We start from the raw sequence: 90,024 nt of genomic DNA on the forward strand, positions 1-90,024 counted from the left end.
ATAAAAAATCAATCAATAAAGAGAAAGGAGTTAGACGAAAATGAGCACAGCAATAAAGTATTTTGTTCTAGGCTTTAGAAATGCCTTTACTCCTATACAAGTAAAAACGACAAAGAGCTTAGGGCAAATTTCATCTGAAATTTTTGAAAAAAGAAGGGTCTTGATTGAGAAAGAAAAAGATAGACGCAAAACTTCAACAAATAAAAAATGAAGAACTAGAAAACAGCCCAAATATCAAGGCATTAATTCAAAGTATAGTAAATAATGTTAGCATAGAAGTAAATCCGTCGGAGCTAAGCAGTCTAGCAAAGACGGACATCAAGCTAGCAGAAGAATACATAGGCATTATAAAAAGTAATCAAGCCCACATACAAAAAATGGATGTTGAAATACTTACTCTTGAAAAAATAGAGCAAGCTACGCGCCTTACAGATGCACAAAAGAATAGAACATATATGGATAGAGGGCAATGGTTGGGATTGGTTATAATGCTAAGTAGCTTGTCAGTTTTAGCTTTTGCAATATACATGGGCGAAACAGGATTTGCTATAACATCGGTCATAGGAGTAATATTGCTTTCTTTATATCACATAAGTGGCAAAAGAGAGCAAACCTCAATAAAAGTCAATAGTAACGACATTAAATCATAAGCCCCTTAATCGTAGCTACTATCTAAATTTATCAAGTATAGTTTTAACTCTTTGGATTAAACCTACACGGATACGGCGCGGAACCCTGCGTGTCGTCATATTTATTTCGGCCGCGCAGGTACGGCTTAAATTGCGTAAAACCGATATTTCCCACTAGTTAAATTTATCGTCCATTAGTCCGATGCGGTTTTTAATATCGTTAACGCCTAAAGCTATATATGCCAAGGCCGTTATTTTTGCAATACCCACAGCTCGTCAAGCGCGTATAGCAAATATTATACTTGCGTTACTGGCAAAAAACTCGCGCTCGCTAACGTCCGTTTTAGCGTAGTAGGCTTAATTGCCTAACGTATAGCGCGAGTTTGCAGCTTGCTTTTTTAAAAAATTTCTCGCATCCTCTGCAAAACGTTTTGCAAATTTGACCCAAAACACGTCAAATTTAGCCCACAGACCCACCCCCTACTCTGCCGTCTTTGAAAACGTAAATATCTTTTTAAGCTTCACAAGGCCGAGCTTCACGCCGCTATATCTCATTATCTTTGCCATCTGCATCCATCTAGGCTTTTCGTAGCATGGATGCGGGCACTTGCGGCAACTCGGTTTGATATCGTGTGAACAGGCCAAAAGCCGCTCGTGAGCGTAGAAAAACAGCTGCTCACACTCAGCGCAAAGCTGAGTTCGGGCGCTACGGTTTAGACTTTCGCCCTTATAAATTAGCTCCAAATTTATCTCACGCTTTGGCTCTAGTGCGTGTTTATCAGTGCAGTAAGTCTGTAAAAATTTCGCCAGAGTCGTGACCTGTTCGGTAAATTTCTCATTCGTCATACATTTTTCCTTTGGGCAAATTTACCAAATTTCGGGGCTTTGGGCGTTAATCTAACTCAATGCCAAATTTCGCCCGCGCTCTTTGCAGATCCTCCTCGCAGTCTATGCCGATGCTGTCGCTTTGCACTTCAAGCATGAGGATTTTCTCGCCGTTTGATAGAGCGCGCAGTTGCTCGAGCTTTTCGGTATTTTCGAGAGTCGACGGTGCAAATGAGCAAAATCTTTTCAAATTTGCCGCGCCGTAGCCGTAGATGCCCAGATGCGCCTTGTACGCGTCAAACGGCGCGCGGTCAAACGGGATGCGCGAGCGCGAAAAATAAAGCGCGTAGCCCGCGTCGTCGGTCACGACCTTGACTAAGTTTTTATCGTCAGCTAGCTCGCCGACGACGATTTTAAAACACGAAAACATAAATGCTCGCGCTGCGTTTTTCTCGCAAAATTCTCTAAATTTGACGATATTTTCAGGCTCAATAAAGGGCTCATCGGCCTGCACGTTTATGATGATCTCGCTATCTTTGACGCCAAGCATGCCCGCAGCTTCGTTGATGCGGTCGGTTCCGCTTTGATGCGCCCGGCTAGTCATCACGGCCTTAAAGCCGAATTTTTGCGCGATCTGCACCACGCCCTCGTCGTCTGCGGCGATCACGACCTCATCAGCCGCGCTCACCCTGCGCGCCGTAGCGACGAACATCGGCACGCCGTTTATTTCGCGTAAAATTTTATTAGGCATTCGCGTCGAGGCGAGCCTTGCAGGTATGATGATCATCGCTCGATCCAAGCTAAAATTTTAGCCTCTATTTCGCTCTTTGCGGAGATTTCGCTATGTACGGCGGCTTTTGTAAAGAGTGACTTTATCGCGCCGGGCACTTCATCCTTAAACTCCGCTGCCAAAGCCTCAAGCCCGCTTTTTTCGTCTTTTAGCATTTCGTTTTTTAGCGCTTTAAACATGCTTGGAGCAAATTTGACCCAGTGCGCGGTCGACGTTATCACGCACGGACGCGCTAAATTCGCCGCCACTTTAAAGCATGTAGCCGTGTGCGGATCGACGGCGACGCCCTTTGCTGCCCACTCTTTTATGTATTTCTCGCACTCCGCGTCGCTGCAAAAATCAGCATCAAAGTCCTCTTTTAGCGCGTCTAGCTCGCTATTTGAAAGCTCGTAAAAGCCCTTGCTCGCGAGACTATCCATCAGTTCCTTAGTTCGCACGGCGCCGAATTTATCAAAAAGCAGCCTCTCGACGTTTGATGAAACCAGGATATCCATCGCCGGGCTGATCGTTTTAATCAGACTTTTGCCGCGCAGATCGTATCGTCCCTGCGTGAAAAACTCGGTCAGGATGTTGTTTGCGTTTGAGACAATTTTGATTTTGCCGATTTTTGCGCCCATTTTTTTAGCGTAGTATGCGCCCAGAGCGTTGCCAAAGTTGCCGCTAGGCACTACGATGTCAAATTCGTCTTTTAGCGCGCCCGTTTTTAGCAGGTAGACGTGGGCGTAAACGTGATAGATGATCTGAAATAAAATCCGCCCGAAATTTACCGAATTTGCCGCTGAGAGCGAGAGTCCGGCCGCGCTTAGGCACTCTTTAAATTTCTCGTTAGCTAGCAGGCTTTTTAGCGCGCGCTGCGCATCGTCGAAGTTGCCCTCGATGCCGATTACTTTGAGGTTTGCGGCGCCTGCGTTTATCATTTGTAGGCGCTGTACCTCGCTAGTGCCGTCTTTTGGATAGAGGCAGACGACTTTGACGCCGGGCGCATCCGCAAAGGTATCTAACGTCGCAGGTCCGGTGTCGCCGCTAGTAGCGCACATTATGAGGTATTTTTCGCCTCTTTTTGCGGCTAGCTCGCTAAGTAGCGCGCCAAAAGGCTGCAATGCCATATCCTTAAACGCGCGGGTAGGCCCATGATAAAGCTCGTTTACGTAGAGGTTTTCGCCGATTTTTCGCACTTGCACGGGATTTTGCGGATCGTCAAATCTCTCGTACCGCTTCACCGCCCTCTCAAACATCGCCGCGTCCGCGTCAAATCCGAATTTCTCTATGATTTTCAGAGCGATTTGTGCGTAGGTAAAATTTACCGCCTCCGCAAAGAAATTTGCGTCCAGCCGCGGCAGCTGCGTCGGCGCGTAAAGCCCGCCGTGAGCGGAGCTGGGGCTTAGTAGCGCCTGGCTAAATTCTACGCTTTTTAGGCTCTCGCCCGCATTTGCTCTAGTTTGAAATAACTTCATTTACTTTCCTTTTTTATCCATTTTTTGTATTTTTTGCTAGCTTTGTCCGCCTTAAAAGCGACTATCTCAGGCAGATCGTAGTCGTGATGTTTCGCGATAAATTTAGCCACTTTTTTAAATTTAACCGCGGTTTTTATGAGTAAGACCCGCTCTTTTTCATCCTTTATCTCGCCGTCCCAAAAATAAACGCTATTTGCCTTAAAAACGCTGACACAAGCGGCAAATTTAGCTTTTACGAGCTTTTTGGCTAGGGCTTTGGCTGCGACCTTATCGGCGCAAGAAGTTAGTATAAATTTCATTTAAAGCGTCCTAAAATTTTTAGGAGATTATAGAATTTTCTCTTTGATAATTCGTTTAAATTTATCCGCCAGCGTCGTTTTTAGCGCGATAACGGAGAGTGGCAGGCCAAACTCCTCCATCTTTACGGCGTCTTTTCGCGTGACCAGTAGCGAGGTCGCGCCGTAGCTAGCCAAGATCCCCGCTAGCTCGTCCCGCGAAAACGCGTAGTGATCGGGATAAATCTCGTGCCCCACGCAAAGACTAAAGTATGGCTCCAAACGCTGCGGATTTGCGATGGCCGTTACTAAAACCATCTTTGGGGTTTGATTTATGATTTCGCTTGTGCGCGTAAAATCATCGCCCTCTTTTACGACGTAGTCGGCTTTGGCGTAAAATTTGCTCGGGTAGCGATACGCACCGCTAGGCAGGACGAAATCAAAATAGGGCTTTGCGGAAGGGCGGATCAGGACGTTAAATTTTTTGATGTGAAATTTACCGAAGCCATCATCTAGTAGCACGTACTTTGCGCCCATTTTTTTGGCTTCTTTTATCGCGATATCGCGGTTTTCGCTCACGATGACGTTTGCGTTTTTTACGCTTTTTGCGTACTCCATGGCTTCGTCGCCGCTAACCGTGACGCCCACCAAAATTTCGCCCGAGACTGCGACTTTTATGAGCCCTTTTGAAGCTCTACCGTAGCCTCGTAACACGACGCAGCCGCCATCAAATTCGTTTAATATATCAATACCCAGCGGCGTCTTTCCGCTGCCGCCTAGGGTTAAATTTCCGATGCTGATAATCGGAATGCCAAAATCCAAAGTTTTGCTAAATTTGGATTTTAAAATCACGCCCACGCAGTAAATCCAGCTAAGCGGTAAAAGCGCGATAGCTAGGCACTTTTGCCGTAAATTTGGAGAGTAAAAATAATCCTGCGCAAAGGCGTAAATTTTCCTTTTAAACACGCGTTTTGGCTACTTCTCGCACGCTCTCGCAGATATATGCAACCTCTTCGTCGCTAAGCGCGTTGTAAACGGGCAACGAAAGCACCTGCTGATATGTTTTTAGCGCATTCGGGAATGAATTTACCTTAAGCCCGTATTTGCTTTTATAGTAGCTCAAAAGGTGCATCGGCTTGTAGTGAAGCGCTGTATGGATGCCGCGTTCTAGCAGCTCCTTGGCAAACCCGTCGCGGTTTTTGTCGATCTTGATGATGTACTGGATATAGACGTGGTCGCGCTTTTTGATCGGTAGCGAGACGTGCGGGCAGCCTGCGAGCTCTTTGTCGTAGATGGCGGCGATCTGTCTGCGTCGCGCGATAAATTTATCCGTTTTTTCAAACTGCGCCACCGCATACGCCGCACAAAGTCCCGTTAGATCGTACTTCACGCCGATATCTACGACGTCGTAGACGTAGCCTAGGTTGCCGTCTTTATCTATGCCGCCATTCACAATCGCGTGGTTTCGCAGTAGTCTAGCGCGCTCGGCGATAGCATCGTCGTCCGTTAGCATAAAGCCGGCCGTTGCGATCGGGTTTGTGAGCTGAGAATGAACGTTAAAGCAAGAGATAAGCGAGCGGTCATCAGAGCCGATTTTTACGCCGTTATATGTTAGGCCGACGGACTTGCCAGCGTCGTCTAGCACCTTTACGTCGTACTCCCGCGCGATAGCGTAGATCTCGTCCATATCTGACGCCTGCCCTCCGACGTGGTTTACGAAGATACCTTTTAGCTTTTTGTGATTGTGCGCTCTTAGCGTGTCTCGCAGAGACTGAGGGTTCATGTTGAAGTCGTCTTCGTTGATATCCACAAATATCGGCTCGGCGTCAAAATGCCTGATCGCCTGCGCCACGCTCGGAGTAGAGTTTACCGAGCAGATGATCTTGTCGCCGCGTTTTAGATCCATCGAGCAGAGTGCCAAATGGTGAGCGGCGCTGTTGTTATTGGTCGTAACGGCATGTTTTACGCCAAAATACTCTCTAAGCTCAGCCTCTAGCCTCTCCACGATCACCGAACCGTGGTCGTTTAGAGCCTCTTTGATGAGCGTAATCTCGGCCTCGTCGATAGTAGGTCTATAAAACGCTATCTCTTCCATTGTGCCTCCTTGTTTTTTATTTTATCTTACCTATGGTGAGCGGCGCTGTTGTTGTTAGTCGTAACGGCATGTTTTACACCAAAATACTCCCTAAGCTCGGACTCCAGCCGCTCCACAATCACCGAACCGTGGTCTTTTAGAGCCTCTTTTATAAGCGTAATCTCGGCCTCGTCGATAGTAGGTCTATAAAATGCTATCTCTTCCATTGCGACTCCTTGTTTTTTTATTTTTATCTTACCTTCTGCGTTTCTTTTTTGTTTTTCAATTTATTTTGCTGCCAAATTTACGGCAGTTTTATCTATTTTTACTTTCAGAAAAATCATCGCAACTTTGCCGTTAAATTTACCATATCTCAAAACCGAGTAGATTTGACGCCGAATCAGTCATCAAATTTCACCGTTTTTGACTTTCAAAACCTCAGCCAAATTTATCGCCGTAGCCGTAAATTTAGCTCAAATTTTACTCGCCGTTCACGCTAGCAATCGGCGGCAGCGAGAGTTTAAATTTATTTGCTCTCATTCTTGAAAACACAGTCGCGACGAGCTTTGGGTCAAATTCGCACGCCAGCTCGGCCTCGCTTTTACTCTGCACTAAATGCAAAACCTCGTCCAGTCGCTGGTAAGTGTAGCCTATGTCGGCCTCGTCGCTTTGCCCTTCCCAAAGGTCGGCGGACGGGGCTTTTGCGATGATTTTCTCATCGATACCAAGCTCGCGCGCCAGCTCGTAAATTTCAGTCTTAAATAGCTCGCCGATCGGATTTAGCGCGCACGCCATATCGCCGTAGATCGTGCCGTATCCAAGAAGGCGCTCGCTTTTGTTACTAGTACCCACGACTAGCGCGTTTACCTTTGCCGAATAGTCGTAAAGCAAGCACATCCTAGCTCTTGCGCTTAGATTTCCCATGCGCAAATTTGACAGTGGCTCGCCGATTTGTGCGGTAAAGCTATCCAAAATCGGCTGTATTTCGATGATTTTATACGTTATTTTTAGATCTTCGCAAAGCTTTAGCGCATCGCTTAAATTTCGCTCGTTTGAGTACTTCGTCGGCATCAAAAGCGCATGCGTTTCAAAGCCCGTGCGCGCGCAAAGAGCGGCTACGACGGCAGAGTCTAGACCGCCGCTAACGCCCAAAACAAAGCCCTTTGCGCCGCTTTTTTGGAGGTAGCTCGCTAAAAACTCGGTTAGCTTCAGGCTGATTTGCGAATAATTTTTCATAACGATTATCACCGATAAATTTAAATTCTAAAATATTATACAATCTTTTTATAAAATTTAACTTTTAAGCTTAAAGAATATACAATTTATTTTAATTAAATTTTATAAAAGGACAAACGTGAAAATTTTTTCAAAACCATGCGGAGATTATCAAACCAACTGCTACGTAGTATCCAAAAACGGGCGCGATATTATCATTGATCCAGGTCAAGATTCATATGACTTTGTCGTTAAAAATTCACACGCGCCACTCACTATTTTAAACACTCACGGGCATTCCGATCACGTTCTTGACAATGTTAGCTTAAAAAATTTTTTTAATGTTCCGGTCTATATCCATAAAGACGATAATTTCATGCTTCACGACGATCTTTGGGATGCGGATCAGCAGCCGATGCACGACGCGATTTGCGTCGGCGGAGCGAAATTTGAGGACGTTAAATTTAACATAGAGGACTTTGAGATCGAGTTTATGCACTTTCCTGGGCATACGCCAGGATGCTGTATGGTGCGCGTGGACGACGTTATCTTTAGCGGAGATTTTTTGTTTAGAGGCTCGATCGGGCGCTATGATTTTCCGTTTTCAAATGCCGAGGATATGCGCCAAAGCCTGCTAAAATGCAAGAATTTACAAGGAGATTTTATACTGTATCCAGGTCACGGCGACAAAACGACGCTAAAAGCCGAGCGAGCAAATTTAGACTTTTGGATAAATATGATCGGTAGGGAGATGAGATTTTAACGGATCAAATTTGAGCTTTTAGATTTTCAACAACCGCGCTAAATTTACAAATAAAACGGCAAATTTGACGGCGGCGAATTTGGCGTTAAATTTATGCTGGTTTTGCCAAAATACCGCCTAAAAAGACGGCGCTAAATTTACTGCGCCGCCAAATTTCATCAAATTTGACCAAGCTTACGCGTTTTGCTTCGCCTCTTCTTTGCGTTTTTCCTCGTTTCGCCTTTGCGCGGCTTGTTTTTGTAGGCTCGTTTTGTAAATTTTAAAGATATGATCCTCTAAAATCACAACCTGAAAAGTCCCCTCAAATACCTTTATATCGTTCGTCGTGCCAGTTACTCGCACCTCGCGCTTCTTGCTCTCGTTAAAGTGCGAGCGCGCATCAAATTCGATCGCTTCGTTTAGCTTGGTCGGAGCGAAAAAATGTATCTTAGCCCCGATAACCACACTAAAAGTCTCATTGACCGCCGCCATCGCCGCGTAGCTAGCCGCAGAGAAAACAAATCCGCTGTGTATGAGCCCCTCGCTATCGGCGACCATGTCGCTAGTGGCGAAAAAGCGCGTTTTGGCGCGGTTTGACTCGAGCTGCGTCACGGCGCCACTAAGACCGATTTTTATATTCGGCGAGGTTTTTAGCTCGTTGCGAAACGGATTTTCATCCTCTGGAAGTACGACTCCGTCGCTACTGTTGTCGTCGTAGATATTTTCGTCCATTTTTCACCTTTTCATACGCTTAGTTTTAGATAGACCCGTTTTGGCGCGGGATAGCCCTCGACCGTGCGCGCCGGGTCTGTGGGATCGAGGAAATCGCCCAAACTCTGACCCAAGATCCACTCCGTTTTTCGCTGCTCGTGCGCGTCCGTCGGCTTTGTGGCTAAAATTTGCGCGTCTTTAAAACTTGCCCTCTCGCACCAGTTTAAAAGCGCGCTAATAGTCGGCACGAAGTAGATATTTGGTATCTTTGAGTATGTATTTTTAGGGCTCAGGGCAAAATCGCCATCCATATCAAGATACATCGTGTCCAAAAAGAGCTCGCCGCCCGCATTTAGCGCGCCTTTTAGCTCTTTTAGCGTACGCACCGGATCGCTTCTGTGATAGAGCACGCCCAGGCAAAAGAGCACGTCAAATTTGACGCCATAGTGGGGCAAATGCTCGACGCCTAGCAGCTCGTACTCTATGCCCGAGCGCACAAACGCGTCGATAAATTTAAACTGCAAAAAGCTCATAACGCCAGGATCAAAGCCAATCAGCTTTTTCGGGTGCTGGAGCAACATACGAAAGAGATAGTAGCCGTTGTTGCAGCCGATATCGCCCACGACCTTATCCGATAGATCCATGTGCGGCGCGAGCAGGTTAAATTTGACAAAACTCCTCCACTCGCTGTCGATAAAGATATCGTCTATCTTAAACGGTCCCTTGCGCCACGAGCGTAAATTTAGCGCCGCTTGTAGAGTCTCTTCGCGCTCTTTGGGGGTTAAATTTGCGTTTATCTCGACTATATCGTCAAATTTAAGCTCAAATTCGCGCCCCTTAAATTTAGCCGCTAGCTCCTCTACCTCGCGTATCAAAGGCGCGTAGGTTTTGCCCGCCAGCTCCCTAGCCTTCGCCGCTCTAGCCGCTTCTAAGCTCATCACTCCGTCCAGTCGATGATGTTTTTAGGGCACTCTTTGTGATAGACGCCCGTCGCGTCGTAGTACTCCTTGCACTCGTTGTAGTACTTCGTCGTCACGCCGCGGTCGTTTAAAAACACGCATCCGCCCAGTACAGCCGCCAGAGTCGAAAAAAATAAAATTTGCGCTAGAGTTTTCATTTGAAAAATTTAGCGTGCTTTTTCTTCATATATTCGACGACTTCGAGCACCTCGTCCACGCCCTCGGCACCCGAGTTTTCCAGCGCGTCGTCGATGCACTCGATGTAGGTCTCTGCGGCGTCCTCGAGCCTATCTTTTTTCACGCCAGCATAATAAAGCATCGCCTCTAACATCATCGAAAGCTCGTAGCTTAGCTCGTCCACGGTAGGTTCTATTTCTTTCATTTTCTATCCTTGTAAAATCGTTTTTTTAGTTATTAGGTCGGTTATCTGCGCCTTTACGTTTTCATAGCTAAAGCTATCCTTAAAGCCCGCAAAAAGTCCGCCGCTAGCGTTCACGTGTCCGCCGCCGCCGACTAAATTTTTAGCCATCTGACTCACATCCACTTTGCCGTTAGCGCGAAAGCTCAGCGTCTTTTTGCTCGTAACGTCGATGAAAAAATCAATATCGGGGTTCGCAACTAAAAAATCGTTGCCTATAACCGAAGTGTTGCCGATATTATAGGTCAAAATGCCGTTAAGATCGTTATATTTTATGCTAAATTTCTCTTTTTCCTCGCTTAGTTTTTTTACGACGAAGGCCGAGATAAGGTTGCTTAGCGTATCGTTTTTATCCTCTTTGAAAAAGTCCTTTTTAAATCCAAAAATCGCCTCGTCAAGCCCGACGTAGTCGTCTCCCGCGTCAAAAAACTCCCGCGCTCGCTCGATAAGATAAAAAAGATAGCGCGAGTTTTCTGCCTCAAACATCGTTTTATTTATCTCTTTTGCGTTTGCAACGAGTCCGAGCCCGACCTTACCCATTTCAAAATTTACGTCCTCTTTTAGCCAGATATCGACCGCATTTACGACGTCGCTAAAGTGATTTAGGCTCGCATCAACGCCGTAAATTTTAGCGAAAAAATCATGCGTGATCTTGGTCGCGCACCTTGAGCTATCTAAAAAATACCAGCTAAATTTGCTCGCGCACTCGGCGCCGCTTTGGTGGTGGTCTAGGAGTAAAATTTTAGCGTTTTTATTTGCAAGCGCCTTTTCGTAGGCTTCGCACTGCTCCACGGTTAAATTTAGATCCGTTATCAGAATAAGCGCTTTTTCGTCATTTTTAATCACTTCGTCTTTGCCGTGATTTTCGGACGCATTTTGCGAGTTATCGTTTTGCTCGCCGCTTAAATTTGACTGCGTCTGGGCTACGCTTTTATCCGAAATTTGAGCCAAAATTTGATCAAATTTCTCGTCGATCTCCTTGCCGTAGTTTGAGTTATAAAATTTAACGTTTTTAAAATAGTGATTCGTTATTACCTGCGCGCCGTATCCGTCCAGATCGGTGTGCGAGAGGTGGTGGATGGTCATTTTATTCCTTACAAATTTGATATTTCTATCGTGCCTAGCGTCTCAAACGGCGTATTTGCCGCGACTTCGGCAAAGCTAAGCACCGTGATATCTATGGCGAAATTTGCACAGATATCAGCGATAAATTTACGCAAACTAGGCTCCACGCAAAGTATCATCGAGCCGTACTCCGAGATCGGCCGCTTCGCCCTCGCCTCGCGCAGAGCCTGCACGATAGCCGAGGTCTGCGAGACGTTTATCATCAGGTGATACGCGCCGTCTTTATACTGCACGGCGTCGATCAGTTTTTGCTGTGCGGCTGGGTCCATCACGTAGAAATTTAACCGCCCGCCCTCATCAACGTAAAGCGAAGTGATAGCACGAGCAAGCGCGGTGCGGACGTGCTCGACTATCATATCGAGGTTCTTACTAACCTCGGCTATGTCGCTTAGCGCCTCTAGGATACTTAGCATATCTTTTATCGGGATATGGTCTTTTAGCAGCGCTTTTAGCACCTTTTGGATCACTCCGATAGGCGCGATGCGCAGCGTATCCTCGACGATGACGGGGTATTCTGATTTTAGCTTGTCGAGCAAATTTTGCGTCTCTTGGCGAGTTAGGAGCTCGGCGGCGTTTTGTTTTATCAGCTCGCTCATGTGCGTGGAGATGACGCTCGCGGGATCTACGATCGTATAGCCGCTTAGTATCGCGTCCTCCTTCACGCTCGCATCGATCCATAGCGCATCTAGGCCAAACGCCGGCTCTTTAGTCGGGATGCCTTCGATGTTGTCGCTAACTAGCCCGCTATCCATCGCTAGAAATTTATCCGCGTAAATTTCTCCCTGTCCGATCACGACGCCTTTTAGCTTGAAGCGGTATTCGTTGGGCGGCAGTTGGAGGTTGTCGCGGATACGGATCTTTGGCATCAAAAAGCCAAGCTGTGCCGCGATATTTCGGCGCATCGCTCGTATGCGCTCGATGAGATCGGTCTCGGCGATCTTTAGCAGGCCGTATCCTAGATCAAGCTCTAAAATTTCAAGTTTTAAGATATCGTTTATCTTAGCTTCTTCTTCACGAGCGATCTCCTCTTCGCTTTTTTTAGGCGGTTTAGGCGCCGCCGGCCCTTCCTCTTCGCCTTGCGCCAAGCTTGCGCTTTGAGCTTTGGAGGTCAAATTTATCTTGCCCTCTTTTACCTCTTTCATTATATAGCCCATACTTAAAAACAGAAGCGAGATAAAGCCCAGAGATAATGTCGGCAGTCCCGGGACTAGAGCAAAAACAAATAGTATAAAACCGACTATTAAAAGTGTTTTGTATTCGCCTAGTAGCTGTGTTAGCGAGCCCTCGGCGAAATTTTCATCGTCCTTGCTAGCGCGCGTGATGATGATCGCCGTAGCCGTCGACGTGATGAGGCCAGGTATCTGGCTCACTAGACCGTCGCCGATCGTTAGGATCGTGTAGTTTTGTGCCGAGGTAGCCATATCTAGGCCGTACTGAAACGAGCCAATGAGAAAGCCGCCGACGATGTTTATGATCGTGATGATGATGCCAGCGACAGCATCGCCTTTGATAAATTTAGACGAACCGTCCATCGCTCCGTAGAAATTCGCCTCGCCGATAATGGCTTCGCGGCGCTCTCTAGCGGTCTTTTCGTCGATTAGGCCGGCATTTAGGTCGGCATCTATCGCCATTTGCTTACCCGGCATCGCATCAAGCGTAAATCTCGCCTGAACCTCGCTCACGCGCGTCGAACCCTTAGTAACGACCATGAAATTTATAAGCACCAGTATGGTAAATACGATCACTCCGATGACGTAGTTGCCGCCTACGACGAACTGTCCGAAGCTTGAGATTATCTCGCTCACGGCATCGGGACCGTTGTGTCCTTCGCTTAAAATCATACGCGTAGTGGCGATGTTTAGCGAGAGTCTAAAAAGCGTGATGATGAGAATAAGCGTCGGAAAGGTGCTAAGGTCGGTCGGCTTTGGCACATAAACGGCGATCAGGATGATGAGCACCGAGATAGAGATGGAAAGCGCAAGAAAAAAGTCCAAAACCGCGCTAGGAAGCGGCACGATGATGATCGCAAGGATGGCGATTATGACGCCGACGATCGTGAGCCCCTTAAACCTTACGATGGGCTCTAAAAACGGTGCGACCAGTGTTAGGATATTGCGCTTTTGTTTTGCCAAAATTTACTTCTTGATTATATTTGCTAACGTAATTGTATCTAAAAAATCGTCGATTTTAGACTGTAGCGCGCTAAACATCGGCCAAATTTGACACATTCCGCCCTTGCTAGAGGCACAGCTATCAGCCGAGATAGAGCACTCAAATACCGCCATTTTACGCTTTTCAGCACTTTCGATTATTCTTTTTATGCTGATTTCTTCAGGCTTTTGCGCGAGCATAAATCCGCCGTTTGCGCCCTTAAACGAAACCAAAATGCCCTCTCTGGCCAAATTTTGCAAAATTTTAGCCAAAAAGCTTTTTGATATCTCAAGCTCGCCCGACATCGTATCGACATCTGAGGGAATGTCTTTTTGTGCTATGTAAATCAGCGAAAGCAGCGCGTATTCGCTCGCTTTTGTCAAAAGCATAAATTTCCTTTAAATTTTTTGCGGATATTTTATTAAATTTTATCTGCAAATTTGATTAAATCAATATTTTTTAAAATAGGCGCCGCATTTTTTGATTTTTATGATATAATCGCCTTTTTTAATCTCACCAATCAGGAGGTCACTATGGCTTTGGATTCGGCTAAAAAAGCAGAAATTGTTGCGAAATTCGCTAGAAAAGAAAAAGATACGGGCTCTCCGGAAGTTCAGATCGCATTGCTAACAGCAAGAGTCGAGGAGCTAACCGAGCACCTAAAAATCTACAAAAAAGATCACTCGTCTCGCCTCGGACTACTTAAAATAGTTGGCCGCAGAAAACGCTTGATGAAATATCTAAAAGCTAAAGATTACGCAGCTTACACAAAAGTTATCGCTGAGCTAAATCTCAGAGATAAATAATCCTAAGCCCTAAATTTGGGGCTTTTCTTTCAAATTTTACTTTTTACACATTTTTAAATTTAACTCGGCAAATTTTAATTTCATAAAAACTTCTAGCAATAAAATCAAATTTACTATACTCTTACATTAAATTTGTTCAAATTTTCCAGCACGCTGCCAATAATGCCCAAAATTTTACCCTTATAACCTTGAGCTAACTACACTAAAGTTATCTAAATAATTTTTTTTAACTCTACCCCTTGACAATTATCCGCTCAATGTTGTATAATTCGTCTAGCAATTTAAAGGAGAGAGTGCTAATATGATAAAGATAAGTAAGCGAGATCTGATACTTGATACTATTATTCAAGCTTATCTTAGCGACAACGCTCCGATCGGCTCTAGCGAGCTTGGTTCGCGTATGGCGATGTCGATCCCGGCCTCTACGATTAGAGTTTATTTTAAAAAGCTCTCCGACGAGGGCGCGATTACGCAGTTTCACGTTAGCGGCGGCAGGATACCGACGGCTGCCACGATGAGAGATTATTGGCGAGCTAGGTTAAATTTCGACGAAACGCCAAATATCGCAAATCCAAGCCTACTAAAGTTGCTAAGCGATAAATTTGAAATTTACGCGATGGTTTTTGAAAGCAAAACCCAAACGCTAAACGAGGTCTTAAATTTAAACAATAAATTTTTGATTTTGAGCTTTAGCGAGGACGAGATCGCGCTCAAATTTAACTCGAAAGTCGAAAAATTTTTGAGCAATCTCATCGGTATAGAGCTCGACAGACTCGAGCTTACCTGTATGCAGGTGGGCCTAAATGAGCTAAGAAATAAGATAGCTGAACTAAAACGCACTAAAATTCGCTTTTTAGAAAACGAAAAAGTAGCGCTTGAAATTTTCGGCGAGAGCTTTAAAAACACTCTAAGCCCTAGTTTTGATATGATTTTTGACTCAAATTTAGTCTTTTTCGGCGAAAATTACCTAGGCATGAAGCTTGGCATAAATTATGAGGGCAAAGAAGCTAAAATGCTTTGCGCAGGCAGCATTTATAATGATTATGAAAGATTTTTAAACAACCTAAAGGAGGCGGCATGAACGAGAATGAAAACGTAGAACTTGAGCAGCAAATCCCGTCAAATTTCGACGAGAGTATCAGCTTTGAGGGCCTTGACGCAAAATACGTCGAGCTTCAAAAGCAGCTCGAGGAGCTAACGGATAAGTATTATAGAGCCAACGCGGACTTTGAAAACATCAAAAAGCGTTTTGAAAAGGAAAAAACGGACATTGCGACATACGCGAACGAGAAATTTGCGCGAGATCTACTTCCGGTGATAGATGCGCTTGAGATGGCGGTAAATTTTGAAACCGAAGGCGACGAATACGCGGCAAAAATCAAAGAAGGAATTTATATAACGATAGATCAGTTTAAAAAGTGTTTCGAGAAAAACGGCATCACCGTGATCGAAGCCAACGAGGACTTTGATCCGAATTTCCACAATGCAATGCTACAAGTAGAAAGCGAAGACGTGGAAAAAGGCAAGATCGTACAAGTGATACAAAAAGGTTACCTCATCAACGGCAGAGTTTTGCGCCCTGCGATGGTATCGATAGCGAAGTAAAATTTGAAAGAAAAATTTAATAAAAAGGAAAAACAATGGCAAAAGTAATAGGTATAGACCTAGGAACGACGAATTCATGCGTGAGCGTGTATGAGCGAGGCGAAAGCAAAGTAATCCCGAACAAAGAGGGTAAAAACACGACTCCTTCGGTCGTGGCGTTTACTGATAAGGGCGAAATTTTAGTAGGCGACAGCGCAAAACGCCAAGCCGTCACAAACCCTGAAAAAACCATCTACTCTATAAAAAGAATAATGGGTCTAATGAGCAACGAGAAAAATGCACAAGAGGCCAAATCTCGCCTGCCGTACCACATCGTAGATAGAAACGGCGCGTGCGCTATCGAGATCGCGGGCAAGGTCTACACTCCGCAAGAAATCTCTGCAAAAGTACTCATAAAGCTAAAAGAGGATGCGGAAAGCTACCTGGGCGAAACCGTCGTGGACGCCGTCATCACCGTACCTGCGTACTTTAACGACAGCCAAAGAAAAGCGACTAAAGAGGCGGGAACTATCGCCGGACTAAACGTGCTTCGCATCATAAATGAGCCTACTGCGGCGGCTCTTGCTTACGGTCTAGATAAAAAAGAGGCCGAAAAGATCATGGTTTACGACCTAGGCGGCGGTACGTTTGACGTTACGGTGCTAGAAACCGGCGATAGCGTGGTCGAGGTTTTGGCTACGGGCGGTAACGCGTTTCTCGGCGGCGATGATTTCGATAACCGCCTAATCGACTGGCTAACGAGCGAATTTAAAAGCGACTCGGGTATCGATCTAAAAACCGACGTGATGGCTATGCAGCGTCTAAAAGAGGCTGCCGAAACAGCTAAAAAAGAGCTAAGCTCGGCTCAAGAAACGACGATAAATTTACCGTTCATCACAGCTGACGCTACTGGTCCAAAACACCTCACAAAGACGCTAACTAGGGCAAAATTTGAAGGCATGATAGAGGATCTAGTCGCTCAAACGATCACCAAGATAAACGAGGTCGTAAAAGATGCCGGACTGGACAAAAAAGATATAAAAGAAATCGTCATGGTGGGCGGCTCGACGCGCGTGCCTTTAGTTCAAGAAGAGGTCAAAAAAGCATTTGGTAAAGAGCTAAATAAAAGCGTAAATCCGGACGAGGTCGTAGCTATCGGCGCGGCGATCCAAGGCGCCGTCATCAAAGGCGACGTGAAGGACGTGTTGCTCCTAGACGTCACTCCGCTAAGCCTAGGTATCGAGACTCTAGGCGGCGTGATGACGAAAATCATCGAAAAAGGCACGACTATCCCGGTTAAGAAAAATCAGGTATTTTCAACTGCCGAGGATAACCAAAGCGCCGTCACGATCCACGTACTACAAGGCGAGCGCGAATTTGCCCGCGATAACAAGTCTTTGGGTCAGTTTAACCTAGAGGGCATCCCTGCCGCTCCTCGCGGAGTACCGCAGATCGAAGTAGAGTTTGACATCGACGCCAACGGCATCCTAACGGTTTCAGCCAAAGACAAAGCCACCGGCAAAGCCCAAAACATCACGATCTCAGGCTCAAGCGGTCTAAGTGAGGACGAGATCAACAACATGGTCAAAGATGCCGAGCTACACAAAGAGGACGACAAAAAGCGCAAAGACGCAGTCGAGGCTCGTAACCAAGCCGACGCGCTAGCGCACCAAACGCAAAAGAGCCTTGACGAGCTAGGCGAGAAAATCCCAGCCGAGGACAAAGAGCGTATCCAAAAGGCGCTGGACGAGCTAAAAGAGACGCTAAAAGACGAAAACGCTAGCAAAGAGCAGATCGATGCGAAGGTCAAAACTCTAAGCGAAGCCAGCCACAAGCTAGCCGAAGCGATGTATAAAAAAGACGGCGCCGCGGGCGAGCAAGCAAACGGCGGCAAGAAAAAAGACGACGACGTCATAGACGCCGAAGTCGAGTAAAATTTAGCCCTTGTTTTGGCAAGGGCTTTAAACTCAAATTTAAGGTTTTAGCGTTTTTACGCGCCCTTAAATTTGCCCCGCCCGTTAAATTTAACGGGCGGTTTTTATAAATCTCTCAATTCATTATCTCAAATTTACCAAATCCAAATTTGACTCCGTGTAGTTTTTTGTTCGCTTATTTTGCAAATTTGCCGCTTCGTCTGTAGATTAAATTTGACCCTCTTCCGCGCAATCCTTAATCAAAATCATCCAATTGGACGACTGATTTAAATATAATCAAACAAAAAAGGTCTTAAATGTATCTATTTTTCCTGATCGTTCATATTTTGAGCGCCGTAGCCTTTGTCGGTTACGTATTTTTCGACGTTTGCATATTTCCATTTGCTAAAAAGCATATCGACGAGGATACGCTCGCTCGCGTCAAAAAAGCCTACACCAAAGGCAGCGCAAAGGTGTTTGGCACTGCGTTTTTGCTGCTGATCATCAGCGGCGTTTATATGGCAAAGGATTATCTTGGCGGCGAGAACGGATGGCTCGGTAGCTCGTTTCAAATTTTACTCGCGACCAAGATCGGCGTGCTAGGGTTAATGTGCCTAATCACGGCGATATCGCTCTTTTACGTCTATAAGCTAAAAAAGCCCGATCCATTCGGCAAATACTCGCATATCATCGCCCTTGTTTTGTGCGTCATAATGATAATCCTAGCAAAGGTAATGTGGAGGGTTTAGGCAAAATTCAGAAAGACTAACGCTCTAAATTTTACCTTTTTATTGAATTTAGTTTAAATTCTACTTCTCACCGCAGTCAAATATCTGCGCGCGTACGCGGTAGCTGTTTACATAAACGCTATTTTGCGGGCATCTAACCAACCTGCCTTGTTCGCCATAGCAAAGTGCCTGTTCATTTAATATATAAAGAGTTATGCGCTTGCCAGTGCCTGCAACAGCAACAGCTTCGTTTCTAAGATCATTAAGTGCCCCTTTTCTAACCTGTTCCAAAGTTGCTGCAGCGTATCCGGTCGCATCGTCGCTACCCTCGGCTTCGCCCAAAACTCTACAGTTATACGGCGTATCGCGAACCTCAGTTATTCCACGAGCATTTACATCCAGCGGCTTTGGCAAAAACATAGGCGCGCCGCATCCGCCAAGCAGCAAACCAGCCGCAAAAACTACGGCTAAATTTGATATTTTCATCTTCTCTCCTTAAAATAAATTTTATAAGTATTATATTTCAAAAAGAAGAAAAATACAAGGTAAATTTGGCTTAAATTTAAGAATTGTAATAATTCTTTCTAAATGTCTTTTGATGAGTTTTAAGAGGATAAATTTTACGGCAACTTTTTTGTCAAAATCGAAGTAGGAAGCAAAAGAGTTTTAGCCGCCAAGGAACGTAGCGGCTAAAATATAAAAGCAGTTAAATTTAACCCAAAAGCCTATTAAACTGGCTTTGCAAGCTTGCGGTATTGTGCGCTTGCGCGAGGATCGCGGCGTTTGCTTGCAGGTCGTTTTGCTTAAAGGCGCTTAGATTTTTAGCGATGTCGTTATTTTGCAGCTGCGACTCGCTTTGTCTTAGCGCGACGTTTTTGGCTAGGCTTGCGTTGATACCCGAGATTATGCCGTTTTGTGCCGCACCGATCTCGCCTCGCAGAGCGTTTACACTACCGATAAATTTACTCACGCTCTCGCCGTTACTTACGTCTATACCGCTAAAATCGGGCGCATTTAAATTTACGCTCGCCGTACCGTTGCCGGTTAGGAAGCTCATCTGCCCTCCAAATACGTTCTTGCCGTTAAAGCTAGCCTGCTGCGTGCTCTCTTTCATCGCGCCCACGAGCGCATCCGCCTCGCTTTTTATCATCTTTTGCTGGTCGGCGTTTAGGATGTCGCCGTTATACCTGACCGATAGCTCGCCGATACGGTCGGCGCTTTGCGTGATATTTGCTAGCGCGGAGTCTGCGATCTGTAGGATGCCGATAGCGTCGTTTGCGTTTGCGACGCCCTGCTCTAGCGTGGAGCTTTGAGAGCGCAAAGAGTCCGCGATAGCAAGATTTGCACTGTCGATACCGCTTAGAGCACGCTGTGCGGAGATGTTATTTAGGGCTTTTGCGCTGTTATTTTGAGCTTGTTCTAGGTACTGATTGCTTAGGCTTGAGTTTGCGGAAAAATTTCCCAGTTTCATTTGCACTCCTTTTAAATTTGACTCGATTTTAGCGAAAATTTGATTAAAATTTGCTATCGGCGAGTACAGCGTCAAATTTGAGCGTTTTAAGCAAATTTACCGTCTAAATTTTACTTTGCCTCGAGGTTTTGTCGCGACTTCGTTTTCCACCGCTTTTGCGCGGCTTTTATACTCATAGGCTTTGCCCGCGATCGCAGCCAAAATCGCAACCCCTAAAAATATCCAAAGATAATACCTCTCCTCGCCGTCATAACTAGTAACCGCTTCAAAAACTAGCTCGCCTTGCGCCGGTATGAGCCGCTCATCTTTTATCATCTTGCGGATATCCTCGCTGCTCAGATTTTTACCGCGCGGATCATACGGCCGCGTCAGGATCTCTATGGCGGCAGTATCTGCGATCTCGTAGACGCTAGAGTCTATGAGCTGCCCCGTCCCAAGCGCGTCAAAATAGTAAATTTTATCGCCGTTTGCATAAACAGCGCCGTATACGCCGTTACGCACAAGGCCTATTTTACGCCACTGCTCGCTGGTTTCAAGCCTAAAAAGCTCGGTATGGCGCGAGCCCAAATGCCTGCCGCTTTTATTTCTGTGCCATACTTCGCGGCTTTGCACAAAATAAGTGTGAGCGCCGCTAATAAAAACGCTACCCGCAAGCGGCGAAATATCACCCGCAAAAGGATCGTCCGCCGCGCGTTTTAGCTCGCCGCTTTCGCCGCCGCTATGACGCTGCCAAAAATAAATCCCGCACTTGCCGCGAAAAAGTAGATGATAAGCGTGCGCGCCGGAGACGCCAAAGGGTAGCGAATAAGGCGCAAATTCGGGTGCAAACTCGTGCTCGTCCGCATAAACTACGCCGCTAGCGGGTTCCAAAAGATAGTGCACGCCGTTAAAATACGCCGCCTCGTGTAGCCCAGGGGTAAATTTTACCTCAAGACGCGAGCTTTTAAAATATACGTTTCGCCCGTCCGTGACGTAAAAATCGCTAGCTCGTCCGCGCGCGTCTAGCACGTATCTTAGCCCCCTGGCGTCTGCACCCTCTAACTGCTTACCCTCAAAATATACCTTGCCGCCTTCGCCGCCCAAAGCCGCTTTTTCCGCCGCGAAACCGAAATCTAAAATAGGGTCTAAATTTACGCTAGAAACGCGCTGGGTCTTATAGATATAGCTTTGCGGTTTATCAGCACCAAATATCGCGTACGCCATAGTTTGAACCATCTCGGCAAAGGCTCCTAGTTCGTAGTTTCTCTCGCCTACGTCGCTACAAAAATAGCCAATCTCGCCGTCCGTAAAGTATCCATTGCCAATCGCCATAGTGCGAGCCGGATCTAGCCCGGTCATCGCGAGATTGCCGCAGTAGACGGCGTTTTCGCCCATGCCGACGTTTCGGCCGCGGTAACCCTCAGACGCGAAAACCCTAAATTTATCCGCCCGCACGCCCTTTAGCTCAAATTTGCCTCCGCTTGGGATGAGCGCGTAAATTTTACCCTGCGGCGTAGCGTAAAATTCGCTGTTACCTATCTGAGTAAAATCATTCTCCTCCTCATAGCTAGCGACATAAACCATGAAAAATACCGTAAAAAGCACAGCAAAAAGCGCGAATAAGCAAAGTAGTATAAATTTTTTATCTTTCAAAGTGCCGCCTATTTTTAGAAGCTCTGATGTTTATCGAGCTCAAATTTTACGCAAAATGCCTCAAAATTTTAAATTTTCCTATCGCATGGTAAGCTAGCGACCAAACGAGGAAGCAAATGCAAATAAGCCGAATAATATCGGTAAAATCGCGAATCTCAAATCTGCCCGTAATTAAAGAAAAAATCGCTCCGCCCGCGATACAAAGAGCAAGAAGCGTCAGCGAGATAAAAACCGTAATGTTTATAATTTTTGCCGTCATGCTCTTGTTTTCGCTATTTTTAGCCAGGGTTTCAAGCAGGGTTATTCTATTTATAAAGCCGTCTCTTTCGTACTCTACGCGCACGAGGTCGCCCTGTTCCAGACTAAAATCAGCAGAAAAAACGCCGCTAAATTTAATCCCATCCAGCTCAAAACTAGCGCCGATAAACTCGTCTCGCTTAATAGTGCGTAAATTTAGAGCGCTAACCCTGCCTGTTTTAGTTAATTTTTTCAAATTTGCTCCAAATTTTCGGCGATTTCTAAGACCTCAAAATATTCGTTCTCTAACGTTTCAAGCTCGCTTTTAGCCGCTTCTAGGTCGTTATAAAGCGCGGTTAGACCGATTTGCTGATAGATTTTTGGATCGCTAAGGCCGGCGTTTAGCTCTTTTATCTTAGCTTCCAGCACGGCGATTTTTTCGGGATGCGAGGATAAAATTTGCGTTTGCTTGTAGCTTAGCTTCGCGCCGGTTTTGCTCTTTTGTTTTTGTGCTTGCTCGGCTTCGCTTGCTAGGCTCGCTTCAAATTTACCAAGCTCGTTTAGCTCGTCTTCTAGCTCGAGATAAACGCTGTACTCTTGATGTAGCACCTCGATCGCCGTGCCCTCAAATGCCCAGAGTTTGTGCGCGATCTTATCGACGAAGTATCGGTCGTGACTCACGATGATTATGGCGCCTTCAAAGCTTTGCAGGTAGTCCTCAAGTATGTTGATAGTTGCGATATCCAGGTCGTTTGTCGGCTCGTCAAGCACAAGCACGTCGTACTCCTTGCTAAAAAGCAGCGCGAGCGCCACGCGGTTTTTTTCGCCGCCGCTTAGCACGCCGATGGGTTTATCGAGGAATTCTTTCGGGAATAGGAAATTTTTAAGGTAGCCGTAAACGTGCATATTTCGCCCTCGCACCATGACATGATCGCCGCCGCTTGGGCAAAAGGTCTCGATGAGGCTTTTATCGTCATCTAGTGCGCTTCGAGACTGATCAAAGTATCCTACTCGCACCTCGCCTCGCTTGATCTCGCCGCTACTAGGCTTTTCAAGCCCGAGTAAAATTTTAATAAGAGTGCTTTTGCCGCTACCGTTTCGTCCGACTATCGCGATACGCTCGCCTTGCAATACTCTAGCGTTAAAATCGCTAAAAAGTTGCTTGCCGCCGATGTTTTTGCTTAATTGCTTGATCTCAAAGAGCATTTTTTTGCGGTTTACGCTTTGCGTTTGGTTAAAATTTTTACTCGCGCGCTCAAGCTCGAGCCTAACGCGGCGTATCACGCCCGGATTTTTCTTCGCCTCCTCGCGCATGGCTAGCACTCGCTCTTTGCGCCCTTCATTGCGTTTTAGACGCGCTTTGACACCTCTGCGTAGCCACTCCTCCTCGGCTTTTAGTTGTTTTAGCAACGTCTCGTGAGATTTGGCTAGGCTGGCTAGGATTTCCTCTTTTTTAGCTAGATAGTTTGCATAACCGCCGTCAAATGACGCCAGCGCGCCCTCCTCGATCTCGACGCTTCTAGTTGCTAGCGCGTCGATAAAGTAGCGATCGTGCGAGATAAAAACTATAGTCTGGCGCGAGCTTTTTAGCATATCCTCTAAAAATCTCACCATATAAACATCAAGGTGGTTCGTAGGCTCGTCAAGCAGCAAAATATCGGGCTTTTTAAGTATCAGCGCACCCAGAGCCACGCGGCGTATCTCGCCACCGCTGAGGCTTGCGACAGCGCGGTTTTCGTACTCTTTTAGCTTAAACTCCTCCAGCACGCGCTCGATCTTGCGCTCGATCTGCCAGCCGTCTTTCGCCTCGATAAATTTGATTAGTTCGTCTTGCCTCGCATTTAGCTCTTTGTTATGCGGATCGCGGCCGAGCGCTTCTAGTACCGTGGCATACTCGTCGCGCGCATCAAATATCTCTTTTAGCTCCAAATTTAGCGCGTCTTTTACCGTCGCCGCATCGTCAAATTTGGGATTTTGCGCGAGCATTTCTACTTTTACGCCGCCTTGCAGTATACGCCTGCCGCTATCAGGCTCTAGCGAGCCTGCGACTAGCTTCATCAGCGTACTTTTGCCGCTACCGTTTTTGCCGATGATAGCGATACGCTCGCGCTCGTTTACGCTGAGGCTTATTTTGTTTAAAATTTCATTCGGACCGAATTTTTTACTAACGTCGATAAGGTCGATTAGAGCCACGCGCGAGCCTTAAAACGAGATATGCATGCTAAGAGCGGTGATACAAAGTGTAAGCGCCATCGGTACGTATATATATCTGCCCGTAAAATACCAAAACGCGCCTTGCTTTTTTGCCGCGCCAGTGTTGATCTCATCCATGATCTCCTCTTTTTTGATGACCCAAAACCACGACACCGCGCCGATCACCGCGCCGATAGGGATGATATAGATCGAGACAAAGTCCATCCACGGTCCCCAGCTAGTTATGGCTTCCATATTTACGCCGATGCCAAAGCATATTATGCAAAGCGCGATCAGCACGACGCCGCGCTTTAGGCTAGGAAATTTGTGCATTATCGACTCGGCGACTGCTTCGAACATATTTTGCAGCGAGGTCACGCCGCCAAAAATTACCGCCGTAAATAAAATAATCGCGAAAATTTGACCGCCCGGCATGTCTTGTAAAATTTTAGGCAGCGTTACGAAAAGTAACCCAGGTCCCGCCGCAGGATCCATGCCGTAAGCAAATACCGCAGGCAGCATAACTAGCGCCGCCGTCATCGCCGCGATCGTGTCAAAGATCGCCGTCTTTTGCGCGCTATCGACGACGTCCTCGTCCTTTGATAGATATGCGCCGTAAACGATCATACCAGAACCCGTGATAGATAGTGAGAAAAAGGCCTGACCCATCGCCGCAACCCACACCATAGGATCTGCGAGCTTGCCCCAGTCGCTGTGAAAGACGAATTTATACCCGCCAAACGCCCCGTCTAAAAACGCCACTCTGATAGCGAGGATAAAAAATAGCACGAAAAAAAGCGGCATCATGATTTTGTTTGTCTTTTCGATACTGTGCGCGCCGAAAAATAGCGTAAATAGCGTGCCTGCAACGACGATAAAGTGAAACGGCACGACCGAGTAGGACGAAAGCGCAAAGGACTCAAACCAAGTGTTCGTATCTACCGTCATCAGCGAGCCCGTGATCGCCTGAAATAGAGCCTTTAAAACGTATGCGATGATGACAGCGTAGCCGATAGCGATACACATCGAGCCCGCTAGCGGTATCCAGCCTAAAATTTTACCGAACGTACCCCAGTTTCGGCTCTTCCACGCGTATTCGTATGAGCCTAGCGTACCGGTTTTAGCACGTCTGCCGATAGCGTACTCAGCAGAAAGCCCGACGTAGGAAAATATCGCGATAAAAAACAGATAAACGAGCAAAAACGCGCCGCCGCCGTTCGTACCGACCTTATAAGGAAACCCCCAGACGTTGGCCATACCGATAGCCGAGCCCACGCAAGCGATGATAAACGCCCAGCGTGACGTGAAATTTGTTTTGTGCATTTGATATCCGTTTAGATTAAATTTTCTCAATTATACTTGATTAAGCTAATAAAAAGATTATGCCTGCTCGCAGGAAAAACGCGCCGCGCCGCCTTAAAACGCTTTAAATTTATATTTGGGTATAATCGCGCGTTATTTAAAATCCACGTTACAAAAGAGAAATTATGAATTTATCGCTCAAAAAGCTCACTATCCCGATATTTTTAGATATGTTTTTGCACTTCGTGACGCTCATTATAAACACATATATGGTGACAAAAGTCAGCGTCCATCTAGTCGGCGCCATGGGTGCGGGCAATCAGATAATGGATCTATTTATGACCATTTTTAGCTTCCTTAGCGTGGGCTGTTCGGTCGTAGTAGCTCAAGCTCTGGGTGCTAAAAATATAAATTTAGCCAAACGCGTCATACACGCTAGCATCACGTTTAACACGATCATCGGGCTTGGCAGCGCGGTTTTTATTTACTTTTTCGGATTTGAGATTTTAGAGCTTTTAAACGTCCCCGAGCAGCTAAGAGCCGAGAGCTTTGGCTACTTGCATATGCTTGGTATCGCATTAGCCTTTGACGGTATCGGCATGGTGCTTGCAGCCGTGCTTCGCGTTTATAACTTCGCTACCGCCGTCATGCTGGTTTCCTTACTCATGAACGTCATCACCCTTTGCGGTAATGCTATCGCGCTTTTTGGCTGGCTAGGACTGCCAAACTACGGCCTTTACGGCGTCGCAGTTTCGACCGTCGTCGGAAGGCTAGTGGGCGTTATCGTGCTATTTTTGATCCTGACCCGCTACGCGAAAGTTAATATTTTCTTTAAACGTCTATTTAGCCTGCCGTTTGCCATTTTGCGTAAAATTTTATCCGTCGGGCTTCCGAGCGCGGGCGAAAATTTACTCTGGATGGCGCAGTATATGGTGGCTTTCGGCTTTGTAGCGAGCATGGGCGAGGCCAGCCTAAACGTGCAGACCATTTACTTTCAGATCACGCTTCTTATCCTGCTTTGCGGAGCCAGCATCAGCGTGGCAAACGAAGTCATCGTCGGCCACCTAGTCGGCGCGATGAGATTTGACGAGGCCTACTCGCGCACTTTCCGCGCGCTTCGTATCGGCTTTATCGCGACTCTCGCGGTCGTTTTGGCGGCGTATTTTGGCAAATTTGAAATCATGGAGCGGCTAAATTTGACCGAGGAGCTAAAGGCCGTCATGCTGCCGCTTTTTACGCTTTCTATCGCGCTTGAAACGGGGCGAACCTTTAACATCGTTATCGTAAACGCCCTGCGCGCGAGCGGGGATGCTAAATTTCCGCTGATGACTGGCGCGGTGTTTATGTGGGGCGTGAGCCTGCCGCTGGGATACTATCTGGGTATCGTGCAAAGCATGGGGATCATCGGCGTTTGGATCGGATTTACCGCCGATGAGTGGCTGCGCGGACTCGTAAATACCTGGCGCTGGAGAAGCAGAAAATGGCAATCAAAACGCCTCGTGTAAAAACCGTTTGCGTAAAATGCGGCGAATTTGACGTCGCGCTAAATTTTAAAAAAGGCGTCAAAACAACCAGGCTAAAGGTCGCTAAAACCGGCGAAATCTCGGTCTCGCTGCCCTTTTACGCCGCGCAAAAATATGCGCTAGAGTTTGTGCAAAAACACTACAAATGGCTAAAATCAGCTCACGAAAAGACGCTATCAAATTTACCGCGCGAGGACGAGTTTAGACTACTGGGCGAGGTTTATCGCATCAAATTTGAGCCGAATTTAAAGGGCGTAAATTTAAGACGCTTTGCAAGCGATTCGGAGATTTTTAACGGCTTAAATTTTAGCGCGGACGGGCAAAACCCGCACCTTTACGGCGCTAACTCTGAGGGCAAATTTGACGCTAGCAAATTTAACTTGCACCTTGACGAGGCCAAATTTAAATGCTTGGACGAGCGTAAATTTGACGGCGAAATTTACGCTGCGAGTTTAGCTGCGCTAGAAAACTACAAAAAAGCCTTTGCAAGGCGTGTTTACGAGCATTTTATAGCTAAATTCGCTCCAGCTGTAAACCGCAAGATAAACCGCGTCGTCGTTCGCAAAATGACCACTCGCTGGGGTAGCTGCAACTCGCGCAAAGGCTACATAAATTTAAGCCTAAATTTGATCGAAAAAGCTCCCGAACTAGTCGAATACGTCGTGCTTCACGAGCTAGCCCACCTCATCTACCCCCACCACCAAAAAAGCTTCTATGACTTCATCGCAGGGCTGATGCCTGATTTTAAAACGCGAGAACAACGGCTAAACAAAAAATAATTTTAAATATGCTAAAATAGAATATTTTTAATTTAAAGGGAGATAATGAAAAAACTTCTAATGCTAGTTGCCGCGGTTTTTGCTTTGGGCGGCGATTTTGAGGACGGCGTAAAGGCCTACGAGAGCTCTAAATTTGTAACGGCTCGCGAGAAATTTGCAGCAGCCTGCGACGCAAACAACGGTCTAGCCTGCGCAAAACTAGGCGCGCTTTATCAGCTGGGCAAAGATATCCTGCCTGACACCAAAAAAGCGCTTGAGCTATACGAAAAAGGCTGCGAACTAGGCTCTAAAGAGGCCTGCTCGGGTGCTGGCGGCATATACGTATCAAGCGATAAAGAAAAGGCGCGTGCGCTGCTAAATAAGGGCTGCGAGCTTGGCGATGGCTTTTCATGCGCGACTGCGGGATCGTATCTGCTAGAGGAGAAAAAATTTAAAGAAGCTTACGCGCTTTTTGAAAAAGCGTGCAAGATAGGCGATAGCCTCGGATGCCAATTTGCAAGCGATTTAAAACGCTCAAAAAGACTTTAATTTTCCTTACTCGGGTTAAATTTAGCAATTAAATTTAACCCAAATTTATCTTTTCTATACACTACTTCCAAAACGAAAGCTTTTAAAATTTACGAGAGAGTAATCAGCAGGCCGAGAAAGCGCAGGCTCTAAGCGCCTACGCCGACTCTCTTTTCCGCTTTATTTTGTATCCATTGAAATGCAAATAACGCCGCGTAAAGCGAAACGCCGATCGCGTAAGAAACGTATTCGTTCGCAATAAACGGGATATATTTAGCGCACATATTAGGCACCAAGGTTAGCGGCACTACGCATAAAAGTAGCGCGCGCTCGAGCATGCTTACGCGTTTAACGAAATACCCCTGAAGCGCCGAAGAAAAGGCAAACATACCCACTAGCGCCGTACCGAAAATCAGCGCCATCTCGAGCGGATTTGTTATCCACACGATGCCTTTTGCGTCGTTTGGATTGGCGGCGTTTACGCTCTCTATCAAAAGCAGCTTGTTGTTAAACACGAAAGAAAACGGCAAAATCGTCGTGCGCAGGTCATAGAAAAAGCCTTGTACGCCCACGGTTACTGGGTTTGCCTTGGCGATACCAGCCGCAGCGTATGCCGCTATGCCGACCGGAGGCGTATCGTCGGCTAGGATACCGAAGTAAAAGACGAAAAGATGCACGGCGATGGCCGGTATGAGAAAGCCGTTTTTGTGCGCCAAAAACAAAATCACAGGCGCGACCAGCGAGCTAACGACGATGTAGTTTGCCGTCGTCGGCAAGCCCATGCCCAGTATCAGCGACATTATCGCAGTGAGAAAGAGGATGAGCACGATGTTGTTTCCGGCTAAATTTTCCACGACTTCAGAGAGTACTTGACCGACGCCGGTTAGCGAGATCGAGCCCACGATGATGCCGGCTAGACCCGTAGCTATCGCGATCGTCGTCATGCTTTTAGCCGCCGTCACCATCGCCCAAAATATATCCGCAAAGCCGATGATGAAGTCCTCTTTGCCGACGTCTTCGCCGTGAGCCATTTTTTTAACCGGCTCTTGAAAAAGGATGATCAAAAACAGCACGCAAATGGCGTTGAAAGCCGCAGAGATCGGAGATTCGTTTGCGATTAGCAAGGTATAAAGCAAAACCAAAATCGGGATAAGATAGTGCAGTCCGCTCACAAAAATTTTAAGCTTAGATATGCCCGTACCCTGCTCCATCCCTTTTAGCCCGAGCTTACAGCTCTCAAGGTGCACGATGAAAAACAGCGACAAATAGCACACAAATGCAGGAATCACGGCCGCGATCATGACGTTTGTATAGCTAAGGCCCAAAAACTCGGCGATGATAAAGGCCGCCGCGCCCATGATAGGCGGCATCAGCTGACCGTTTACGCCCGCAGCCACCTCGATAGCGCCCGCTTTGGTGCTAGTTAGTCCCGCCTTTTTCATCAGCGGGATCGTAAAGGTACCCACCGTTACGACGTTTGCCGTGGAGCTGCCGCTCACCATGCCGGTTAGTCCTGACGCGATAACGGAAGCCTTCGCCGGTCCGCCGCGAAATTTACCTAGTAGCGCAAAGGCTAAATTTATAAAGTATTGCCCAGCGCCCGCGCGCTCTAGTAGCGAACCAAATAAGACGAAAAGATAGATAAAGCTCACGCTAACGCCTAGCGGCACGCCAAAAACGCCCTCGGTCGTAAGATACATGTGGCCGGCTAGCTTGTTTAGGCTAGCGCCCTGATGCGCGATGATGTCGGGCATGTATTGGCCGAAATAATCATACGCTAAAAATATCGCCGCGATGATAGGAAGCGCCGGGCCGATGATCCTGCGGCCCGCCTCAAACAGCACGACCACGGCGACGCAGGACACGGCGATATCAAAGCTCGTGTAGTCTCCGGGGCGCTGCGCTAGCGCATAAAACTCTATAAGCGGATAGAGTGCGGCTAGCGTACCCACAACACAGAGCGCGATGTCGTAAAACGGCAGGCTGGAGTGGGCTTTTTTGTGAATTTTGAGCGGATAGAGCAAAAACAGCAGACAAATAGCAAATGCAAGGTGCGCCGAGCGCGACATCGTCGTGTTCATCGGAAAATACGCAATATAAAGCTGAAAAACCGACCACGCAAAGCAAATGATGCTCGTGAAATATATATAAGAGCTCGAGTTTATCTCGCGCGTTTTTACCTCGACGAACTCCTCCTTCTCCTGCGCCGACTCGGTATTTGTTCGTGTATCGTTTAGATTTTTATCCATATTTGCTCTTTTCTTGACTTCTTAAATTTTTTCTAAAATTTGGCGATTTTGCCCGCGTAAACCGGACTTTAGTTTTTCAAATTTGACCTACTTTTCCAGCGCCTCAAAATTTGCTTATAAATTTAACCTCGCACCGTAAAGATACGGGCTTTCCAAACAGCAAGCAAAACTAGCCAAAAACTCGCGCGTGAGCCAAATCTAAAATTTGACGCCTACAAGCGGCTTAAAAACCGCCGCCAAAAAGCTAGCAAAGCGTCAAATTTTAAATCCTCAAAAAAACCAAAAACAAGCCTAAATTTAAGAAAAATAAGCCGCGCAAGTCAAATTTAACCTGCACGGCTTAGCTGGTTTATTTTATTATGCCGGCTTTTTTAAACTCGGCCTCGGCAGCTGGGTGCAAAGGTGCAGAAAGCCCCTCTATCAGGCTCTCTTTAGTAACCGCCGCAAGTGCGGGATGCAGGCTCTTATACTCGTCAAAGTTATCTAAAATTGCCTTTACGACCGCAGCCACGGCGGTATCGCTCATGCCTTTATCCGTGACTAGTACGGCTTTGACGCCGATGCTGTTTACGTCGTGATCCACACCCTCATAAGTACCTTTTGGTATCGTACCTTTGGCAAAATACGGCATCGCAGCTATCATCTTATCCACCTGCTCGCCCTCAATGTTCACGATGTCGATAGGTAGCGAGTTTGCCGCGTCGGTGATGTTGGCCGTCGGGTGGCCGACCATGTAGAAGTAGCCGTCGATTTTCTTATCTTTTAGCGCGTGCGGGCACTCGCCGGCAGTAAGTACGCCGTGATGTTTTAGCTTTTTCTCGTCAAAGCCAAATGCCTTAAACACGCCAAGCGCGGTCATTTCGTTACCGCTACCAGGGTTGCCGACGTTGATCGCTTTGCCCTCGAGGTCGTTTATCGAGCCGATGCCGCTTGATTTTGACACGACGAAGGCTAGAAGCTCAGGGTAGATCGAGACGACGGCGCGCAGATTTTGATCGCCGTTGCCGTCAAATTTGCCCACGCCGTTAAATTTATCATAAACCACGTCGCTTTGGACGAAACCGAAATTTAGCTCTTTTTTTAGCACGTTATTTACGTTATAGACGGAGCCGCCGGTTGATTGCACAGAGCATTTCATCTGCGGATCTTTATTTACGAGGCGACATATCGCTCCGCCGACCGGATAATACGTGCCCGTCATCGCTCCCGTACCGATAGATACGAACTCCTTTGCGCCCAGCGCAGACGTAAAAAGCAACCCGGCTAATGCCAAAGATGTAGTTTTCATTTAACTTCCTTTCAAATAATTTTTCTGATTTTACTCTCAAAATCCGCATTTTGCGTATAAATTTCACTCTTTTTGCGAGCTTTTTCAAAAATTTGCGACTATTTTACACACTTTAGCCTTAGAAAAATATTTCTTAAGGTAAAATTTATATATTTTTTACAAGCGAAGCGAAAATCATATTTTTTGCATGGAGATATTTCTAAATTTTACGCACCGAGACTTGCGCCTTTAAGACGCTAAATTTGGATTAGTTAAATTTGAGGTTACAGCTTTGATTTCTTTGTATAGAGCTTTAAATTTTAGCATTTTTAGGGTGCGGATCTCGGCGACTCAAATTTGCAAATTTGAACGTAAAACGATAAGGCGAAGTATCGCGAGATGGATTTAAGGGTTGTGACGTAAAAATTTAGCGAAGATAAGACATGTAGTCTATCGAGCTAAATTTTTACTAGCTCCGTTAAAGACGCTCGCGAGACAAGCCGTTATTTAAAAGCAACAAACGTCGCAAAATTCGCCCACCTAAATATGCACTCCACATTTTTAAACCCCGAATTAAGCGCCAAATTTCTATTTTCCGCTTCGGTGTAGGGGATCAGCACGTTTTCTAGCGCCTCGCGTTTTTGCGCGATTTCGTAGCGCGAGTAGCCCTGTTCGAGCTTGTATTTTTCGTAGATTTCGATCATATTTTTGCTCAGCGTCTTATCCTCAAATATCAGCTTCTCGCTAAAAACGAACACGCCGCCATCATTTAGCGAGCGGTAAATTTTAGCTACGAAATCCTGACGCTTAGGCGGGCGGATAAACTGCAGCGTGTAGTTCATCAAAACGGCGTCCTGCGCGTCAAATTCGCACTCTAAAATATCTGCCAGCTCAAGCTCGATCTTAGCGCCGTACGCCTCTATCTTGGCGCGCGCGTTTTGCAGCATGGCAGGCGCATTATCCACGCCTTTTAGCGAGAGGTCGTTTCTCTTGCGCCAAAGAGTTAGTAGCGTCGAGGCGGTCGAGCAGCCAAGATCTACCGCGCTTGCGCCATGCGGTAAAATTTGAGCCAAAAAATCGGCGATCAGCTTTTGCGAAGCCGCATAATACGGCACCGAGCGCCCGATCATATCGTCGAACACCGACGCCACGCTCGCGTCAAATTCAAACTGCTTTTTTATCGGCTCTTTAAAGATTTCGTCTTTCACGGCTCGCTCCTTTGAGGCGTAGCGTCGCCCACGACGTAGAGATCGCACACGCCGACGAACTCCATAGCCTGCTTGATGTCGGTCCCGATCTGCCCTTTTAGCTCCTCTAGACTTTCAAATTTGCGGTTGTCGCGCAGTCGCTTGATAAAGCAAACCGCAACGTCGCGGGCGCCCTCGATATTTTCGTTTAGCACGTGCGTCTCGACACTAAAGTTGCCATCCGTACTCACGCGGTTGCCGATAAAGGTAACCGAGCCGTAGGTCTTGTAACCGATGCGAGTCCTCGTAGCATAGACGCCCTCGCGCGGCAAAAGATAGCTTTTGATATCCAAATTTAGCGTCGGCACGAGCTCGCGCGATCCGATGCCCTGCCCCTTTATCACGCGGCCTTCGATTGAGTATTCGCGGCCTAGTAGGCGGTTTGCCTTGTAGATCTCGCCTTGTTTGATATACTCGCGTATGGCTGAGCTATGCACGCCCATACCGTCAAAGTAAACCTCGTCCACTACGACCACCTCGCCGTCAAAAATACGCCGCAAATCATGCTTATCCCACGCCCTATTTCGCCCAAAACGAAAATCAAATCCCACGACGATTTTTTGCAGATTTTTAAAATCCCGCTTCAAAAGTGCGATAAACTCATCGCCGCCAAGCCCTTTTATGCTGTCAAAATCATACAAAAAACACGGATAGCTCGAGTACTCGGCGCGCTTTAGCTTTGGCGTGATGTTGGCTTTGTTTTTATCAATCACGACTAGTCCGCCGTACTCGCCCAGCTGCTTTAAAAGCTGCTTGTGGCCGCGATGCACGCCGTCAAAGTGCCCGATCGCGACGGCCGTGATATTATCTTTTGTTAAAAGCGTAGAAAAACTCGGCATTTCCTTCCTTTCCTTTTACCTCGCATTCGCGCGTTTGGCGCATTACCCAACCCAAATTTGCCGCCGCAAGCTCAAATTTCGCCCTCGCCTCGCACACGGCTTTTGCGTCCGTTACGACGCCTTTTTTATTTCGCTTGGCCGTCCTGCCGACCTCAAACTGCGGCTTAAAAAGCAGGATAATATCGCAGTTTTTGCCAGCTAGCGCGTCGATGGATGGCAAAATCTCTTTAAGCGAGATGAAGCTCACGTCGCAGGTGATGAGATCAAATTTGCGTGCGACGTTTTTGGCGGCGTGGGAGTCAAATTTGGCGTTTTGGTTTTTTGCTGCGAAATCTACGCCAGCCAAATTTGACTCGTCCGTCCTGGCTCCAGCCTGCGTTAAATTTGACGGCAAAAAAGCTAATTCGCAAGGCTCGCTTAAAAATCCGTCCCGCTCGGCAAAATTTGATTTGCCGGGATTAAAATTCGGCTCGATTTGGTTTTTTAAATTTTGCTCCGCGCCGTCAAATTTGCCGTCTGCACCCTGGTTTTTAAACCCAGCCGCAAATTCGCGCACGTCGGTATTTTCGACTACTATCACTCGCGAGTCGGTTCGCAAACTTTCATCCAACTGCGAGCTACCCACGTCTAGCGCGGTAACGCTTTTTACGCCGTTTTGAAGTAAAATTTGCACGAATCCGCCCGTGCTTGATCCGACGTCTAGGGCGTTTTTGCCTTTAACTTCTAGCGGACAAGCCGCCAAAAAGCTTTTTAGCTTTAGCGCGCCGCGTCCGACGTAGATTTCGCCGACAAGCTCGATTTTTGCGCCGTTTGTGTTTAAATTTTGCTCGCCGCTACAGGCCTTTTTACATGCGGTTTCGACAGTGTCCGTCAAATTTGCGTTGCACAAATTTTGATTTTCCGCTTTCGCGCTATTTTTGCTAGCTTTCAAATTTACGCCCGTAGCCTCGTCTAAATTTAGCCCGTCCATGCCGTTAAATTTATCAAATTCGCCCACCTCAAAGCTGGGCTTGGAGCAAATTTGCCCGTTTAGCAAAATCTTTCCGCTTTTTATGAGCTCGGCGGCCTTGTTTCGGCTGATGTTTAGGCGGCGCGCGGTAAATAGATCAAATCTCAATCATCCGCCTTAGCTCGTCCTCGGTTATCGCCTTGACGCCTAGCTCACGCGCTTTCTCCAGCTTGCTGCCAGCCTCCTCGCCGTAGAGGACGAAGTCTGTTTTCTTACTCACCGAGCCGCTTACTTTAGCACCATTAGCCTCTAAAACCGCCTTAAATTCATCCCTGCTTTTGCTAAGCGTGCCCGTTATCACAAATGTTTTGCCGCTTATCGCGCTTTGCTTTGCCTCAAAACTCTGCGCTTGCGGGCTAACGAAACGCAAAATTTCGTCCAAATTTTGCCTATTTACCTGCATAAACTCCGCGTAGCTCTCCGCCATCGCATCGCCGAACCCCTCAATCGCGGCGACCTCGCCAAAGCTTAGCTCACGCCAGTTTTGCGGGTAAATTTGCGCTATCTTTTTAGCCGCAACCTCGCCGATGTGCTCGATACCCAGGCTCGCTATAAAGCTGTGCAAAGCGGGCGTGCGGCTAGCCTCGATGGCGCCGAGTAAATTTGCGATCTTTTTATCCTTAAAGCCATCTAGCCGCGCCAAATCCTGTGCCGTAAGCTCGTAAATGTCGGCGATTTTGGCAACCAAGCCCGCCTCAAAAAGCTGATTTACTATCGCCTCGCCCAGACCGTCGATATTTAGGCACTTTTTGCTCGCAAAATGTATGAGCGAATTTATCACGCGCGCCTTGCACTCGAGGTTTTGACACTTGACGAAAACGCCCTCGTCTAGCAGCATCGACCCGCACACGGGACACTCATGCGGCCGCTCTATCGGAGTCTGCGAGCCGTCTCTGCGCTGTTTGAAAACGCCCGTGATCTTTGGTATCACGTCGCCCGAGCGGATAATGCTGATAAAATCGCCCTTTTGCACGCCTAGGCGCTCGATCTCGTCAAAGTTATGCAGCGTGGCGGACTTTACAATCGCGCCGTCGATATTTACGGGCTCTAGCACGCCCACAGGAGTCACGACGCCGCTGCGTCCGACCTGAAACGCGACGTCAAGCAGCCGCGTGGTCTTTTCGATCGCGGGAAATTTATACGCGACCATAAATTTAGGAAATTTCTCCGTGTAGCCAAGCTCCTCGCTAGCCGCGATGCTCTGCACGCGCACCACGAGGCCGTCCATCATAAAAGGCTTGCTGTCGCGCTGTGCTACGAGCTGCTTATACGCCTCCTCGATCTGCTCTGCAGTGCGGCAAATTTTAAAAAACTCCTCGCGCTCAAAGCCCTGCGAATAGATAAAATCCATCATCTGCGAGTAGGTTTCAAGGCCCAAATTTTGCTCGCCGTAGCCCCAGGGCTTAAACCTCAGCCTGCGCGACGCCGTCACGGCGCTATCTAGCTGGCGCAGGCTGCCGGCGGCCGCATTTCGCGGGTTTGACAGCTGCGGCTCACCCCTTTGCGCGCGGGCGAAATTTATCTCGTCAAAGTCGTTTTTAGCGATCACGACCTCGCCGCGGATCTCGATCCTGCCGCTATAGGCGATTTGTAGCGGGATGTTTTTGATGACTTTTGCATTACTCGTGACGTCCTCGCCCGTTATGCCGTCGCCGCGCGTGATAGCTCGCACGAGAGCGCCGTTTTCGTAGAGCAAATTTAAGCTCGCGCCGTCAAATTTAGGCTGAAGCGCAAACTCCAGCCCCTCCTTGTCGCCGCGCTTTAGCCACGCTAGCAGCTCATCAAAACTAAAAATATCCTCCATCGACCACATGCGCGCGCCGTGGCGAGCCTTGACAAAACCCTCACTAACCTCGCCTCCAACGCGCTTCGTCGGGCTAAACATCGAGATTTCACCGGGATTGGCCCTCTCAAATTCTAGCACTTTATGATAAAGCTCGTCATACTCCTCGTCGGTGGCTATGGGCGCGTCGTCGGTGTAGTAGGCCTTCGCCCACGCATTTAGCGTATCTACGGCCTCTAAATACTCTTTTTTATCCATTTTTCCTCGTTAAATTTGCTTTGCTTACCACGCCGCGATCTTTCTCATCGCGTTTTCCAACCTAAACATCTGCGCATGTTCGGCCACATCGTGCGTTCGGATGATCTGTGCGCCATTTTTAAAGGCCTCCAAATGCAGATAAAGGCTACCTGGCAAGCGGTCTTTGATCTCGCTAGGACTATAAAAATTTATGACCGATTTGCGACTAGCGCCAGCTAAAAGCGGCAGTCCAAAGCGTAAAAAATGCTCCAAATTTTTTATCAAAATCATATTTTGCTCCGCCGTCTTGCCAAAGCCGATACCCACGTCCAGCACGATATCGCGGCATCCAAGCTCATTCGCGGCAGCGATCTTAGCCTCGAAAAACGCGTCTATCTCGCCGAGCAAATCATCGTAATGCGGATTATCCTGCATATTTTCGGGGCTGTTTTGCATGTGCATGAGGCAGTAGGTAGCGCAGTAGCGCGCCGCTAGAGCGCAGAGGCTAACGTCGCCCGTGATGTCGTTTATCATTTTAAAGCCGTGATTTAGCGCGTACTCTAGGCAATACGGATCAAAGCTATCTAGGCTAAATATCGCCTTTTCGTACAAATTTAGGCGGTAAATTTCGGCCACTATCTTTTCAAGCCTGGCAAACTCAATCTCGCGTCCGACGTATTTGCTGCCTGGCCGCGAGCTGACCGCGCCCACGTCGATATACTCGGCACCCTGCTCGATCATCGCTTCGATTCTCTCGATGCCGCTTTTTTCGTTCACGCGGCTTGCGGCGTTAAAGCTATCTTCATTTACGTTTACGACGCCCATGATCTGCGCGCGCTGCGGTTTTTTAAACGGAGATTTTAAAAATTTGGCCAAATTTTTTAGACCGAAATCCTGCGCGGCCCCTTTTTTGGCAAGCGCAAGAACTTGCGCATCGGTAGCCATTAAAAGCGCGTCCGAGTTTGCACCGTTTAAAATCACGTCGCGATTAGTCACAAGCTCCGCGCCTACGCTTAGCGCGTCTTGCTTTAGGATATTGGCAGCCGGCGAGCGTAAATCTTTAATCAAAAAAAAATTAATCGCTGACTTTTTTTTCATCAAATTTCGCCCCTCGTCGCTAGGACGGATAATCTCGCAAATCTCGTTAAAATCAGTTTGCGGATTGATTTTAAAAATTTTCATCTAAGCCCTTTTTCGTAAATCATAAGAAGTATCGGCGTAAGAAGCGCGTGAGTTTTGGTATTTAGCTCGGCTAGGCGCACAGCTTTGAAAAAATACTCAAGCTCTTCGGCGCTAAATTTGACCCCCTGCGCCGTAGCCTCGAGAGCTATGGCGGCGATTAGCTCTTTTAGGTTGTTTTTGCCAAGCTTCTCGGAGCGCTCAAGAGCCGATTTTTCATCGATAAAGGCGCAAATTTCTTTTAGCTCAAGACGTTTGTAATCTAGTCCCGTTTTTTCTCGCTGCTTTTTTTCGAGCCTATTTTCGGTAACCAGGCGCGAGCGAACGGTCGGCAGGAGCATATTTTTCGACTCGCAGGCTATGATAAAAAAGATATTTTTAGGCGGCTCTTCGATGATTTTTAGTAGAGAGTTTTGAGCCTCGACGCGGAAATTTTTAGCGCCTAAAACCAGTAGTTTCGGCTCGCTCTCGGCGATATATGCCTCGGCGGCGACCTCTTTTGCGTTTTCTAGCAAAAAGTCCTCGGCGAAAAAAAATCTAACCGAATTTACGCCGTAAAGCCCTAAAATTTCCTCTTTTAAGGCTTCAAAATCGCTCGTGATTACGATTTTGCTTCGCATAGATTAAAGCGTTACTTTCGCAAATAAAGCGGCGTCTATGCTCTTATCAAAAAGCCTAAACAGCGACAAAAGCTTGATATCTAGCGCGCCGTCGGAGGAGCTTAGATAAAAGCTATTTTGCGCCTGCTCGTCAAAAAGCCACATATAGCTATCATCCTTGCCTTTGGCGATCTGCGAGCTTTTTTCCGCGCTTTTGCCGACGTAGAAAAATACGTAGCCGTTTGGAAAAGCAAGGCTAAGCATATCTAAAAGTAGCGAGACCTCCTCTTTTGAGCCGATATTTTCAAAAGACGGATAAAGCGACTTTAGCGAGAAAAAAGGTAGCACGGGGCGGGCGTTTGTCGGTTTGTTTATATTTTTTAAAAAATACTCCTCAAACCAACCGCGCTCGCTATCGGTTATCATGATAAACGCGCGCCCTTCGAGTAAAAATTTAAGCTTCGAGGCGAGCAGAGGCGTCCACTCGGTGCGCCTCTCCTCCATCCAGCTCATTAGCGAACCCTCCTCGCGGATCGCCTCGAGCGTCCATTTTATAAAATCGCTCATTTATCGAGTTTATAAGCTTCGTGTAGCGCGCGAACTGCTAGCTCGCCGTATTTTTGATCGACGATCATAGAGATTTTTATCTCGCTAGTCGAGATCATTTGGATATTTATGCCCTCATTTGCTAGCGTTTGAAAGGCTAGAGACGCTACTCCGGTGTGGCTTTTCATGCCTACGCCCACGACCGAGACCTTGACTATCTCGTCGTTGTATAAAATTTCCCTAGACGCGCTTAGTTTATCCATACACTCTTTTGCGACGTGAAGCTCGTTTTGTGGTACGGTAAAGCCGAGATTCGTCGTGCCGTCCTGGCCTACGTTTTGGATTATCATATCCACGTTTATATTTTTTTCTGCAAGCGCGGTGAAAATCTCAGCCGCGATGCCCGGCTTATCTACCACTCCTCTTAAAGTTACTCTAGCTTGGTTTTTATCTAACGCGATACCACTTACTAGCACTGCTTCCATACTCTCTTCCTTTGTTATTAGTGTTCCTTCGTTGTGATTAAAGCTGCTTCTGGTGACTAAATTTACGTTTAGCTTTTTAGCTAGCTCGACTGAGCGGTTTTGCAGCACCTTTGCGCCTAGGCTCGCAAGCTCTAGCATCTCGTCGTAGCTGATTTTATCTAGCTTTTTAGCCTTTGGCTCGATGCGAGGATCGGTGGTATAAACTCCGTCTACGTCGGTGTAAATCTCGCAAAGATCCGCATCCAGCGCGCCTGCTATCGCAACTGCGCTAAGATCGCTACCGCCTCGCCCCAGAGTCGTTGCGTCGCCCTTTTCGTCTATACCCTGAAAGCCCGCTACGACGACGATCTTGCCCGCCTTTAGCTCCTCTTTCATACGCTTAGTATCTATCGCCTCGATCCTAGCCTTAGTATGCACGCTATCTGTTATGATTCCCGCTAGCCTACCGCTTAGACCAACTGCGGGATAGCCTAAATTTATCAGCGCTATCGTTAAAAGCGCGCAGGTAACGCGCTCGCCGGAGCTAAGCAGCATATCCATCGCCACGCCGTCGGGAGCCTTCGTATAATGCTCGGCGTACTCTACCAGCTGATTAGTCACGCCGCTCATGGCCGAGACCACGACTACGACGTCCGCTCCGCTTTTTTTAGCCTCTATCGCTCTAGCGGCGACATTTTCTATCCGCTCAAGCGTCCCTACGCTCGTGCCGCCGTATTTTTGGACGATTAACATTAGATAAATCCTTTCTCTTTAAAGTAGCCGATAACCTTGCTATAAATCGGCTTTTTGAAGTGGTTTACATCGCCTAAAACCTCGCTTGAGTTTATAAATTTATACTCGTTAAATTCGGGTTTTTTGGTATTTATATTTATCTTCGCGCTAGGGCGCAGCCGCACTAGAAAATACTTTTGAGTCTGTCCGTCAAAGTTGTAAAATTTCCTACTCGTCGTACCCTCGGGGAAGTCGTAGCTAAGCCACTGCGGATACTCGCTAAGCACGTCCACGTCGTCCGTGCCTATCTCCTCTTTGAGCTCCCTTTTTAGCGCCTCACGTGGCGTCTCGCCCTCGTCTATGCCGCCCTGCGGGAACTGCCAGATACCCGTCATATCGCACCTTTGCGCGATAAATATCCTGCAATCAAACGGATAAGAGGGCGCAAGTATGACCGCAGCGACGTTTGGTCTATATTTTTTTTCCATCTTTTTTTCCGAGAATTTTTAATTGTGGATTCTAACGAAAAATAGTTAAGATATAGCTAAATATCGCGAGATTAGCGGAAAAATTTGACGCTTAGGCTTAAAATTTTTATTTAAATTTTTAAACTACGAATTTTACTTTTTGGGGCGCGGTAAAATTTGCGTGTTTTGCTTCATTTTCCATCAAATTTGACCGCTTGGCTCGTCAAATTTGAGCCTTTTATTTTAGCTCCAGTATCGCCCTCACCTCTTCGTCGGTAAACAGGCTTGCGCTTTCGTGCTTTTTACGCTCAGACGCGACTTTTGGCTCGGCGCGCGGCGGCAAATTTTGAGCAGACTCGTTAAAATCAAATAGCGCAGCCTGTGCAGATGTGTCCGAGGCGGCCGTTTTTAGGGCTTCATTACAAGCGGATATTTTACTAGACGGTGCCGTTTGCGTAGCTCCGTCAAAAACAGGAGTTTCGCGCGGAGCGGCGGTTTGGGCGCTTTGGCTAGTTGGCCCAGTTTTGGTTATTTCGCTTAAAGCGCTGGTTTGCAAAATAGCTTTTTCTTGCCGGCTGCCGTCTCGATACGGCGTAGCGTCCTGCATTTCTTGCAAATTTTGCTCCCATACGGAAGCCGTTTTCTCGATATCAGCCACTAAATTTTGTTCAAATTTAGCGTCGCTGCTAGCTTGCGCGCCGTCAAATTTTACGTTTTCATCAAATTTGACCGCCGCACTCTCGCCGCTCTCGTTAAATTTCTCGTCCTGCAAAAACAAAGTTCCGTCAGGTAAAAGCTCGTTCTGCTCGTATTGGCGTGCAAAAAGCTCGCTTACGTTGATAGCCTCCGCGTTGTCCGCGTCTTTGCTCGGTTTCTCCTTGACGCTTTGGCCGAGCTCCTCGATACCCGTTATACGAAGGCTCGGCATCACAGCCTTAAAGCTTTGCAAAATCGGCAAAAAAGAGCCGTCGAATCCATCTAAAATCACTCGCATATTTAGCCTTTTTCAGTTTTTTCGAGCGATTTTATCAAATTTATCTTTTGAGCCGTTTTAAGCTCATCCAAAAACCGCTTATAACAAAAAACAGAACCGATGCCGAAGCTAAACAAAATATAAATTTACCAACCTCGCCCAAAAAATATCCCGAATGCAAGCTTAAAACCGCCTTGTGAATCGCAAAAGGCCTGGGCATCGAGCTTTTAGCATCGTCAAACCTAGCATGCCTGGTAATTTGCCCCTTGGTGGCGTTTATCGTCATCGTATTTACCTTATCGTCCTCTTCCAGCCCTTTGTCAAAGTAAAATATCATAAAATTTTCGCCGTCTTCTTGCGTGATGACGTTAAAAAGCTCGTAATCACCTCTATCCCGTTTAAAAATATCTATCGCGGCCTCTAAATTGGCTATCTTAGCCTCGTCCTCCAGCGAAAATCCCCTCACCTGCGTAAAGCTCTTTTTTCTAAAAATTTCCTTTTCGCCAAGCGCGTTATTTACGAGCTTTGCCGCCCAGTCGTAAGACCAGTAAAGTCCCGTAACGCTCATAAAAGCCAAAAATAAACAAAGATAAACGCCGGCAAATCCGTGCAGGCTGTACAAAAACGCATAGCCTTTGGCCTTGATTTTTAAAGTAAACACACGCATAAATTTAGTTTTAAAACTAGGATAATAGATTATCAATCCAGATATAACCAAGATAACCAAAGCGATAGAGCAAACCGCAACGATATGCTTGCCTATAAGCCGTAGCGTCTCGTTTTTGCTAAGCCCAAGGCCTAAGTTAGTATGTAAATTTAACATTAGTCCGATAAATTTATCGCCGAAATTTTCACCCGTTATCTCGCCCGTGTATTGATTTACGAAGTATGACTTAAACTCGCCTCTAGCATTCGTGCCAGATACGCCTATAGCGTGATTTGCGTCCGAGTTAATCTTGTAGTAGCTAAGCGTAAAATTTGGTTCCCTAGCTTTAAAAATATCTAAAATTTCTCTCGCGCTAAGCTCTTTTTCGCCTCGCTTGACGAAGGTTTTTTGCGAGTTTGCAAGGTCTATAATCTCGTCGTGATAGGATATGACCGCGCCGCTAAGAGCGACGATAAGCAGCGGCAAAACACAGGCTAGACTTAAAATCAAATGGACGTTAAACCAAAATTTCTTTCTCTTTAAAAACGGCATCTTTCTCCTTAAATTTAAACTCAAATTTTAAAAACCGGTAGTAGGACGGCGATCACTACGCACCGCCCCGCTTAAATTCGGCTAAATTTAAAAATTTACGTTAAATCCGAGCCTATATTTAATCCCGTCGGCGATCAAAATTTCATAGCGTCCGGATTTTGTCGTTACGTATTCGTTAAAGATATTATAAACGCTAAAATTTACGCTCGCGTTTTTAGTTAGCTTGTAGCTTGCGCCCGCGTCAAATAGCGTATAATCCTTTATCTCCTCGTCACCCGGTAGGCCGTAAACGGCTCTGGTTTTACCCAGATAGTTCATCTGCGTCCAGAAATTTAGATCGGGCGTCATATCGTAGTCAAGCCCTATTTTTACGGTATGCACGGGTAGATTGTTTAAAGATTTACCCTCGTACGCACCAGATTTTTGCTTTGATCTAGTGTAAACGTAGCTTGAGTGCAGGGCTAAATTTGATAAAATCTGCCAGTCTGAGGCGAGTTCGACGCCCTTTACTTCGGCTTTGCCGATATTTACGCTCTCCCAGATGCCGCGCCTATAGGTCTTGCCGTTATGCACGCAAGGAACGCCCGGGCGCGCGACGCAAACCGGCTTCGTGCCTAGACCGTCTTTTATCCGCGTATAAAACGCCATCGCCGAGACGTTAAGGCTCTCGTCCCCGTATGCGACGCCGGCTTCGTAGTTTAGGCTGGATTCGGGTTTTAGGTCGCTTTTACCCAGCTGCGCTCCCATGCCGCCGGCAAAAGGCAGAGCAAGCCCATCGGTTCGCATCTTGATATCAGGCGTCGAGTAGCCTGCCGATACTCCGCCTTTTAGCGATAAATTTTCGCTTAGATGATATACGGCATAGCCGCGCGGAGATACGTGTCCGCCGTAGTCTTTGTCGTGATTATACCTTAGACCCGCAGTTAGCGTGAGCGCGTCGGTTACGTCAAAATCATCTTCGCCGTATAGCGAAAAATCATACCTTTTGACATTTGCGGCGTCGGCGGTCGTGGCCTTTTCGTTTAGCCTTTCTCTTCTGTATTCAGCGCCTAGGCTTAGCGTGTTATTATCAAAAAAATACGTTCCCTTGGTATTTAGCGTCGTCGTTTTTAGCGTGAGGTCTTGCTGACCGCTCTCTTTCATATTATCGTGCATTAAAAAGCTTTCAAGTAGCAGTTTATCGTATTTGCCCGTATGCGAGAGCGAGGCGGTATATCCGCTCATCTTCTCAAAAGCCACGCTCGTGTTATCGCTAGCCGTGCGATTTAGCGTCTTACCTTCGGTGCGTTCGTATTTATTCGTCACGCGGCGTAGATCCAGTGCTATTTCATCGTTTTCGGTGGCGTTATACATGATTTTCGCACCGAAATTTATGTCCTCGTTTTTGCGGTTCGTAAAGGCTCGCTCATCTTCAAATTTATGAAAATACCGTCCATAAAGCGCGATACCTAGTACGTCCGGAATCACCGCACCGTTTGTGTAAAAACCGGTCTGATAGTCATCATTTATCCCACTTTTGCCCGCAAGCGTGTAGTAGCCATTTACGTTACCGCTAAATTCGTTTGAAAAGCCCTTAGTGATAATATTTATGACGCCTCCCATCGCATCTGAGCCGTATAGTGAGCTCATCGGCCCTCGCACGATTTCGATACGCTCGATCGTGTTTGCGGGCGGGAGAAAATTTTGAGCGCTACCAACCGCGCGAAGCCCTCTATACGCGCTATCGCTGGTCGCAGGACGACCGTCTATTAAAATTTTAGTGTATTTTTGACCAAGGCCTCTCATCGTGATACCGCGTCTGCCAGCAGCTCCCAGCGTCGCGCCGAAAACGCCCGGAGCGTCTTTTACAACACTTTCTATATCTTGATGGTTGCGCCTGGCTATCTCTTTTTGCGAGATTACCGACACCGATGCAGGCGCGTCTTTGATATTTTGCTCAAAACCCGTCGCGCTAGTTACGGTAACTTCATTTAGTTTCACTTCGTCGGCCGACTGCGCGCAAGATAGTGCCAAACAAGCTAGCATAGAAATTTTAGGCATACTTTTCATCTTTAAACTCCTTATTTAAATTTAAACCCTATTTTACTATAATCAGATAATTATTATCAATACTCCGATAAACGGTAGAGGGATTTTTTATCAACGCTAAAAGGATAAAAACAAATGAAGGTCGAGTTTAAAGATATTTTACGCGCAAATGAGCAAGAATTCGCGCAAAATTCGGTGCGCTACGGACAAAGCGCATGGCAAGAGCAAGATAGAAAATGCAAAGTCGAGTTTTTTAAAGGCGCAAGTGGCGCAAGCTACTGCAGAAGCGAAATAATCTGCAACAAAAGCGTAAAAAGACGGCTTGAAAGGAGCACTGGCTACTGCTTTTTGCTCTTTAACGACGCAAGAGGGGATGCCGGGCTTAAAGCGGGTAAAAAAACTTTTTGCCTAAAGGCTGGAGAGTTTTGGATGGGACGCGTGGATAGCGGATTTGAGGGTATTTGCGAGTATCAGAGCAATAACTATACGGGACGATGTATCGTACTAAAAAACGAACTAGCCCGCGAGCTAGCGGCATTTAAAAATCTAGGCGAAGAAAACGAAATCTGCATCCAAACGGCTAAGATAAATTTAGCCCAAAGCCTGATTTTGCGGGAGCTTTTAGCCGCGAGTGAGTTTGAGGGCAAGATGCGCGAAATCTTTATGGAAGCTAAAATTTTAGAGCTAATCTACAAAAGCTTAGGCGCGCCTAAAACGCCCGAAGCCGATGAAAAAAAGCGCGATTTTAGCGACGAATACGTAAAAATTTTAAATAAAGCAAGGCAAATTTTACTAAGCGACATCCAAAATCCGCCCAGCATAAAAGAGCTAGCCAGAGCGTGCGCGACGAATGAATTTAAGCTAAAAACGGGCTTTAAAAGCTACTTTGGCGATACGATCTACGGGCTGCTAGCGACCGAGCGACTAAACGCGGCAAAAAAACTTTTAGAGCGCGGAGACGTCTGCGTAAGCGAAGCCGCAAAAATCGTCGGATACGCCAGCACTCCGCACTTTGCAAAGATTTTTAGAGAAAAATTCGGCGTTTTGCCGACGCAAATTTTAAAACAAAAGAAATTTTATACGTAAATTTAACGCTTGCAAAGCTTTGCGGGCGTTAAATTAAAATCAAATTTAAACGCATCGGCGCGACTTTTTAAATTTAACGGGCAGTAAAAACGGCGGTAAATTTTAAAATTTAAAAGCGTCAAATATCTTATCAGGGTCGGTTTTGCGCCTAAATCCGGCCTAAATTTACCATAAACCGGCACGCAAGCTTGCACAAAAGCAAAATATCAAACGCCGCGCGATAAATCCGTAAAATCTGCTAAAATACAGCAAAAACAAAGGTCAAAATGCTTCTTTACGTCCATATCCCTTTTTGCGAGAGCAAATGCCCATACTGCGCCTTTGGCTCGGTGGTGGGCAAACGAAATTTAACGAGCGCGTATTTTGACGCGATGATTGCTGATTTTAGGGAGCAAATTTTAAAATTTGACATAAAAAAGGGCGAGATCGAGACGGTTTTTATCGGCGGAGGGACGCCAAGCGCCGTGGACGGTGGCTACTACGAGCGGCTATTTGAGGCAGTCGCGTCATACCTAGCGGCAAACGCCGAGATCACGACGGAGGCAAATCCAAACTCCGCAAGCAAAAAGTGGCTATCGCAGATGAAATCATACGGCGTAAACCGCGTAAGCTTCGGCGCTCAGAGCTTTTTTGAAGATAAGCTTAAATTTCTCGGGCGCATCCACGACGCGAGGCAGATCTACGAGGCTGTAGCAAACGCCAAAACGGCAGGGCTAGAAAATATCAACGTAGATCTCATCTACGGCACGAAGCTAGACACCAAAAAACGCCTCGAGCAAGAAGCGCAAAATGTCCGAAATCTAGGCGTTTCGCACGTTTCGGCGTATTCGCTAACGCTTGAGGAAAATACGCCCTTTGCCGGCAAAATAAACTACGCAAAAGATAGCCCGAGGCTGGCGAAATTTATGATAGATCGCATCGAGGAGGCCGGGCTAAAACAATACGAAATCTCAAATTTCGGTCAAATTTGCAAGCATAATCTTGGCTACTGGCAGGGCAAAAACTACCTTGCCATCGGTGCTTACGCAGTCGGATTTTGGCTGGATCATCGTTTTTATAACGCTTCAAATTTAAACGCCTACGTAAAAAATCCGCACGCAAAAAAAATCGAAAATTTAAGCGCGAACGAGCTAAATTTAGAGCGGATATTTTTAGGCGCTAGAAGCATCGTCGGTATCTGGCAAAACAGCCTAAACGCCAAGCAAGAGCAAAGAGCGCAACTGCTAAAAAATAGCGGGAAATTAAAATTTAAAAACGGGCGATATTACGCCAAAAATTTCCTCACCGCGGATGAAATTTCTTTATTTATCGCGGGCTGATTTATGCAAATTTGAGATAAAAAACGCTAAAATGAGCGCTTTAAAATAAAAATTTAGGATAAAAAATGTTTGGCATGAGCTTACCCGAGATCATCGTCATAGCCGTCATCGCGGTATTATTTTTAGGACCCGATAAGCTTCCTAGCGCGATGGTCGAGATAGCGAAATTTTTTAAAACCGTTAAAAAAACGGTCAATGACGCAAAAAGTAGCTTCGATCAAGAGATAAAAATCCAAGAACTCAAAGAGGACGCGAAAAAATATAAAGAAAGCATCGCAAAAACCACTAAAACCGTGCGAAAAAAGCTCACCTTTGAGGAGCTTGACGAGCTCAAAAAAGGCGTAAACGACGTCACTAGCGGCATCACGGACGGTCTAAACGACGTAAAAAAGAGCGTCGAAGCGGTCAAAAATCCGGGCGAAGCCGTCAAAAACGCTGTTTTAGGCGATAACGAGAAAAAAGAGGCGTAATGTTTGAAGAGCTAAAACCGCATTTAGTAGAACTTAGAAAAAGGCTTTTCATTAGCGTCATGACCGTGATCGTGATGTTTGTAGTGTGCTTTAGCTTTTGGAATCAAATTTTAGACTTTATCATCGCGCCGCTGCAAAACACTCTGCCCGATAACCAAAAAATGGTCTTTCTCGAGGTGCAAGAGCCCTTTTTCGTAGCGATGAAGGTGGCGTTTTTCACCGGATTTTTGTTTTCGTTACCGATTATTTTTTGGCAGTTTTGGCTGTTTGTAGCGCCTGGACTCTACGAAAACGAGAAAAAGTACGTAATCCCGTTTGTTATTTCGGCCACTTTTATGTTTTTAGTTGGCGCGGCGTTTTGCTACTACGTCGTCGTTCCTATCGGTTTTGCTTTTCTTATAAATTTCGGCCAGCAGCTCTTTTCCGCGATGCTAAACATCGGCGGCTACGTCGGCTTTTTTACGAAGCTGGTCATTGCGTTCGGTATCGCGTTTGAGCTTCCCGTTATCACATTTTTTCTCGCTAAACTCGGCCTAGTTGATGATAAAATGCTCAAAAACTCCTTCCGCTACGCTATCGTCGTGATTTTTATATTTGCCGCGGTTATGACGCCTCCTGATATCCTCAGCCAGTTTTTGATGGCGGTGCCTCTCATCGGTCTTTATGGGCTTTCTATCTTTATAGCCGCCCGCGTAAATCCAGCCAAAAACGAAGAACCGGAGCAGGAAACCGACGAAGAAAAAGAGGACTAATAGTCATGAAAGCAAGTAGGCTAGCCAAATGAGTCAAATTTTAAACCAAAACTCGCTTGACGCCTACGACTACGAGCTACCGCCGGAACTAATCGCCAATTTCCCGACCTTTCCTAAAGAGGACGCTAGACTACTAGTCTACGAGCGAGCTAGCGAAAAAGTATCCCATCTAAAATTCGGCGATTTGCCCGAAATTTTACCGCCTTGCGATATTATTTTTAACGACACAAAGGTGGTAAAGGCTAGAATTTTCGGCAAAAAACAAAGTGGCGGCGAGACGGAGCTTTTACTAAACTCTCCGCTTGCGGACGGCAAATTTAGCGTCTATATAAAGGGCAGGGTTCGCGCGGGCAGCGTTTTAAATTTCGACCAAAATTTGACCGCCGAGGTCTGCGAGCTCTTTGAGGACGGCTCGCGCACGGTCAAATTTAGCCAAAACGGCGAGCTTTTGGACACGGCCGCGCTCTATAAAATCCTATCTCACATCGGTCACGTGCCTCTACCGCCATATATCAAACGAAGCGACACCGAGGATGACGAGAGCTGGTACCAAAGCGTGTTTGCCAAAAACGAGGGCGCGGTGGCGGCTCCGACGGCGAGCTTGCACTTTAGCGACGAGATGATTGCCAGGCTAGCAAAGGACCGCGAGATAGCCTACCTTACGCTGCACGTGAGCGCAGGGACGTTTAAGGGCGTGGAGAGCGAGGACATCACGCAACACAAGATGCATGCGGAGTTTTACGATATCCCGCAAGATACGCAAAATTTGATCCGCTCAAATAGACCAATCCTGGGCGTGGGCACGACGGTAACGCGCTGCGTAGAGGAGTTTGCTAGAAGCGGCAGATCTAGCGGCGAGTGCAGGCTATTTTTAAATTTAAACAACAAACCCATCCGCCAAAACTACCTGCTGACGAATTTTCACCTACCCAAATCGACGCTAATCATGCTAGTAACCAGCTTTGTCGGACTTGATCAGACTATGCGGATTTACAAAACCGCCGTGGAGCAAAAGTACAAATTTTACTCCTACGGCGATGCGATGCTGGTTGTATAGCCGTGAGTTTCGCGTATATTTTCCTGATTTTTGCCGCGCTTTATCTAGCGGTGCTAGGCGGTTGCTATTTTATGGATAAATTTAGAAGGTCAAACGGCGTGATAAAAAAAGAAACTACGCAAAAAAACGGCACGAGCGAGATCGGCGAATCTAGCGAGGCAAATACGCTGCCAAAAGTCGATATCGCAGGCGGTTTGCTATTTTTGGCCTCCTCGCTAAACGAGGACGCGCAAAAAAACACGAACTACGTGCTGCTAGACTACGATATCGCCTATCCTAGGCTATTTTACGCGGATATCGCGGCTCTTGCAAAGCTCATCGACGCGATGGCTCAAATTTTCCTTTTAAACGTCTCAAATTCGACCGTTACGATCAAATTTTTACTCTCGAACTACTACAAAAACAACATCAAATTTACCCTTAGCGTCCACTGCGATCACGACTTTTTTACGATCAAAAGCACGCCTCGCGTAAATATGAACGCGCAAAGCCGCAAATACTACGAAACGGCGATGGCGCTGGCCGAGCAAAACGGCTCTAGCATTAGATTTGAGTTTGATCACGGCGTGCGCGCTAGCACCGAGATTTCGCTGCGTCTTTGCGACGATAAGCTCGATCTCATGCAAAGCTTTAAGATAAAAAATCCAAAAAATTTTAGCGCCCTCGTCGCCGAGCCAAACCCCTATTCATTTAATATCATCAAAAAAGATCTCGAGTTTATCGGCATTGACGTGAAGCCTAGCAACGAGTGGGGTATCGTAAAGCGCCACATAGAGGACATGATCTTTCGTCCTAACGTCGTCTTTATCGAGGAGAGCTTGCTGCGCGAGATAGATGACGCTCTGTCTACGCTTTTGATAGAAAAAAAGATCGCGCTAGTCGTGCTAAAAACCAGGAATGCGGCGGTAAATTTAAACCCGAAAATCCGCGTCTGGACACTAGTTCAGCCCTATCTGTCCGACACTCTCGTACGTATCTTAAATGAAGCTTACGAATTTGAGACGCAAAACGGGGATAAAATTTAGCTTTTTGAAATTTTACTCGCATTTTTAAAGCCCGCACAACCGCCCTATTTTGTTTGATAACATCAAATTTAACCCAAAACCGCTACCGCCAAAATTATATAATAAACCAAAATATCGGAGGCAAAAATGAATAAAATAACCTGCATCTGCCTAGGCGTGCGAAGCATGCAAAGGGCGCTCAAATTTTACCGCGACGGCCTAGGTTACGAGACGGACTGCAAAGAGGACAATCCGCCAGTGTGTTTTTTCAATACGCCGGGGACCAAATTTGAGCTCTATCCGCTAGACGCGCTGGCTCGAGATATCGACGAAAACGATCCGCCGAGAGGAAGCGGATTTACCGGCATCACGTTAGCCTATAACGTAAAAAACAAAGAGGACGTGGATAGCGCCATAGAGCTAGTAAAAAAGGTAGGCGGAACTATCGTCAAGGAGCCGCAAGTTGCGTTTTGGGGCGGATACCACGCGTATTTTGCCGATCCAGACGGATATTACTGGGAGGTGGTTTGGGGGCCTGATTTTAAATTTGACGAGGACGGACTGCTTAAATTTGACTAGTTGCGGCGTCAAAGCGCTTTTATTTTAGCCGCTTAGCGGCCGCAAAAAGGAAAAATCATGAAAAACATAGTCGTGTACATACACGGCAAAGGCGGAAGCGCGCAAGAAGCGGCCCATTATCAACCGCTTTTTGCAGATAGCGACGTGCTTGGATTTGATTACGAGGCTCGCACGCCGTGGGAGGCGAAAGAGGAATTTGTGCCATTTTTTGAGCGCATCCTTAAAAACCGCAAATCCGCAACTATCGTCGCAAACAGTATCGGCGCGTTTTTTGCCATGCACGCCTTGCAGGGCATGGAGATAAAAAAGGCGTATTTTATTTCGCCAATCGTAAATATGCAAAATTTAATCGAAAAAATGATGTTGAAGGCGCGCGTGAGCGAGGATGAGCTGCGAGATAGAGGCGAGCTGGACACGGGGTCTGGAGAAAAACTTTCGTGGAAATATCTTTGCTACGTCAGAGAGCATCCTATCTGCTGGACGGCGCCGACGCATATTTTATACGGCGAAAAGGACGATCTAACTTCTTTTGAAACGATTTGCGAGTTTGCAAACCAAATCAAAGCAACGCTTACCGTCATGAAAAACGGTGAGCATCGGTTCCACACGGCAGAGCAAATGCGTTTTTTAGATGACTGGATACGGCGCCATAGCTGATCGGCGGGCTGTCGTCGGAGTAAATTTGACTCCAAATCGTAGCGCGCCCAACCCGCAAGTCAAATTTAACTCGCAAATCCGCCGCTCGAGCCGCTTTTAAATTTTACGCAAAGCCTAGACTAAATTTACAGCCGAGGCGTAAATTTGATTCAAATTTTACCCATCGTTAGCAGCTGGCTGTGAGAGCTTCTTTAGCGTAGACCTGTGTAAAAACTCAAATTTGCCGCCCTTTTACCGCGCGCCAAATTTTGCAATCAGGCTCAAATCCCCAAATGCCGCTTTAAAATAATCATCGCCGCGATGCTATCTAGCCGTCCGTCGCGCCTGCCCTCGGCGTAAATTTCGCTCGCCTCAAAGCTACTCATCGCTTCATCCTGATAGACCACCTCGCCGTCAAATTCGAGCAGCGACACGAAGTGCTCGATCCGCCGCCGCATCTCGTCCTCGCTAGATCCCCCAAGCGGCACGCCCACGACTAACTTTTTTGCCCCGTATTCGCGCAAAACGGTGCTAACGTCGCGCGCGGCTTGATTGCGATTTTTGCGCAGCACTGGCGTTTGCGGCATCACGGTTTGCCCGACGGCTAGCGCCACGCCGATACGTTTTAGCCCCACGTCGATGGCCATTATGCTCATTTTCGTCCTTTAGATTTTCTCAAATTTAGCGATAAATTTGACGGCTGGCAAGCTCAAATTTGATACCCCCGCTACGCCAAATTTACATTGCAAAACGTCGCCTGGGCGCATTTGCTACCATTAAGCCGCCAAATTTTACTTCAAATTTTACCGCCGTTTTATCAAAACTCGCGCGGCATAAATTTAAACCAAAAGCCGCTAAATTTTACTCCGCAAACACCGTAAGCCCCGATATTCGCAGCTTGCCTTCGAGTTCGTATTCGTAAATTTTATCTCCGAATTTTGCCAAAGCCGCATCAAGGCTCGCGCCGTTTTTACAAAATTTTATCACCTCGTCCTCTTGCGTGGCTGCGGGTTTGCCGCCGAAACGAAGCGCAAAGGCGTCAAAATCGTTTATCAAATTTGCCGCGCCGCTAGCTAGTAGCTCGTTCGTCCCGTCGCTCTCGCCTAGGCGCTGAGGCAGCGTAAATATCGGCACGCCAAGCTCTTTTGCCATGCGCGCGCTTTGCATCGAGCCGCTTTTAGGGTCGGCCTGCGCCACAACTAGAGCCTGCGAGAGCGCGACTACGATACGGTTTCGCTCCAAAAATCTATAAGCAAGCGGCGGCTCGTCCGGATCGTATTCGCTAAGAGCTAGCGCATTTTGATAGATTTCTTTGATGATTTTGGCGTTACTTGGCGGATAGATTTTGTTTAGTCCGTTGCCAAAAACCGCGATGGTATGCGGGAAAGCCCCCTTGTGCGCGGCGATATCTACGCCGATGGCCGCACCGCTAACTACGCAAACGCCGCTGTTTGCCAGCGTCCTAGCTAGCGCCTCTACGCACTGCCTGGTGTAGGCGCTGGCCTTTCTAGAGCCTACGATTGAGACCATTGGACGCTCAAGCAGGGCCAAATTTCCCTCGAAATAGAGCTTTGCCGGCGGCTTTTTAAGACGCAAAAGGCCGCTAGGAAGCTCGGCTAAGACGCTCAAAAGAGATCCTTTAGATAAACAACCTCGACCTCTTGTAAGAGCTTGGTGCTTTCTTGCAGGACTTCTAGCGTATTTTTATGCGGATGGCCGATCGCGATGGCGTAGGAGCGCTTTTTGGCTAACTCGACGGCATATTTTAGCTGCTTTCGCACAGCAGCTTTGGAGCCGTCGTGATCCAAAAACACGTCGCGCGCGATGTATGGCATCGAGTATTTTTTCGCCGCGCCGTAGACCTTAGTCGGCGAGGTCGTCTTGCTATCGACAAATATCAAATTTTCGTCCCGCACCGCCCGCATCATCCTGTCCATCGCGGCCGTATCGCTTGTAAATCGGCTACCCGTGTGGTTGTTGATGTATTTTAGATTTGGAAAGTCTCGCTTTATACTTTGCAGTTTTTTCGCGATCTTTTCGTAGTCGTCGTTTACAGTAAGAGTGCCGATCTCAGCGCCCTTAAAACCGCCTAGAGCCTGCATAGGCAGGTGGATCATGTAAAAGCCAAAACGCCGCGCCAAAACAGGCGTCTCGGGGTGGGCGGAAGTAGCTGGGAAAAAGGACGGCGTGAGCTTTAGATTTACCGCTTTTATCGCGTCTGCCTGGTGCTTGTACGCCACGTCGTCAATGATGATGACTAGGCGCGGTTTGTAGCCGGCTTTTACGGCTGCCTTTACCTCGTTTGTCTCGGTCGCGCTTTTTTTATCCGTCTTTTTTGTGTCGGCAAATTTGGCCTTTTCGTCCTTTTTAGACTTTTCTTTTTCTATTTTTTCCTGCTCGTTTTGCTCGGTACTTTGCGGCGCATTTTCGGCGTCAAATTTTACTTCAACCTGCCCCGCCTGATCGCTTGCGGCATCTTTTGCGTCGCTAAATTCGATATGGATTTTTTCTTTTTTTAGCGCCTGCTCGAGGGAGTTATTTTGCGCCTGCGACATAGGCGTATCGTCAAAGATCACGGCTTCGGAATTTGCAAAAATATGCGTTCTTTGAGGTGCTTGCGAGGCGTCAAATTTGACGGTATCGCCGCTATTTTGCGCGGATTTAGCGAGCTCGTTTTTAGAGCTTAAATTTGACGAATTTAGCTCGCCGACCTTTTTGGCGTTTGCGCCGTCCAGCTCGGAGGTATCGCGGGAGGCCAAATTTCCGCCTTCAAGCGATTTTATATCTTTGACCGCAGGCGCGCCCTGCACGTTTTTATCAAATTTGGCCTGCTCGTTTGGCAAATTTTGATCATTTTTTTCTTCAGCTCTAGCTTTTTCGCCGCCGATTTTTATTTTACCTTTAGCATCTGCCTCGTCAAAAAGTGCCTTTATATCGGTTAAATTTGCTCTTGAGTGCGCGCCCAATGCGGCTTGCGCGTCTTTTATGGTGACTTTTTCAGAGCTGTTTGAGGCTGAAAGGCTTGGTTTGTGGCTTAAATTTTGCTTTTGCTCGGACTCGCTTTTATCGCCGAAATACCGCTCGATTTTAGCTATCAACGCATTGTCGCTTTTAACCTTTACCCTGACGTCTAGCATATAAAATGCCCCGACGAGCAAGATACAGGCGATGAGAAAAACGGAAAGTAGTAGCTTTAGTCCGCCGCGCGAGCGCCCCTTTTTGGAGCGCCTTTTCGCGGCTTTTTTTCTAGGTTTCGAGTTCAATTAATTTTTGCTTTGATCGATGAGTTTGCCCGAGCTGATCCAAGGCATCATGGAGCGTAGTTTTTTGCCGGTTTGATTTAGCAGACTTCTCTCGGCGATGCCGCGCTCTGCGTTCATGCGCACGTATCCGGCCTTGCGCTCGAGGATGAAGTCTTTTGCAAATTTACCGTTTTGGATCTCTTTTAGGATTTCTTTCATTGCTTTTTTGCTGTCTTCGCCGATAACGCGCGGACCGCTCACGTAGTCGCCGTACTCTGCGGTGTTTGAGATAGAGTAGCGCATATCCGCCATACCGCCTTGATACATTAGATCCACGATTAGTTTTAGCTCATGCAAACACTCAAAATACGCCATCTCAGGCTCATATCCTGCATCTACCAGCGTCTCAAAGCCTGCGTTTACTAGCGCGCAAAGTCCGCCGCAAAGTACAGCCTGCTCGCCGAAAAGATCGGTCTCGGTTTCGTCTTTAAAGGTTGTCTCTATAATGCCCGTTCTACCGCCGCCAATCGCGCTAGCGTAGCTTAGAGCTAGCTCTTTAGCCTTTCCGCTTGCGTTTTGTTCTACGGCGATTAGATCAGGGATGCCGCCGCCTCGGACAAATTCGCTTCTTACGGTGTGGCCAGGCGCTTTTGGGGCGATCATGATAACGTCGATGCCTTCAGGAGCTTTGATCTGTCCAAAATGCACGTTAAAGCCGTGTCCAAAAGCTATCGCGTCGCCGTCGTTTAAATTTGGCTTTATATCTCGCTCGAAAATTTCAGCTTGAAGCTCATCCGGAGTCAGTATCATTATGACGTTTGCAACCTTTGCCGCTTCGGCTACGGTTTTTACCTCAAAGCCCTTTGCTTCGGCTTTTGCCCAACTTTTACCGCCCTTTGCTAGACCTACGATCACCTTTACGCCGCTGTCGCGCAAATTTTCAGCGTGCGCGTGTCCTTGCGAGCCAAAACCTATCATCGCTACGGTTTTGCTTCTAATCAAGCTCAAATCGCAATCTTTGTCATAGTAAATACTTACAGCCATATTCTCTCCTCTTAAAAAATTTGTGAGATTATACTATTTAGTCGCTAAAATAAGCTTAACATATGTATTTAAGTTTTTTAAAAAGCCTTTTAGTGTAGAATTGTCACTTACGAAATCTCGATGCAAAGTGTAAAAAATGAATGAATCAATTTATAAACATATAAAGGCTCTTCCGCCGCTTGACGATACGATAATAAAAATTCAAACCGTTTGCTCAGACGACAATAGTTCGCTTAACGACCTATCTCAAATAGTCGAAAAAGACCCGATGTTAACGGCAAATATACTACGCTCGGCAAACTCCCCGCTTTATGGATTTAGCAGAGAGATTACTACGATATCAAGAGCCGTTACGCTGTTTGGTATGGCGACCATACGCGGATTTGCTCTATCGAGCGCGGTTAAAAAAAGCTTTAAGATAAATTTAGATCCATACGGTATCACCAGTCAAGATTTTTTAAATATTTCTATAATGCAAAATGCTCTAATGTATAACTGGTATTCAAAAATCAACGCTAGCGAGCTTACCGTTTTAAGCCCCGCCTCGTTTATGCTAGAAGTGGGTAAAATCGTCATCTCAAACGAGCTAAATGAAACAGGCAAAGCTGACGATTTTAAGGCAAAATTAAAAAATATTTCAAGCCCTTTTGATTTATCTGAGCTAGAAAACGAGATCGTCGGCATCTCTAACGAAACCGTAACGGCTAAAATTTTCGAACAATGGAACCTTGAGCCTGAGCTTGTCGACGCGATTTTGTATTCAAACAACCCGGATGATGCGCCTGAACACATAAAAAACTACTCAAAAGCACTTAAAGTCGTAAAAAATGCTGTCAATATCTTCAACCAACTAAACGACGACAATCTGCAAAATACGTTAATGTGCCTCGACGAATACGGCTTTGCGCAAGATAAATTCCTAGAAGCCGTCGCAAAAGTCAAAGCGAATTTGTGAAAGAATTTTTAACAAAACTACTTAACGGAGTGAGCGAAAAGGAAGTCGCCTCTTCCGATAAAGAAATCCTACGAAATTTACTAAATTTAAACGCCGCAAGCCAGCACAAAGATCGTTACTACCTAAATAACGGTTTTGTCTGTGGCAAACTCGATATAAGCGCAAACGGCACGGGCTTTTTGGCGCCCTACGACAAACGCTTTAAGCAAGATATAATAATAGAAAACAAAAATTTAAACACCTCGCACTACGGCGATATCGTGCTGGCAAAACTCCTGCCACTAAAGAAAAAACGTCAAAGCGCCAAGGTCGTGATGACGCTAAAACTCGCCAACGAAACGAGCGTAGTCTACACCAAACAAATAGGCTCTGTAATCCTTGGCGTAAATGTAAAAACTGCGCTTAGCTCGCCACTAAAAGCCTCGCAAAAATCGCTAAAAATGCTGCCGCCCGGCACTCTACTAAAAATCGGCAACCTAAACAACGAAATAGTCGAGGTTATCGGCAACATAAACGACCCGCTCAGCGACGAAAAAATCTCGCTCGCCGTCTTTAATAAAAACGATGAATTTAGCGAGGAATGCGAAGCTGAAGCGATCGCATGGGGCGACGAGGTCGATCCTGCGATGTACCCACAAAGGGTAGATTTAAGGGAGCTAGCCTTTTGCACGATCGATCCCGTCGATGCTAAGGACTTTGACGACGCGATATATTTTGACGAGAAAAAACGCGAAATTTACGTCGCGATCGCCGATGTGAGCGAATACGTCACCCCCTACTCTCCGATAGACGCCGAGGCTAAAACACGTGGATTTTCTATATATTTTCCGCACAAAGCCGTGCCGATGCTACCGCGAAATTTGAGCGAAAATATCTGTTCGCTAAAGCCAAATACCGCGCGCCTTGCATTTTGTTTCAAAATCACGCTAGGCGAAGAGGGCGAAGTCGCAAAAGAAGAGCTCTTAGAAGCTGTTATCGTCTCAAAAAGACGCTTTAACTACGACGAAGTCGATCAAATTTTACGCGGCGAACGCGAAGACGAGGCCGGCTGGATCAAGCCCCTTTTCGCGCTTACCTCACGCCTGCGGAAAAAACGCCTAAAAAACGCGTTTGACTTTAGGACGCAGGAGCTTCGTATGAGCCTTGACGCAGACGGTGGGCTAGCCTCTACGAGATTTGAGACCGATACCGACTCGCATAGACTCGTCGAGGACTGCATGCTGCTAGCCAACGTCGCGGCGGCAAAACGCATCGGCAAAGGCGTTTTTAGAAATCACGGCTCGCCAGATCTGCGAAAAATACAAATTTTACTCGAAGACCTCGGAGCTCTGGGCTTTGACTTCGTTTATGAGAGCGATATCGCAAATTTGGTTCGCAAAATCCAGACGCAGGCCAACGCCGTAGGCAACCGCGAAGAGATCGACAAACTCATCATAAAATCGCAAAAAAAGGCCGAATACGGCGCGCAAAATTTAGGTCACTTCGGACTGGGATTTGAGCGTTACACGCACTTTACGAGCCCGATCCGCCGCTACTCCGATCTCACGCTACACCGCCTTTTAAAGGCCAAGTTGCGCAACGACGAGAAATTTTTCAACTACTTGCTTTTAAATATCGAAGCGACTTGCTCAAATTTAAGCGAACTCGAGCGCGAAGCCGACAGGGTCGCGTTTGACTTTATGGATAGGAAATTCGCGCGCTGGGCGAAACAGCGCATCGGACAGCGATTTAACGCCTATATCAGCGAAAATCAAAACGTCGCAGTCGCCAGACTAGATGACGAGATAAAGGGCGCTAGGATATTTTTGGGCGCGTACGGCATAAATTTGCTACAAAAAGTCATCGTCGAAATCACGGACGCAAATATCGCGACGGCCGAGATTTTCGGCAAAGTCGTAAAGAAAATAATAGATGTATAGAAAAGAACTAGAAGCCGCGCTAAATTCGGCTAAATTTCCAAATTATTTTTTGCTTTACGGCGCGGACGAATACCAAATCGAGCTTTTTGCAAAGGAAATTTTAGCCAAATTTAAAGATTTCGAAATTTTGAGCCTTTACTACGACGAGTACGATTTTGACGCTGCACGAGCGCATCTTTGCGAGCCTTCGCTTTTTGGCGGCAGTCCGCTTTTGCACGTAAAAAGCGACAAAAAAATCCCCGCAAAAGAGCTAAAAATCCTGATAGAAGGTTGCAAAAACGGCGGCGCATTCGTTTTCGAGCTTTTTGAGCCCGATGCTAAAGCCGTTTTTGATACGCAAAAGGCTTTCGGGGTAAATTTTGCGAGATTTTTTAAAGCCGGCTCGCCCGAAGAAGCCGTAAATTTGCTCGGCAGGCAAGCTGCTAAAATGAGCCTAAACATCACGAAAAACGCGCTTTTTGAACTCTACCGTATACATAATGAAAATCTATATCTGGCTGCAAACGAACTAAACAAACTAGCCTCTCTAAACGAACCCATAAACGAAAATATCGTGAGAAGCTTGGTTTTTTCGCTCTCAAGCGTGAGTTTTGACGATTTTTTCGATAAATTTATCGCGCTAAAAGATATCAGGGCCGATTTTTTCTCCTGCGCAGATGATGGAAATTTTAATGAAATTTTGTTTATTAACTCACTTTACCGCGCGTTTTTTAGACTTTTTAAACTGCATGCAGGTATCAAAATAACGGGCAAATTTGACATCAAAGAAACACTCGGCTATGCACCGCCACCAAACGTCGCAAATGAACTAAAAAGGCAGTGCCTGGCTGTAAATTTAAAAGCGTATAGGGAAATTTTTATCGCATTAAATTTGGCAGAATTTGAACTAAAAACAAACTCCCCGCTCGATAAAAAAACCTTTCTACTCTCCTGCGTGCTCGGCCTACAAAATCTTATCGGCAAAAACAGCAAATATTAAGTAAAAAAAAGATAAAATCAGCTCTTGTCGAAAGACTTCCTTGCCCGTTTGCAACCGTGCAAGCGAGCTTAATACCCACAAGGAGAATCAATGAAGCACTACGAGCTTTTATTCATTTTGAAGCCTACTTTGACGGAAGAAGAAGTAAGCGCAAAAGTTGATTTCGTTAAAGAAATCCTAACCAAAAACGGCGCAAATATCGCGTCTGTTCAGTCTATGGGCACTAGAAAACTAGCCTATACCGTGAAAAAATACGAGCGCGGAACTTATTTCGTCGTGTATTTCGAAGCTCCGACACAAGCTATCGCAGAAGTCGAGCGTATCATAAGAATCACCGAAGAGATCATCAAATTCTTAACGGTCAAATTTGAAAACAAAAAAGAGATCGCCGCTTGGGAAAAGATGAGCAAGGGCATCAAACTAAACAAAAAAGAACCGAAAGTCAAAGCAGAAGAAGCTCCAGCAACGCAAGAATAAGGACGAAAAATGTTTAATAGAGTCGTTTTGGTAGGAAATTTAACACGAGATATCGAGCTTAGATATACGACTGCGGGCGCAGCCATAGGCAACAGCGCCATCGCCGTAACGAGAAAATTTAATGTAAACGGTGAAAAACGCGAAGAAACGTGCTTTATAGACATAACATTTTTCGGAAAACAAGCGGAAATAGCAAACCAATATCTTTCCAAAGGCTCAAAGCTTCTAGTCGAGGGCCGCTTAAAATTCGACCAATGGACAGACAACAACGGACAAAACAGAAGCAAACACACGATCAGCGTGGAAAATATGGAGATGCTAGGCGGACAGCAACAAGGCGGATACAATCAAAATAGTAATCAAGGCTATCAGCAAGGCGGTTACCAAAATAACGGCTACGGCGGCTATCAAGGTGGACAAAATCAGCAAAATAGCTACGCTCAAAGCGGCGCGCAAAGGCAAAATTTTAATAAACCGCAACAACAAAAGCAACAGCCAAAAGAAGAATACTATGGCGATAATGTCCGAGAAATAGATATAGATGCCGACAAATACGATGACGGCGATGAAACGATACCATTTTAATTAAGGAAAAAACAATGGCTGAAAAAAGAAAATATTCACGCAAATACTGCAAATTTACGGAAGCAAAGATAGAATTTATCGACTATAAAGATACTTCACTTTTAAAGTACTGCTTATCAGAGAGATTTAAAATCATGCCAAGACGCCTAACTGGCACTTCTAAAAAATATCAAGAGATGGTAGAGAAGGCTATCAAGCGCGCTCGCCAAGCAGCATTGATACCTTACGTAGTCGATCGCGATAACGTAGTGACCAACCCTTTTGAGGGACTATAATTTTTAAGCCCTTTTTTAGGGCTTATCTTTTCTTTTCAAATTTTACACTACTTCGCTTTTCTCAGACTTAATTATAAGACAAACTTCTTACTTAAAATAAACATAACAGTATTGCCACTGACGAGATTAAATTTTATAAATTAACATCATAAAAACCCGCACACAAAAAACATCATATGCTAAATTTTAGATCGATTGATGGCACTATATTTTATAAATTTACACCAACAATGTTGTTCACAAATTTTAAATATCGAGATCCAAGCTAATTTATATCAATAAATCAGTACTCAAATTTTATGGGCAATCAAAAAATTATACCACCCTAGCATCCAGCCGATTTGCATACGCATTACATAAAAAATAATTTCAAAATATAAAGTTTAATCAAATAAATTTAAAGATACTAAAGTAGAAATTTAGCCCCGATACCGAGGCTAAATTTAATCAAATTTTGTAGTTATTTTGCAACGAACGCATTTTTTAGCACGTCTTCGATGACGTCTACGGGTAAAATTTGCATATCATTTTTGACGTCTTGCGGGATGTCGCCCAGATCGCGTTCATAGTTTTTACGCGGTATCAGAGCTGTTTTGATACCGGCCTTATGCGCGGCGATAAGCTTTTCTTTTAGTCCGCCGATAGGCAGCACGCGGCCGCTTAGCGTGATCTCGCCCGTCATCGCCACGTCGCTTCGCACTTTGGTATCCGTTAGGATCGAGGCGATAGCCGTCACCATCGTGATGCCTGCACTCGGCCCGTCTTTTGGCGTGGCGCCCTCCGGCACGTGTATATGTAAATCATAACGACGATACACTTCGCTAGGGCTCGGCTCTTTTTTCACGCCGTCTTTGACGTCGTCAGGCAGGCTCGGAATGATTTTGGCAGGCACTTTTATCTTTTTAGCATCGATTAGCACTTTAACGAGGCTAAATGCGATATACGCGCTCTCTTTCATCACGTCGCCCAAAGAGCCCGTGATCTGCAGTCCGCCCTTGCCCTGTATACGTATAGCTTCGATCTTTAGCACATCGCCGCCCACACTCGTCCACGCCAGCCCGTTTACCTGGCCGATCTGCGGTTTTTTGTCTGCATGCTCGATCTCAAAGACCTTCTTTTCTAAAAACTCGTTCAAATTTTTAGTCGTCACGTTTATCTTTTGCACTTCGCCCTCGAGTAGTCTTTTTGCCGCTTTTCTAAAGATATCCGCCAGACGGCGGCGCAGATTTCGCACTCCGCTTTCTCGCGTGTAGTCCGAGATGATGAGGCTTAGCACGTCTTTACCTAGAGTCACTTCACTAGGCTTTAGTCCGTGCTTTTTGAGCTCTTGAGGGATTAGATATTTTTTCGCGATCTCAAATTTTTCCTGCGGCGTATATGAGCTAAGCTCGATAAACTCCATCCTATCGCGAAGCGCGGGTGGTATGGCGCTCACATCGTTTGCCGTCGCGACGAAAACGACCTTACTAAGGTCGATATTAAAATTTAAATAATAATCTCTAAATTTGTTATTTTGCTCGGGGTCTAAAATTTCTAGCAGTACCGCAGTCGGATCGCCGCGAAAGCTCCTGCCGACCTTGTCGATCTCGTCTAGCACCACGACGGGGTTCATTTGCTTTGCTTCGATTATGCCCTGTACGATACGGCCCGGCATCGCGCCTATGTAGGTACGGCGGTGTCCGCGCAGCTCGTTTACGTCCTCAAGACCGCCCAGCGCCACGCGCACTAGCTCGCGTTTTAGCGCCTTTGCGATGGAGTTTGCTAGGCTTGTTTTACCGACGCCTGGAGGTCCCGCAAAGCACAATATCGCGCCGTTATTTACCTTTCCCGCGACGCCTCGCAGCTGCAAAAGCTCGCGCAGAGCAAAATACTCCTCTATCCTATCTTTTGGCCTCTCAAGCCCGTAGTGATCGGCATTTAGCTGCTTTGCGACCTCTTGCACGCTTAGTTTTTTGTTCGCCAGATTTTCAAACGGCACCTCCACGACCCAGTCGAGGTAGCTTTGCGTCGTGTTGGCGTCGGCGGAGTCCGGATGCATGCGCGATAGTTTGTCGATTTGCTTTTTTATCTCCTTATATGCGTCCTCACCCATAAATTTTTTCTTAGCTTCCAGCTTCTTGCGGTACTCCTCGATCTCCTCTTCGCGGCTCGTATCGGAGCCGAGCTCTTGCTGGATCTGCTTTAGCTGCTCTTTTAGAAAATACTCCTTATTTACCTTATCGATCCTTGAGTGGACTTTGTTTTTTATCTCGCGCTGAAGCTTGTTCGCCTCGATCTCCTCGATGACGTAGTCGATGAGTTTTAGCAGCTTTTGCTCCAAATTTTCCTCGATAAAAAACTCGTACGCAGTCTTTTTCTTTAGCCTTAGCGAGCTTAAAATCAGATCACAAACGCGGCTGGGCTCGGCGCTCTCCTCTATCGTTTTTAAAAGATCGGGCGGGAAAAAATGACTAAGCGCGGCCAGATCTCGCACTTTTTCGCGAAGTACGGTTAGTAGCGCGTCGCTTTTGGTGTTTTCGGGTCTTTTTTCATGCAGTACGTCTACGACGGCTTGCAGCGGCTTTGAGGAGACTTTTGAGACTATGCGGCCTTTGCTAGTTCCTTGAAATAAAATTTTTACTCTACCGTCCGGTAGCGGCACTCGTCTCATCACGGTGCCTATGACGCCGGCATCGTAGATGGAGTCAAATTCTCGAGCGCCTTCGTTTTGCGCTTTCGTCGGTACGACTAGGATTGGGCTTTGCGACTCGAGAGCCAAATTTAGCGCTTCGATATTTTCCTCGTCGCTCAAAAAAAGCGGCGTGATCATAAATGGATATAAAAACAGCTCGTCCTCTACGATGACGGGTAGCTGCGCCGGGAACATTTTTGATTCGTAAATTTGCATATTTAGCTCCTATTCAAACATTTTTCTATACCAAGGAAGCTGCGGAAGCACGATATTTGCGTCATTTAGCGGCGAGGCTTGCACCTTTTCTTTATAAATTTGCGCCGACTCATCCCTACCTGTGCGCTCGTACAGATCGGCTATCTGCACGTCTAGGTTGTATATCGCGAGCTTAAATTTAACCAGCATAGTTTCGATCAGCGGGCGATACTGGGTGTTTGGATAGATGTAGAGAAATTTTTCTATCTCGGCGATACTATCTTGCATTAGCTTTTGATTGCGATTAGGTTGCGAGAACGAGTCAAAATTCGCTTTTATCTTTAGATACTGTGCAAATTCACTCCTAGGGCCGCCATCGCCGTATCTTTTGAGGTATTCATCGAGGTAAAAATTTGCCATCAGATACTCTTCGTCGTTAGCGTGAGCTTGAGCTAGTATCAGTAAAATTTGCTCCAAAAGCGGGCTAGCTACGTGCTCGCTAGACATCGCCGTATAGTGTTTGTCGGCACTTTCTAGGTCACGATTTTTGATATCGCCGATAATCTCAGAGTACCACTGATCGGGCGTTAGATTATAAAGCTCGGTGTATTTGTCGGCACAACCGCCGATTAAACCAACAAAAAACACCGCAGATAAAAATTTGATCAAATTTTTCATACGTTCCCTTAAATTTTAAATTTTTTAAAACGGACTATTTTACCATTGTTTTTATTGCTTTTCGGTAAATTTGATTTCATTTATGCTTAAAAATAGGAAATTTTGGATACAATTCGCGTAAATAAAGTAAATGTATAATTAAGGAGACGTATATGATTTTCCAAGTCAAAAGTCCGATTTTAGGCTTTGAGCACATCAAAAGTTATGAGTTAAAAGAATTAGATCAGTTTTTCATAAAGCTTCAAAGCATGGACGACGATACGTCTTTCACCGCGATAAATCCGTATGCTTTGAGAAATTACGAATTTGAGATACCGACGTATTATCAGGAGCTGATGGATATAAACGATCAAAGCGAGCTAAGGATTTACAACATCATGGTCGTGAGCACTCCGATCGAGACATCGACGGTAAATTTCATCGCTCCTATCGTTTGCAATATGACAAATATGACGCTCTCGCAAATAGTCCTTGATGCATGGACATATCCGATGTATAAACAGGCTGAAAAAATTTCGGATTTTATTGAGAAGTAAAAATTTTAAGGAAAACCAAGTGAAAAATTCTAATTTTTTTTTAATTGCGATTTTTTTACTAAGCTCAAGTAGCGCCTTTGCTGTAAAAGATAAAAATCAGCTGGAACATAATTTAGTATCTGCATCATCTAGCAGATATCTAGACAATAAAGAAACTGCCAACCTTCAAAAAAGAGTCATAAATGAAGAAGTAATAGACCAATACGGAGTTAAAAGACTAGAAGAACGAAAGATAATATACGGCGATATAGAGACTATCGGGGCCTCCGTATTAAGAACCGTAGGCAATAGCTCTCAAGGATACGGCTATAATTACAGGCCTATTTTAAGTTCCACTACGATACATACGTCCATTACAAATGTTGTATTTGAAAAAGAGGATACAAGCTATAGCTTAAACTCATCAAAAGCGACTTTTGACTTTTCCGATAGGAAAAATACCGACGGAGCAAGCATAGCAAATGATATAGTAGGAAAAAGAATTGTTTATGCTAGACTTTATTGGGCCGGAAGTTTTTCTTTAGGTTGGAGTATTTCAAACGATAACACGGCTAGAGATAAATACTTTGATACGATAAAAAACTTCAATACGATAAGATTCGGAACACCAAAAGGATACTATAATATTACCGCACACGAAAAAGATACGTTTTGGTTTGGGTCGCTCTCAAGTAGGGGCATGAGATTTCAATATCAAACAAGCGCTGATGTTACCGAGCTAGTAAAAGAGTCCCTAGGAAATACCGTAGCAAGCAGAACTTTTAGCGCAGGAAATATAAAAACTCATGATGGAATACCTCCGGGCCTATATTCATACACCGACGGTAAATGGTTTAACAATCTACAATCCCCTAGATACGGAGGATGGGCGCTAGTTATCGTATATGACTTTGGTAGCAAAGACGGTAAAAAAATAAAACCCAAAGGCGTCAATATATTTGACGGCATCAAGCTACTAACGCCGCTAGATTTAAACAAGGGAGCTAGCAGAAGCGCAGACATAACGGTTAGCGGCTTTTATACTCCAGTGAACGGTGCGGTAGTTTCCTCTCTTACCACTCTTTCATTCGGCGCAGCGAGCGAGATCTCGGCTGAAGACATAGAGATTAGAAAAGATAGCTACTCGACGTATAGCTCAATTTTTGATAGTACCCTAAATCAAAAAGGCGACCAGTTTAACTCCACTATATCTAAATTTAATAAGCACTTAAACCCTAGCAAAAAATATAACGCGAGTATGGATTTAGATACATACGATATTACCGGAAAACTTACCAATAAACAAACGTCTGCCGACATACGGCTAACTGCAAAAATAATCAAAAGACCTGATGGTAGCCTACAAGGCGACGAAGCCACCGTGGGTATGCTGGCGTTTTCTACCGATCTGTATGTACCGAAAGTATGTTATATAGAAACTCTATATGTTAGGGACAAAAATAAAACTAGCGAACAAGACTTTGAACCGGTTAGCACCAATGCCAGCAACAAAACTATCGCAAAAAAAGGGGATACGCTAAGAGTTAGGCTTCAAATAGTAAACAACGGAAACGAAGAGGCGCAAAAATTATCGGTAAACACTGCGCTAGATCCAAAAAATTCGACATATATAAATAATACTACGTTTATAAAACCCGACGTCGGAAGAGGATCGACATTTGCGGTAGGAGCCGGAGATAAAAACCCAGATAATACAAATTTGCAAACTTATGCCTCAGGTAAGCTAAAATTCCTAGTCGGTCAAGGTGCTGGCGGAGGTAACGGCGGTACGATAGGAAGCAATAATCAAGCCTTTATACAATTTGATACAGTACTCGGAGAGGCTTTTGCTAGAAATTCATATACCGCAAATTTTGAAAATCCTAGCATAAAGCTAGTGTATAAGGGTGCCATCGAAGAGTGCACCGAAACAAAATATCAACTAAGAGTAGGAAGTATAGCATCAAAAGTTGTAAATAAAAAATTCGGCGCATTGGGTAATTCGGAAAATTTATTCACTCAACTTGTCGCAAGAAAATTTGATGTTAAATTAGTAAATTTATTCATAAGCGAAGAAAACGGCAACGAGGTTAAAAAGCTTGACGATTTTAACTTTGCCAACGACGTTTACGTAGACGTAATAGAAGCAAATAAACCTTGCAACGGCGCACCAAACGTAATCGAAGGCGGCCAAGCGATTCGAGTACCAAAAACAGACCTTGCCAACAAAAGCATAATAGATCTAAAAAATATCTTAATCAAAAAAGCCTATCCAAATTTGATATTTAGACTTTCATATAAAGACGCGAAAAATATAGACCACAAAGTTTGTAGTTCCGATTCGTTTTCTATAAGGCCGAAGGAACTGAGAATTTACAACAGTACCACTAATTCGACAAATTTTGGAAGCATGGTCGGAGGACGAGCGTATAAAAATATATGGGTACAAGCCATAGATAATGAAAACAATACGGCAGCCAACTACTCGACAAATATAAAACCTATTACGCTTAGAAGATCGACTCTAGTTCCGGCAACTTGTACTGACGGTTTTACGTTTTTAAACGGTATAAACCTAGAAGCCGATACTACTAACGGACTAGGTGAAATAAGAATATCACAAGGCGGAGGCACTACTAGCGACTTCGTATATCCAAATATAGGACACGTCGCCATACACGCCAAAGATACGAAGTGGACAAACGTAGATAGAGGCACCGGCGGCAATCCTAGCGACTGCATAACAGATAGTGATACCACGACAGAAGACGCAAACGGCCAGATAGGTTGCGATACCCAAACTAGAGGCGAGCAAAATTTGCTATTCGTACCAAATGATATAGCGGCGCAAAATTTAACCGTAACCAACTTTGCCGGAGGAAGTATGACATATATGTCAAACGTTGCGCCTATGGGAGCAAACGTAACGTTTGGTCTAACGGCTAGACTAGGCGATGCCGCTAGGACGGTTGCTACGCTATACCGTGCCGGTTGCTATTCTAGAAACAATAGCTTTACCTTGGGGATAGATCAAATTTTAGGCGACTTTAGAAACAACGACGGTAGCGTGGCAACGCTTGCAAATATTCAAAATGCAATTATATTTTTTGACAACAATCCGCCTAGTTTCGTAAGAAAAGTAAACGCCGTAGCAAACAATGGCGCATATAGCGTAAACGCCAATGCTTTTAACGGCGGCACGGCACCTGTAACTGTAAGGCTAAATTTTGCAAGAAGCGTAAATATACCTAAAAATCCATTTACTTTAAGCAACCAAAACTTAACGATGGGCAGTATATCAGACGCTGACGCCGTAGCCGGCGCCGCATACGTAAAACCTACCGCCGTCAGTACGACGCAATTTTACTACGGCAGGGTATATGCGCCGACATACACCGGACCGCAGGCTGGATTTAATGAGAACCTATACTACGGCATATATTGTAACGCTTGCAATAACGCCATATATGCTCTAGCCGCAGGCACTCAGCTACCGCAAGCGAGTAATTGGTTTGTAAATGCGGCTCATACAAATTTAGCTCAAGGAACGAGCGGGGCACTAGCAGGCGCTGCTACGACTACGATAGCCCCGGCCACTCCGATTCCGGCAAACGGAATAGGCAACATGGGGCTATCAAGCACCATAGTAGGTACGGACGTGATCAGTATGCCTGCCTCAAGTTGGCTTATATTTGACCCGATAAATGCTTTGGCTGCCGTAAATCGCTTTACCGTTAACTTTACGTCAAATAACGTAAACTGGGGAGGACAAGCGCTAGATGAAAACGGAACGGACGTAGGCGTAGGTAATGTCGTGGGTACGCGAGGCGGCGGCAGGCTAAATAATATCATAAATAAACCAAGCAAGAGAATAGAATGGTAAGAGCAAAAAAGGGCTTTTCTTTAATAGAACTTATACTAGCCATCGTTATTATGGGATTGACGATGGCTGTAGTGCCAAATGTATTTTCTAGAGTATCGGAAAATAACAGCCTAGCCATAATACAAGAAACAGTAATGGACGCAAAAACGAGACTAGCTATCATCTCTACCGCAGCTTGGAGTTGCACCGGACGGGGCGATTTCCAAAGACTTTCGACTCCGATATTTGGAAATTTGGCAAATTTTTATACCCGAAACGGCATACCGCAAGAGGGAAGAAGAATTTTTTCCAATATAGCAAGAACAGGCGTAGCGTGTAGTCCATGGGAAAACAGAACAGGCGTTTTGAACTCATTTAACGGAAGACGTACGCAGATAATTAGCGCCGCAGGATACGATAGAGATAGCATAATAACGGCAAATTTGGTAAGCAACGTAAATCTCTCGCGAAATATGTCCGGCGCAGCAGACAATGACGTACGGGAGATTGCCGTAACGGCAACCACTCAAAACACTAGAGGACAAGGAAACGGCCATCAGATAATCCTGCGAGCATATTCGGCCAATATCGGCGACGCGCCAGCGATTTTAACTAAGGTCTGGTAGATAAAATGAAAAAAGCTTTTACGCTACTTGAACTAATGGTCGTTATAGTGATAATAGGACTATTATCGCATATGGGCATCCAAATGACTCTTAATATATATAGAAGCTATCTCCAGAGTAGAGCCATCAATACCCTAGAAACACAAACCGAATTAGTTCTAGAGCAAATTTCAAAAAGACTTGCCATACGAGTTAGGGGTTCAACGATAGGAAAACAGCCGGGTGGGCGCCCCCCCAATCTAGACGACGGAGCTTTCGTATCTACTAGCGCGGCGGGGCTAAACAACACCTTTTCTATCCTAGAGTGGGTGACGTATAGCTACGAGAGCTTTCAAGATGGGGGATGGAGCGGTTTTGCAGACCTGAGTAGTCCAAATACCGCAATAGCATCCATAGACGAAAACGTAAGAAGCGGAACAGTATCGACTCCCGGAAGCAGATTGTCCATATCCGCGGCTGCGCCTAACTTCTCAGCCGATCAAAATATAAGAGATCTCACCAACAATGTAGCCAGCATAGCCAACGGCAATATAGGCATAGTGTTTAAAAACATGAGTCTTAACTCCGCTACTTCTTTTGGCTATAATAGAACGAATGCAAATTCTGTAGGCACCATAGTAGCCAATGGCCAAAATAACATACTAAGTATAGCAAACTACAGAGATGCTCTTATCTCGGAACAATACTATTTACTTCACACGGCTTATGCAGTAGTCCCTGGTCAAGCTAGCGCCAATGGAGATTTTAGCTTATTTCTTCATTATAATTTTCGTCCATGGGCAAGACAAGAGTATAATAACGGAAACTCAGATCTGCTAGCTACAAACGTAACGAGATTTAACTTTACGGAAGCAAACGGTATTATAGTTTTAAAACTATGCATAAGGGACGCCGGCAGATCGCTAGAGCCTGCAGAGGCCGAGACTACTGTATGCAAAACAAAGGCGATATACTAATGAGAAAAGGTTTTAGTTTAGTTACCGCTATTCTTTTTGTAGTTCTAATAGCTACTTTGGCTATGTTTTCGCTAAATACTTCTGCAACTACGGCAAAACAAACATCGGACGTATTCTTGCGAGAACAAGCCGAACTCTTAGCTCAGGGCGCTACCGAGATAGCTGTTTTCAATCTCCTAAACACAAATTTCACGCAAGTAGCAAACTGCGCATTTTTAAACGCGAATAATCCTACTCCTATTTTACAAACAACTTTTCCAACCAACAATGTCGCCACCTCTTTGTTTACAGTAACAGTAACAGCAAATATGGCACTCGGCACTATAGGAGCTTGCAACGGTGCTGCCGGCAGAGGTTCGGCGGTAGTGCCGATACTAACCCCGGAATCTGCCGGAACGGTTATATTAGACGTAGTCGTTAGGTCAGCAAATGCCAATATTCCGCCGATAAGAATTCACAGACGCACGATTCAAAAACTCTAAAATAATACTTTATATGCTATAATGCTAGCACTTTAACGCAAAGGAGAGATGATGAATCTAAGCATCGTAGGTAAACAATTTGACCTAACAGACCCAATCAAACAACATATAGAAAACGCATTTGATGCGCTTAACAAATACGGACTGGATATTATTTCGGGTCGTTGCGTAGTTTCTGCGGACGAAAAAAACGGCAAAAAAGGTTTTAGCGTAGAATTTGCGCTAAATTTGGCAAAAAAAGACACGATCGTAATCCGCCACAAAGATAAAGATCTATACGCTGCAGTCGATCTTGCACTTGAGCGAGCGTCAAAAGTACTTCGCCGCGAGCACGACAAAAACACCACCGTCAAAAACAAAGACGACGGCAAAGCCGTTAGAGCCTCGATCGCAGACGAGCAGACGACTGACGGCGAGGTAGATGAGATAATCCCTATGGAGCTTGAGCTATATAAACCACTAGAGATCGAGGAAGCTATGCAAAAGCTAAAAGATAGCGATGCACAGTTTTACGTATTTAACGATATGGACGCCAAAATGCGCGTGATCTACAAGCGCTCTGACGGCAAATTCGGACTTTATTAATCAAATTTGGGCGAGATAAACTCTCGCCTTCTTACTCTTTCAAATCCACAAAGCTATCAATCAAATTTCAATCATTTATCACCGACTTCGCGACGCATTGCTTAAATTTTAATGATAAGCAAATTTGTACAACACCGATAGGTAGTTTTAAATACAAGATTGTTTAATTTAGCAAGATCAAATTTAAAAAGCTATTTTTAAATTTGATGATTGTAAGAGAAAATAGCCATTTTATGTGAAATTTTTTTCATCAACCAAAAACTCTATAGGCAACCATACTCAAAACATGCAAATTTAGCCTCGGTGAGCTTTTAAGGCTTTGATTCTTAATTAAATTCAAATTTCATGCCGATTCTCGCCGCGACTTAAAACTACACCAAATTTACACGATGCCCAAAACCGTACTTAACATCGACGGATTTTTATTTTGCAAAGATTGCTGTTTTTCTAGCAAGGAGTTGCTTTGCAAACTAGCTCGTAGCTCCTTTTCGTATTTGGTCAAAAGATCGTCCAGTACGGTTTCAAGCTCATCTCTTAGGCTTTTTTTCATATCGGTATTTAGCCCTAGAGCCTCCATCAACTCCTCTTTTTTGACCCTTAGCTTTTCCTGGATTTTTTGTTCGTTCATCTGCGATAAAAATCCTGCCGCGCCAAGCTGCGTAAGAGTCTTTTTAAAACCTTCCACATCAGGCTCTTTAGCGGTTTTTATCGGCTCAACGGCTTTTTTGAGCTCTTTTTCAAAGTCGGCGCCTTTTACCGCCTTTGCAGTCTTTTCTATGGCTTTTTGCGCAAGCTCGGCCAAAATCTTTTGGATAAATTTTTGCTCTTCGATCGTCATTTTGCATCCTTTATAAAAGATACATTATCGCAAGCAAATTTTATTCCTTAGCTCTATCTGCTATAAATTTAGCAAATTTTTCACTATCGTTTGGACAGCCTACGACGTCGTAAAAATCAAAATTTAACTCACTGGCGATATGACGAAATTCCTTTGACAGCTCAAAAACGGTTTCAGAGTTATCGATACAAAACGAGATCGGATAGATGAGCGCTTTTTTATCTTTTAGCTCGGCTAAGACCTGATTTAGCGATGGTTCGAGCCATTTTACGGGACCGAGTCTTGATTGATATGCCAGCATCGTTTGCTTAAATTTAACCCCTCGCTTCTCCAAAATTTCGGTTAAAATTTGAACGTGACGCTTGACATGCTCCTCATATATATCGCCCGCATCAACCATCTTTTGCGGCAAAGAGTGAGCCGAAAATACCAGCGTTATCTCGCCTGGGTTTAGATTACTCGCAGCTTTTTCGATGTCGTCCGCGACGATCTCGTTATATCTCTCATCTTCAAAAAACGGCTCGACGATTTTTACTTTCGCCTTTAAATTTAGCTCGGCTCGCGCCTTTTCAAAGTCGCTTATGCTAGATGTTACGGTCGTAAACGAGTGGTGCGGGTAGAGAGGAAAAACAACGATCTCCGAAGCCTCCGTAAACTCGGCCAAAACATCCTTCGCAAAAGGCGGCGTGTAGTTCATAGCAAAGGCTACCTCCGTATCATCGTCTAAAAAATGCGAAATTTTACCGCATAGTCTCGCCGTAAGCTCACAGATAGGCGATTTGCCGCCGATTTGACGGTAGTTATTTTGCGCGGCTTTTAGGCGAGATTTGGTTATCATAAACGCTACAAATTTGCGCAAAAGCGGGCTTTTTATCCCCAAGATATATGGATCGTTAAACATATTTTTTAAAAATACCTCAACCTCGCTAAGGTCGTTTGGTCCGCCCATATTTAGCAGTAAAATTAGCCTCATTCGCAAATCTCCTGAGCCTTTAGCGCGTCTTCGAGCGTACTTAGATCGCTTTTTGTGCCGCAACATGCCTGATAAAACTCGTTAAGTAACGCTTTAATCGGCGAAACGTCGCCATAAACCTTTAAATTTTGCTGCCCCTCAAGCGTGTATTTGTTTAGCTTAAGGCCCAGCATATCACCAAAATACACGCCCCCGTTCGCGGCAAATTCGATCGTAAATCGTTCTGCTTTAATGCGCTTTGAGTTGTGGATACTAGCTAGCGTCTGGTTTTTAAATTTAAGCTGAAAAAGCGAGTCCGTTTCGCTTCTTTTGTCGTCGTTTTGGATTGAAACTTTATTGCTAAAGATTATCTCGCTACCGGTTATAAACCTTGCGGCATCGATATTTTGTAAAATTTCAAGCTGCAAATTTACGCCCCTGCTAAAGCCGCGAGCGATATTTATCGAAAAAATATCTTTTTCTTTGGCAAGTTCTTTTTTTATAGAGGCGATAACGGGATTAAATCTATCTATAAAAGCCACGTAAGCGCCTATATTTTGGGATTTAAAGCAGTATTTTAACTCTCTTATCTCGCCTGATTTGCAAAGCCAAGGATCAAGCATGATAAATTTTATAAAATTTAGGCATTTAGGTATCAAATTTAGATATTTGTGCGTATCAGTGACGATAAGAGCGTCGATACGCACGGAGTCCAAAAGGTCGTTTATATTATCGTAAAAAGGAATCCGTCCGCAAATTTCGCTATTTTTAACGCCGTCAAAAATCGCCGCCAGCTCGAAGCGTTCGGAGCGACGAAGCTCGTTATAGTAGTGCTTCGCGTCGTTTCCAAATCCTATTATCGCAACTCTTTTTTTCATAATCTTTTTTCCAAATTTTAATGTTTTTTGGGCAATTATAGTCAAAAATAGTAATTAAACGGATAATGCGAGCTATTTTTAAATTTTACCGACGCCTTTTTATAGCGGGTCTCAAACAAGTTTTATTAAATTTATGCTAAAATCAGCTCTATTTTAAAACTTTAATCAGGAAAAAACGATGGATATTAGAGAGGCTTATTTAAATTTTTTTGCAAGCAAAGGTCACGAGATCATTCCGTCCGCGCCGCTAGTGCCAAACGACGCTACGCTGCTTTTTACAAACGCTGGCATGGTGCCGTTTAAGAGCATTTTTACCGGCGAAGTACCGCGCCCTACCCCACCGATCCGCACGAGCTGTCAGACCTGCATCCGCGCAGGCGGCAAGCACAACGACCTAGACAACGTCGGCTACACCGCGCGCCACCACACGTTTTTTGAAATGCTGGGCAACTTTAGCTTCGGCGAGTACTTCAAAAAAGACGCGATCGCATATGCGTGGGAGTTCGTCACGCAGGTGCTAAAACTACCCAAAGACCGCCTCTACGTCACCGTTCACGAGAGCGACGATGAGGCGTTTGCGCTATGGGAGCAGCATATAGCAAAGGAGCGCATTTATAGATTCGGAGATCACGATAACTTCTGGCAGATGGGCGATACGGGACCGTGCGGACCGTGCTCGGAGATATTCTACGACCAAGGCGGCGAGCATTTTAACACGCCTGAAGACTACATGGGCGGCGACGGCGATAGATTTCTTGAAATTTGGAACCTAGTCTTCATGCAGTACGAACGCAGCAGCGACGGCAAGCTAACCCCGCTACCAAAGCCTAGCATCGACACTGGCATGGGTCTTGAGCGCGTCACGGCGATAATGGAAGGCAAATTTAGCAACTACGACAGCTCGCTTTTTATGCCTCTTATAGACGAAGTAGCCGCACTTTGCGGTAAGCCGTACGCTTATGAGAGCGGCGCTAGCTATCGCGTCATCAGCGATCACATCCGCTCGGTGACTTTCCTGCTAGCTCAAGGTACGACGTTTGACAAAGAAGGCCGCGGCTATGTGCTTCGCCGTATCCTTCGCCGCGCGATCAGACACGGATATCTGCTAGGTATAAAAGAGCCCTTTATGTACCGTCTCGTCGATAAAGTCTGCGAGCTAATGGGCGGCCACTACGCCTACCTAAACGAGAAAAAAGGGGCAGTAAAAGAGCAAATCAGACTAGAAGAGGAGAGATTTTTAGCCACGATAGCAAGCGGACTCGAGCTTTTTGAGAGCGAACTAGCGCGCACGAAAGATATTTTTAGCGGCGAGGCTGCGTTTAAGCTTTACGATACGTTCGGCTTCCCGCTAGACCTCACGGCCGATATGCTACGCGAAAAAGGACTCAAAGTCGACGAAGCAAAATTTGACGAGCTAATGAGCGAGCAAAAAGCGCGCGCTAAGGCTGCTTGGAAAGGTAGCGGCGACAAGAGCGCAAAGGGCGATTTTAAGGCACTTTTAGAGAAATTTGGCGAAAATAAATTTAGCGGCTACGAGGAGCTTGAGCGCACGAGCAAGGTTTTGGCACTACTTGACGAGGATTTTAAAGAAACTCAAATTTTAAAAGCGGGCGAGCAAGGCTGGGCGATGTTTGACGTGACGCCTTTTTACGCGCAAAGCGGCGGCCAGGCAGGCGACAGCGGCGAGATCGTAGGTACAGCCGACGTACTAGATACGCAGAAGTTTTTCGGGTTAAATTTGTCAAACGTCGCGGTTAAAAAAGAGCTTAAAGTCGGCGACGCCGTGAAGCTAAAAGTAAGCGAGCAAAGAGCCGAGATCGCACGCCATCACAGCGCCACGCATTTGCTTCACGCTGCGCTTAGAAGCGTGCTGGGAACGCATATCGCGCAGGCCGGATCTAGCGTCGAAGTAAACAGACTTAGATTTGACTTCTCGCATCCAAAGGCAGTGACGGCGGAGGAGCTAACGAAGATCGAAAATTTCGTCAATGCCGCGATTAGCGAAAATATAGAGGCAAAGACGGAGATAATGGATATCGAGGATGCCAAAAATAGCGGCGCTATCGCGCTATTTGGCGAAAAATACGCCGACAAGGTGCGCGTGCTAAGCTTCGGCGAGGTTAGCAAGGAGCTTTGCGGCGGTACGCATGTGGCAAATTTAAGCCAAATCGGCGCGTTTTTCATCACCAAAGAAGGCGGCGTGAGCGCGGGCGTGCGCAGGATCGAGGCCGTGTGCTCTAAGGCCGCGCTAAATCTAGCAAAAGCCTGGCGCGGCGAGATCGAGGAGCTAAAAACCGAGCTAAAAAGCGCCGAGCCGATGAATGCGGTAAAAAAACTAAAAGCCGAAATAAAAAGCCTAAAAGATAAAACCAAGCAGGCAAAAGACGCGCACGCGCTAGCGGTAGTAAACGTAAACGAGACCAAGCTTTGCGTTGCGGTGCTTGACGGCGGCGACATAAAGGCCACGATAGACGAGTTTAAAAACGAGAACGAAAAGGCCGCGATCCTGCTCGTGCAAGTAAATGAAGAGGGCAAAATCGCTCTGGCTGCCGGCGTGAAAAACGCGGCACTGAAAGCCGGCGAATGGGTCAAATTTACGGCTCAAATTTTAGGCGGAAACGGCGGGGGCAAGGATGATTTCGCAACCGCAGGCGGTAAAAACGTACTTGCGATCGAGGATGCAGTTAGGCAGGCGTTAGAGTTTGCTAAAATCAAGTTAGAAAAATAAGCTTGCGTCGGTCAAATTTAAGAAAATCGCTTAAATTTGACCGTGGCTTTTGCGGAGTAAAATTTGAGCAAATTTTTGCAAAACCAAATTTAAGGCCACAAAGCAAATCCAAAATTTGCATTTTGTGAGCCGAGATAAAATTTAAAGGAAAATATAAGTTTATGAGTTTATTTTATTCGCGCATTTTGGCGTCAAATTTTACCGCCGTCAAATTTACTTTAGCGCGAGAAAATTTTAGATCAAAGGGGACAAATGCCCGAATTTAACATAGCTTTTGCAAAGATTAGCAACGCCCTGCCCTTTATCCACATCCTCTCCGTGATCGTTTTTATCGGATTTCAAGCAAATTTTTTACTCATCGCTAAATTTTTTATGAAAAATATCGAAGGAGACACGCAAAAATATCAAACGATAATCTCCATGCTAAAGCGCCTCGGCTACGCTATCTACGGCTCGATCGCCATCATGGGCGTAACCGGCGCGATACTAGCCAAGCAAAACGTGATCAAAAACGCCGATCCGATGCTAAACACGATTTTAACGACGAAATGGGCGATCTGGGGGTTTTTATTTTTAAACGTTATTTACGTCACGTACCGCCTAAACAAAGCCTCAAAATCCCTGCAAAATAGCGAATACATCGAGCTTCACGAGAACCTCATAGTTACGATTTATTATTTCATCCCGCTAAACGTGGCGTTTGCGCTGCTGGCGGCATATCTTGGCGTATCTTATAGGGAGTTTTGATGATTATTTTGGCTTCGAGCTCGGTTACGAGAGCTAAGGTTTTGCGAGATCACGGCGTTAAATTTGAGCAGGTTTTCTTCGACTATGACGAGAGCGGCGTAGATAAAAATTTACCGCCGAACGTTTACGTCCAAAAGATCGTCGCGGCAAAAAAAGAGCAATTTTTAAAGGCGAATGAAAACGTAAAAAACGTCGTTTTCGCCGATAGCGTCGTCGTATGTGGCGGTAAAATTTTAGGCAAAGCAAAAGACGAAAAGGAAGCTCTAAAAATGCTGCAAATGCAAAGCGGCAACGTCGCTAGGATCGTAACCGCGATGATATTTTTGGGCGAAAAATTCGAGCTTTTTAACGTAAGCTTTGCGGAGTATAAATTTGCTAAATTTGACGAAGCCGACCTACAAAACTACCTATCGGGCGATCTTTGGCAGGGCAAAGCAGGAGCCATGACGATAGAGAATTTCAACAAAAAATACATCCTGAGCCAAAACGGCGAAACTAGCACCGCAATGGGGCTAAACGTGAAAATTTTAAAGGCCTTTTTATGAGAATTTTAGCTTCGATTTTGTTTATTATCTTTGTTTCGCTGAGCGCGGCGTTTGTTTATCTTTATTCGCAAGTCACCTTTGACGCGTCAAATATCATCGACTTTAAGCCAAAGCTCACGACTCAAATTTACGATAGAAACGGCGAGCTCATCGCAAATATCTTTGACGAAAACAGGATCTACGTTAAGTATGAGGATATCCCGCCGCGCGTCATCGAGGCGCTGGTAGCTATCGAGGATACGAGTTTTTTTGAACACGGCGGCGTAAATCCCGAGGCTATCACGCGAGCTATCGTTAAGGACATAAAGGCAGGCAAACTAGTCGAGGGCGCAAGCACGCTCACGCAGCAGTTAGTTAAAAACATGGTATTAACCAGAGAAAAAAAGCTAACCCGTAAGCTAAAAGAGATGATCATCTCGATGAAGCTTGAAAACGAGCTAACCAAAGAGCAAATTTTAGAGCGCTATCTAAATCACGTCTATCTAGGACACGGCTATCACGGCATAAAGACCGCAGCAAAGGGATACTTTAGAAAGGAGCTTGACGAGCTCACGCTAAAAGAGATTGCTATCCTAGTGGGCTTACCAAAAGCACCCAGCACTTACGACCCGACTCGCCACCTAGATCTATCGCTTAGCCGCGCAAACAACGTTATATCAAGGATGAACGCACTAGGCTGGATCAGCGACGCTGAGTACAAGGCCGCACTAGTCGAGCAGCCCGTAGTCTTTGACGATACGCTCACGCAAAACAAAGCCCCGTACATCGTGGACGAGGTGCTAAAAGAGGCCTCAAAGCGCTTTGAAGATATCAAAACCGGCGGCTACGTCATCGAAACCAGCGTCGATTTAAAGGTACAAGATATGGCGTCCGAGGCGCTAAAATACGGCTACAACGAGATACTAAAACGTAACAAGGACGCAAACGCCAGTATCCTAAACGGCGCTATCGTCGTTACGCTACCCAAAACGGGCGAGATCCTCGCGCTAGTAGGCGGCGTAGACTACGCCAAAAGCAGCTACAACCGCGCCACGCAGAGTATGCGCCAGCCGGGATCCAGCTTCAAGCCTTTTATCTACCAGATCGCCCTAGATATGGGCTACTCGCCGATGAGCAAGGCGGCCGATATATCAAGGGTATTTAACGAAGGCAGCCAGTACGAGTGGCGTCCGAAAAACTATAGCGGCGGTTTCCAGGGTTATATCACGCTGCGAGAGGCTCTGCGTCAGTCGCGCAACCTCGCCACGATAAATTTACTCGACGAGATCGGGCTTGATACGGCGTATAAAAAACTAACCGAAATGGGCTTTAAAAACATCCCCAAAAACCTATCCATCGCGCTTGGTAGCTTCGGCATCTCGCCATTGGAGTTTGCTAAATTTTACTCGATGTTTCCAAACGGCGGCGAGATCGTGGAGCCAAGCCTGATAAAACGCATCATAAACTATCAAAATTTAGAAGCGGTTTTTGAGCCAGAGCGGACGTTCGTCACCGAGCCCGAGCAGGCATACCTGATGACTGATATGATGAAAACGGTCGTGGAGCGCGGCACGGGACAAAGCGCGAGGCTAAACGGCGTGCAGGTTGCGGGCAAGACCGGCACGACAAATAATAACATCGACGCGTGGTTTTGCGGATTTACACCTGAAGTAGAGGTGGTCGTGTGGTACGGCAACGACGACAACACGCCGATGCGAAAGGTCGAGGGCGGTGGACGCACGGCGGCTCCGGTGTTTAAGAAATTTATGGAAAGCTATATGAAGGAGTACCCGCTAAAACAAAAAACCTTCATCGAGCCAGAGGGCGTCTTTCACACTGCGTATGAGGGCCTGATCGAGGTCTATACGAAGATCTCGCCGGTACCGAAACAAGACGCGCAAGATACGCTAATAAAACAAGACGACGAGGGACTGATTTTTTAAATTTCGTAAATAAAGTCGGCTAAATTTGAGCGATTTGCTATGCAAATTTAGCCGCTGATTCGTTAAATTTAGCCCCGCTTGCTAATCCGCATTTTACTCTTGCTTAAAATTTATGCTCGGACTTTACGGTCAAATTTGATCTCGCACGGTTAAAATCCAATTTTAAAAGCACTTATAAATTTGCTTGTTGATTCTACTCTCGTCAAATTTAAGCTTGCCCGCAAACCCAAAACCAAAGACACGGTAAAATTTGAAGCCAAATTTAAACGGTCTAAATTTTACAAAACTTATCAAATTTATCTTGCACGGCAAATTTAACCAAGCCTCAAAAACAAGCCGTGTCCATACCATTTAATTTACCGCCGTGCCGAGCACAAAAACCATATCAAACGTCGCTCAAATTTAAAAAATTACGCTTCGTCTTTTGGGATATACGTACTTCGGTTAAACAGATAGCATGCCGCAAAGACAACCAGACAAGCCGATAATACGTTTGAGCCGCCCAAAAGCAGGCTCATCGTCTTTTCGTCATTTCTAGCGATCAGAGCCGCTATCATGAGCACAATCGGGTACAAGATCAAAGCAATGCTAGCTAAATTTTCAACCGCAAAAATCGCCAAGCAAAGTCGCTGATTTTTTATGAAAAATTTGCTGTATTTTTTCGTATGGTAGCTTTTTAGGTAAATTTTCGTGAAAATATACGGCAAAATCAGCACCACTGCAATGTAAGCAACACCCAAGACGTTTCCTATAAAGCTCGCAAACCACGAAACCATAAGCACAAACCCGATAAACGCCATACTAGCGCGCCTGATAAGCCTATGCACGTCGTAACGGTTTTTTAGATCCCAAGGTATTTGATCAAATTCTGTGTCCAGGTCGTTTAGCTCGCCGAGTCTTTCCTCTACTGATTTTGCGCTTTGAGCTAGACCGGACTCCCTGCGAAGATCTGCACCCTCGGGTGCGGGCTCATATGAGCTTTTATTGCGAGAGTAGCATATCGCAAAAACAAGCAAGCAAATCGGAGCTACGACAAAGCCGTACAAAAATCCATAAGCCGCATATCCGCCGCCGCTATCCTTCACAAAAAACGACCCGATAATAAGCAAAATCGGATATAAAATCAAGACTATGCTGGCAAAATTTTCTATCCTAAAAGCCAGGAAGCTATCCCGCTGATCCCTCACAAAAAGATAGCTGTATCGCTTGGTTTTATCTCGCCTTAAAACATAAATCGTCCAGAAAATAGGCGCAACTATCTTCACGGCGCCCCGAATATAGCTAAAAATTTCAGGCGGCAATTCTATGCCGTTGTTTACAAAAAATGATTTCAAATACGGCACCAACATCGCAAAAAGATAAAAAAAGACAAACGTCGACGACCAGTACGTCATAGTCGCTCGCCTGATAAACCTATGCCTATCATACCGCCTTTTATCATCCTCGGGGATAGCGGCAAATTTCTCGTCCAGCTCTTTCATCTCGGCTTGAAATTTTACGTTCACAGCCAGCTCCTTTTACAAGCGCTTATTTTAGAAATTATATCAAATTTGACGTAGTAAAGCGCCTAAATTTGGGGATTAAATTTGATAGCAAAAACGTAGCTACGTTTTGAAAATTTTACGTTTTGCCGCCGCTTGGCAAATTTAATCAGACATAAAGTCAAATTTAATGTCAAAACACTTTAAATTTGACCCGTTTGCCGTAAAATATCTGCGGATAAAAAGATAGCGACGCGTCCGCACAAGCTAAGGCTTAGCGCAATGGTTAAAAGCGTACCGCCTATTTACGGCGATCAGACTCAAATTTAGCCCAAGCTTTCGGGCTAAATTTGAGCGGGTTTAAAAGTAAAATAAGGATAAATTTACTCCACGAGCTTCATCTGCTCGGCGCAGATGGCCTTCCACGAGCTTTGCAAATTTGAGCTGACGCACTCCTGCAGATACGGCTTTGCTTCGCTTTCGCGTTTTAGTTTGATGTAGATTTCCGAGATCTGAGCTAGCGCGCGTAGTCTATTTTCGGGATCTAGGCGCGTATCTACAAGCTCCTGCGCGGCTTGCAAAGCCTCGCCTAGTCTATCTAGCTTACTTAGCGAGCCGATGTACTCAAAGTCGATTTTCGGGCTAAATGTGGCGATATGTAGGCGCTTTTGCAGATCGATCGCCTTTTTGGCGTAAACCGACGCGTTTAAAAAGTCGTTCGCACCATACGTCGCCTCGGCCATGCGGTCGTAGAGCTCGATGACCTTAAAGTCGTTTTTGCGCAGCGTCTCGACGGCCGTTATCGTCGCGGCGGCGTCAGTGAGCCTGCCTAGCCCCATCAGTGCCTCAAATCTATAAAAAAGCACGGGCGAGACGTCGGCGTACTCCTGCCTAGACGCGATAGCCAGCGCCTCGTCGGCCACGCGCAAGGCGTCGTTATACTTCTGCGTCTTTATCAAAACAGAGGCTAGTTTGATGAGCCACTCCACGCGGTCGAGCATGTCGGGTGTCGAGATATTTTTCGAGGCGAGATCGTACGCGGCGGCAAAACGAGAGAGGCGCATATAGCAGTCAAAGAGCTTAAATTTAGCCCCGATTTTCTCACCTACGCCGTAGTTTTCGGTCAAATTTACCGCCGTAGCGCAGTCGTTTTGACGGATGGCTTCACTCGCTAAATTTAGCGCCGCCTGATCTAAAACGGCGCTTGCGTCCGTATCGTTTAGATCGCGCACGGCCTGAGTATAGCGCAGGACGGAGTCAAATTTACGCTCTTTTAGATAGAGCGCAACCTGCTCTTTTAGCGCCTTGGCACCGACATCCGTTTTGCCGTATTTACCCATAAGCGCGTCGTAGTGCTCGTGTAGTTTAGTCGCATTACTCTCGTCGTTTCTGGCGAAAAATAGCTTATCGAGCGCATTTTGCACGATGGCGGCATACTGCCCGTCCGCAAACTCGCTTTGGTATCTTTTTAGGTATTCGTATGCTTTTTGCGTGTCTGGCGTGCCTGTTAGCGCGATGCCTAGATTTTTCAGTACGGTTTCGTACTCATCGTCGTTTTTGTTTAGACGAGCGAGTAAAATTTCATAAATTCTCGCGGCGATATCGTCCATATTTTTCTCGTGAAATACCCCGGCCAGCGTCGTTAGCTTGGACGCGTCGTTTAGCAGGTACTCTTGATTTCTGTTTAAAATTTTGAGCATAAAGTCCTTGGCGCGGTCAAATTTGGCCTTGTCGATGCTGCCCTGCACGAGGCTCAGAGCCGCGCGGCTAGCGACGTCTAGCGTCTGCGCCGAGTATAGCACGTCCTCGTACATCTTTACCGCCTCGTCCTGCCTGCCCGTGACGTAGAGCCTGTCGGCAAACTCAAGGACGGCTAGCTTGGTAAAATTTGAGTTTGGATGCTCGTTCATGAGGATATCTAGCGTGTAGTTCGCGTCACTAACGAGCTCCTGCCTGAGGTAGGCTTTGGTCACTAGATATAGCACCTCTGGGTAGTTTTCGTCCGACACGAACCGCCTCATCCACGCGCGCCCTTCGCTCGCGACGTCCGCCGCGCCGAGCCCCTCGAAGCTATTTTGCGAGTCTAAAATTTTATCCAAAGCGCGCAGCCTATATAGCAAAAACTCGCTGGCAAAAATGCTGTTTGGATAGCGCCTTAGCGCCGTTTGGATCGTGGCTATAGTATCGTCGTAGCGCTTGTCGTCGTAGCTTTTTTTCACATCTAGGTACATGTTTATATCGTTGCTATCGCCGCTTTCTATCGGGGCTTTGTTTAGATCGAGCGGTCCGACGCTAGGCGCGGTCATCTGCTCAAATATCGGGGCGAAATTTATCCCCGCGTTTGTTTGTTTTTTAAATTCGCTTAAATTTTGATCTATCACGATGGCGTGGCGTTTGGCTGCGCCGCCGTTTTTGCTAAACGGCACTGCGGATGCGCCGTAAAGAGGCTCGCTAGACGAGATCAGGCGAGAGCTCGCGCGCGGTACGACATAGATCCGCATACCGCCCTTTTCTTCGCGAAATCTCACTTCAGCCAGGGCCAAAATTTTATCATCTACCTTCGGTAGTGCGCCGGCGGCGACGTCGCAAAAATAAAGCTTGCGGTCGTAGGCGAGGATCTCCTCTTTGCAGACGAATTCCTTCTCGTCGCTGATGTTTATCACGGTGTATGGCCTGCCGTCCTCTGCGCCCGAATTTACGCTCAGGCTAAAAGAAAACGCCAAAATCGGTAAAAAAAGTAAAAAATATTTTTTCATGCGACCATTATACCCTTTTTCGTTTAAAAAGCGATATAAAAGCGAATATTACGCGCTTTTGAGGCGATTTTTTTACTAAATTTCGCGCATTAGGATAAAATTTTATTTAGCCTAAATTTAACTTTGCTATAGCAAGAAATTTTGATTTTAAAGCGGCGCGACTGTGGGTAAATTTGCCCGCCTCACGTCAAAAAGCTCCGCCCGCTACGTCAAATTTGACGTAGCAAGCCCGGCTTTTGGGTTTAAATTTATAAAATTTGCCGCCTCTACGGATAAATTTATACGCCACATTTAACCGCTTGCCGCTACGCCTCTTTTGAGATATTAACGAGCTTAAACGCGTATCCGCTAAATTTCGCCCTGCAAAGCGCGACCGTGCCCTTCATCTGCGGCTCTAGCTTAAATTTAGCCATCATTTCTACGCCCTTAGCCTGCACGCTCACCATATCGCCGTCTTTTACCTTTGCGGCTGCGGCAAACGACGCCGAGCCGATTAGCTCCTTTACCTCGCCGCTCAAATTTGACCCGTCCGCCTCATCCATAAAAAACACGACGCTACCGTCAAAGCTCTCAGGCTCTTTTAGCGGAGCTAGCTCGCCGTCCGTTTTAAACTCGCCCTGCTTGCCGTCAGCCAAAACGACGTTTTTGCCGAGCATTTGCAAAAACTCGAATATATTTTTCGCATCCGCGTGCGCCAAAAAGGAGTTATCGATCACGATATTTTCGCACTCCTCTAAAAACTCCGCGATCTGCTCGAACTCCTCTTCGCCGACGTTGCACTCGCCGCTTAGGTACCCTTCGTCAAGCCCCTCAAAATATTCGCGCGTTTGCTCGTCAAATTTAGCCGCGTCGAGCGAGTATTTACAAAGCAAAGCCAGCACGTAGCTAGCCGATCCGATCTCGCAGCGAACGAGATTTTCAGTGCCTAAAATTTTATCCTCAAAGCAAGAAATATATAAAAACTCATTTTGCTTTATCAGCTCCGCTAGCTGCAGGTTTTGCTCGCAAAGCAGGCTTGCTAGACTCAAAGTTTTTGCATTTTTAAATTCGCCAAATTTCATCGTTTATCCTTTAAATTTAGCTTGGATTTTATAAAAATTTGTTTTAAGAGGGGGTAAATTTGCGCCGTTTAGACGCAAATTTGGTTATTTTTCTAGGCCGAATTTGACGGCTGCTTTAGCAAGCTCGAGGGTAGCGTCTACAAATTTATCTTTTTTCGTTACGTACGGTAAAAACAGCGGTATCTCCGTGCAAGCAGCGATATATGCGTCAGCCTCGATAGCCGCGATCGTCTCGTTAAAGAGACCCACGTACTCTTTTAGCTTGTTTGCTTTTGCGCCCTTGTAAATGCAGTCCATGATGCTTGTCATCAAATTTTCGGGGATTTTTACGCACTCTAGGCCTGCGGCGATCAGCTCGTTTTCGTAAATTTTAGCCGCAGTCGTGCCGGTAGTGGCGATGACGGCGATCTTTTTAGCGTGCGAGAAATTCGACTTTATCGACGCGGTCGCGATTTTGGCGATGTGCAGGATATTTACGCCGCACTCCTCCGTTAGGTGCTTGGCAAAATAGTGAGCCGTATTGCAAGCTATACAGATAGCCTCACAGCCCGCGTTTTTTAGCCTGGTTGCAGACTCTTTCATAAAAGGAAACGGATCCTCGCCTCCGTGCAGGATATACGCCGTGCGGTCCGGGATCTGAGGATGGTTATCGATCACGATAGGGATGTTATCCTGGTCTTTTGCGGCGTTTGTGAGTTCTACGATCTTGGCGTACAGATCTATCGTAGCTAGCGGCCCCATGCCGCCTAAAATTCCGATTCGTTTCATGAAAAAGTCCTTAAATTTAAAAAAGCCGAGAGCGAAGTCTCGGCTAAATTTGGCTCAAAATTCTTAGAGAAGAACAGGAGCGATGAGGAATGCTAACGCAACCGAAAGAGCAACCATGATGGTGCCAGGTACGAAGAATGAGTGGTTAAATACAAATTTACCGACTCTAGTCGTACCGGTATCGTCCATAGCGATAGCGCCCAAAGTCGTAGGATACGTAGGAAGTACGAATAGTCCTGAAACAGCGGCAAATGAAGCTACTAGGATCCAAATTTGACCTGAGTTTTCAGGCGTAGTCATACCTAGCGCAGCAGCGACCGCAGGCATCATAACGCGAGTGGTTGCGGCTTGAGAGTATAGTAAGCAGCTTAGGAAATACAGCGCGACGGCTAGTATAAACGGATACTGCGTAACGACGTTTTTAGCTACCTCTTTGATGCTATCGATGTGGCCGTTAACGAAAGTAGTGCCTAGCCATGCGATACCGATGACGCATATGCACGCATTCATACCGCTTTGGAAAGTGCTGGTTGAAAGCAATTTACTAGTGTCGATCTTACAAAGCGTAGCGATAAGGAAGCCGATAGTAAGCATAAAGCTGATAATAGCAGCGTCTCTAGAAAGGATAGGTTTTGCCACGATACCAAGGCTCTTTGAAATAACGAGCGCATAGCAAACGACGACTAAAACGCCGACGGCAAATATCGCAACCGATCTTTTCGCATAAGGTTTTAGAGCTTGATACTCTACCTCTTTTATCTCAGCAACCGCGCCTCTAGCAAGTCTGTCTTGATAGATAGGGTCTTTTGAGAGGTCAAGATCATAAAATTTATTTACGATGAAGGCTGTAATAATCATAGCTACGAAAGTAGTAGATATGCAGATGAAAAGTAGCATCGGATAGCTAACGCCAAGAGGCTCGCAAACGCCCGTCATCGCAACGAAAGCCGCAGATATAGGGCTAGCGGTGATCGCTACTTGAGACGAAACGACTGAAAGCGCAAGGGGCGCGCTAGGTTTGATGTTTTGCGTTTTAGCAACCTCTACGATAACCGGAATCATAGAAAACGCAGTGTGACCCGTACCGGCTAGTATCGTAAGTAGATAGGTAACGATAGGCGCTAGGTAGTTGATTTGCTTTGGGTTCTTGCGCAAAATTTTAGATGCGACCTGAACCAAATAATCAAGTCCGCCCGCGACTTGCATCGCAGTGATGGCCGAAATAACAGACGCGATGATTAAAATAACGTCCATCGGGATATCTTTCATATCCACTTTCATACCGAGCATCGCCAAAATAACGACGCCAAGACCACCGGCGTAACCTACGCCCATACCACCTAGCCTAACGCCTAGATAGATACCTCCGAGTAGGACTATAATCTGTAAAATCAGCATTATATCCATAGGAAAACTCCTTGTATTAGATTTTTTTACTTACTAAATTTAAAAGGCGCCGAATTTGACTTCGGCGCTTTAAGACTTTATTCTAAATTATTTGCCCATGTGAGGGTTTAGCATATTTTTAGGCTCTAGGATCTTGTCTATCTCCTCTTTTTTCAAATATCCTCTCTCTAGGCATATATCGCCTACGGCTTTGCCTGTTTGCAACGCTTCTTTAGCGATGCTTGCAGATTTTTCGTAGCCGATGTATGGGTTAAACGCGGTTACAATACCGACTGAGCCAAGTACTGATTTTAAGCACGCCTCAGGATTTGCAGTTAGTTTTCTGATAGCTTTTTCGGCTAGAGTTTTCATCGCGTTTTCAAGGATAAAGATAGAGTTAAATAGCGCGTAAGCGATACCCGGCTCAAATGCGTTTAGCTCAAATTCGCCTCTCTCGCTGCAAAGCATGATAGTTACGTCGTTGCCGATTACCTCGTAGCATGCCTCGCCTACGACCTCTGCGATGACAGGGTTTACTTTACCAGGCATGATAGAGCTACCAGGCTGCATCTGAGGTAAATTTATCTCGCCAAGACCGCATCTTGGACCTGAGTTCATTAGTCTTAAGTCGTTTGCGATCTTGCTTAGGCGAACGGCAGCAGTTTTTAGCGCGCCGCTAACGTGAACAAAATCAGCGGTGTCTTGAGTAGCTGCGATGAAATCATCGGCAGGCTTAAAGTTTACGCCTGTAATTTGGCTTAAAATTTTATGAACGGCCGCTTTATAATCAGGATGGCAGTTGATGCCTGTTCCGATCGCGGTTGCGCCCATGTTTAGCACAGCCATAGACTCTCTTGCTGCAGTGATTTTTTCGATATCGCTTTTGATGTAGCTTGCAAATGCGTTAAATGTGTTGCCAAGAGTCGTAGGAACGGCGTCCTCTAGCTCGGTTCTACCCATTTTGATGATATCTTTAAAGTCTCTTGCTTTAGCTTCTAGCTCGCTTTTTAGTAGCTCCATGGCCTTTAAAAGATCGGTTAGTTTAGCGTATGTAGCGACTTTGATCGAGCTTGGATAAGTGTCGTTGGTGCTTTGGCCGAGGTTTGTGTGGTCATTTGGATGTAGATACTGATACTCGCCTTTTTTGTGTCCAAGGCTTTCAAGCGCGACGTTTGTTATAACTTCGTTTGCGTTCATATTGGTGCTAGTTCCCGCACCCCCTTGGATCATATCTACTACGAATTGATCTAAATATTTACCCGCGATCAGCTCGTCGCACGCTTTTGCGATGGCGTCGGCTTTTTGCGCGTCTAGAACTCCGACTTCTTTGTTGGCTAAGGCCGCAGCCTTTTTGATTTGAGCAAATGCCTTAACGAAATACGGATAATCTTTAAGCGGTCGTCCGCTCATGTGGAAATTCTCAAGCGCCCTGAATGTTTGCACGCCGTAATATACATCATCAGCTATCTCTAGCTCACCTATGAAGTCGTGTTCTCTTCTGGTTCCCATAATGGTACTCCTTGTGATGAAATTGAATAGTGAAACTATAGCGCAATTAAACTGATATTTAAATTAAAAGTTTAATTTTCTATTTATTTTTTAATAATTCCAGCATTTCTCAAATATTCTCTAGCAACATCTTCCGCTTTCTCACCTTTTACAGAAACACGGTAATTCATTGTTGACATTTCTTCATCTGAAATTTTTCCACTCAATTTTTCCAAAATCTTTTTCAATTCAGGATATTTTTTCAAAGTTTCCTCTATAAGTAATTTTACATATTTTTTGGTTTCTTCCATATTTCCTTCTTTTTTTTCCAGTTCTCTTACTATATTTCGTAAGGCACCCTTGAAGGCTGAACCATGTATAATAGGTCTTCCGTTTTCATCTATAGTTGTAGACTGATCTACTCCACCGACAGAAAAACTCTCAGTTTGGTTGCCAATTAAACAACAAGATTCAGTAGTTAATTTTATCTTTATTTCGAACATAATTACTCCTCTTATATTAGCTTGATTTACATAAAACCATACCACAAACTACTTTTTCTGATATTTTAAATATTTTTACCATTTTATTTTCCTTAAATATTTTTCTCTGCTGTTTTTAGAATAATCCTTTGTTCATTGTATTTATATATAAGAATAAGCCTA

Annotated in this window: 87 protein-coding genes and 3 pseudogenes; 37 read left to right on the forward strand and 53 right to left on the reverse strand. The window is 45.9% G+C overall.

All coding sequences use genetic code 11. The features are described from left to right. Nucleotides 1–40: 40 nt before the first annotated feature. On the forward strand, nucleotides 41–211 hold the full coding sequence (locus Q0386_RS04095) for a hypothetical protein (protein ID WP_299027453.1): 171 nt from the start codon (nucleotides 41–43) through the stop codon (nucleotides 209–211). Next, nucleotides 165–650 (forward strand): hypothetical protein, encoded by a 486-nt coding sequence (locus Q0386_RS04100; RefSeq protein WP_299027456.1) that lies wholly within the window; start codon nucleotides 165–167, stop codon nucleotides 648–650. The genes Q0386_RS04095 and Q0386_RS04100 overlap by 47 nt, the downstream gene beginning before the upstream one ends. Nucleotides 651–1,109: 459 nt before the next feature. On the opposite strand, the gene Q0386_RS04105 is transcribed toward Q0386_RS04100, so the two are convergent. The 8 genes from Q0386_RS04105 to Q0386_RS04140 form a co-directional block, all read right to left on the reverse strand. Beyond that, complete coding sequence (locus tag Q0386_RS04105) at nucleotides 1,110–1,475, reverse strand: nitrous oxide-stimulated promoter family protein (protein WP_299027459.1); 366 nt, start codon at nucleotides 1,473–1,475, stop codon at nucleotides 1,110–1,112. Between the two features lie 46 nt (nucleotides 1,476–1,521). Continuing rightward, the gene (kdsB, locus tag Q0386_RS04110) at nucleotides 1,522–2,241 is read right to left on the reverse strand and encodes a 3-deoxy-manno-octulosonate cytidylyltransferase (RefSeq protein ID WP_299027693.1); all 720 of its coding nucleotides are present in this window, start codon (nucleotides 2,239–2,241) and stop codon (nucleotides 1,522–1,524) included. Then, nucleotides 2,238–3,698 (reverse strand): threonine synthase, encoded by a 1,461-nt coding sequence (thrC, locus tag Q0386_RS04115; protein ID WP_299027462.1) that lies wholly within the window; start codon nucleotides 3,696–3,698, stop codon nucleotides 2,238–2,240. Before thrC ends, kdsB begins: the two co-directional genes overlap by 4 nt. Continuing rightward, nucleotides 3,695–3,997 carry a divalent cation tolerance protein CutA gene (gene cutA / locus Q0386_RS04120; RefSeq protein WP_299027465.1) on the reverse strand — a complete coding sequence of 101 codons (303 nt, stop codon included), beginning with the start codon at nucleotides 3,995–3,997 and terminating at the stop codon, nucleotides 3,695–3,697. Before cutA ends, thrC begins: the two co-directional genes overlap by 4 nt. Nucleotides 3,998–4,024: 27 nt before the next feature. Further along, complete coding sequence (locus tag Q0386_RS04125) at nucleotides 4,025–4,939, reverse strand: tetraacyldisaccharide 4'-kinase (RefSeq protein WP_299027467.1); 915 nt, start codon at nucleotides 4,937–4,939, stop codon at nucleotides 4,025–4,027. Next, entirely contained in the window at nucleotides 4,932–6,068 is a 1,137-nt protein-coding gene (locus Q0386_RS04130; RefSeq protein ID WP_299027470.1) for a DegT/DnrJ/EryC1/StrS aminotransferase family protein, read from the reverse strand. The genes Q0386_RS04125 and Q0386_RS04130 overlap by 8 nt, the downstream gene beginning before the upstream one ends. Nucleotides 6,069–6,094: 26 nt before the next feature. Further along, nucleotides 6,095–6,274, reverse strand: a complete 180-nt coding sequence (locus tag Q0386_RS04135; protein WP_299027473.1) for a DegT/DnrJ/EryC1/StrS family aminotransferase — start codon at nucleotides 6,272–6,274, stop codon at nucleotides 6,095–6,097. Between the two features lie 253 nt (nucleotides 6,275–6,527). Then, nucleotides 6,528–7,283, reverse strand: a complete 756-nt coding sequence (locus Q0386_RS04140; protein WP_299027476.1) for an NAD+ synthase — start codon at nucleotides 7,281–7,283, stop codon at nucleotides 6,528–6,530. 118 nt (nucleotides 7,284–7,401) lie between these two features. On the opposite strand from Q0386_RS04140, the gene Q0386_RS04145 reads away from it, so the two are divergent. After that, entirely contained in the window at nucleotides 7,402–8,025 is a 624-nt protein-coding gene (locus tag Q0386_RS04145; RefSeq protein WP_299027479.1) for an MBL fold metallo-hydrolase, read from the forward strand. A gap of 174 nt (nucleotides 8,026–8,199) precedes the next feature. On the opposite strand, the gene Q0386_RS04150 is transcribed toward Q0386_RS04145, so the two are convergent. The 7 genes from Q0386_RS04150 to Q0386_RS04180 are packed head-to-tail and all read right to left on the reverse strand — an operon-like array spanning nucleotide 8,200 to nucleotide 13,757. Then, a complete protein-coding gene (locus Q0386_RS04150) occupies nucleotides 8,200–8,736 on the reverse strand; it encodes a PaaI family thioesterase (protein ID WP_299027483.1) in 537 nt (178 codons plus the stop codon). An 11-nt stretch (nucleotides 8,737–8,747) separates the two neighbouring features. Continuing rightward, nucleotides 8,748–9,653 (reverse strand): tRNA 5-methoxyuridine(34)/uridine 5-oxyacetic acid(34) synthase CmoB, encoded by a 906-nt coding sequence (cmoB, locus tag Q0386_RS04155; RefSeq protein WP_299027486.1) that lies wholly within the window; start codon nucleotides 9,651–9,653, stop codon nucleotides 8,748–8,750. Next, nucleotides 9,653–9,832, reverse strand: a complete 180-nt coding sequence (locus tag Q0386_RS04160; RefSeq protein ID WP_299027489.1) for a hypothetical protein — start codon at nucleotides 9,830–9,832, stop codon at nucleotides 9,653–9,655. The genes cmoB and Q0386_RS04160 overlap by 1 nt, the downstream gene beginning before the upstream one ends. Beyond that, a complete protein-coding gene (locus Q0386_RS04165; RefSeq protein ID WP_002945055.1) occupies nucleotides 9,829–10,056 on the reverse strand; it encodes a hypothetical protein in 228 nt (75 codons plus the stop codon). Before Q0386_RS04165 ends, Q0386_RS04160 begins: the two co-directional genes overlap by 4 nt. 3 nt (nucleotides 10,057–10,059) lie before the next feature. Continuing rightward, nucleotides 10,060–11,178, reverse strand: coding sequence for a 3'-to-5' oligoribonuclease B (locus tag Q0386_RS04170; protein WP_299027493.1), 1,119 nt, complete (start codon nucleotides 11,176–11,178; stop codon nucleotides 10,060–10,062). Nucleotides 11,179–11,186: 8 nt separating this feature from the next. Next, nucleotides 11,187–13,349 (reverse strand): flagellar biosynthesis protein FlhA, encoded by a 2,163-nt coding sequence (gene flhA, locus Q0386_RS04175; protein WP_299027496.1) that lies wholly within the window; start codon nucleotides 13,347–13,349, stop codon nucleotides 11,187–11,189. Nucleotides 13,350–13,352: 3 nt separating this feature from the next. Then, nucleotides 13,353–13,757: an Rrf2 family transcriptional regulator gene (locus tag Q0386_RS04180; RefSeq protein ID WP_299027498.1), complete on the reverse strand. Its 405-nt coding sequence runs from the start codon at nucleotides 13,755–13,757 to the stop codon at nucleotides 13,353–13,355. Nucleotides 13,758–13,901: 144 nt separating this feature from the next. On the opposite strand from Q0386_RS04180, the gene rpsO reads away from it, so the two are divergent. From rpsO to Q0386_RS04205, 5 genes are all read left to right on the forward strand, one after another. Beyond that, nucleotides 13,902–14,174: a 30S ribosomal protein S15 gene (rpsO, locus tag Q0386_RS04185; RefSeq protein ID WP_002952011.1), complete on the forward strand. Its 273-nt coding sequence runs from the start codon at nucleotides 13,902–13,904 to the stop codon at nucleotides 14,172–14,174. Between the two features lie 301 nt (nucleotides 14,175–14,475). Next, a complete protein-coding gene (locus tag Q0386_RS04190; RefSeq protein WP_299027503.1) occupies nucleotides 14,476–15,255 on the forward strand; it encodes an HrcA family transcriptional regulator in 780 nt (259 codons plus the stop codon). Then, on the forward strand, nucleotides 15,252–15,779 hold the full coding sequence (grpE, locus tag Q0386_RS04195; protein ID WP_299027506.1) for a nucleotide exchange factor GrpE: 528 nt from the start codon (nucleotides 15,252–15,254) through the stop codon (nucleotides 15,777–15,779). Before Q0386_RS04190 ends, grpE begins: the two co-directional genes overlap by 4 nt. Before the next feature lie 35 nt (nucleotides 15,780–15,814). Beyond that, a complete protein-coding gene (dnaK, locus tag Q0386_RS04200) occupies nucleotides 15,815–17,692 on the forward strand; it encodes a molecular chaperone DnaK (RefSeq protein ID WP_299027509.1) in 1,878 nt (625 codons plus the stop codon). A 296-nt stretch (nucleotides 17,693–17,988) separates the two neighbouring features. Next, complete coding sequence (locus Q0386_RS04205; protein WP_299027512.1) at nucleotides 17,989–18,420, forward strand: trehalose-6-phosphate synthase; 432 nt, start codon at nucleotides 17,989–17,991, stop codon at nucleotides 18,418–18,420. Between the two features lie 60 nt (nucleotides 18,421–18,480). Here Q0386_RS04205 and Q0386_RS04210 read toward each other — a convergent pair whose 3' ends face one another. The 6 genes from Q0386_RS04210 to Q0386_RS04235 form a co-directional block, all read right to left on the reverse strand. Next, nucleotides 18,481–18,885 carry a hypothetical protein gene (locus tag Q0386_RS04210; RefSeq protein ID WP_299027515.1) on the reverse strand — a complete coding sequence of 135 codons (405 nt, stop codon included), beginning with the start codon at nucleotides 18,883–18,885 and terminating at the stop codon, nucleotides 18,481–18,483. 226 nt (nucleotides 18,886–19,111) lie between these two features. Continuing rightward, nucleotides 19,112–19,870, reverse strand: coding sequence for a flagellin (locus Q0386_RS04215; protein ID WP_299027518.1), 759 nt, complete (start codon nucleotides 19,868–19,870; stop codon nucleotides 19,112–19,114). A 96-nt stretch (nucleotides 19,871–19,966) separates the two neighbouring features. Continuing rightward, complete coding sequence (locus Q0386_RS04220; protein ID WP_299027521.1) at nucleotides 19,967–21,502, reverse strand: DKNYY domain-containing protein; 1,536 nt, start codon at nucleotides 21,500–21,502, stop codon at nucleotides 19,967–19,969. A gap of 46 nt (nucleotides 21,503–21,548) precedes the next feature. Continuing rightward, entirely contained in the window at nucleotides 21,549–21,995 is a 447-nt protein-coding gene (locus Q0386_RS04225) for a hypothetical protein (RefSeq protein WP_299027524.1), read from the reverse strand. Beyond that, a complete protein-coding gene (gene abc-f, locus Q0386_RS04230; RefSeq protein ID WP_299027527.1) occupies nucleotides 21,992–23,932 on the reverse strand; it encodes a ribosomal protection-like ABC-F family protein in 1,941 nt (646 codons plus the stop codon). The genes Q0386_RS04225 and abc-f overlap by 4 nt, the downstream gene beginning before the upstream one ends. Nucleotides 23,933–23,941: 9 nt before the next feature. After that, nucleotides 23,942–25,255 carry a sodium-dependent transporter gene (locus tag Q0386_RS04235; protein ID WP_299027529.1) on the reverse strand — a complete coding sequence of 438 codons (1,314 nt, stop codon included), beginning with the start codon at nucleotides 25,253–25,255 and terminating at the stop codon, nucleotides 23,942–23,944. Between the two features lie 164 nt (nucleotides 25,256–25,419). On the opposite strand from Q0386_RS04235, the gene Q0386_RS04240 reads away from it, so the two are divergent. From Q0386_RS04240 to Q0386_RS04250, 3 genes are read left to right on the forward strand one after another with little or no spacing between them, the layout of a single operon-like run. After that, a complete protein-coding gene (locus Q0386_RS04240) occupies nucleotides 25,420–26,739 on the forward strand; it encodes an MATE family efflux transporter (RefSeq protein WP_299027532.1) in 1,320 nt (439 codons plus the stop codon). After that, nucleotides 26,715–27,536 (forward strand): M48 family metallopeptidase, encoded by an 822-nt coding sequence (locus Q0386_RS04245; protein WP_299027535.1) that lies wholly within the window; start codon nucleotides 26,715–26,717, stop codon nucleotides 27,534–27,536. Before Q0386_RS04240 ends, Q0386_RS04245 begins: the two co-directional genes overlap by 25 nt. 45 nt (nucleotides 27,537–27,581) lie before the next feature. Then, nucleotides 27,582–28,064, forward strand: a complete 483-nt coding sequence (locus Q0386_RS04250; protein WP_297936955.1) for a tetratricopeptide repeat protein — start codon at nucleotides 27,582–27,584, stop codon at nucleotides 28,062–28,064. A gap of 128 nt (nucleotides 28,065–28,192) precedes the next feature. Here the strand turns inward: Q0386_RS04250 and Q0386_RS04255 are convergent, their stop codons facing one another. The 15 genes and pseudogenes from Q0386_RS04255 to Q0386_RS04325 all read right to left on the reverse strand — a co-directional run bounded on the left by Q0386_RS04255 (nucleotide 28,193) and on the right by Q0386_RS04325 (nucleotide 44,881). Next, entirely contained in the window at nucleotides 28,193–30,292 is a 2,100-nt protein-coding gene (locus tag Q0386_RS04255) for a TRAP transporter permease (protein WP_299027538.1), read from the reverse strand. A 349-nt stretch (nucleotides 30,293–30,641) separates the two neighbouring features. After that, on the reverse strand, nucleotides 30,642–31,580 hold the full coding sequence (locus Q0386_RS04260) for a TAXI family TRAP transporter solute-binding subunit (RefSeq protein WP_299027541.1): 939 nt from the start codon (nucleotides 31,578–31,580) through the stop codon (nucleotides 30,642–30,644). Nucleotides 31,581–32,062: 482 nt separating this feature from the next. Further along, nucleotides 32,063–32,767, reverse strand: a complete 705-nt coding sequence (cmoA, locus tag Q0386_RS04265; RefSeq protein WP_299027544.1) for a carboxy-S-adenosyl-L-methionine synthase CmoA — start codon at nucleotides 32,765–32,767, stop codon at nucleotides 32,063–32,065. Next, nucleotides 32,764–33,645, reverse strand: a complete 882-nt coding sequence (locus Q0386_RS04270) for a bifunctional riboflavin kinase/FAD synthetase (RefSeq protein WP_299027547.1) — start codon at nucleotides 33,643–33,645, stop codon at nucleotides 32,764–32,766. Before Q0386_RS04270 ends, cmoA begins: the two co-directional genes overlap by 4 nt. After that, nucleotides 33,611–34,456: pseudogene (locus Q0386_RS04275) on the reverse strand (SAM-dependent methyltransferase); the annotation flags it as partial. The gene Q0386_RS04270 and the pseudogene Q0386_RS04275, both read right to left, overlap by 35 nt. A gap of 183 nt (nucleotides 34,457–34,639) precedes the next feature. After that, nucleotides 34,640–34,762 (reverse strand): annotated as a pseudogene (locus Q0386_RS04280) (S4 domain-containing protein); the annotation flags it as partial. After that, nucleotides 34,752–36,695 carry an NAD-dependent DNA ligase LigA gene (gene ligA / locus Q0386_RS04285; RefSeq protein WP_299027552.1) on the reverse strand — a complete coding sequence of 648 codons (1,944 nt, stop codon included), beginning with the start codon at nucleotides 36,693–36,695 and terminating at the stop codon, nucleotides 34,752–34,754. The gene ligA and the pseudogene Q0386_RS04280, both read right to left, overlap by 11 nt. Nucleotides 36,696–36,719: 24 nt before the next feature. Beyond that, nucleotides 36,720–37,856, reverse strand: coding sequence for a dihydropteroate synthase (gene folP / locus Q0386_RS04290; protein WP_299027555.1), 1,137 nt, complete (start codon nucleotides 37,854–37,856; stop codon nucleotides 36,720–36,722). Continuing rightward, nucleotides 37,853–38,473: a DNA polymerase III subunit delta' gene (locus Q0386_RS04295; protein WP_298790435.1), complete on the reverse strand. Its 621-nt coding sequence runs from the start codon at nucleotides 38,471–38,473 to the stop codon at nucleotides 37,853–37,855. Before Q0386_RS04295 ends, folP begins: the two co-directional genes overlap by 4 nt. A 3-nt stretch (nucleotides 38,474–38,476) precedes the next feature. Then, on the reverse strand, nucleotides 38,477–39,019 hold the full coding sequence (locus tag Q0386_RS04300) for a HobA family DNA replication regulator (protein ID WP_299027558.1): 543 nt from the start codon (nucleotides 39,017–39,019) through the stop codon (nucleotides 38,477–38,479). Continuing rightward, nucleotides 39,016–40,215 carry an aspartate kinase gene (locus tag Q0386_RS04305; RefSeq protein WP_299027561.1) on the reverse strand — a complete coding sequence of 400 codons (1,200 nt, stop codon included), beginning with the start codon at nucleotides 40,213–40,215 and terminating at the stop codon, nucleotides 39,016–39,018. The genes Q0386_RS04300 and Q0386_RS04305 overlap by 4 nt, the downstream gene beginning before the upstream one ends. Then, a complete protein-coding gene (locus Q0386_RS04310) occupies nucleotides 40,215–40,682 on the reverse strand; it encodes an RNA pyrophosphohydrolase (RefSeq protein WP_299027563.1) in 468 nt (155 codons plus the stop codon). Before Q0386_RS04310 ends, Q0386_RS04305 begins: the two co-directional genes overlap by 1 nt. A 217-nt stretch (nucleotides 40,683–40,899) precedes the next feature. After that, complete coding sequence (locus tag Q0386_RS04315; protein ID WP_299027566.1) at nucleotides 40,900–41,655, reverse strand: hypothetical protein; 756 nt, start codon at nucleotides 41,653–41,655, stop codon at nucleotides 40,900–40,902. 40 nt (nucleotides 41,656–41,695) lie between these two features. Next, nucleotides 41,696–42,832 carry a PepSY domain-containing protein gene (locus tag Q0386_RS04320; RefSeq protein WP_299027570.1) on the reverse strand — a complete coding sequence of 379 codons (1,137 nt, stop codon included), beginning with the start codon at nucleotides 42,830–42,832 and terminating at the stop codon, nucleotides 41,696–41,698. Between the two features lie 87 nt (nucleotides 42,833–42,919). Then, nucleotides 42,920–44,881, reverse strand: a complete 1,962-nt coding sequence (locus Q0386_RS04325; RefSeq protein WP_299027573.1) for a TonB-dependent receptor — start codon at nucleotides 44,879–44,881, stop codon at nucleotides 42,920–42,922. Between the two features lie 114 nt (nucleotides 44,882–44,995). Here Q0386_RS04325 and Q0386_RS04330 point away from each other — a divergent pair, with 114 nt between their 5' ends. From Q0386_RS04330 to Q0386_RS04365, 8 genes are all read left to right on the forward strand, one after another. Beyond that, nucleotides 44,996–45,946 (forward strand): helix-turn-helix transcriptional regulator, encoded by a 951-nt coding sequence (locus tag Q0386_RS04330; protein WP_299027575.1) that lies wholly within the window; start codon nucleotides 44,996–44,998, stop codon nucleotides 45,944–45,946. 266 nt (nucleotides 45,947–46,212) lie between these two features. Further along, nucleotides 46,213–47,265, forward strand: coding sequence for a radical SAM family heme chaperone HemW (gene hemW / locus Q0386_RS04335; RefSeq protein ID WP_299027578.1), 1,053 nt, complete (start codon nucleotides 46,213–46,215; stop codon nucleotides 47,263–47,265). Between the two features lie 65 nt (nucleotides 47,266–47,330). After that, nucleotides 47,331–47,735, forward strand: a complete 405-nt coding sequence (gene tatB / locus Q0386_RS04340; protein WP_299027581.1) for a Sec-independent protein translocase protein TatB — start codon at nucleotides 47,331–47,333, stop codon at nucleotides 47,733–47,735. Next, nucleotides 47,735–48,487: a twin-arginine translocase subunit TatC gene (gene tatC, locus Q0386_RS04345; RefSeq protein ID WP_299027584.1), complete on the forward strand. Its 753-nt coding sequence runs from the start codon at nucleotides 47,735–47,737 to the stop codon at nucleotides 48,485–48,487. The genes tatB and tatC overlap by 1 nt, the downstream gene beginning before the upstream one ends. Before the next feature lie 28 nt (nucleotides 48,488–48,515). Further along, nucleotides 48,516–49,544 carry a tRNA preQ1(34) S-adenosylmethionine ribosyltransferase-isomerase QueA gene (gene queA / locus Q0386_RS04350; RefSeq protein WP_299027586.1) on the forward strand — a complete coding sequence of 343 codons (1,029 nt, stop codon included), beginning with the start codon at nucleotides 48,516–48,518 and terminating at the stop codon, nucleotides 49,542–49,544. 2 nt (nucleotides 49,545–49,546) lie between these two features. Then, on the forward strand, nucleotides 49,547–50,569 hold the full coding sequence (locus Q0386_RS04355; RefSeq protein ID WP_299027589.1) for a hypothetical protein: 1,023 nt from the start codon (nucleotides 49,547–49,549) through the stop codon (nucleotides 50,567–50,569). Between the two features lie 126 nt (nucleotides 50,570–50,695). Beyond that, nucleotides 50,696–51,127, forward strand: coding sequence for a VOC family protein (locus tag Q0386_RS04360; protein WP_299027593.1), 432 nt, complete (start codon nucleotides 50,696–50,698; stop codon nucleotides 51,125–51,127). 57 nt (nucleotides 51,128–51,184) lie between these two features. Continuing rightward, nucleotides 51,185–51,784, forward strand: a complete 600-nt coding sequence (locus tag Q0386_RS04365; RefSeq protein WP_299027596.1) for an alpha/beta hydrolase — start codon at nucleotides 51,185–51,187, stop codon at nucleotides 51,782–51,784. Nucleotides 51,785–52,044: 260 nt separating this feature from the next. On the opposite strand, the gene ruvX is transcribed toward Q0386_RS04365, so the two are convergent. The 4 genes from ruvX to ilvC form a co-directional block, all read right to left on the reverse strand. Then, entirely contained in the window at nucleotides 52,045–52,419 is a 375-nt protein-coding gene (gene ruvX / locus Q0386_RS04370) for a Holliday junction resolvase RuvX (RefSeq protein ID WP_299027598.1), read from the reverse strand. A gap of 205 nt (nucleotides 52,420–52,624) precedes the next feature. Continuing rightward, nucleotides 52,625–53,392: a DNA-processing protein DprA gene (gene dprA, locus Q0386_RS04375; RefSeq protein ID WP_299027601.1), complete on the reverse strand. Its 768-nt coding sequence runs from the start codon at nucleotides 53,390–53,392 to the stop codon at nucleotides 52,625–52,627. Further along, entirely contained in the window at nucleotides 53,389–55,026 is a 1,638-nt protein-coding gene (locus Q0386_RS04380; RefSeq protein WP_299027604.1) for a divergent polysaccharide deacetylase family protein, read from the reverse strand. Before Q0386_RS04380 ends, dprA begins: the two co-directional genes overlap by 4 nt. After that, nucleotides 55,027–56,049, reverse strand: coding sequence for a ketol-acid reductoisomerase (ilvC, locus tag Q0386_RS04385; protein WP_299027607.1), 1,023 nt, complete (start codon nucleotides 56,047–56,049; stop codon nucleotides 55,027–55,029). It lies immediately after the preceding gene. A 136-nt stretch (nucleotides 56,050–56,185) separates the two neighbouring features. Between ilvC and Q0386_RS04390 the strand changes: the two genes are divergently transcribed. The 6 genes from Q0386_RS04390 to rpsR all read left to right on the forward strand — a co-directional run bounded on the left by Q0386_RS04390 (nucleotide 56,186) and on the right by rpsR (nucleotide 61,239). Continuing rightward, nucleotides 56,186–57,004, forward strand: coding sequence for an HDOD domain-containing protein (locus Q0386_RS04390; RefSeq protein ID WP_299027610.1), 819 nt, complete (start codon nucleotides 56,186–56,188; stop codon nucleotides 57,002–57,004). Further along, entirely contained in the window at nucleotides 57,001–58,923 is a 1,923-nt protein-coding gene (locus Q0386_RS04395) for a ribonuclease R family protein (RefSeq protein WP_299027613.1), read from the forward strand. Before Q0386_RS04390 ends, Q0386_RS04395 begins: the two co-directional genes overlap by 4 nt. After that, the gene (holA, locus tag Q0386_RS04400) at nucleotides 58,916–59,902 is read left to right on the forward strand and encodes a DNA polymerase III subunit delta (protein WP_299027616.1); all 987 of its coding nucleotides are present in this window, start codon (nucleotides 58,916–58,918) and stop codon (nucleotides 59,900–59,902) included. Before Q0386_RS04395 ends, holA begins: the two co-directional genes overlap by 8 nt. A gap of 90 nt (nucleotides 59,903–59,992) precedes the next feature. Then, a complete protein-coding gene (gene rpsF / locus Q0386_RS04405) occupies nucleotides 59,993–60,379 on the forward strand; it encodes a 30S ribosomal protein S6 (protein WP_298086202.1) in 387 nt (128 codons plus the stop codon). Nucleotides 60,380–60,388: 9 nt separating this feature from the next. Then, the gene (locus Q0386_RS04410; protein WP_299027619.1) at nucleotides 60,389–60,964 is read left to right on the forward strand and encodes a single-stranded DNA-binding protein; all 576 of its coding nucleotides are present in this window, start codon (nucleotides 60,389–60,391) and stop codon (nucleotides 60,962–60,964) included. Nucleotides 60,965–60,978: 14 nt separating this feature from the next. Further along, nucleotides 60,979–61,239 (forward strand): 30S ribosomal protein S18, encoded by a 261-nt coding sequence (gene rpsR, locus Q0386_RS04415; RefSeq protein ID WP_295140647.1) that lies wholly within the window; start codon nucleotides 60,979–60,981, stop codon nucleotides 61,237–61,239. A gap of 460 nt (nucleotides 61,240–61,699) precedes the next feature. Here the strand turns inward: rpsR and lon are convergent, their stop codons facing one another. Together lon and Q0386_RS04425 are read right to left on the reverse strand one after the other, a co-directional pair. Further along, complete coding sequence (lon, locus tag Q0386_RS04420; RefSeq protein ID WP_299027623.1) at nucleotides 61,700–64,126, reverse strand: endopeptidase La; 2,427 nt, start codon at nucleotides 64,124–64,126, stop codon at nucleotides 61,700–61,702. Nucleotides 64,127–64,135: 9 nt separating this feature from the next. After that, nucleotides 64,136–64,783, reverse strand: a complete 648-nt coding sequence (locus Q0386_RS04425; RefSeq protein WP_299027626.1) for an outer membrane protein assembly factor BamD — start codon at nucleotides 64,781–64,783, stop codon at nucleotides 64,136–64,138. A 152-nt stretch (nucleotides 64,784–64,935) separates the two neighbouring features. On the opposite strand from Q0386_RS04425, the gene fliW reads away from it, so the two are divergent. The 7 genes and pseudogenes from fliW (at nucleotide 64,936) to raiA (ending at nucleotide 71,809) form a co-directional block, all read left to right on the forward strand. Then, complete coding sequence (fliW, locus tag Q0386_RS04430; RefSeq protein ID WP_299027629.1) at nucleotides 64,936–65,319, forward strand: flagellar assembly protein FliW; 384 nt, start codon at nucleotides 64,936–64,938, stop codon at nucleotides 65,317–65,319. A gap of 19 nt (nucleotides 65,320–65,338) precedes the next feature. Next, a complete protein-coding gene (locus Q0386_RS04435) occupies nucleotides 65,339–69,181 on the forward strand; it encodes a hypothetical protein (RefSeq protein ID WP_299027631.1) in 3,843 nt (1,280 codons plus the stop codon). Further along, nucleotides 69,175–69,786 (forward strand): prepilin-type N-terminal cleavage/methylation domain-containing protein, encoded by a 612-nt coding sequence (locus Q0386_RS04440; RefSeq protein WP_299027634.1) that lies wholly within the window; start codon nucleotides 69,175–69,177, stop codon nucleotides 69,784–69,786. Before Q0386_RS04435 ends, Q0386_RS04440 begins: the two co-directional genes overlap by 7 nt. A 5-nt stretch (nucleotides 69,787–69,791) precedes the next feature. Continuing rightward, nucleotides 69,792–69,854 (forward strand): annotated as a pseudogene (locus Q0386_RS04445) (prepilin-type N-terminal cleavage/methylation domain-containing protein); the annotation flags it as partial. Nucleotides 69,855–70,226: 372 nt separating this feature from the next. Beyond that, on the forward strand, nucleotides 70,227–70,742 hold the full coding sequence (locus Q0386_RS04450) for a hypothetical protein (RefSeq protein ID WP_299027695.1): 516 nt from the start codon (nucleotides 70,227–70,229) through the stop codon (nucleotides 70,740–70,742). Further along, the gene (locus Q0386_RS04455) at nucleotides 70,742–71,224 is read left to right on the forward strand and encodes a hypothetical protein (protein ID WP_299027637.1); all 483 of its coding nucleotides are present in this window, start codon (nucleotides 70,742–70,744) and stop codon (nucleotides 71,222–71,224) included. The genes Q0386_RS04450 and Q0386_RS04455 overlap by 1 nt, the downstream gene beginning before the upstream one ends. Nucleotides 71,225–71,275: 51 nt before the next feature. Then, nucleotides 71,276–71,809: a ribosome-associated translation inhibitor RaiA gene (gene raiA / locus Q0386_RS04460; protein ID WP_299027639.1), complete on the forward strand. Its 534-nt coding sequence runs from the start codon at nucleotides 71,276–71,278 to the stop codon at nucleotides 71,807–71,809. A gap of 382 nt (nucleotides 71,810–72,191) precedes the next feature. Here the strand turns inward: raiA and Q0386_RS04465 are convergent, their stop codons facing one another. The 3 genes from Q0386_RS04465 to Q0386_RS04475 are packed head-to-tail and all read right to left on the reverse strand — an operon-like array spanning nucleotide 72,192 to nucleotide 74,477. After that, the gene (locus Q0386_RS04465; RefSeq protein WP_299027643.1) at nucleotides 72,192–72,647 is read right to left on the reverse strand and encodes a response regulator; all 456 of its coding nucleotides are present in this window, start codon (nucleotides 72,645–72,647) and stop codon (nucleotides 72,192–72,194) included. A gap of 40 nt (nucleotides 72,648–72,687) precedes the next feature. After that, nucleotides 72,688–73,620: a ferrochelatase gene (gene hemH / locus Q0386_RS04470; RefSeq protein ID WP_299027646.1), complete on the reverse strand. Its 933-nt coding sequence runs from the start codon at nucleotides 73,618–73,620 to the stop codon at nucleotides 72,688–72,690. Then, nucleotides 73,617–74,477 carry a Gfo/Idh/MocA family oxidoreductase gene (locus Q0386_RS04475; RefSeq protein WP_299027649.1) on the reverse strand — a complete coding sequence of 287 codons (861 nt, stop codon included), beginning with the start codon at nucleotides 74,475–74,477 and terminating at the stop codon, nucleotides 73,617–73,619. The genes hemH and Q0386_RS04475 overlap by 4 nt, the downstream gene beginning before the upstream one ends. Before the next feature lie 178 nt (nucleotides 74,478–74,655). On the opposite strand from Q0386_RS04475, the gene alaS reads away from it, so the two are divergent. From alaS to Q0386_RS04495, 4 genes are all read left to right on the forward strand, one after another. Then, entirely contained in the window at nucleotides 74,656–77,205 is a 2,550-nt protein-coding gene (gene alaS, locus Q0386_RS04480) for an alanine--tRNA ligase (protein ID WP_299027652.1), read from the forward strand. Nucleotides 77,206–77,457: 252 nt separating this feature from the next. Continuing rightward, on the forward strand, nucleotides 77,458–77,952 hold the full coding sequence (locus Q0386_RS04485; RefSeq protein WP_299027655.1) for a 3-isopropylmalate dehydratase: 495 nt from the start codon (nucleotides 77,458–77,460) through the stop codon (nucleotides 77,950–77,952). Next, nucleotides 77,952–78,497 carry a septum formation inhibitor Maf gene (gene maf, locus Q0386_RS04490; RefSeq protein WP_299027658.1) on the forward strand — a complete coding sequence of 182 codons (546 nt, stop codon included), beginning with the start codon at nucleotides 77,952–77,954 and terminating at the stop codon, nucleotides 78,495–78,497. Before Q0386_RS04485 ends, maf begins: the two co-directional genes overlap by 1 nt. Further along, the gene (locus Q0386_RS04495) at nucleotides 78,494–80,419 is read left to right on the forward strand and encodes a transglycosylase domain-containing protein (RefSeq protein ID WP_299027662.1); all 1,926 of its coding nucleotides are present in this window, start codon (nucleotides 78,494–78,496) and stop codon (nucleotides 80,417–80,419) included. The genes maf and Q0386_RS04495 overlap by 4 nt, the downstream gene beginning before the upstream one ends. A 162-nt stretch (nucleotides 80,420–80,581) precedes the next feature. On the opposite strand, the gene Q0386_RS04500 is transcribed toward Q0386_RS04495, so the two are convergent. From Q0386_RS04500 to Q0386_RS04510, 3 genes are all read right to left on the reverse strand, one after another. Further along, nucleotides 80,582–80,770, reverse strand: coding sequence for a hypothetical protein (locus Q0386_RS04500; RefSeq protein WP_299027665.1), 189 nt, complete (start codon nucleotides 80,768–80,770; stop codon nucleotides 80,582–80,584). 59 nt (nucleotides 80,771–80,829) lie between these two features. Further along, nucleotides 80,830–81,924 carry a hypothetical protein gene (locus Q0386_RS04505; protein ID WP_299027668.1) on the reverse strand — a complete coding sequence of 365 codons (1,095 nt, stop codon included), beginning with the start codon at nucleotides 81,922–81,924 and terminating at the stop codon, nucleotides 80,830–80,832. Between the two features lie 359 nt (nucleotides 81,925–82,283). Next, complete coding sequence (locus Q0386_RS04510) at nucleotides 82,284–84,656, reverse strand: hypothetical protein (protein ID WP_299027671.1); 2,373 nt, start codon at nucleotides 84,654–84,656, stop codon at nucleotides 82,284–82,286. Nucleotides 84,657–84,819: 163 nt separating this feature from the next. Here Q0386_RS04510 and Q0386_RS04515 point away from each other — a divergent pair, with 163 nt between their 5' ends. Next, nucleotides 84,820–84,951 carry a hypothetical protein gene (locus tag Q0386_RS04515; protein WP_299027676.1) on the forward strand — a complete coding sequence of 44 codons (132 nt, stop codon included), beginning with the start codon at nucleotides 84,820–84,822 and terminating at the stop codon, nucleotides 84,949–84,951. Nucleotides 84,952–84,961: 10 nt separating this feature from the next. On the opposite strand, the gene Q0386_RS04520 is transcribed toward Q0386_RS04515, so the two are convergent. The 5 genes from Q0386_RS04520 to Q0386_RS04540 all read right to left on the reverse strand — a co-directional run bounded on the left by Q0386_RS04520 (nucleotide 84,962) and on the right by Q0386_RS04540 (nucleotide 89,862). Beyond that, nucleotides 84,962–85,717 (reverse strand): hypothetical protein, encoded by a 756-nt coding sequence (locus Q0386_RS04520; RefSeq protein ID WP_299027680.1) that lies wholly within the window; start codon nucleotides 85,715–85,717, stop codon nucleotides 84,962–84,964. Between the two features lie 84 nt (nucleotides 85,718–85,801). Then, nucleotides 85,802–86,485, reverse strand: a complete 684-nt coding sequence (locus tag Q0386_RS04525) for an aspartate/glutamate racemase family protein (RefSeq protein WP_299027683.1) — start codon at nucleotides 86,483–86,485, stop codon at nucleotides 85,802–85,804. A gap of 63 nt (nucleotides 86,486–86,548) precedes the next feature. Beyond that, complete coding sequence (locus Q0386_RS04530; protein WP_299027686.1) at nucleotides 86,549–87,892, reverse strand: anaerobic C4-dicarboxylate transporter; 1,344 nt, start codon at nucleotides 87,890–87,892, stop codon at nucleotides 86,549–86,551. Nucleotides 87,893–87,979: 87 nt separating this feature from the next. Next, nucleotides 87,980–89,380, reverse strand: a complete 1,401-nt coding sequence (locus Q0386_RS04535; RefSeq protein ID WP_299027689.1) for an aspartate ammonia-lyase — start codon at nucleotides 89,378–89,380, stop codon at nucleotides 87,980–87,982. Between the two features lie 83 nt (nucleotides 89,381–89,463). Further along, complete coding sequence (locus Q0386_RS04540; RefSeq protein ID WP_299027692.1) at nucleotides 89,464–89,862, reverse strand: glycine betaine ABC transporter substrate-binding protein; 399 nt, start codon at nucleotides 89,860–89,862, stop codon at nucleotides 89,464–89,466. Between the last annotated feature and the right edge of the window lie 162 nt (nucleotides 89,863–90,024).

Source organism: uncultured Campylobacter sp. (genome assembly GCF_938045625.1).
Lineage (GTDB): Bacteria > Campylobacterota > Campylobacteria > Campylobacterales > Campylobacteraceae > Campylobacter_A.

Excerpts from the sequence above, each read along its gene's own strand:
- raiA (WP_299027639.1), top strand. The coding sequence starts at position 71,276 with ATGAATCTAAGCATCGTAGGTAAACAATTTGACCTAACAGACCCAATC.
- Q0386_RS04310 (WP_299027563.1), bottom strand. The coding sequence starts at position 40,682 with ATGGAAAAAAAATATAGACCAAACGTCGCTGCGGTCATACTTGCGCCC.
- fliW (WP_299027629.1), top strand. The coding sequence starts at position 64,936 with ATGATTTTCCAAGTCAAAAGTCCGATTTTAGGCTTTGAGCACATCAAA.
- Q0386_RS04330 (WP_299027575.1), top strand. The coding sequence starts at position 44,996 with ATGAAGGTCGAGTTTAAAGATATTTTACGCGCAAATGAGCAAGAATTC.
- ligA (WP_299027552.1), bottom strand. The coding sequence starts at position 36,695 with ATGGATAAAAAAGAGTATTTAGAGGCCGTAGATACGCTAAATGCGTGG.
- folP (WP_299027555.1), bottom strand. The coding sequence starts at position 37,856 with ATGAAAATTTTTAAAATCAATCCGCAAACTGATTTTAACGAGATTTGC.
- Q0386_RS04475 (WP_299027649.1), bottom strand. The coding sequence starts at position 74,477 with ATGAAAAAAAGAGTTGCGATAATAGGATTTGGAAACGACGCGAAGCAC.
- Q0386_RS04360 (WP_299027593.1), top strand. The coding sequence starts at position 50,696 with ATGAATAAAATAACCTGCATCTGCCTAGGCGTGCGAAGCATGCAAAGG.
- dnaK (WP_299027509.1), top strand. The coding sequence starts at position 15,815 with ATGGCAAAAGTAATAGGTATAGACCTAGGAACGACGAATTCATGCGTG.
- Q0386_RS04180 (WP_299027498.1), bottom strand. The coding sequence starts at position 13,757 with ATGCTTTTGACAAAAGCGAGCGAATACGCGCTGCTTTCGCTGATTTAC.
- kdsB (WP_299027693.1), bottom strand. The coding sequence starts at position 2,241 with ATGATCATCATACCTGCAAGGCTCGCCTCGACGCGAATGCCTAATAAA.
- Q0386_RS04510 (WP_299027671.1), bottom strand. The coding sequence starts at position 84,656 with ATGAAAAAATATTTTTTACTTTTTTTACCGATTTTGGCGTTTTCTTTT.
- tatB (WP_299027581.1), top strand. The coding sequence starts at position 47,331 with ATGTTTGGCATGAGCTTACCCGAGATCATCGTCATAGCCGTCATCGCG.
- hemH (WP_299027646.1), bottom strand. The coding sequence starts at position 73,620 with ATGAGGCTAATTTTACTGCTAAATATGGGCGGACCAAACGACCTTAGC.
- tatC (WP_299027584.1), top strand. The coding sequence starts at position 47,735 with ATGTTTGAAGAGCTAAAACCGCATTTAGTAGAACTTAGAAAAAGGCTT.
- Q0386_RS04320 (WP_299027570.1), bottom strand. The coding sequence starts at position 42,832 with ATGCCGTTTTTAAAGAGAAAGAAATTTTGGTTTAACGTCCATTTGATT.
- Q0386_RS04215 (WP_299027518.1), bottom strand. The coding sequence starts at position 19,870 with ATGAAACTGGGAAATTTTTCCGCAAACTCAAGCCTAAGCAATCAGTAC.
- Q0386_RS04295 (WP_298790435.1), bottom strand. The coding sequence starts at position 38,473 with ATGCGAAGCAAAATCGTAATCACGAGCGATTTTGAAGCCTTAAAAGAG.
- Q0386_RS04270 (WP_299027547.1), bottom strand. The coding sequence starts at position 33,645 with ATGCCGAGTTTTTCTACGCTTTTAACAAAAGATAATATCACGGCCGTC.
- Q0386_RS04250 (WP_297936955.1), top strand. The coding sequence starts at position 27,582 with ATGAAAAAACTTCTAATGCTAGTTGCCGCGGTTTTTGCTTTGGGCGGC.
- rpsF (WP_298086202.1), top strand. The coding sequence starts at position 59,993 with ATGAAGCACTACGAGCTTTTATTCATTTTGAAGCCTACTTTGACGGAA.
- maf (WP_299027658.1), top strand. The coding sequence starts at position 77,952 with ATGATTATTTTGGCTTCGAGCTCGGTTACGAGAGCTAAGGTTTTGCGA.
- lon (WP_299027623.1), bottom strand. The coding sequence starts at position 64,126 with ATGCAAATTTACGAATCAAAAATGTTCCCGGCGCAGCTACCCGTCATC.
- Q0386_RS04255 (WP_299027538.1), bottom strand. The coding sequence starts at position 30,292 with ATGGATAAAAATCTAAACGATACACGAACAAATACCGAGTCGGCGCAG.
- Q0386_RS04455 (WP_299027637.1), top strand. The coding sequence starts at position 70,742 with ATGAGAAAAGGTTTTAGTTTAGTTACCGCTATTCTTTTTGTAGTTCTA.
- Q0386_RS04240 (WP_299027532.1), top strand. The coding sequence starts at position 25,420 with ATGAATTTATCGCTCAAAAAGCTCACTATCCCGATATTTTTAGATATG.
- ilvC (WP_299027607.1), bottom strand. The coding sequence starts at position 56,049 with ATGGCTGTAAGTATTTACTATGACAAAGATTGCGATTTGAGCTTGATT.
- rpsO (WP_002952011.1), top strand. The coding sequence starts at position 13,902 with ATGGCTTTGGATTCGGCTAAAAAAGCAGAAATTGTTGCGAAATTCGCT.
- Q0386_RS04135 (WP_299027473.1), bottom strand. The coding sequence starts at position 6,274 with ATGGAAGAGATAGCATTTTATAGACCTACTATCGACGAGGCCGAGATT.
- Q0386_RS04315 (WP_299027566.1), bottom strand. The coding sequence starts at position 41,655 with ATGCGAGTGATTTTAGATGGATTCGACGGCTCTTTTTTGCCGATTTTG.
- Q0386_RS04500 (WP_299027665.1), bottom strand. The coding sequence starts at position 80,770 with ATGGTATGGACACGGCTTGTTTTTGAGGCTTGGTTAAATTTGCCGTGC.
- cutA (WP_299027465.1), bottom strand. The coding sequence starts at position 3,997 with ATGAAATTTATACTAACTTCTTGCGCCGATAAGGTCGCAGCCAAAGCC.
- holA (WP_299027616.1), top strand. The coding sequence starts at position 58,916 with ATGTATAGAAAAGAACTAGAAGCCGCGCTAAATTCGGCTAAATTTCCA.
- grpE (WP_299027506.1), top strand. The coding sequence starts at position 15,252 with ATGAACGAGAATGAAAACGTAGAACTTGAGCAGCAAATCCCGTCAAAT.
- ruvX (WP_299027598.1), bottom strand. The coding sequence starts at position 52,419 with ATGAGCATAATGGCCATCGACGTGGGGCTAAAACGTATCGGCGTGGCG.
- Q0386_RS04410 (WP_299027619.1), top strand. The coding sequence starts at position 60,389 with ATGTTTAATAGAGTCGTTTTGGTAGGAAATTTAACACGAGATATCGAG.
- queA (WP_299027586.1), top strand. The coding sequence starts at position 48,516 with ATGAGTCAAATTTTAAACCAAAACTCGCTTGACGCCTACGACTACGAG.
- Q0386_RS04365 (WP_299027596.1), top strand. The coding sequence starts at position 51,185 with ATGAAAAACATAGTCGTGTACATACACGGCAAAGGCGGAAGCGCGCAA.
- Q0386_RS04465 (WP_299027643.1), bottom strand. The coding sequence starts at position 72,647 with ATGACGATCGAAGAGCAAAAATTTATCCAAAAGATTTTGGCCGAGCTT.
- Q0386_RS04130 (WP_299027470.1), bottom strand. The coding sequence starts at position 6,068 with ATGGAAGAGATAGCGTTTTATAGACCTACTATCGACGAGGCCGAGATT.
- Q0386_RS04245 (WP_299027535.1), top strand. The coding sequence starts at position 26,715 with ATGGCAATCAAAACGCCTCGTGTAAAAACCGTTTGCGTAAAATGCGGC.
- Q0386_RS04235 (WP_299027529.1), bottom strand. The coding sequence starts at position 25,255 with ATGCACAAAACAAATTTCACGTCACGCTGGGCGTTTATCATCGCTTGC.
- Q0386_RS04425 (WP_299027626.1), bottom strand. The coding sequence starts at position 64,783 with ATGAAAAATTTGATCAAATTTTTATCTGCGGTGTTTTTTGTTGGTTTA.
- cmoB (WP_299027486.1), bottom strand. The coding sequence starts at position 9,653 with ATGAGCTTAGAAGCGGCTAGAGCGGCGAAGGCTAGGGAGCTGGCGGGC.
- Q0386_RS04105 (WP_299027459.1), bottom strand. The coding sequence starts at position 1,475 with ATGACGAATGAGAAATTTACCGAACAGGTCACGACTCTGGCGAAATTT.
- Q0386_RS04390 (WP_299027610.1), top strand. The coding sequence starts at position 56,186 with ATGAATGAATCAATTTATAAACATATAAAGGCTCTTCCGCCGCTTGAC.
- Q0386_RS04140 (WP_299027476.1), bottom strand. The coding sequence starts at position 7,283 with ATGAAAAATTATTCGCAAATCAGCCTGAAGCTAACCGAGTTTTTAGCG.
- Q0386_RS04525 (WP_299027683.1), bottom strand. The coding sequence starts at position 86,485 with ATGAAACGAATCGGAATTTTAGGCGGCATGGGGCCGCTAGCTACGATA.
- Q0386_RS04540 (WP_299027692.1), bottom strand. The coding sequence starts at position 89,862 with ATGTTCGAAATAAAGATAAAATTAACTACTGAATCTTGTTGTTTAATT.
- Q0386_RS04325 (WP_299027573.1), bottom strand. The coding sequence starts at position 44,881 with ATGAAAAGTATGCCTAAAATTTCTATGCTAGCTTGTTTGGCACTATCT.
- Q0386_RS04205 (WP_299027512.1), top strand. The coding sequence starts at position 17,989 with ATGTATCTATTTTTCCTGATCGTTCATATTTTGAGCGCCGTAGCCTTT.
- Q0386_RS04210 (WP_299027515.1), bottom strand. The coding sequence starts at position 18,885 with ATGAAAATATCAAATTTAGCCGTAGTTTTTGCGGCTGGTTTGCTGCTT.
- rpsR (WP_295140647.1), top strand. The coding sequence starts at position 60,979 with ATGGCTGAAAAAAGAAAATATTCACGCAAATACTGCAAATTTACGGAA.
- Q0386_RS04495 (WP_299027662.1), top strand. The coding sequence starts at position 78,494 with ATGAGAATTTTAGCTTCGATTTTGTTTATTATCTTTGTTTCGCTGAGC.
- Q0386_RS04165 (WP_002945055.1), bottom strand. The coding sequence starts at position 10,056 with ATGAAAGAAATAGAACCTACCGTGGACGAGCTAAGCTACGAGCTTTCG.
- Q0386_RS04150 (WP_299027483.1), bottom strand. The coding sequence starts at position 8,736 with ATGGACGAAAATATCTACGACGACAACAGTAGCGACGGAGTCGTACTT.
- Q0386_RS04520 (WP_299027680.1), bottom strand. The coding sequence starts at position 85,717 with ATGAAATTTGGCGAATTTAAAAATGCAAAAACTTTGAGTCTAGCAAGC.
- Q0386_RS04095 (WP_299027453.1), top strand. The coding sequence starts at position 41 with ATGAGCACAGCAATAAAGTATTTTGTTCTAGGCTTTAGAAATGCCTTT.
- hemW (WP_299027578.1), top strand. The coding sequence starts at position 46,213 with ATGCTTCTTTACGTCCATATCCCTTTTTGCGAGAGCAAATGCCCATAC.
- Q0386_RS04535 (WP_299027689.1), bottom strand. The coding sequence starts at position 89,380 with ATGGGAACCAGAAGAGAACACGACTTCATAGGTGAGCTAGAGATAGCT.
- Q0386_RS04160 (WP_299027489.1), bottom strand. The coding sequence starts at position 9,832 with ATGAAAACTCTAGCGCAAATTTTATTTTTTTCGACTCTGGCGGCTGTA.
- Q0386_RS04170 (WP_299027493.1), bottom strand. The coding sequence starts at position 11,178 with ATGACCATCCACCACCTCTCGCACACCGATCTGGACGGATACGGCGCG.
- alaS (WP_299027652.1), top strand. The coding sequence starts at position 74,656 with ATGGATATTAGAGAGGCTTATTTAAATTTTTTTGCAAGCAAAGGTCAC.
- Q0386_RS04300 (WP_299027558.1), bottom strand. The coding sequence starts at position 39,019 with ATGAGCGATTTTATAAAATGGACGCTCGAGGCGATCCGCGAGGAGGGT.
- Q0386_RS04530 (WP_299027686.1), bottom strand. The coding sequence starts at position 87,892 with ATGGATATAATGCTGATTTTACAGATTATAGTCCTACTCGGAGGTATC.
- Q0386_RS04440 (WP_299027634.1), top strand. The coding sequence starts at position 69,175 with ATGGTAAGAGCAAAAAAGGGCTTTTCTTTAATAGAACTTATACTAGCC.
- Q0386_RS04190 (WP_299027503.1), top strand. The coding sequence starts at position 14,476 with ATGATAAAGATAAGTAAGCGAGATCTGATACTTGATACTATTATTCAA.
- Q0386_RS04260 (WP_299027541.1), bottom strand. The coding sequence starts at position 31,580 with ATGAAAACTACATCTTTGGCATTAGCCGGGTTGCTTTTTACGTCTGCG.
- Q0386_RS04485 (WP_299027655.1), top strand. The coding sequence starts at position 77,458 with ATGCCCGAATTTAACATAGCTTTTGCAAAGATTAGCAACGCCCTGCCC.
- Q0386_RS04305 (WP_299027561.1), bottom strand. The coding sequence starts at position 40,215 with ATGTTAATCGTCCAAAAATACGGCGGCACGAGCGTAGGGACGCTTGAG.
- thrC (WP_299027462.1), bottom strand. The coding sequence starts at position 3,698 with ATGAAGTTATTTCAAACTAGAGCAAATGCGGGCGAGAGCCTAAAAAGC.